The following is a 113,511-nucleotide window of genomic DNA, read 5'->3' on the forward strand; positions in this document are numbered from 1 at the left end:
AGGCCAGCAGTTTGGCCATGCTGGCCTCCTTGCCGTACGGCTGCCCCTGGTCCTTGAGCCACGCGGCTTTCAGGGCCACCAGCCGCGCACTCTCGATGCGGGCGGCCATGCGGGCGATCTTGAACGACACGCCCTCGAATTCGCGCAGTTTCTTGCCGAACTGCTCGCGTTCATTGGCGTAGCGGCTGGCGTGCTCCAGCGCGGCGCGGGCGATACCAATGGCCTGCATGGCAATCCCGATGCGCCCGGCGTCCAGGCTGGCCAGGGCCACGATCAACCCCTGGCCCTCCTCGCCCACCATGTTCCCGTGCGGCACGCGCACGCCGTCAAAGGTGACGGTGGTGGTGTGCGCGGCGTGCAGGCCCATCTTTTCTTCCGGCTTGCCGAAGCCCAGGCCATCTGTGCCCCTCTCAACGATAAAACAGCTCACGCCGCGTGCGCCGCTTCCCCCGGTGCGGGCCATCACCAGATACGTCTCGGCCTGACCGCCGCTGGTGATCCACGCCTTCGCGCCGTCCAGTACCCAGTCGTCGCCGTCGCGGGTGGCTTTCAGGCGCAGACTGGCGGCGTCGCTGCCCGCACTGGCCTCGGTCAGGCAGAACGCGCCGATCTTCTCGCCGCTGGCCAGGGGCTTCAGGTACGCCTCGCGCTGGGCGTCGGTGCCGTAGCGCAGGATCATCTGTTCGGGCAGGCCGTTCTGCACGCTGACGATCACGCCCACGCTGGCGTCCGCCGCCGAGATCTCTTCCAGGCACAGGGCGTAGGTCACGCTGTCCAGCGCCGCGCCGCCCCACGCTTCGGGCACGGTGGCTCCCAGCAGGCCCATCTCGGCCAGCCCGCGCAACTGCGGGTGCGGGAACTCGCCGCTGCGGTCATAGTCGGCAGAGTGCGGCGCGATCTCGGCGCGGCAGAAATCGCGGACGTGTTGCAAGATCACGCGGCTGTCGTCGTTCAGGGCGAACCCCATGCCACTGGTCATCCCGCTCTCGGCAGGAACGGGCGCGTCGGTTACGGTCATGCCCGCAGCTTACCAAGCGTCGCCCGCACCAAACGGGCGTTCGGCTGACACTCAGCCCTCCGGCACCCAGCCTCCCCGTCTCTGAACTTCATTGGGGCACGTCCCCCTCTCCCGGACTGTGCCTCTCCCTGCTCCACCCCCTAACGAGCGTTTGTTAGACTGCCAGGTACAGATGACCGACACCAACACCAGCGCCCCGGCACAGCCTGCCGCCAGCTCAGCGTGGGCTGACGCTCTGGCACGCCTCGAGAGTGATCAGCGCAGGGTCCACGCCGGCGGCGGCGCCAAGGCCCAGGCCCGGCAGCACGACAAGAACCGCCTGACCGCCCGTGAACGCATTGCCCACCTGACCGACGACGGTACCCCCTTCGACGAACTGATGACCTTTGCCGGGTGGGAGATGTACAGCGACGTGGGCGGCTGCCCCAGCGGCGGCGTCGTCACTGGCATCGGCACCGTGGCGGGCCGCCCGTGGATGATCATCGCCAACGACGCCACCGTCAAGGCGGGTGCGTTTTTCCCCATCACCGCCAAGAAGGTGATCCGGGCGCAGACCATCGCGCTGGAAAACCACCTGCCGCTGATTTATCTGGTGGACTCGGCGGGCGTGTACCTGCCCATGCAGGACGAGATCTTCCCCGATCAGGACGACTTTGGGCGCGTCTTTTACCTGAACGCCCGCATGAGCGCGCGCGGCATTCCGCAGATCGCCGCCATCATGGGCAACTGCGTGGCCGGGGGTGCGTACCTGCCGGTCATGTGCGACACCCTCGTCATGACCGAGGGTTCGGGCCTGTACCTGGCCGGGCCGGCGCTGGTCAAGGCCGCGATTGGTCAGGTCGTGGATTCGGAAGAACTGGGCGGGGCCGACATGCACGCCGCGATTGCCGGAACCGTGGATTACAAGGAACCGGACGACGACGCGGCCCTGCGGCGGGTGCGGGCGCTGGCGGACCTGTACGCGCAGGGCGACGTGGCCCCGTGGGCCAGACGCCGCGCGGAGGTCCGGGAGGCCTCGGGCCGTGACCTGAGCGAGATCGTGGGCTTTGAGAGCGGCAAGACCTACGACGTGCGTGACCTGATCACGTCCATCACCGACGGCGGCGAGTTCCACGAGTTCAAGCCGGAATACGGCGAGACCATCGCGTGCGGCTTCTCGCGGGTGGGCGGCTACCCGGTGGCCTTTGTCGCCAACCAGCGCACCGTGATCAAGAAGAAGCTCAAGGCAGGCGGCGAACCGGGCCTGCGAACACGCATCGAGGTGGGCGGCGTGATCTACGGCGACAGCGCCGACAAGGCCGCCCGGTTCATCCTGGACGCCAATCAGGCGGGCGTGCCGCTGGTGTTCCTGAGCGATGTGACCGGCTTCATGGTGGGCCGCGATTCAGAGCAGGAAGGCATCATCCGCCGGGGCGCCAAGCTGGTGAACGCCGTGAGCAACAGCGTGGTGCCCAAAATCACCATCATCACCGGCGGGTCTTTCGGGGCCGGCAACTACGCCATGAACGGCAAGGCCTTCGGCCCGCGCTTCATCTTCGCGTGGCCCAGCGCCAAGTACGCCGTCATGAGCGGCAACGCGGCGGCCAAGACGCTGCTGGACATTCAACTCGCGGCCCTGAAACGCGCCGGCCACGAGCCGGACGACGAGGAGTTGAAGCGCCTGTACGACGAGGTGAAGTCCAAGTACGACACCGAACTCGATCCCCGCTACGCCGCCGCCCGGTTATGGGTGGATGAGATCATCCCGCCCAACGACACCCGTGACCGTCTGATCCGTGCGCTGGACGCCTGTGCCGGCAATCCGCATCAGGACGAACTGCGGGTGGGCGTGTTTCAGGTCTAGAGAAAAGAAATTAGCAGCCACCATCCGCCACCAGACGTTCTACCCCCAAACCACCGGAGGCAACACCATGACCAGCACCCTTAACCGCTCAGCCGCCCTCAGCCCCAACGTCCAGCCCATGAACGACGATCAGCGCACCATCATCAGCGCGCTGAAGGCCTTCCTCAAGAACAAGGTCGAGCCGGGCGCTGCCGAGCGGGACCAGACCAGCGAGTTCCCCATGCAGATCGTCAAGGAACTGGGCGAGATGGGCATCATGGGCGCGCAGACGCCTGAGCAGTACGGCGGCTCGGCGCTGGACACCGCCACCTTCGCGATGATCATTGAGGAAATCGCGGCAGTGGACGGCTCGCTGTGCCTGACCGTCGCCAGCCACAACTCGCTGTGTCAGGGCCACATCCTGATCGGCGGCACCGAGGAGCAGAAGGCCAAGTTCCTGCCGGACCTCGCTGCGGCCACCAAGCTGGGCGCATGGGGCCTGACCGAGCCGGGCAGCGGCAGCGACAGCGGCGGCCTTCAGACCCGTGCCGTGGAGCAGGCGGACGGTTCGTGGATTCTCAACGGTTCCAAGAACTTCATCACGCAGGGCAGCGTGGGCGGCACCTACGTCGTCCTGGCCCGCACTGACGCCGCCCGCGAGGGTAAGGGCAAGAACGACGGCATCAGCGCCTTCGTGTTCAACCGCGATGAGGTGCAGGGCTTTTCGATTGGCCGCAAGGAAGACAAGCTGGGCCTGCGCAGCAGCGACACCGCCCAGCTGATCTTCGAGGACATCCACCTGCCTGCCGAGGCGCTGCTGGGCGAGCGCGGCAACGCCTTCAAGGACGTGATGAAGGTGCTGGACGGCGGGCGCGTGGGCATCGCCGCGATGGGCCTGGGCCTGGGCCGCGCCGCCTTCGAGTTTGCCGCGAAGTACACCCTGGGCCGCGAGCAGTTCGGCAAGCCGATTGCCTACAACCAGGACATCTCCTTCCGTCTGGCCAACATGGACACCAAGCTGGAAGCCGCCCGCCTGCTGATCCGCAAGGCCGCCGACCTCAAGGACGCGGGCGAGAACTTCACCACGCCGGTGGCCCGCGCCAAGTTGTTTGCCACCACCGTGGGCGTTGAGGCCTGCGACGAGGCCATTCAGATGCTGGGCGGCTACGGCTACGTCAAGGAATATCCCGTCGAGCGCTTCTGGCGCGACAACCGCCTGACGCGCATCGGCGAGGGCACCGACGAGGTGCAGCGTCTGGTGATCAGCCGGGACGTGCTCAGGCGTTTCGCAGACTGAACCAGAGCTGATCACGCAGGGGTGGGAATCACTGAGATTCCCACCCCTGCTCGTCTCTTGCCGTGGGTTTCGCTCCTGAGGGGCCAGACGAGCAACCGCGTGTCCCGCGCCTGATTACGTCAGGAGGGCGCGGCCCAGACTGTTTTCGACGGATACTTTACATCAATGAGGATGATCTTTATGGTAGATTAAGACATCGAGGGAAATAAATTGAAAAACGCTCCTAAAGGATTGGTTTTGACGGCGACCTGGGCGGTGGGCCTGGGTCTCACGGCGCTGGCCCTGACCTCAGTGACGTCCTCATCTCCCCTTCCCCTGCCGGGAGGTGGCGCCTACAGCGGCCCGGTTGTCATCACCAGGGGCGGCACTTACCGGGGCAACTGGCAGAGCCTGAATCCTAAAGTGCCAGCTGTGACCCTCAAGACGCGTGAGCCCGTGATTATCGAAAACTCCAACATCCGGGGACGGGGCGATCTGATCCGTGGCTTTAACGTGCACCTGACGGTGCGCAATACCCGTGGGTATGGCCTGAACCCACAAACGGACCAGGCGTTTCCAGGCCGCTTTCTGGCCGTCGAATTCATCTCTAACCTACGGGCCGAGAACAATTTCATGCAGGGCACATCTGGCATGTACATCAACAGGTTTCAGGGAAATGCGGCCAGAGGGGAGACCATCAAAATCCTGCGCAATAAGGTTCAGGACGTCGACGGGCGCTACGTGGATCGCACGGGCCGCCCGACAGGCCGCCGCTACAATGTACAGGCCGTCCAGCTCAATCACGTCGTCCGGGTGCCCGATATCGAGATTGCCTGGAACGAGATGGTCAATGAGCCCGGCAAGAGCGCGCCGGAGGAAAACATCAATCTGTATGAGAGCAGCGGCACCCCGGACAGTCCCATCCAAATTCACAACAATTACATTCACGGGGCTTATGCGGCCGATCCACTGAATGACAAGTCGTACTCTGGCGGCGGCATAATGCTCGGGGACGGCAAACACAAGGATCTGTCGGTTTCCGGGGGCTACATTGAGGTCTACCGCAACCAGATCATCAACACCTCCAATCAGGGTGTCGCCATCGCGGGCGGCCATGATCAGCATGTCTGGCAAAATCGTATCCTGTCCACGGGCCGACTGCCGGGCGGCGAGATCATTCCTACGGCGAATGTCGGAGCCTACATGTGGGACATTCAAGGCGGTGCCAGCCAGTCGCCCCCTACGTTCTTCAATAACTCCATTCGGGACAACTTGATTGGCTGGACCCGTTTCCGCAGCAACGGCAAAGCCTGGTACAACAACCTGTGGACGCCCAGTTGCACCAGTGCCAACCGCAGCGTCTGCAGCGAAAATCGTGCCTGGCCCACTATCGTCGATGGGGCAACCGAGCGCGGGGAACTGGCGCTGTGGCAAAACAAACTGAGGGCGGCGAATGTGGTTGTTGGACCACTGCAAACAGCCGTTGGACTGGGCAATTGAGGGACAGAGGCGGCAAGGAGTAGCGGGCCACAACTCAGTCATTGCCCTCTAAGACCGATTGCCAGAGGACGTGTTCGTCCTTCCCCTTCTGCGAGAGGCGGCGTAGATTGTCGGCAAACATTAGTCTGACCCCAAGTGATTTAAGGGCGTGAAGGGAACGGTCAGCGATTGAGATTCATCGTGGAGCCAACAGCCCACTTTACTTTTCACAGTATGGGCGTACAGTAACGGCGTGACTTGGCTCAAACCGGTAGACATCGCGGGGGACGCTCAGGCCGTCTACTCCACCTTTCTCAATGATCTGGACGCCCGCCTGAGTGATCCGGAGTGTGACCGCTACTCGCTGGCCCGCGAGGTGCTGGCGCAGGCCACGTACGGGCGCAGCCACGCGGACCTGCTGAGCGACGCGCCCATCGCCGCCCTGAACCTGGACGCCCGCAACGTGACCTTCGAGGCCGAGTACTACCTGAGTACCGACACCGAGAAGTTCGGACAGGTCAAGCCGCTGCTGTGGCTGTGGAAGGGGCTGGACCTGACACCGGTGGGCCAGAACCCGGTGCTGGGGATTCCGCTGCGGCGCATTCTCGCCGAGCGCATCTTCCGGCGGGTGGGCCGGGACTTCAAGTGCTGGCAGAACGTGGAGTTCAGCGTGGGCTACAACATGGAGGTCGGCAACGACGTGGTGGTCCACCGCCACGTGTTGCTCGACGACACCGGCGGCATCGAGCTGCATGACAACGCCAGCATCAGCGACTATGTCAACATCTACAGCCACACCCACAGCGTGCTGGACGGTCCCGACGTGACCCTGCGCCGTACCGTGATCGGGCGCGGGGCACGCATCACCTACCACAGCACGGTGCTGGCCGGCAGCGTGGTCAGCGACGATGCCCTGCTGGCCACCCACGCCCTGCTGCGCGGCGACATCGAGCCGCACGGCATTGCCATGGGTCTGCCGGCCCGGACCACCCGCCTGAAACTGCGCGAGCCCGGCACGTCCGGCAGCGCCGGGGTGGATGCCCGCAGCTACCCCCGGACCCCGGACCGCAAGGCCAACCCCCAGTTTCCCGACCCCACCCCCAACCAGACCCGCAAGCCCGATGAGGGGCAGCCTGCCCCGAAGCTGATTGTCGGCGAACGCTGATCCGGCTGGACCCTCAGGTCTGGGCGTCGACCAGGGCTTCTGCCGCTGCGCGTTTCACGGCGTCCATCCCATCCTTCGCGGCGGCCCCGCTGGCGTAGTTCTGACTGCCACCGATCACCTGACCGTTGCCTGCCTTCAGGTTAAAGCGTTGGCCGCTCCCGGTCATCTCGTACATCCGGTCGTCGGCGGCATTCTTCTTGACTGAGGCGATGCCGCTGGTGGCTGCCGCTTTGGTGGTGTAGCGCTCGCTGGTCAGCACCGTCTGCCCGTTGGCCGACTGCAGGTTGAACATGAACTGTTCGCCGGACATCTTCAGGATGAACTTTGCGGCCATGGTGCCTCCCGGTGGGTATCAATTGTCTGTCCGGTCACTGTACTCCAGGGCAGCCCCGCAATGGCGTTAGGGTACTGGGGTGAAGACACGTGGCCTGGGCCTGAACGCGCTGCTGGTGTGGGGACTGATGGGCGAGTCCGGACTGGGCCTGACCATTCCCCACGTCCGGCCGCCGCCCGCCGGGCTGTACAGCTGGGACTGGCAGATCGGGGCGCGGACGGCGGCGCTGCTCAGCATCCCGGCGGGGATCAGGCTGATTGATCTCGACGGCTTTGAGACCTCTGCGGCCACCGTGACCGCGCTGCGCCGGCAGGGGCTGTACCCGGTGTGCTACATCAATGCCGGAAGTTACGAGCCGTACCGTTCCGATTCGCCGCGCTACCCGGCCCGGCTGAAACTGGGCGTGGACCCCGACTGGACCGATGAGGCGTTTGTGGACGTGCGCGACGTGTTCCGGCCTGACTCCGTGTTGGCCGACATTCTGCGCAAGCGGCTGGCCATGTGCCACGGCAAGGGTTTTGCCGCCGTGGAGCCGGACAACCTCCAGAACGACGAGAACGTGCCGGGCGGGGTGATCAGCACCCAGCAGCAGGTGGACTTCAACGGCTGGCTGGCCGACGAGGCGCACGCGCTGGGGCTGGCGATCTTCCAGAAGAACGGCCCCGACAAGGTGCTGCTGCGGGACCGAACCGGGCAGCGGCTGGTGGACAAGTTCGACGGCATCCTGAACGAGAGCTGCCACGAGTTCGATGAGTGCGCGCCGCTGGCCGAGTACGTCAAACGCGGCAAGCCCGCACTGAACGTGGAGTATCGGCAGAAGTTCCTGAACTGCGCCGAGGCCCGCCGTCTGGGCATCAACTCCATGTTCAGGGACCTGTACCTGCGCGGCGGGCGGGAAGCGGAGTACCGGCGCGTGACGTGCTGAGCCGGCGGTGGGTCCGGGCGGCGTGCGGTCGCCGCAGTCCTCACCCCCACCCTGGCGCTAGACTCAAGCTGTGACCGCTTTTTCGCCGCCCGCCGAAGCCTTCCGCGTGACCGGCGGGGTCAACCGGGTGCGTTACCGCGCCGAGTCAGGCTTTACCGTGATGACGGCCCGCATCGTCAACGACGACGGCGAGGACCCTGACGCCACCGTGATTGGCGTGATGCCCCCGCTGGACGCCGGGGACACCTTCAGTGCTGACGTCCTGATGGAAGAACACCGCGAATACGGCTACCAGTACCGCGTGCTGAACATGGTCCTGGAAGCCGCGCCCGCCGACCTGACCGAGGCCGGGGTGGCCGCGTACCTTGAGGCCCGCGTGGGCGGCGTGGGGAAGGTGCTGGCTAAGAGAATTGCCGGAATGTTCGGCCCCACCACCTTCGACGTGCTGGAAAACGACCCGAACCGGTTGCTGCAGGTGCCGGGCGTGACCCAGAGCACGCTGCACAAGATGGTCAGCAGCTGGTCGCAGCAGGGTCTGGAACGCCGGCTGCTGGCCGGCCTGCAGGGGCTGGGCCTGAGCATCAGTCAGGCCCAGCGGGCGGTCAAACACTTCGGGGAGGCGGCGCTGGAACGCCTCACGGCTGACCTGTACGCGCTGACCGAGGTGGAGGGCATCGGTTTTCTGACCGCCGACAAGCTGGCGACCGCCCAGGGCATGGCCAGCGACGATCCGCGCCGCCTGACCGCCGCCGCCGTCTACGCGTTGCAGCAGGCCGCGCAGCAGGGCGGCCACTCCTTCCTGCCGCGCCACCGGGCCGAGCGTGGCGTGGCGCACTACACCCGCGTCAGTGCCGCCCAGGCCAAACTGGCGGTGGAAACGGCGGTGGAACTGGGCCGCCTGTCGGACGACGAGACGCCCCTGTTCGCTGAGGAAATGGGCGCGGAGGAACGCAGCGAGAGCCGCATCTACCTGCCGCATGTCCTGCGGGCCGAGAAGAAGCTGGCCTCCCTGATCCGCACGCTGATCGCCACGCCGCCGGGCGGCGAGGAATGGACCGTTCCGGCAGGATCGGCCCAGGACCTGTCAGACGAGCAGGCACAGGTGCTGGACCTGCTGGCCGATCACCGGCTGGTGGTGCTGACCGGCGGCCCCGGCACCGGCAAAAGCACGGCGACCCGGGCGGTGGCCGATCTGGCCGAGCGGCTGGGGCTGGAGGTCGGGCTGTGCGCCCCCACCGGCAAGGCGGCGCGGCGGCTGGGCGAGGTCACGGGCCGGGGGGCCAGCACGATTCACCGCCTGCTGGGCTTCGGTCCCGCCGGCTTCCGGCACAACCACCTGGAACCCGCGCCGTACGATCTGCTGATCGTGGATGAGGTCAGCATGTGCGGCGACGCCCTGATGCTCTCGCTGCTGTCGGCGGTGGGGGCGGGCGCGCGGGTGCTGCTGGTGGGCGACACCGATCAGCTGCCCCCGGTGGACGCGGGCCTGCCGCTGCACGCGCTAACACAGACCGCGCCCACCGTGCGGCTGCAAACGGTGTACCGTCAGGCGGCCCAGAACCCGATCATCCGCGCGGCCCATGACCTGCTGCACGGCTCGGCGCCGCAGTGGGGCGATCCCCGCCTCAACCTGACCGAGGCGGATCCGGACGGCGGCGCGCGGCGGGTGGCCCTGCTGGTCCGCGACCTGGGCGGGCCGACGCAGGTACAGGTGCTGACGCCCATGCGCCGGGGGCCGCTGGGCATGGAACACCTGAACTACCACCTCCAGGGCCTGTTCAATCCTGGCGAGGGCGGCATCAAGATTGCGGACGGTGAAGCCCGTGCCGGGGACATCGTGGTGCAGACCAAGAACGACTACACCAACGAGGTCTTCAACGGCACGCTGGGCACGGTGCTGAAGGCCGAGGGCGGACGCCTGACCGTGGATTTCGACAACAACGTCGTGGAACTGGCTGGCGCGGAGCTGTTCAACGTGCAGCTGGGCTACGCCCTGACCGTCCACCGCGCCCAGGGCAGCGAGTGGCACAGCGTGTTGACCGTGCTGCACGAGGCGCACATGCCCATGCTGTCGCGCAATCTGGCGTATACCGCCCTGACCCGCGCCCGCGAACGCTTCTTCGCGGTGGGTTCGGCCTCGGCGTGGCACAAGGCGGCGGGGCGGCAGCGCGAGACGCGCAACACCGCGCTGCTGGAGCGGGTGCGGGCGCGCTGATGGAGCGCATGTCCGGCGTAGCCGCCGCGACCTGTCCACCGGGGTTGCCCCCACCCCCAACCCTGCGTGATACCATCAAATCCCGGAGGCCGAGCGCCCCGGTTTTTCTTTTTTGGCCCCGTTACAGCCGCGTTGGGGGTCAGGCGCTTTCGGACGGTGAGAATCCATGAAGTACATCTTTGTCACGGGCGGCGTGGTCAGCTCTTTAGGAAAAGGCGTGGCGAGTGCCAGCCTCGGCGCCCTGTTGCGGGCACGCGGCTACCGGGTCACGGCGGTCAAGATCGACCCCTACATCAACATTGACGCGGGCACCATGCGGCCCTACGAGCACGGCGAGGTCTTCGTGACCGCCTCCGGCGCAGAAACCGATCTGGACATCGGCAACTACGAGCGCTTCCTGGATCTGGACATTCCGCCGGGCAGCAACATCACGACCGGGCAGGTGTACCAGGAGGTCATCCGCAAGGAGCGGGCCGGGGACTACCTGTCGCAGACGGTGCAGGTCATCCCGCACGTCACCGACGAGATCAAGCGCCGCATCAAGGTGGCGGGCGAGAACGCGGGGGCGGAGATCGTGCTGATCGAGGTCGGCGGCACGGTGGGCGACATCGAGTCGCTGCCCTTCCTGGAGGCCATCCGGCAGTTCCGCTTCGACGAGGGCGACGAGAACGTGCTGTACCTGCACCTGACGCTCGTTCCCTACCTGGGCACGTCCAACGAGTTCAAGACCAAGCCCACGCAGCACTCGGTGGCAACCCTGCGCTCGGTGGGCATCAGCCCCGACATCGTGATGGTCCGCAGCAAGGAAAAGCTCCCGTCCGAGATCACGCGCAAGATCGCCCTGTTCACCTCGGTGCGCGAGAACCGGGTGTTTTCCAGCTACGACGTGTCGCACGTCTACGAGGTGCCGCTGACGCTGGAGGAGCAGGGGCTGGGCAAGGCCGTCGAGGACCTGCTGAAGCTGGAGCGGGTCCACCCGAATCTGGGCGTGTGGACCAATGCGGTGCGGACCATCAAACAGCCCACCCACGCAGTGACCATCGCGTTGGCCGGCAAGTACACCGCCATGCCCGACGCCTACCTGAGTCTGCTGGAGTCTCTAACGCACGCCGGGATCGCCAACGACGCCCGCGTGAACATCAAGTGGATCAACGCCGAGGAACTGGACCACTCCAGCGGTGAGGAAGGCGGCCTGGAAGCGCAACTGGGCGATGTGGACGGCATTCTGGTGCCCGGCGGCTTTGGCATCCGGGGCATCGAGGGCAAGATCCACGCCGCCGAGTACGCCCGCACGCATGGGGTGCCGTACCTGGGCATCTGCCTGGGCATGCAGATCGCCGTGATCGAATACGCCCGCAACGTGGCCGGCCTCGCGGGGGCCAACAGCACCGAGTTTGACGCTTACGCCCCGCACCGCGTCATCGACCTGATGCCCGAACAGGTGGAGATCGCCGGGCTGGGCGGCACCATGCGATTGGGCGACTGGCCGATGGACCTTCAGGGCGGCACGAAGATTGCCGGGCTGTACGGCGTTCCCGAGGGCGGCACCGTGCGCGAACGCCACCGCCACCGCTTTGAGGTCAACCCCGCGTACACCGGGCGGCTTCAGGAGGCGGGCCTGACCATCAGCGGCGTGACGCCGGGCGTGGCCGGACGCGGCGCGGGTCTGGTGGAAAGCGTCGAGATTCCCGGCCATCCCTTCTTCGTGGCGTTGCAGGCCCACCCCGAATTCAAGAGCCGTCCGATGCGCCCCAGTCCGCCCTTCGCAGGATTCGTGGCGGCGGCGCTCGCGCAAAAGGGCGTGCGGGTCGAGCCGTCGGCCGGGCTGCCGGTCTCGCCTCCCCAGGCAACCTAAATGCAGGGCTGGGGCTAGCCGAGTCCCAGCGCCTCCAGCGCCGCGTCGACCTGTGCCTCCAGCCCGGCCAGGGTGCCGCCGTTGTCGATCACGAAGTCCGCTTTCGCGCGCTTATCGGCGGCGGGGGTCTGGCGGGCGTCGCGGGCCAGCACCTCCTCGCGGGAGAACCCACTGCGTTCCATGACGCGCGCCACGCGCAGTTCCAGCGGGGCGTCCACCACCAGCACCGCGTCCATGCCCGCCTCCAGCCCGCCCTCGAACAGCAGTGGAATGTCCTGCACCACCCACCGCGCGCCCGCCTCTGCCGCCCGACGTTCCAGCGCGGTCATGCGGGCGCGCACACGGGGGTGGACGATGGCGTTCAGCCGGGCCAGCCGCGCCGGATCCGCAAAGGCGACAGCAGACAGCGCGGGCCGGTCCAGCACGCCATCCCGCACCGTGCCGGGAAAGGCAGCTTCAATGAGGGCCAGGGTTTCCGGCTGCTCCGTGACCAGCCGGGCCTGGGCGTCGGCGTCCAGCACGGTCAGCCCGCGCCCACGCAGCAGCGCCGCCACGGTGCTCTTGCCTGCCCCGATGCTGCCGGTCAGGCCCAGACGCTTCGGCCCCGGAGACTGGGAACGGATGGGGAAAGGGGCCGGGTCAGTCATGGCCGTGACTATAGCCGGGGCCAGGGCGGTCACCCGGCGGGCGGTCAGCTGCGCGTCAATCCGCTGACGGACACTGCAGCAGACATGAGACTTCTGCACTCTCCGGCACATTTTTCCCGTCCGCTCTCACTGGCACTTCACCCCTGTGCGCCCAGCGCTCCGGTATCATGCAGAACGTGTCCCGTGACGGGCAGGACGTGGTTTCTAACGGAGCGGAGGGACAGCGCAGTATGATCGGCGCAGGTTACCCCACCATTGCAAACCCACGGAGGTCTTCCAAGTGAATCGACGCATGAGTATTTCTGGCCTGCTGTATCTGGCCGCCACACTGGGCCGCGCCTTGGCCCAGGACCAGTCGGCCCCGGCGCAGCCGGCCGCGCCGGTTCAGACGCCGCCCGCCCAGACTGCACCCGCCCAGCCCACCCCGGTGCCGCCCGCCCCCGCCCCGGCCCGCACCATTCCCGCCGCCAACTACGTGGCCCAGGGCGTGTTCAACTACGAGCAGGGCAAATACGACGAGGCCTACGTGGCGTTCCGCGCCGCCTCTGAGCTGGACCCCAAGAACGTGGACGCGCTGCTGGGGCTGGGCCGCTCGCAGGTCAAGCTGCGGCTGTTCGGCCCGGCACTGGACACCCTGAAAAAAGCGCTGGAGCTGGACCCCCGCAACCTGAACGCCTACATCTACCTGTCGCAGGCGTACGTGCAGCAGTACATCGGTTCGGGCGATCCCCAGGCGTTCGTAGGCAACCTGCCCGAGGCCCTGAAGGTGCTGGACGCTGCCGAGACGGTGGCCCGGCTGCAGACCGGCAAGCCGGGCGAGGTCAGCCTCAGCCGGATCTTCAATGACCGGGGTTACGTCTACAAGCTGCAGGGAAATGCGGTCAAGGCCATTGCGGCGTTCAAGCAGGCCAACGTCCTGAACCCCGACAATAGCGTGCTGCTGTTCAACCTGGGCGACATGTACTACGCCACCGGGGACCTGACGGCGGCGCTGGACTACCTGCAACAGGCGGTTATCGCTGACCCGCGCGATCCCTACAACCGCGCGTACTACGCCAAGCTGCTGGCCCTGAACGGCAACGCGGGCGCCGCCAAGTCCGAGGCGGCCCAGGCGGCCCGACTGGCCCCCACCAACGCCTACGCCGTGGGTCAGTACGGCGTGGTCAGCTACCTGGCCGGGGACCGCGCCACCGCCAAGACCCAGCTGACCCAGGCCGTGACCCTGGACCCGCTGCGTAACCCCGAGTTCTACTACTACCTGGGCCGCCTGAGCCTGGATGTCGGCGACCTGAAAGGCGCGCGCGACTCATTGACCCGCGCCGCCTCATTAGGCAGCCGCACCCCCGAGTACCTGTACTACCTGGGCCTCAGCTACGAGCGCGGCGCAGGTGCCGTGGCCCCGGACCGCCTGAAGGCCCGCGAGAACTACGAGCGTGCCATTCAGCTCAGCCCGTCGTACAAGGCCGCCCAGGACGGCCTGGCCCGCGTGCGCTAGGGCGTTGGGAAGACAGGAACAGGAAGGGGCCAGATGCGTGCAGCACTGGCCCCTTTCACCTGGATTCTTTCTGGATGGTGGTTTTTGCCGGTCGGGCGTGGGGCACGGAATTTCACATTCATCCCTCTTACCGTCACGTCCTGGCAAGACCGCCCATCGTAGGCTGCGGTTCGCTCTACACGTCCCCACGCCTCCAAGGAGTTTCTGATGTCCAAGACCTACCCCTTTCCCCGGCTGCTGGGCAGCCTGCTCCTGACCTGCGGCCTGCTGCTGACGGCCTGTGGCGGTGGGGGAACCCCCCCCGAACCGGACAAGAAGCCGGTGGAGGGTCCGGCGCCCAGCGCTGCCGAGGCCCAGATGCTCCAGGCGGTGAACGCTGCCCGCGCCACACCGCGCAAGTGTCAGGGCAAGGACCAGCCGGCAGCGCCCGCGCTGGTCTGGAACGGCCTGCTGGGCAACGCCGCCCGCGCCCACGCCCAGGACATGGCGGACCGCAACTATTTTGCCCACGTCTCGCCGGAGGGTTCCCGCCCGCAGGACCGCGTCGAGAAGGCCGGCTACACCGGCTGGCAGGCCGTGGGCGAGAACATCGCGGCCGGCTACAGTGACACCCAGATCTCGGAGGCGATGAATGCCTGGCTGACCAGCACACAGGGACACTGCGAGGCCCTGATGAGTGCGGCCTTCAAGGAGGTGGGCTTCGGCTACGCCCCCAGCACCGGCGGCAAATACAACGCCTACTGGGTGCAGAACTTCGGCAGCCGCTAGGGCGCCCGGGTCACTCCCCTGCGCGTCAGCCGCGCGCCGCCCGCTGCCGCGCCACGAACGCCAGGAACTCGGCCTGACCCAGCGTGTTGATGATCCGACCCGGCTTCAGGCCTGCCTTGCGCGCCACCGCCACACCGAAGCGGGTGTCAGTCAGGCCGCCGGGCACGTGAGCATCGGTGTTGATGGCGAAGGTCAGCCGCTCGCGCCAGCGCAGCACGTCGCGCCAGTCGAGGTCGAGGCGTGAGGCGTTGGCGTTGATCTCCACCACCGTGCCGTTGGCCTCGCAGGCGGCCAGCACGGCGTCCAGATCAAGGGTGTACCCGGGGCGGCGCAGCAGCACGCGGCCCGTCGGGTGGCCCAGCACCGTGATCAATGGATGCGAGGCGGCCCGCACCAGACGCTCGGTCTGCCGCACCGGGTCCAGCGTGAACAGGCTGTGGACGCTGGCAACAACGTAATCCAGCCTGAGCAGTTCCTCATCCGGGTAGTCCAGCGAGCCGTCGTCCAGAATGTCCACCTCGGCCCCGGCCAGCACCGGCAGTCCCTCGGCCTGCAGGGCGCGGATCTCGGCAATGTAGTCGTGCAGGCGCTCAATGCTCAGGCCGTTGGCGTAGGACGCGGCGCGCGAGTGGTCCCCGGTGCCCAGAAAGCTGTGCCCCAGCGCCACCGCCGCCTCTACCATGGCGCGCACGGTCGCCGCGCCGTCGGACCACACCGAGTGGGTGTGCAGCATGCCGCGCAGATCGCTGACCTTCACCAGGTCCTCCGGCGGCGGCAGCGTCTGCCACAGGCCGTCGTGTTCGGATTCGCGGTACCCGGCGGGGCGGGGCGGCAGGCCCAGGGCGTCGGTCACGTCCTGTTCCGCCGGCGTGGGCAGCAGCACCCCGTTCTGCTTCAGCCCGCGCCCACTCAGGTCAAAGCCTTTCGCCTTGGCGTCGGCCCGCAGCGCCTCACGGTACCCCGCCGGGCCGCCCATCATCAGGTCAAGGGCGCCGCGCGCCTCGGCGTGGGCGTGGGCGATTTCCACCGGGACACCGCCCACCCGGCCCGCCAGCACCGGCTTGTTTTGCACGTCCAGCAGGTCATCCACCGCGCCCTCCAGCCGCGCCCGGACCTCCCGCGCCGTCCCGGTGACGGTCACGCGCGCCACCCGCACCGTTTCCAGGCCGCGCCGCGCGTCGCCGGAAACCCGCGCGTCCAGACCCCCCAGCCGCGCCACCAGGGCCTCCGACACGTCCAGACCGGTGCTGAGGTGCTGGCGCTCCAGCGAGGCCAGGGCAAAGTCCACCGCCTCCAGAATGGTGGCCGCGCTCTTTGCCCCGAAGCCCTTGGTGGCCGCCACGCCGCCATTCTCTGCGCCCTCCCGCAGGCGTTCGAGCGAGTCGAAGCCGGCGTCCCACAGGGCGCGGATCTTCTTTGGCCCCAGCCCGCGCACCCGGAACAGGCCCAGCACGCCGGGCGGAACCTGGCTGGCGGCGTCCTCCAGCGGGCCGAAGCTCCCACTGCCCACAAACGCGCCCAGTTCGGCGGCGATGTTCTTGCCCACCTTGGGAATGCCCGCAAATTTCCGGGCGGCCAGTTCGGAGACCTCGGCCTCCAGCCCTTCCAGGCTGCGCGCGGCGCTGCGGTACGCCTGGGCGCGGAAGGCCTCCGCCCCCAGCAGGTCCAGCAGATCGGCCGTAGAGTTCAGGGCGCTAACGAGGGATTTGCGGGTCAGGTCAGACACCGGGACAGCTTACGGGGCCGGGGCGGGCCGGACCGTGGGGTTCCGGCATTCCATTCCCGCGTGCGGGGCGGCTCCGGCCCTCAATCCTGCCGCACCCGCCCCGCGTACGTCACGGTCCGGCCGCCCGCCGCCCCGATCAGCGCCGCCGCGTCGGCGAAGCGGAAGCCCACCTCCTGCGGCTGGTGCGCGTCGCTGCCCAGCACCAGGGGGATGCCGCGCCTGACGGCCTCGCCCACCAGCGCTGGCGCCGGATACGCCTCGGCCACCGGCTTGCGCCACCCCGCCGTGTTGAAATCCAGGCTCAGGCCAGCCCCGGCCACCGCGTCCAGCGCCCGCAACGCCGCCGCGCCGCCGGGGTCCCGGTGGCCGAACTTCTTGGGCAGGTCCAGGTGACCGATGCTGTCGAACAGGCCGCAGCGGGCCGCGCTCTCGATCAGGGCGTAGTAGTCGCCGTACAGGTCCCCCAGATCGCGCTCGCGGTACTCAGCCACGAATTCGGGATTGTCGAAGCCCCACGCACCCAGGTAGTGCACGCTGCCAATCACGTAGTCCCAGTCGTGGGCCGCCAGCAGGCGCTCCACGAACCGCTCGGTGCCGGGGTGGAAGTCGGCCTCCAGGCCCAGACGCACGTCCAGGCGCCCGGCAAACTCGGCCTGCACGGTGCGGACCTCCTCTATGTACTGCGGCAGCTGGTCCAGGTGCATCCGCCAAGGCGCGTCGTACCACGCGGGCATGGGCGAGTGATCAGTGAAGCACAGCCCCGACAGCCCGGCGTCCAGCGCGGCCTGCGCGTACTCGCGGGGCGTGCCGGTGGCGTGGCCGCACAGCGGGGTGTGCAGGTGTGAGTCGAAGGCGGGGCGGGGGGACATGGAACCAGGGTAGCGGAGCGGTTCATGCTGAGGGCTGTGCAGGCGGCAGGCGCTGATGACCCGCTTGGCGTTAGCTCTTGAGGACGCGGCCCGGCGCGGGCCAGACCCGCCGCCCGAACACGTGCAGCAGCAGCCCCACGGCGATCATGGCCGCGCCGGCCACCTTGCCCGGCGCAAAGACCTCGTGGTACAGCAGGGCGCTGGAAATCAGGCCGAAGACCGGCACCAGCAGCGACAGCGGCGCCACCCGCGCTGCCCCATGGCGCTGGATCAGCAGTGACCACACCCCGAAACCCAGCACGGTGTTGCCCAGGCCCATGTACAGCACGGCGGCCCACAACGGCCAGCCGCCGTGCAACAGGGTCCGGGCCACCACGTCCCAGCCGTCCACCACGCCCGAGAGCAGCCCCAGCGGCAGCGGCGCAATCAGGCTGCTCCAGACCACCAGCGAGAAGACATTGGCGCCGCCTGCGGCGCGCACCAGCAGGTTGCTGACCGCCCAGCCCAGCGCGGCCACCAGCGTCAGGCCCAGCCCCAGCCCACTGACCTGACCGCCCGACAGCAGCCCGATCACCGCCATGCCCGCAAAGGCCAGCGTGATGCCGGTCGCCTGCCACGGCTGGATACGCTCACGCAGGAAGGCGGCGGCCAGCAGCGCCGTGAAGAACGCCTGAACCTGCATCAGCAGCGAGGCCAGGCCCGGATTGAGGCCCAGCGCAATCGCCAGGTACAGCAGGCCGAACTGCACCACGCCCACGGCCAGCCCGTAGCCCCACAGGATGCGGGCCGGAACGGCCGGCGGCCGGACGAAGAACACCGCCGGAACCGCCGCCACCGCGAAACGCAGGGCTGCCACCAGCAGCGGCGGGGCGCCGTCCACTGCCCATTTGATCACCACGAAGTTCAGGCCCCAGATCAGCGTGATCATCAGCGCCAGCAGCAGCCCGCGCGGCCCGAGGGGCAGTGTCCCCGTGGTGGCGGAGGGTGGCGCGGAAACCGTCATCTGGGCCGGAGTGTAGTGCCGGGCCTACGCGGGCGTCCGAGCATGCGGGATGCAGGAAACCGGCCCCGGCCACCCACCGCAATCACGCCCAGTCAGGTGGACAGAGAACCCCGCCAGATGGCGTATTTCCCCCTGACGATCAGGGCCGTAAGCTGGACGGCAGATGACGCCTCCGCCCCAGACTGCCCTGCCCGCGCCGGACGGCTGGCGCACCTTCGTGTGGCTGTGGGGGTCGCAGGCCCTGAGCGTGCTGGGTTCAGCGGTGGCCGGCTTTGCCTTCAGCATCTACCTGACCGTCACGCGCTACCCTCTGGCCGAGCAGAAGCCGCAACTGGCGCTGGCCCTGGCGGCCACGGCGCTGGCCTGGGGGCTGGCCGCCACCCTCAGCGCGCCCGTGGCCGGCACTTGGACGGACCGTCACGACCGGCGGCAGATCATGCTGGGGGCCGATCTCCTGGGCGCGGCCCTGACGTTCGCGATGCTGGGCCTGCTGCTGCTGCCCGCCGCGCCGCTGTGGACCCTGGTGCTGGCCTCGGGCCTGATGGGTCTGGTGTCCACGTTTCACGGCTCGGCCTTTGACGCGAGTTACACGACGCTGGTGCCAAAAGACCGTCTGCCACGCGCCAACGGCATGATGCAGACCATCTGGAGTCTGGCGGGGCTGGTGGGACCGGCGCTGGCCGCCCTGTTGATCGGCGTGCCCGCGCTGCTGCGACGGTCCGAGGCCCTGCCCGCGTGGCTGTCCGGCCTGCGCGACGGTGTGCCCTTCGCCTTCGCGGTAGACGGACTGAGCTTCGTGCTGGCCGCCGTGATTCTCTCGCGCCTGTCGGTGCCGTCTCCGAAGGAGGTCACCGACCGCAGCGGCCTGCAGCGCTCGTTCCGGGAGGACATGACCTTCGGCTGGACATTCATCGGCAGCCGCAGGCCGCTGCTGGCGCTGCTGCTGACCTTCGCCGTCGCCAACCTGTGCGGCAGCGGGCTGGGCGTGCTGGAACCGCTGATCGTCAAGTTCGGGCTGGCCGCCGACTGGCAGGCGCGCGGCAGCACCCTGACGGCCGCGCTGGCCACCCTGACCGTGACCCAGAGCGTGGGCGGGGTCCTGGGCGGCGTGCTGATCAGCGTGTGGGGCGGCCTGAAGGTGCGGCGGGTGCTGGGCGTGCTGGTGCCGATGATCGCCTCCGGGCTGGCGCTGGCGGCCTTTGGCCTGAGCAGCACGGTGCTGGGGGCGGCGCTGGCGCTGTTTGCCCTGGGCCTGACCTACCCCGCCATGAACGCGCACTCGCAGAGCATCTGGCAGGCCCAGGTGCCGCCGGCCATGCAGGGCCGGGTGTTCAGCGTGCGGCGGCTGATCGCGCAGTTCACCTCGCCGCTGAGCACCGCGCTGGCCGGGCTGCTGGCCGCGCGCTATGCCGGGGGCAGCGTCGCCGTTCTCGCGGGCCTGCTGCTGGCCGGGGTGGCGGCGGCGCAGCTGTTCAACCCGGTGCTGCGCCGGGTGGAGGACGGCCCGGCAGCGCTGGCCAGCGCCGCGCCGGAAAGCCGAATCGGCGGCTGAGCACCGCCGGGCCGGTCCTTGGCCCTGGTCAGGTCTCCAGATCCCCACTTCCAGCCCGTTTCATCCTCGCGCAGCCGCTACACTGGAGGGCGTGCTGGCTGTTCGTCTGTTCGTCATGTTGCTGGGATTGGTGCTGGGCTGGCTGGGGGGCCATGCCCTGGGCTCGGCGCAGCCCGGTGACCTGAACCGGGTCAATACCCTGAGCCTGATGCTGGCGGGCAGCCTGATTGCGCTGCTGCTTGCGCCGCGCGCCGAGAAACTGCTGACCGGCAGCGTGGGGCGCTTCTCGCGCTGGCACGCGGGGCTGTCGCCGCGCACAGTGGCCGCAGCCACCTTCGGCCTGATCGTCGCCCTGCTGCTGAGCGTGCTGCTCAGCGGCCTGCTGCAGAGCCTGCCGTTTTACAACTGGTTCTGGAACCTGCTGGTGACGGTGATCCTGGCAGTGTTTTTCGTCAATTTTGCGGTGGGCCACGCGGAGGCTTTCGGCCTGCTGGCCTTTCCGCAGGTGCGCCGCCGCAGCGGCAGCAAGCTGCTGGACAGCAACGTGATCATCGACGGCCGCATCCTGGAACTGGTGCGCTCCGGCTTTCTGGAAGGCGAGCTGGTGGTGCCAGGGTTCATCCTGCGCGAGTTGCAGCTGCTTTCCGACAGCGGCGACGCCCAGAAACGCGTCCGGGGCAAACGCGGGCTGGGCCTGCTGGAAGACCTGCGCGAGCTGCGCCCCATCCGGGTAGAGGACTGGGACGACGCGGCGCTGAAGTCGGTGGACGACAAACTGATCCGGCTGGCCCGCGAGACCGGGGGCCAGATCGTGACCAACGACGGCAACCTGGGCAAGATCGCCAAGCTGCACGGCGTCACGGTCCTGAGCATCAACGAGGCGGCGGTGGCCCTCAAGCCGCAGGTGCAGGCCGGCGACCTGCTGGCGGTGACCATCACCAAGGGCGGCCAGCAGTCCGGCCAGGGTGTCGGCTACCTGGAAGACGGCACGATGGTGGTGGTGGAAGACGGCCTGAAGTTCCGGGGCAAGCAGGCCCGCGTGCAGGTTGTGAACAACGTGCAGACCAACGTGGGCCGCATGATCTTTGCCAAGCTGGAGCGGGAGGAAGTGGCGTAGGCGCTGGGTGCCAGTCCTGCCAGAACATCGGACGGACTACACCCAGAGGGCCATGCGACCTTGAGCGGTATGCCCCTTTGAGAGCACACCGCCCCTCACAGATCCAGCCGCTGCACGCTGCTGCCCGCCACGCTCTTGGTCACCAGCAGGCGGCTGGGCAGGCGTTCGGACAGGCTTTCTACGTGGGTGACGATGCCCACCATGCGCCCCTGGGTGCGCAGGCTTTCCAGGGCACCAGCCACAGCTTCCAGCGCCTGCGGGTCCAGGGTGCCGAAACCCTCGTCCAGAAACAGCGCCCCCAGGATCTTGTTGCCTGCCAGGTAGTCGCTCAGGGCAATCGCCAGCGACAGGGAGGCCAGGAAGGTCTCGCCGCCCGACAGGGTCCTGACGCCGCGCACCTCGCCCGCGTTCCACAGGTCCTGCACCACGTAGTCGCCGCCCGCCAGCGCCAGCCGGTAGCGTCCGTCGCTGATTTCGTGCAGCAACAGACCCGCGCGGGTCAGCAGCTGCGCCTCTACCTCGGCCAACAGAAACTGCTGGAACTCGTTGGCCTTCAGGGAATTGGTCAGGGTCTGCCAGGTGTCGAAGGTGCGGGCGGCATCTAGCGCCTGGGCCTCGATTTCGGCCTTGCGGGTCAGACGTTCGCGTCCGGCCCGTTCCTGCTCGGCCAGACTTCCGGCACGCTCGCGGGCAGCGGTCAGGGCGGCGTCGGTGGCGGTCAGGTCACGGGCCACCTGCGTCAGCTGCGCCGGATCGAAGGGGGCCGCGCCCAGCTGACGTTCCAGCTCGGCCAGGGCCTCGGCCAGTTGCGCCCGTTGGGCGGCCTGGGTGCGCGCCGCTTCCTCCAGCGCGGCAATGTCGTGTTCGGGCAACGCGGCGGCGCGGGCCTGCGCGGCGTCCATGCCCAACCCCCCCAGGGCCGCGTCCAGGGCAGCCTGGGCCTCCAGCGCGTCGGCCTCCCGGCCCGCCGAGGCGTTCTGTGCCGCCGCCAGGGTGGCATTGGCCGCCGCCAGATCACCAGACGCGCGGGACACGGCCCCGCCCGCCTCCTGCACGCGCCTGCGGATGGCCGTGATCTCGTCGAGAAGGGCGCGGCGTTTTCCAGCAGGGTCCGTCCCGGCGGCGCGCACCCGCCCGGCCAGCCCGGCCAGCAGGCGCAGCGCCTCGGTCTGGGGATCGCCGGTGACCAGGGCCTCGGCGGCGCGCAGATCTCTTTCGCGCCCCTCCAGGCCTTCTTGCCAGTTGCGGTTGTCGGCCTCCTTGTCGGCCAACCACGTCTCGCGGGCTTTCAGGGCGGCGCGCAGGTCGCTGAAGCGGGTGCGGCGCTCATCAAGCGTGGCACTCAGCACCTTCACGCGGTCCTGCGCGGCGCTCAGATCAGCCTGCGGGGCGTCGGGCAGCTCGCGCACCTCCTGCAAGCACAGCGGGCAGTCCTCGCCCACATGCAGGTGCGCGCGGTAAGAGGCCAGGCCGGAGGTCAGGCGGGTCTCCTCCAGCGTCTTCTGGGCCGCTTCGAGTTCAGCTTTGGCCGTCTGACCGTCACGCTTGACCCGCTCTAGTTCCGCGGTCTCCTGCGCCTGCGCACTGTCCTCGGCCTGAAAACGGGCCAGCGCTGAATTCAGCCCCAACCGCTCGGCCTCGATCTGTACGCGTTCCTGCCGGTTCCGCTCGGCCTTCTCGGCCCCGGCGCGGGCCACCAGAAAGGCGTCCTCATCCCACTCCAGCGGCTGCGGGTGGGTGGTCTGCGGGGTGCCGCCGGAACGCTTGAGGCGGGCGGCGTCGGCCTCGGCCTCGCGCAATTTGTCGGCGCGGACTTCCAGATCAGGAATGCCCGCCTCGGCTTCCTGCGCGGACTCCAGATTGGTCTGGGCAGCCTCGGCGGCGCGGGCGGCCTGGGTGGCAGTTCCCTGCGCTCCGGCCAGCGCGCGAGCCTCGCGTTCGGCGGCAATCCGGGCGCGCTCGGCGGCGTCCAGCAGCGGCAGCACCCCGGCCACCCGGCGGGCCTGCACCGCCCGCGCCGCCCCGGCCTGCACCCCGGCGGCGCGGGCGTCCAGCACGCCCAGTCGGCGCACGGTGTCCTCGCGGGTCTTCCAGACCTTCTCAGTCTCGCGCAGGCGGGCGAGGCTGTTCTGCAGGGCTTCCAGGCGGTCACGCAGCCCCTCGGCGTCGGCGTCGGTGCGCTCGCGTTCGGCGCGCAGGGCGGCAATCCCCTCCGCCGTCACCCCGGCGTATTCGTTCTCCAGCACGCTGTTGAGGCTGCCCGCACGGTGTTTCAGCTCCTTGGCCCGGTCAGAGGCGACGCGCTGCATGGCGGCGACGTGTTCCAGCCCGGTCAGCTCGCCCAGAATCGCTTGCCGTTCCTTGCCACTCCCGTGCAGCAGACGGGCAAACTCGCCCTGCGGCAGCATCACGCTGCGGGTGAAGTTCTTGAAGGTCAGCCCCACCACCGTCTGGATGCGCTCGTTGACCCCCTTGACGCCGCCGTCGCTGAGGTTGGCCCAGCGCCCGTCGTCGTCCCTGCGCTCGAAGCGCACCTCGTTCTCGGCCTGCCGGCGGCCCTTGGTGCGCGAGGCGCGGTACGTCACGCCGCCGGTCTCGAAAGTCAGGCCCACGCTCATGCCCCGCTCGCCCTGCGAGATCAGCGCGTCCAGCCCGGAACCGCCCAGCCGCTCGGTGTGTCCGTACAGCGCAAACGTCATGGCGTCCAGCAGGCTGGATTTGCCGCTGCCGGTCGGCCCCACCAGCGCGAACAGTTCCAGATCGGCAAAATCCAGCTCGGTGAACTGGCGAAAGGCGGTGAACCCCTGGACTTCCAGACGAATGGGCTTCATGCCACGTCCTCCGCCCGCGCCGCCTCGTCCGCCTCCTTGAAGGCGGCGCGCAGGTCGTCGGGCAGCTCGCCGCGCCGCTCGCGGTAGTACTGCTCGTACAGCTGGGTCAGGCTCAGGCCCTCGCGCTTCAGCTCGGGCAGGGTCAGGTCTTCCTGGGCGGCCTCCAGGTCAACGGCCAGGGTGTTGGGGGCCAGCTTCAGCACGCGGTCCTTCAGGCCCGGCAGCGCGGTGCCGCTGGGGGCACGCACCACCACCTTCAGCAGCCCATCAAAGTCGCCCAGCGCCCGGATGCGGGCCTCCACACTGTCCAGATCGGTGCGCAGGGTCTTCAACTCGCGGCCACTCGCCAGCGGCAGGGCGTGAATGCGGGCGGGGCGTCCGGCCTCCACCTCCACCAGATTGACCTGCTTTTTCTCGCCGCCCTCGCCGAAATCCAGCTGGATGATGCTGCCGGGGTAGCACGCCAGCGGCGCGTCTGACACCTGCTGCGGCTTGTGGATGTGGCCTAGCGCCACGTATTGCGCGCCGGGCGGCAGTTGCAAACCCGACAGGGTGTAGGCGTTGGTCAGGTCAAACTGCAGGGTGCGTTCACTGCCGCTGGGCACCGCGCCGTCCATGGTGGCATGGGCCATCAGCATGTTCACGTGGCCCGCCCGGAAGCCCTCGCCCAGCCGGCGCAGGAAAAAGCCCATGCCCTCGCGGTACTTCTGCCGCCACGCGCCGGTGTCGCCGCCCAGCAGGTCCGCCGCCTTGACCAGCCGCCGCTCCGAGAGGTAAGGCAGGGCGCCCACGGTCAGGGTCTCGCCGCCCCTGGTCTCGATGGTCCGCACCATGTCCTGCGGATTGCTGCTGGGCTGCGCCACGGCCTGAATACCCACCCAGCCCAGCAGCCCGGTCACCGAATCCAGCCGCGCAGAGCTGTCGTGGTTTCCGGCAATGATGATGCCGGGAATCCCGGCGTCGCGCAGGCGCAGGAAGAAATCGAACACGGCGGCCTCGGCGTCGGCCGACGGGTTGCCGGTGTCGAACAGGTCGCCGGACACCAGCACGGCGTCGGCCTTCTCACTGCGGGCCAGGCCAGCAATCTCTATGAGTGCCTGATGAATTTCGGGAGTCCGGTCAAAGCCGCGCAGGTTGCGGCCCGCATGGAAATCAGCGGTGTGAAGTACGCGCATCACAGAAAAATCTAGCACGGGGCCGGTTTTTCTGGCCGGAAATTCCTACAGGCCCAGCATCAGTTCCATGTTCTGCACCGCTGCGCCGCTGGCCCCCTTGCCCAGATTGTCCAGCCGCGCCGCCAGCACCGCCCGCCGCCCGTCTCCGGACGCGTAGACGAACAGCTCCAGATCGTTGCTGCCGTTGAGAGTCTGGGGATCGAGGACGGCCGGGTTGTCGGCCAGCGCGGAAACGCGCACGTACCGCTGCCCGGCGTAGTGGGCGGCCAGCGCGTCCCGCAGCGCGTCCGCCGTGACGCCCAGTTCGCCCAGATGCAGCGGAATGTTGACGGTCATGCCCTGCGCCCAGCCGCCCACATGCGGCGCGAAGATGGGGGTCACCGAAAGGCCGCCGTAGCGCACGATCTCCGGCAGGTGCTTGTGGTCCAGCGTCAGGCCGTAGCTGATGAAGTCGCCGCGCATGGCGTGGTCCGCGCCCTGTTCGTGGGCATCCACCAGCGCGCGTCCGCCGCCGCTGTAGCCGCTGTAGCCCTGGATGGTCAGGGGAAAGTCGGCAGGGATCAGCCCCGCCGCCGTCAGGGGGGCAATCAGCGCAATCGCCCCGGTGCTGTAACACCCCGGGTTGGAGACCAGCCGCGCGGCGCGGATGCGCTCCGGCTGCCCGGCGTTCAATTCGGGAAAGCCGAAGACCCACGCTGGGTCGATGCGGTGGGCGGTGCTGGCGTCCAGCAGGCGCGAGGCCGGGTTGGTGGTCAGGGTCAGCGCCTCACGCGCCGCGTCGTCGTGCAGGCACAGGATGCTCAGGTCCGCCGCATTTAGCAGCTCGGCCCGCGCCCCGGCGTCCTTGCGCCGCGCCGGGTCAATGCTCAGCAGGTCCAGATCGCTCCGGTCCTGCAGGCGGGTGCGGATTTGCAGGCCGGTGGTTCCGGCCTCGCCGTCGATAAATATTTTGGGGGTCATATCAAGCCTTCTCCAGATGTCGAGTGTGCCACTCCCGCGCCAGCAGTCCGTACCGCGCGTCGTCGGTCCATTCTCCCCGGTGCCAGTAGCTTTCCCGCGCCGTGCCCTCATGGCGAAAGCCGGCGCGGGTCAGCAGCGCAGCGGCGGGGGCGTTGCGCGGATCGATATGGGCGTAAACGCGGTGCAGGGCATGCGGGCCAAACAGCTGCGCCAGCAGCAGTGCCAGTCCTTCTGAGGCCAGTCCACGGCCCTGGGCGTGTCGGGCCAGCGTGAAGCCGACTTCGGCCTGTGCACCTTCACCGGGAGAAGCGCCGTTCACCGCGAAGTCGCCCAGCAGCTCCCCGGTGTTCGCGTCCACCAAAGCCAGTTGCGTCCACCCCGGCTGTCCTGGCGTGCGCTCCCGCATGGCGTCAATCAATGACTCTGCGTGCCGCTGGAGATAGGGCAGCGTCCACGCCTGGAAACGGGCGACCTCAGGGTCGTTGCGGTAGGCCACAAACGTGGCGGCGTCTTCAGGGCGCAGGGGGCGCAGGACGACGCGGTGGGCGGTCATGGAAAGCACCGGCGGACCAGTTCGGCCAGATCGCCCTTCGCCGGTTCGCCCGCCTTGGTTCGGGTTAGCAGTTCGGCGGGCGTCAGCCACCACGCCGCACTGAAGTCGGCGGGGTTGAAGTCGGGCGCGGCGTCGGTCCTGATCTCGTAGACGCGCATGAAGCTGCCCAGTCCCGTCTCGAACGGAAACAGGGCGGCGATTTCCTGCCCTTCCAGAGCCTGGACCATACGGCCTATGGTTTCACCACCTTGGTTTTGCGCCGCCCAGCAGGTGGTACAGCAGCGCCTTTTGCGCGTGCAGGCGGTTCTCGGCCTGATCGAATACGCGGCTCTTGGGGTGTTCGGTGGCTTCCGGCACGGTTTCCTCGCCGTAATGGGCGGGCAGACAGTGCAGGAAGATACCGTCCGGTGCCAGGGTGTCCAGCATCCCCGGCGTGACCTGATACCCCTGGAAGGCGCGGCGGCGGATGTCGGCCTCGGCCTCCATGCCCATGCTGATCCACACGTCTGTATACAGCACATCTGCCCCCTCGATGGCGGCCAGATCGTGGGTCAGGGTAATCCGCGTGCCGCTGTCCACGGCGTCCATCAGCACGCCCGCGTTGGGCTCGTAGCCCACCGGGGTCACGACTGTGACGTCGCTCCCGGTCAGGATGCCCATGTGGATGTGGCTGTTGGCAAGGTTGTTGCCGTCGCCGATGTACACCACCCGCCGGCCGCGCAGATCGGTGCCGAACTCCTCCTCAATGGTCTGGTAGTCGGCCAGCAGTTGCGCGGGGTGCAGCATGTCCGAGAGGCCGTTGATGACGGGAATGGCAGCGTGATCGGCCAGCTCGTGCAGCGTCTGTTGCAGGTAGACCCGGCCCATCACTCCGTCCACCCAGCGTTCCAGGTTGCGCGCCACATCACTGACGCGTTCGCGGGTCCCCAGGCCGATCTCGGTGTTCGAGAGCGTGATGGCATGTCCGCCCAGCTGGTACATGCCCACGTCGAAGGTGGTGCGGGTCCGCAGGCTGGACTTCTCGAACACCAGCGCCAGCGACAGGCCCGCCAGAGGCTTGACCCCGCGCCACTCGCCGCGTTTCATGGAGTGGGCGGTGTCCATCACCGCGCGCAGCTCGGCTGCCGTCATGTCCAGGTTGCTCAGAAAGTCGCGGCCCGCCATCACCGGGGCCGGCAGGGTATCCGGCGTCAGCAGAACGGAAGATGCCTCTGCAGTTTTATTCACGCCTGATGCAGCTTTGGCGGCACTTCCAGCAGGCTGTTTGCGCGCTTTCTCCTGTGTCTTACCGGACTTCTTGCTGGGCTTCTCGGCCTTGGTCATAAGCAAAAATTATACAACGAAACCGAGTAAAGATACATCTTTCGCTCTTCTAGGGCCTCAGTATGCCGGACCGCTGCCCGGATTCGAGATCACCTCGGCGATGCCGCCGTCATCCAGCCGGGCGATGAATCCGGCCTCATCGCGGTAGGCCATGCCGCTGTCCATCGCCACGCACAGCCGGCCCGCGTAGGGAATCGGGGCACCCGCCCCCAGCGTCGGCCCGTGCAGGTACTCGTCGAGCAACACGTACACCGGGGTGTGGCCGTGCGCCAGCCGCTCCCCGCCGAAGGTGGCGAGCATGCGCCGGGCCACCTTCTCGCCGTTGTTCAGCGCAAATGCGAAACGGTCCGCGAAGGCGTTGAGAAACGTGCCCCAGGCGTTGGCGTCGCGCCCCTGCATCAGCGTGTGGACGTGCGCGTTGACGGCCTCCAGCGTCTCGCCCAGCCGCAGGTACATCGGACTGTCGGCGTGCACCATCAGCCAGGAGCCGATCAGGGCCAGCGCGGGCCGCGCCTCCAGCCACGCCAGATCGCCGGGGTCCAGCAGCGCCAGATCGCGGTCCTGCCCCCCGTTGCTCAGCCAGTAGTCGCGGAAGCCCAGCGTGTCGGCAGGGTCAGTATGGCGGAACATCAGGGTGGCCAGGAACATGACCTCATGGTTGCCCAGCAGCGCCGTGACCTGCCCCCCCACCTCGGTGGCCTGGACTTCCAGACTGCGGATCAGGCGGATAACTTCCACGCCCCGGGGGCCGCGGTCCACGTAGTCTCCCAGGAAGACCAGCTGGGCGTCGCCTGCCGTCCAGCCACCGTCAAAGTCGATCAGGCCGGCACGCAGCAGCATGGAGCGCAGCTTGCCGTACGAGCCGTGAATGTCCCCGATTACCCACAGCTCCCTCAAGCGCCGCTCCCCGCACACCGGGCGGCCCCAGTCCATATCCCTGTCCGCAACAGCGGCGTGCCCCGCCCAGCCCCGGGGCTGTCGGGGCAGGAACGCCGGTGGGCAGGACCGCTGAACACATCCAAGAGTGTACTGTCTGCGGCGCCCCGGCCCGTTCCACTTACGGTCGGCGGGCGGGCGGGGAGTTCAGTACCCCGAACCCCACACTGCTGGCTTCCGGTTCAACGCCCTTTGTCGCTGCATGCTTTGCCGCGCAGGCAAGTCCGCTCGGTTTATTCAAACAACAAATGCGTTGTACCTAGTCCCGCTCCACCGCCTCCCCTCCCCCCTCTGGCCCGTTCACGGGCGAGGGCAGCGTCCGCAGTTTGGTCATGCGCTCGCTCAGGTCGTCCTGGATGCGGCGCACGTTGCCCTCCAGGTTGGACCGCGCCCCGTCCAGCTCATGGCGCAGGCGCATGATTTCCTCAACGCCGGCCAGATTGACGCCCAGTTCCTGGGTCAGCCGCCGGATCTCACGCAGGTGTTCGATGTCGCGCTCGCTGTACAGCCGGGTCTTGCCGCTGCTGCGCCCCGGGCTGATCAGCTGCTTGCGCTCGTACAGGCGCAGGGTCTGCGGGTGCATGTCCACCAGTTCGGCGGCGATGGAAATCACGTAGACCGGGCGGTCCTTGGGATCGGTGCGGCCCTCGCTGCTGGGCAGGACGCGGGAGCTGGCCCGGTCGCGCAGCTCGTCCTCAATGCGGGTGATCTCGGCCTCGAACTCGCCCTGAAGGTCATCGAGTTCGTGCTGGAGGCGCATCACCTCCTCGACGCCGGCCAGATTGACGCCCAGTTCCTGGGTCAGCCGCCGGATCTCGCGCAGGTGCTCGATGTCGCGCTCGGAGTACAGCCGGGTCTTGCCGCTGCTGCGCCCGGGACGGATCAAGCCCTTGCGCTCGTACAGGCGCAGGGTTTGCGGGTGCATATCCACCAGTTCCGCCGCCACCGAGATCACGTAGACCGGGCGATGTTTAGAGTCCGAGGCCATAAGCTAGGCTGAGTATAGAGCAGGCAACCTTGATGAGAATGGGGGGAGTGCCGGGGGGGTAGGGCGCAGCTGGGACCGGACAGCGGTGACCGAAGACGCCCCCATACCCCGGCGACGTGGCCGCCCCGCAGCCTCTATCATCGGCCCCATGACCACATCTGACCTGAGTGCCGCCCTGAAGCGCGACGACGCCAACGCCGAACTGTTTGAGCTGCTGCGGATTCCCAGCGTCAGCGCCGATCCCGCGCACCGGGCCGACATGACAAAGGCCGCCGAATTCCTGCGCGCCAAGCTGGCCTCGCTGGGCTTCACGGCGCGGGTGGACGAGACAGGCGGGCACCCTGCCGTGTACGCCGAACACCTCAAGGCCCCCGGCAAGCCCACCGTGCTGCTGTACGGCCACTACGACGTGCAGCCCGAGGCCCCGCTGGAGGAGTGGCTCACGCCGCCCTTTGAACCCACCGTGCGGGGCGGGCGCATCTACGCGCGCGGCGCCACCGACGACAAGGGGCAGGCCTACGCCCACATTCGCGGCGTGGAATTGCTGCTGTCGCAGGGCGAGCTGCCGATCAACGTCAAGTTCTTCATCGAGGGCGAGGAAGAGATCGGCAGCCCCAGCATCGTCCCGTACCTGAAAGCCCACGCGGACGAGCTGAGCAGCGACGTGATCGTCATCAGCGACGGCAGCCGCTTCGCCGCTGACGTGCCCACCATCACCTACGGCGTGCGCGGCCTGAGCTACGTGGAGATTCACGTTCAGGGGGCCAACCGTGACCTGCACAGCGGGTCTTACGGCGGGGCCGCGCCCAACCCGATCAATGCCCTGTGCGAGATCATCGCCAGCCTCAAGGACGAGCAGGGCCGCGTCACCATTCCCGGCTTCTATGACGGCATTGACCCGCTGACCGACGAGGAGCGGGAGATGTGGGCCAGCCTGCCTCAGAATGACGACGAGTTCGCGGGAAGCATCGGCGTGTCCGCGCTGCCCGGCGAGCAGGGCTACAGCGTGCTGGAACGCCTGTGGGGGCGCCCGACGCTGGACGTGAACGGCATCTGGGGCGGCTACCAGGGCGAGGGCAGCAAGACTGTGATCGCCGCCAAGGCCGGGGCCAAGGTGTCGATGCGCCTCGTACCCGGCCAGGACCCGGAGAACATCACGCGGCTGATCCAGGACTATGTGCCGCAGATCGCCCCTGCGGGCGTGAAGGTGGAGGTCAAGGCCCTGCACGGCGGCCAGCCCATCAAGTTCGACACCTCCAGCGAGTACGTGAAGGCGGCAGACCGCGCCCTGCAGCGCGTGTACGGCAAGCCTGCCGTCTTTGCCCGCACCGGCGGCAGCATTCCCATCGTGGCCTACTTCGCCGAGATTCTGAAAAGCCCGGTGCTGTTCGTGGACATGGGCCTGAACGAGGACGCCCCCCACAGCCCCAACGAGAGCTTCGCCGTGCAGGACTACCACAACGGCATTCTGACCAGTGCCTACCTGCTGGAGGAACTGGGCAAGTGAGGGAAAGCGGGCAGCGCGGCGTGGGGCGCCCGTGAACCTCGCCTTCCTCGCCTCGCACGGCGGCAGCGCGGCGCGGCACCTGACCGGGGCGTGCCGTGCCGGAGAGCTGGACGCCGTGCCGGTGGCCCTGATCAGCAACAACAGCCGCTCCCCTGCCCTGGCCTGGGCGCGGGATGCCGGCCTGCGCACCGCCCACCTGAGCGGCGCGAAGTACCCGGACCCGGAGGCGCTGGACGCCGCCATCCTCAACTTCTTGCAGGACGTGGGGGCGGACCTGCTGATCCTCAGCGGCTACATGCGTGAACTGGGGCCGCAGGTCCTGGACGCCTTCGCGGGGCGCGTGCTGAACATCCACCCCAGCCTGCTGCCCCGGCACGGCGGGCGCGGCATGTACGGGGACCGGGTGCATCTGGCGGTGCTGGAGGCCGGCGACAGCGCGTCCGGCGCGACGGTGCATCTGGTCACCTCCGGCATCGACGAGGGGCCGCGGCTGGCGCAGCAGGAGGTGCCTGTGCGTCCGGGCGACACGCTGGAGACCCTGAAAGCCCGCGTGCAGGCCATCGAGGGCGAGCTGATGCTGCGGGCGGTGCGGGAACTGGTGGCCGAGTTGCGGCCCATCGATGCACCCCCCTGACGCCGCACCCACAAACACAGAAGGGAGGACGGGCCAGAATTTGCGCCCGTCCTCCTCTTCTTTTCTTTTGTCAGGTCAGGGGGTCAGCCTAGCTGCGCCCGCGTCCGCCGCGGCCCCGCGCACGCTGCGGCCCCACGCGGCCCGCACCCGTTCCAGCAGGGGCGCCCCCGCCGGTTTCCGAGCGGCGCTGACCGGACGACTGGGCGCCGCGCCCGCCCCGGTCGGCATGTCCACCCTGCGGCGCGTGGCCACGGGCCTGGGACTGACCGCGCGGCTGACCGCCGCCCTGGCCCTGAGTGCTCCTGCCCTGTCCGCCCTGGCTTCTGCCGCGCCCGCCGCTCTCGCCGGGCATCAGGCCGTTGCCGGAGCCGCGCCCCTGCTTTTCCTGAATGGCCCGGTCGACCTGGGCTTCCTGGGTGGTCAGCGGCGGGTGCAGCGCGGGCGGCAGCCCCCGGCGCACGGTCTGCCACAGCCCACGCTGCTCGGGAATCAGCAGCACCAGGTTCACGCCGGGCCGGCCCGCACGCGCCGTGCGGCCCGAACGGTGCACGTGGTCCTCGGCAGTCTGGGCCACGTCCATGTGGATCACGAGGCGCACTTCCGGCAGATCGATGCCGCGTCCGGCGATGTCGGTGGCCACCAGCACGCGGGACTTGCCCTCGCGCAGCAGGGCCATGGTGCGCTCGCGCTTCTTCTGGTCCATGTTGCCCTGCAGTGGGCTGACAATCTCGCCGGGCAGCAGGGTTTCCAGGCGCTCGGCGCGGCGCTTGACCAGCGACTTGGTGCGCGAGAAGATCACCACGCAGCCGCCCGGGGCCCGCAGCGCCTCAAGGGTCTGCTCGGCGGCCACGTCCAGCACGTCGTCGCGGGTGGTGTGGACCAGCAGGTGCGTGGCCCCGGTCGCGCCGCCCAGGATGTCATCGGGGTTGGTGTTCTCGGCGCGGGCCGCCGGGGCGATGTCGATGCGTTCGGGGTTGACCATGAACTGCTGGGCCACGCCACGAATCTCGGCGGGGAAGGTGGCCGAGGCCATGGCGATCTGGATCTTCTGCCCGGCCTGGGTCTGCGCCGAGCGCAGGATGTCGCCCACGTCCTTGAGGAAGCCCAGCGACAGCAGCTCGTCGGCCTCGTCCAGCACCACGTAGCGCAGCCCCGAGAGGTTCAGTTCGCGGCGGCTGATCAGGTCCTTGAGCCGGCCCGGCGTGCCGGAGATCAGGCCCTTGCCGGTGGCCTCGCTGCGGGTCTGTCCCGGCGTGATGCCCCCGGTGATGCGCCCGGCGGTCATGCCCAGCTCGCGCGCCACGTCACGGATCTGCACGGCCAGCTCGCGGGTGGGCGTGACCACCAGCACCTCGGGCCGAATGCCGCGCACAGGGTTCATGCCGATGCCGCGCGCGGCGGCAGGAATCAGGAAGGCCAGCGTCTTGCCGCTGCCGGTCCTGGCGGTGGTGATCACGTCGCGCCCGGACAGCAGCGCGGGAATGGCACCGGCCTGCACGGGGGTGGGCGTGCGGTCACCCAGCAGGGTATGCCAGTCGACCACCGCAGCGGCGGGGCGGGTGGGGGCAGCGCTTTCGGCGCGCGGCGCGTCCTGACGGTCGTGCTGGGGGCGGGGACGTTCGGTGTTGCGAGCGTCTGTGTTGCGGGATTCAGGGGTACGGGTTCGGGTCATGGGTGTCCTAATTGGCGTCCACAGCGGGACGCGCCGGAAGCCGGCGGGGAGAAACGTCAACGGTTGAAGCTGAAGGGCCGCGTCAGACTGCGCGTCGCCGAGAGTCGGCAGACAGTCCGGGCACCTGGGGCAGAGGCACCTGCGGGGGCCACCTGGGCCGCCCGCGTTCACCCCCACTATGCCGCATTTGCGTGAGGAGAACCGGGACGCGGCTCACTGGGGGCCAGTCCCGCCGGACTGCACACGAACTGTCAGGCCGAGGCCGTCCGGCCTACGCCACATCTTCATCCCTCAATCTCTACAAATTTCCGGCACTGTACCTCTTCATACGGGCTCCGATTGAATCGTTTGCAAAACGATGAAAATCCGAGCGAAGCGAGAACGAGTAGAACAGGTTCCGGGAGTGGAGTTGGCAAACCGGCGCCCTCCCGGTTTGTTAACGAAACAGACGGAATCCGTATCAGTCATCTGATGGGCATAACCGGAAAACACGCCTTGACGCGCGATGGCCCGTGTGTGGCGGCGCTGAAAATCGGCAGCCATACCCTGATGTATGCGCTGGGCGTGCGCCGCAACCCGGGCCGCACGCTGGGCAAATGGAGCCGGACTGCGCCCACCACCCATCTGCCCCAATCCAGTCACTCACGGCTTTTATGAGAGCAATTTCAAGAAGTCTGAATCCCAGTCCTGATAGGTTCAGGCGTAAGGTCAGCACATTTCTGGCCTCAGATTCTCGCTTTTCTCGGCTCCACATTCAGGAGGAACACGGTATGGGCTTTCTAGATCGGCTCAAGGCAATGGGCGCGCAGGCAGGCAAGGAAGCGCAGGACACCTGGGGGCGCTTCAACAACGCGGCCTTTGCGGACGCCACGATGGCCGCGTGTGCGCTGATCGGCGCGGCGGACGGCAAGATCGACCAGAACGAACGCACCCGCACCGCGCAGTTCATCACCACCAGCGACAGGCTCAAGACGTTCAATGTCTCTGATCTGCGCGACAAGTACGACCGATACTGCGACAAGATCACCGCCGATTTCGACTTCGGCAAAATCGAGCTGATGCAGGTTATCGGCAAGGTGGCGGGCAAGCCCGATCAGGCCCGCGCGGTGGTACAACTCGCCGTGGTGATCGCCAATTCGGACGGCGACTTCGACGAGAAGGAAATGGGCGTCGTGCGCGAAGTGGCCCAGACCCTCCGGCTCGATCCGGCGGAATTCGGGGTCTGAAACCTGCGGGGCGCGGGGGCAGGACATCCCGGCTTGACAGCCCCGCCCTGCCCATCACATGCTGGACCTTCCGGCAGTGCCCGAACACCACACTCTCTATTTACAGGAGGCACCAACATGGCAGTATCACTGAAAAAAGGCGGCAACGTTTCCCTGAGTAAGGAGGCCCCTGGCCTCAACGCCATCACCGTGGGGCTGGGCTGGGACCCCCGCGCGACCGACGGCAAGGAATTTGACCTGGACGCCAGCGCCTTTACCCTCAAGGCCGACGGCAAGGTGCGCGCCGACGGCGACTTCATCTTCTACAACAACAAGGTATCCTCCGACGGCAGCGTGGTGCATAACGGCGACAACCGCACCGGCGAGGGCGAGGGCGACGACGAGACCATCGACATCGACCTGAGCAAGGTGCCCGCCGACATTGACAAGGTGGCCATTGCCGTGACCATCGACGAGGCCGACACCCGTGGGCAGAGCTTCGGTCAGGTGGGCGGCGCATTTATCCGCGTGCTGAACAAGGACGGCGGCGCGGAAATTGCCCGCTACGACCTGAGCGAGGATTACAGCACCGAGACCGCCGTGATCTTCGGCGAGATCTACCGCAACGGCAGCGACTGGAAGTTCCGCGCCGTGGGTCAGGGCTACGCGGGCGGTCTGGCGCCGCTGGCCCGTAACTTCGGCGTGAACGTCTGATTTCAGCGTCGCTCTTGTAGAGGGCACTGCACTGAACCCCTTGGGGAGCCTGGGAACGCCGTTTCCAGCCTCCCCTTTTTCCACACCCGTCTCTCTCCCAGAAACGCCCTCAAGGAGACCATGCAGACCTTTCAGACCGGACAGAAAACCCAACTGAGTACCCTGACCTCCCAGACCAATCTGACCTTAACCGTGCAGGTGACCGGTCCCGCTTCCGAGTACGACCTGATTCTGTTCGGCCTGGACGCGGCGGGCCAGCTGAGCGACGACCGCTACATGATCTTCTTCAACCAGCCGCGCAGCCCGGAAGGGGCGATAGAGATGACAAGCGGCGCGCGCAATGAGAAGGTCTTTCAGGTGGACCTGTCGCGCCTGCCTGCGTCTGTTCGCCGCCTGAGTCTGGCGGCAACGGTAGACAGCGGGGCCTTCAATGCCATCGACCACGCTGAGGTCACGCTGAGCAGCGTCGGGAGTCCCCTGATGAACTACCGCGTGACCGGGCGCGACTTTCAGCAGCAGAAGGCGATTATGCTGCTGGACCTGTACTTCAAGGACGTGTGGCGGGTCGGCGCGGTGGGTCAGGGCTTCAACGGCGGTCTGGACGCGCTGGTCAGGCACTTTGGCGGCACGGTGGCCGACACGCCCGCCGCCCGGCCTCCGGCCCCGCCGCCACCCGCACCGGCGCCCGCCGCGCCGCGTCCCGCAGCCACGCCGCCCGCGCCGACCATCAACCTGGGCAAGATCACGCTGGACAAGCAGGGGCAGAGCGCCAAGATCTCGCTGCGCAAGGACGGTCAGAAGGACCCCATCCGCGTCAATCTGAACTGGGACAAGGGCGGCGGCTTCCTGCGTGCCGGGGCCGATCTGGACCTGGGCTGCATGTTCGTCATGCAAGACGGCCAGAAGGGCGTGATCCAGGCGCTGGGCAACAGCTTTGGCAGCGACCGCTTCGAACCGTTCATCCTGCTGGACAAGGACGATCGCAGCGGCGCGTCCAGCGACGGCGAGAATCTGGTGATCTCGCGCCCGGACCTGATTCACACCGTCGTGATCTTTGCCTTCATCTACCAGGGCACCTCCGATTTCACCAAGGTCAACGGCCGCCTGACCCTGAAAGACCCACGCGGCAACGAGATCACCGTGCAGCTCAGCAACCCCGACATGCGCCGGACGTTTTGCGCCATTGCCAGCATCGAGAATGTGGGCGGCGAGGTCAAGATCACCAAGGAAGAACGGTATTTCAAGGACCACCAGGAGGCCGATCAGCATTTCGGCTTCGGCTTCCGCTGGTCGGCAGGCAGCAAGTAGATGACCGGGCCGGGCGTTCTCCAGGCGGGTCAGCGCGTGCCGCTCAGCACGCTGGGCGTGGGCCAGCGCCTGAGCGTGGACATCCACTGCACGCTGGACGGTGCGGACATTGCCGCCTTCGGCCTGCAGGGCGGCCGGCTGGCCGATGACCGCTACATGGTGTTCTTCAACCAGCCGCGCAGCCCGGAAGGGGCGCTGGAACTGGTCCGGCAGGGCGTGGACACCAGTTTTGGCGTGGACCTCGCCGCCCTGCCCCCTGCCCTCACCGAGATCTACTTCACTGCCACGCATGACACCCTGCCGATTGCCGGGGCGGGGGCGCTGTCGGTCAAGGTTGGGGACGCAAGTTTTGATGTCAAACCCCACCTGAAGGCCGAGAAGGCCGTTATGCTGGTCCGGCTGTACCGCCACGCGGACGGCTGGCGGCTGGCGACGGTGGCGCAGGGCTTTAACGGCGGACTGGACGCGCTGGTGCGGCACTTCGGCGGTGAGGTGGAGGAGGCTGTGACGCCCACACCCTCTCCTCCAGCCGCCGTCAACCTCCGCAAGGAGCGGCAGCGCGTGCTGCTCGAAAAGGCCGAGCGCGAGCAGCCACAGCTGGTCAGCCTGATTAAAACTGCCACGGTCAGTCTGGAAAAGCGCGGACTGGCCGACGCCCGCTACAGGGTCAAGCTGGTGCTGGACATCAGCGGCAGCATGGCGCGCGAGTACCGCAGCGGCGCGGTACAGGCGCTGGCCGAGCGTGCCCTGGCGCTGGCCGCCCGCCTGGACGACGACGGCGAGGTGGAAGTCTACCTGTTTGGCGTGAAGGCCCACCGCAGCGGCACGCTGTCGCTGGACAACGTGTCGGGCTTTGTGGACCGCCTGAAAGTCAAGCTGGAAGGCGGCACCCACTACAGCCCGGTCATGAAACTGGTGCGCGAGGACGCCGCGAAAGAAGGCCATGACCTGCCGTGTCTGGTGCTGTTTATTACCGACGGTGGCACCAGCAACCCGGCTGTGGTGGTCCGCCAGATGACCGACGCCGCCCACGAACCGATCTTCTGGAAGTTCATGGGCATCGAGGAGGGCCGGGTCAACTTCGACTTCCTCGAAAAACTCGATGACCTGCCGGGCCGTGTGGTGGACAACGCCGACTTCTTCCGGGTGCCCGCCCCCATCAGGATTGCCGACGCCGAGCTGTTCGAGCTGCTGCTGAATGAACTGGACAGCTGGCAGCGGGACGCGCGGGCGGCGGGCATCCTGCGGGGCTGAGTGTCCGGGGGTACGCCACGCCCCACCACAACACCAGCCGACGACGGCCCACCGCATTCCGCTCTAGACTTTCAGACCATCCTTATCCCATCCTCTCAACCCAAAGGAGAAACACCAGATGCCCATTTCGCTCAAGAAAGGACAGCAGATCAGCCTCGCCAAGGAAGCTGGCCCCAGCCTCAGCACCGTTCGTATGGGTCTGGGCTGGGACGCCGTGAAGAAGAAGGGCTTTTTCGGCTTCGGCGGCGGGCAGGCCTCGGTCGACCTGGACGCCAACGCGCTGATGTTCGACGCGGGCGGCACGCTGCTGGACGTGGTGTGGTTCCGGCAGCTTCAGAGCAAGGACGGTTCGGTCAAGCACAGCGGCGATAACCGCACCGGCGCAGGCGACGGCGACGACGAGACCATCACGGTGGACCTGACGCGCCTGCCGGCCAACGTCAACACGGTGGTCTTTACCGTCAACAATTTTACCGGGCAGGACTTCGGTCAGATTGAGAACGCCTACTGCCGTCTGGTCAACACCCAGGGCGAGGCCGAGATCGCCCGCTACGACCTGTCGGCGGGCGGTCAGCACAGCGCAATGATCCTGGCCAGCCTCAAGCGCCAGGGCGGCGACTGGACCATGACCGCCATCGGCTCGCCTTCACGCGGGCGCACCTACCAGGACAACCTGCCGGACATCAAGGCCTACCTGTAGACGGGTCGCCGAGACGGCTCCCACGATAAACCCACCGGGAACCTCTCCTGCTTTCCTCCCGTATTCACCCCGGACCACCAGCCGCAAGACCGGCGGCTGAGTTACCCAGAAGGACGGAACAACATGGCACTTTCACTGAAAAAAGGCGGCAACATATCCCTGAGCAAGCAGGACGCCAACCTGCAGCGCATCATCGTGGGCCTGGGCTGGGACCCGCGCCCCACCGACGGACAGGCCTTCGATCTGGACGCCTGCGCGTTCCTGCTCAATGCAGGCGGCAAGGTGCGCGGCGATCATGATTTCATCTTCTATAACCAGCTTCGCAGCACGGACGGCAGCGTGGAGCATACCGGCGACAACCGCACCGGTGACGGTGACGGTGACGACGAGGCCATCAAGATCAACCTGACGCAGGTGCCGGCCGAGATCGACAAGATCGCCGTGAGCGTGACCATCGACGAGGCCGAGGCCCGGCGCCAGAACTTCGGGCAGGTGGGCGGCGCGTTTATTCGCGTGGTCAACGAGGACAATGGCCAGGAACTGACCCGCTTTGATCTGGGCGAGGATTTCAGCACCGAGACCGCCGTGATCTTCGGCGAGATCTACCGCCACAGCGGCGAGTGGAAGTTCCGTGCGGTGGGTCAGGGCTACACCGGCGGTCTGGGGCCGCTGGCCCGCAATTACGGCGTGAACGTTTAGACTGAGCGTCCTGCAACAGGCACCCGTTGACAAGACCGGGTGCCTGTTTGGTGGCAGCACGCCACATAATGGAACCGTTGGCCTGTCCACCGCAGAGCGGACAGCCAGCAAGGAGAACAGTAGTGATTCAAAGAGAGTTTGGCTTCGCCTTCGGGGTTACCATTATTGCCCTGATTCTGACGTTCTGGTACGGCTTCAACACCGGCGGGCTGGCCGTGGCGCTGAATTTCCTGGTGATCGCTGTGGTGCTGGGCATCATGGAAGTGTCGCTGAGCTTCGACAACGCCGTGGTGAACGCCTCGGTGCTGAAGAACATGACCGAGAAGTGGCAGCGCCGCTTCCTGATCTGGGGCATCCTGATTGCCGTGGTGGGTATGCGGCTGGTCTTCCCCATCGCCATTGTCGCCATCACGGCGGGCCTGGGCTTCGGCGAGGTGGCCAACCTGGCCCTGAACGACTCGGTCCGTTACGGCGAATATCTGGAAGAGGCCGAGGTCGTGATCAGCGCCTTCGGCGGGACCTTCCTGCTGATGGTGGCCCTGAACTACCTGATGAATCCTGAGAAGGACGAGCACTGGCTGGCGGGCTTCGAGCGCCGTCTGGCCGGACTGGGCAAGCTGGACACCATCCAGGCCATCATTGCCGGCGTGGTGCTGCTGGCCGTCACCCACTTCTTCGTGGTGCCTGAAGAGCAGTTCGCGGCGCTGGTGGCGGGCATGGTGGGCCTGCTGATCTACCTGGCAATGAACGCCATCGGCGGTCTGTTCGATCCCAACGACATGGCGGCCAAGGCAGGCGCTGCAGGCTTCACGGCCTTCATGTACCTGGAAGTGCTGGACGCCTCGTTCTCGCTGGACGGCGTGATCGGGGCCTTCGCCGTGACCAAGGAGATCGTGATCATCTCGGCGGGTCTGGCGATCGGCGCGGTGTTCGTGCGCTCGCTGACGCTGTTCCTAGTTCACCAGGGCACGCTGGCGCAGTACCGTTTTCTGGAGCACGGCGCGCACTACGGCATTCTGGCGCTGGCGGTCATCATGCTGGCCAGCACCAACCGCAACGTCCACATTCCCGAACTGGTCACTGGCCTGATCGGGGTGGCGTTCATCGCAGCCTCCATCTGGTCGAGCGTGCGGGCCAACCGGCGCGAACTGTCCGAGGGCAAGTCTCAACCGAACTGAGTGCAAGGTTGGGCTGGCTGTGGGGGAGGCGAATACGCCTTCCCCACAGCTTTTTTGTTCAGCCTTCCTCAAGCCCAAAACGTATTGCGGCCCATGTCGGCGGCGCGGTCAAGGCGCTTAAATACAGCCATGCTTGGCAAATTCTTCAAGAAACCGGCGGACGACATGGGCGGGCGCGTGCCCCCCGGCCAGAGCCTGACCGCCCGCTTTCCGGTGCTGACCTACGGCCCCGCGCAGAACTACAACGCCTCCGAGGTGGTGGTGCGCATCAGCGGGCTGGCCGGCGAGAAGACCTTTACCTGGGCCGATCTGCTGGCGCTGCCGCAGACCACCCTGACCTACGACATTCACTGCGTGACCCACTGGAGCAAGCTGGACACCGAGTGGACCGGCGTGCGCGTCGCAGACCTGATGGCACACATCGACCTGGACCCGGCGGCCACCCATGTCATGCAGCACAGCGTCGGGGGCTACACCACCAACCTCTCGCTGGAGGATTTCACCCGTCCGGACAACCTGCTGGCACACACCTTTGGCGGCGAACCGCTGACGGCCGAGCACGGTGGTCCGCTGCGTCTGGTGGTGCCACATCTGTATTTCTGGAAAAGCGCCAAGTGGCTGACCGGGCTGGAATTCATGGCTGCCGATCAGCCGGGGTTCTGGGAGAAGAACGGCTACCACATGCGCGGCGACCCGTTCAAGGAACAGCGCTACGACGATGACTGACCGAAGGAAGGCCCATGCCCAGCACCCACACGCCCGCAGCTGAGGGCCATCTGGTGCCTGATGTGCTGCAACCGGGTCTGGCGCTGGTTCTCGTGGGCACCGCGCCCAGCCGTATCAGCGCGGCGAAGCGGGCGTATTACGCTAATCCGGTCAACAAGTTCTGGCGCACGCTGCACGAGGCCGGGCTGACCCCCCGGCAACTGTCGCCGCAGGAGTACCCACAGGTGCTAGCGTACGGCATCGGCCTGACGGACGTGGCGAAACGGCACAGCGGCGTGGACGCGGCCCTGCCGGGCGAGGCGTGGCGGCCCGACGAACTGCGCGACAAGATCAGAACGTACCGCCCGCAGATCATCGCCTTTACCAGCAAGCGCGGCGCGTCCGAGACGCTGGGGAAGCCCACCGGCCGGCTGCCTTACGGGCCACAGCCCGACACGCTGGAGGGCGCGGAGGTCTGGGTGCTGCCCAGCACCAGTCCGCTGGGGCACACCCACTTTCAGCTGGGGCCGTGGCAGGCGCTCGCGGCGCGGGTGGCCGAGGTGCGGGAGAAGCTGAGCGAACCCTGAACGCAGACCGGCGCGGCGCGGGAACTTTCCTCAGCCTCGGGCCGTATTCTTGACCTGTATGGCCCCCTCTGTCACCACCATTCTGACTGTGGCCCGCACCGGCTCGCGCGTGGTGCGTTCCCTGATTCAGCCTCCCCAGCGGGGGCCGGGGCACAGTGGCCTGCGCAGCGTGCGCGAACTGGGCCATGACCCGTGGCTGATGCCAGACGGTTCCGATGGTCTGCGCCGTCAGGCCACCCGGCTGGCGCGGCGCGGCATGGGGCTGGGCAAACTGACGCTGCAGGGTGTGCTGGGGGCGCTGGTGGTCTTCCCCCTACTGCTGATCTTCGGCGTGCTGTTCGCGCTGGGCTTCGATCCGGCAGGCTGGCTGCTGGGCATCACGCTGCTGCTGGGGTTGCTGGGGCTGGTCCGCACGGCGGTCCGCGCCACGCGCCTGATGAACGCGCCGGATGAGGAGGTGCTGCCGCAGCAGGCGGCGGCCCAGCAGCCCAGCCTCCAGGCCGACGAGGCTGGGCTGCTGGGCACCCTGCGCACCCACGAGCGGGCGCTGCCCCCGGCCAGCCGGGTGGCGTTTCACGCCGCCGTGATCGCCACCCGTGACGCCCTGCGCGCCTCGGCGGACGACGCCATGCTGGACCGCGACACCTTCGACGTGCGGCAGGCGGCCCGCGAGGATCTGCCCGAACTGCTGGCCACCTACCGCACGGTGCCGCCCACCCCCGCCAACCAGACCGAACTGCAACGCCAGCTGGGGCTGATCGAGGGCCGCATGGCCGCCGTCGTGCGGGACCGGGAGGCCCAGAAGGGGCGAACCCTGAAGGCGCATGGTCGCTACCTGGAACACAAGTATCTGGAGAAACCGGAAGCGGAGTAATCCGCTACTTTCCGGCCTTCACGCCGCCCATCCAATCCAAGATCCAGCGGGCCACCTGGGCGCTGCGGGCGGCAGTGATGTCGAGGTGTGCCGCCCCCCCCAGGGTCCGCACCGACATGCGCGCCCCCGTGAGCGCGGCGTACCTGCGGTACGCGTCGGCATCCGTCACGCCGTCCTCGGCCGCGATGCCCAGCGCGGGCAGGGACGCCCTGTGCCACACGCGCAGGTCATTCTCAAAGGGGGTGCCGCGGGTGCCCTGACGCACGGCGGCGAGGTCCAGCGACAGCCGGTTGGGAAAGTACCACTCGCTGAAATCGCCCAGCGGGTTCCAGAAGCGGTTCACAAAGTCCTGCGGGTCGGTGGGGGCAGCGGGATCGGTCTGCCAGCCGACAGGCCGACCGCGGTCCTGCTGTCCCGCCACCCAATAACTTTCCTTGCCGCCCAGCACGGCGGCAATCAGGTTGTTTCCCTCTATCGCGTTGGTCGCCTGCCCGGTTTTCAGGGTCAGGAAGGGTAGCAGGGCGTACCGCTGCTCAAGCTGCACCATCGCCGCCGCGAGGTTGGTGGCCGGGTATCCCACCAGCCCGCCCGACGGGGCCAGAGCGCCCGGCTGCGTGGCGGCCAGCCGGGCCTGGGCGGCCGCGCGGCTGGCGAGTGTGGGGCCAAAATACACCGCGTCCACATAGGGGTCTTCGGCCAGCCCCTTCAGGCCGGTCAACGGCCCCAGCACGCCTCCGGTGCCGTCCGCGTAGTTCTGGGGGGTGAGCGGCTGGTTGCTCAGCAGGCCTGGCACGCCGTCCAGCATCACCAGGCCGCGCACGTCATCTGCGCCGCGTCCCCCGCTGGCCACTGCGCTGTCGCCGGACAGGTCGCCAAAATCGTAGGCGGCATACAGCCCGGTCAGGCTGCCGCCCATTGAGTGGCCGCCGATGAACACGTCGGGCGTCAGGCGGCGGGCCTCCTGAACAGCCACGCGCCAGTCGCGCAGGGTCACGTCCAGGCCCCAGTCGCGCATGTACGACACGCTTGCCTTGGCGTGGGGCGGCAGGCCGCCGCGGACAATCTGCGCCAGCCGGGCCGGCCCCGCCGCCGCGATCTCGGCCTGGGGTTCCAGCAGGTTGCTGCGGCGGTCCACCGTCCAGACCGCCGTGCCCGGCCCCAGCGCCACGATCTGCCGCGCCAGCCGGTCAAAACTGCCGGCACCGCCCAGGAAACCCGGCATCAGCAGCAGGATGGTCCTGGGTCTGGCGGGACCGTAGCGCACGGTGATGCTGGCGTTCAGGGCAGGCGGCGTGCCGGGCACCACCACGCTGGGCCGCACCACGCGTACAGCCGGAACCCTCGACAGCACAGCGTTGCTGGGCGTGGTCACGGGGGCGGGAGCCGGTCCGGCGCTCTGCGGGGCCGGGGCACAGGCGGCCAGCACCGCGGACAGGAGGAGGGAAGGCAGGCGCATCCGCCCATGCTGCTCTGCGCTCGGGGGCGGGAAGGTGCGGAGGCTTACGGGGAGCTTGACCAGGGCTTGAGGTGCCGGGGCGGGCGAGGCGGCCCGTCTGCCTATCACGCGCCCTCACCCGCACGCCACGCCGTTCTAAACTCAGGCCATGAGCGCACCCTCCTCCCCTCCCCTCCGCCTCCCCAGGGGCTTTCAGACCGCCGCGCTGGCCGCCGGTATCAAGCCCAGCGGCCGGACTGACCTCAGCACCGTGACCTCCGACACCGGGTGCGTGTGGGCCTTTGCAGGCACGCGCAGCACCACCGCCGCCGCCTGCGTGACGCGCAACCGCGAGCTGTATGCGGCAGGCGGCCCGGTGCGGGCGCTGCTGGTCAACGCCGGGAATGCCAACGCCGCCACCGGAACGCGCGGCGCCCGCGACAACGCGGACCTGGCCGACGCGCTGGGCAGCGTGCTGAATGTCGGCATGGACGGCGTGCTGACCGCCAGCACCGGCATCATCGGCCACCCGCTGCCGATGGACCGCGTGCTGAGCGGCATCGAGCACCTGCCCGAGGCTCTGGGCGACGACGCGGCCAGTTTCGCGGGCGCGATCATGACCACTGACCTGCGGCCCAAGACCGCCTGGGCAGACCTGCCCGGCGGGGCGCGCATCGTGGGCGTCGCCAAGGGCAGCGGCATGATCCACCCGGACATGGCGACCATGTTCGCCTTCGTCTTTACCGACGCGGCGCTGGATTCAGCGGGCCTGCGCGCGGCCTTCTCCGCTGTGGTGGCCCGCACCTTCAATGCCGTGACGGTGGACGGCGACACCAGCACCAACGACATGGCCGTGGTGCTGGCCAACGGGCAGGCCGGTGAAGTGGCCCTGCAGGACTTTCTGCCCGCGCTCGAAACCGTGATGCGTGACCTGGCCCGCCAGATCGCCCGCGACGGCGAGGGGGCCACCCGCCTGCTGACCGTGAAGGTGACCGGCGCGCTGACCGAGGCCGAGGCGCTGACCGCCGCCCGCACCTGCTGCGTCAGCCCGCTGCTGAAGAGCGCCGTGCACGGCAATGATCCCAACTGGGGCCGCGTGATCATGGCGGTGGGCCGCAGCGGCGCGGCCGTGAACATCGAGGGCATGACTGTGGCGGTGCAGGGCAACCCGGTGTTTGCGGGCCGGCCCCTGCCCTACGACGACGCGGCGGTCAGCGCAAGCATGAAGGCTGAGGAGGTCGTTTTCGAGCTCGATCTGGGCGTGGGCGGCGCGTCCGGCGAGGCCTGGGGCTGTGATCTGAGCGCCGAGTACGTGAGCATCAACGCGGATTACACGACCTGACCGTGCGGGTAGCCGGAAACAGGTCCACCCCCACTTGACCCAACCTTCAGAACTGGACCCCGACCCTTCAGACTGGCCTACCCTGCCAGCATGAACACCGCTCCCAGACCACAGCCTGCGCTGGCCCGGCCCCTGGATTTCTCTGTTCCGTCCAACAGATTTGCGGCGGCGGGCAGCCTGGCGGCGGTGCTGGTGGGCCGCGTGGTGCGCGGCAACTGGTGGGACGCGCTGGGCGTGGGCGGCGCGGCCTTCAGCGCGTGGGCCATCGCGCGGGAACTGGACCCGGACTGGCCGCAGACGGCGAACACGGCCCTGCCCGTAGCTGCCGCCGCCGCACTCCTGGGCGGACCGGGCAACCCGCTGACGGCGGCCGCCGCCCTGAGCGGCCTGCGAATGATCGCCGGAACCACCGGGCAGACCGCCACGCCGGCCGATCACCTGGGGCTGCTGGTGCAATCGGCGCTGGCCTCGGCCACCGGGAACCGCTCGGCTGCCCTGCTGAGTTCGGCGGCCCCGCTGCTGACGCCCGAGGCCCACTCCTGGCGGCCCGCGCTGGGCGTGCTGATGCCCCGGCTGTGGCGGGACCGCGCGTCGGGCCTGGCCACGGCTCCCGCCGCCCTGCTGGGACTGGGGGCCGTGGCCCTGACGCCCATGTTCACGGCCCCCGAACCCGTGGGCAGTCCGTGTGACCGCGCCCCCCGCACCGTCCGGGCGGACCAGGTCCAGCGTGCGCGGCAGGCTGCCGTAATCTCGCTGGCGCTGGGGCTGGGCGGCGGAGGCGTGCGCGGGCTGGGGCCGCTGACTGCCGCCGTGCTGACGGTGGGGTTGCGGCGGGTGCAGGCGGGAGCGACCAGAACGGGTTCCTGAATTCCTGTCCCTGGCGGCACGTCAAAAAGGGAAGCCTGTCTCCTGGCTTCCCCCTGTGATCACCCTCTGAGCTTCAGTCGTGTGCGCCTGCCAGTTCGCGCTGTCCGAACTGCTGGGCCTCGGTGCTGCCGGCCAGGGCATTGGTGCTGCTCACTCCCCCGGCGGCGGCGTTGGACACGGCGTCGAAGTAGCCGGTGCCCACCTCGCGCTGGTGCTTGACCGCCGTGAAGCCGCGTTCCTGGGCCGCAAACTCCTTTTCCTGCAATTCCACGAAGCTGACCATCTGGTTGCGGGCGTAGCCGTGCGCCAGCTCGAACATCGCGTGGTTCAGGCTGTGGAACCCGGCCAGCGTGATGAACTGGAACTTGTAGCCCATGCGTCCCAGTTCCACCTGGAACTTGGCAATCGTCTCGTCATCCAGATTCTTCTTCCAGTTGAAGCTGGGCGAGCAGTTGTACGCCAGCAGCTTGCCGGGGAACTCGGCATGAATGGCCTCTGCGAACCGGCGGGCATCATCCAGATTAGGCACGCTGGTCTCGCACCAGATCACGTCGGCGTAGGGGGCGTAGGCCAGGGCGCGGGAGATGGCCTGCTCGATACCAGGTTTGACGAAGTAGAAGCCCTCGGGGGTGCGCTCGCCGGTGCAGAAGGGTTTATCGTTGTCGTCGATATCGCTGGTCAGCAGGTTGGCGGCGTCAGCGTCGGTGCGGGCGATCAGGACGGTGGGCACTCCGCTGACGTCGGCGGCCAGACGTGCGGCGTTCAGCGTACGGATGAACTGGCTGGTGGGCACCAGCACCTTGCCGCCCAGGTGACCGCACTTCTTCTCAGAGGCCAGCTGGTCCTCGAAATGAACGCCGGCCGCCCCCGCCTCAATCATGGCCTTCATCAGCTCAAAGGCGTTCAGCGGACCGCCGAACCCCGCCTCAGCGTCGGCGACGATGGGCGCAAAGTAGTCGATGTCATCCCGGCCCTCGCTGGTCTGGATCTGATCGGCGCGGCGCAGGGTGTTGTTGATGCGCTTCACGACGTCTGGCACGGAGGAGGCGGGGTACAGGCTCTGGTCCGGGTACATCTGCCCGGCGTTGTTGGCGTCCCCGGCCACCTGCCAGCCGCTCAGGTAGATGGCCTTGAGGCCCGCCTTGACCTGCTGCATGGCCTGATTGCCGGTCAGCGCGCCCAGCGCGTTCACGAACGGCTCGTCCTTCATCAGTTTCCACAGCTTGTTCGCGCCGTGACGGGCCAGGGTGAACTCAATGGGCAGGCTGCCGCGCAGCTTGACCACGTCCTCTGCGCCGTAATTGCGCCTGATGCCCTTCCAGCGTTCCTCGGTCTGCCAGGTCTTCTCCAGAATCTCGGCGGGCGTGCGCGGGCTGTGGGTCTGCTGGGACTGGGTCATGGTGGGTCTCCTGGGGGTATGGAAGGCGGTCCTCATCCCTTCCGGGGGAGGTAACTGGATAGTTGGCTGGGTGGGAGGGGGTCCCGTGGTGCTGTGGGAACAGTGTGCCGGAGTCCAGCCCGCCAGCGGGGTGGTTTACCTGTGTCGGCGTGGGGTAAACCACCCCGGCAGGTAAACCATTCAGTGCCGCCCCTACCCGAGAGCTGGCCCACAGCCATGAAAAACCCCTCCCGCAACGGAAAGGGTTGGGGGCGGGGGTTCCGCAGGAGCGACCCGGCGATCAGCCGTTCAGAGCATCCAGGCCCAGCCACGCGGCCAGTTCCCGCTCGAACCGCGCATGGGCCTCGTGGTGGTACAGGATGCCGTGGAAGCCAGCCGCGTTGGCGGCATCGATGTTCTCCTGCACGTCGTCCACAAAGGCGGTCTGGGCGGCCGGAAGCTCCATCGCCGCCTCCAGCGCCGCGAAAGATTCGGGCGCGGGCTTCTTGTGGCCCAGTTCGTTGCTGAACACCAGGGCGTCGAAGCGGGCAAAACGCGGGTCCCGGCGCAGGTGGGCGCTGACCACCGGGTAGTTGTTGCTCAGCAGACCCACGCGCACCCCGGCGGGCAGGGCGGCCAGCGTGGCGTACATCGGCGCGTGATCGGCGATGCTGCCCAGGTACAGCGCCTCGAAGTCGGCGTAGGACAGCGCGGCCCCGGTTTCCTCTGCCATCACGGCCCAGAAATGCTCCAGGGTCCAGGCCCCCACCTCCAGTTGCCGTACGTGGCGGAAATAACTGTCGCGCACGCGCTCCACCGGCACGCCGCTACGCTCAGCCACATTCTGGGTGCTACGCCCATCGAAAGTGCCGACGGTAAAGACGCCGCCCCAGTCAAAGGCAACATGCCGGGCCGCCGCAACAGAAGAATCCATACCCGATTGTGGCGCACCGGACATCAGCCGGCGCGGCGCTGTTCAGATCTGGAGCCGCCAACCAAAATGAGAACCGTAAGACCAGACTATTCGTTTGAAACGATGTTAAATTTTATACAGTTCGGCATCTTCCTATGCACGCTGGAAGTCGGCCCGAAAAAGTTTGTGTGACGCACTTCGCCACGGTGTGAGCGGCTATTTCTGCCAATTTATGCACAATGGGGGGGCATGTGCTGTTCTAACCCGCAGCCGTTATAGTCAGAGAGTGAACGTTTCTAGCAGGAATCACCATCGATATCAGCAGGAGGTCAGGCAAGTTGCTGCCCTGCTGCGCGCCCACGAGGGGCCAGTGGTCATCCTGTCTCACGAGAACCCGGACGGCGACGCCCTGGGCAGCCTGCTGGGGCTGACCCGGGCGCTCCGGGACCTGGGCAAGACGGTGGTTGCCCCGATGGATGTGCCGCGCTACCTGCGCTTCCTGCCCGCTCCCGGCGAGACCAGCGCCCCGCTGACGGTGTGGCCCGAAGGGGCACTGGCCGTGGTGGTGGATGTCGACAACAACGACCCCGACAGGGTGGCAGGCGCAGACCTGCGGCAGTTTCGCGGTGAGGTCATCAATCTCGATCACCATGGCACCAACCAGCGGCGGGCCACGGCGGGCGTGGTCGATCCGGCGCAGCCGGCGGCGGTGATGATCGTGGCCGACGTCCTGAGTGAACTGGGCGTGACCTGGACCGAGCAGATCGCCACACCCCTGATGCTGGGCCTGATCACCGACACCGGCAGCTTCAGATTTGACAGCGTCACTCCAGAGACGTTTAGCAGCGCTGGCCGGCTGCTGGCCCACGGCGCGCGGCTGGGCTGGATCAACGACCAGATGGGGCAGCAACCCCGCGCGTACTACCTGCTGCTGCGCGAGGTGCTGGACACCATGGAGTTCCTGCGTGGCGGCCGGGTGGTGATGGCGCGGGTGGACGCCGCCATGCTGGCGCGGGCCGGGGCGAGTTGGGAAGACGTGGAGAATTACGTGGGCATGCTGCGCAACTCCGAGGGCGCGGAACTGGCCGTGATGATCAAGGACTTCGGCGAGCGAATCAAGCTGTCGCTGCGCTCACGCGGCGGGATCAGCGCGCAGAACGTGGCAGTGGCGCTGGGCGGTGGCGGCCACGTCTCGGCCTCCGGCGCCAGTCTGAGCGAGGCGTACCCGGCGATGCGCCGCCGCCTGGAACATGCCATCGAGGCCGAGCTGGAACGGGTGGACGGGCAGGGTGCGTCCGTGGCCGCCGTGAACTGATCCCTTTGCGGGGGATGGGCTGGGATGGGCTGCCCACCGGTTGTAGTTGAAGCGTGCTCCCCCTCAGCCGCCCGGCAGGTCCGGTATCGGCGTGGTGTGCGCTGCCGCAGCGCGGATCAGCTGAATCTTGATGGCGCTCAGGCGGGCCGGGCTCAGGACGCCGCGTGCCAGCACCCGGTCGCCCAGGGTCAGCACCGGCACGTCGTCGCCGTGACGCTGCCGCCACTCGGGACGGGCGTCCACATCCAGCGTTTCCACCCGGAACGCCAGTCGGGCCAGGTGGTCCTGCGCCTGCTCGCACAGGTGGCAGCCCGTTCGGGTGTACAGGGTCAGCACGGGTAAGTCAGCCATTGTTCCCAGATGCTAGGGCATGGGGCGGCAGGCCGTGAACGCGCGTCACTCCTGGCTGGACGCACTCAGGCGCTGACGGCGGCCTGGGGACTGGCCTGCGCCGGAGCAGTTCTGTCGGCTTCCCGCCGATCGGCCAGTGGCTTGCCGCGCTGGGACGTGGCCACACCGGTCTGGGGCCGGTCCAGCAGCGTCATGGCCTGAACCGGGGCGTACATGTCACGGCTGGAAATGGGGTCGCCGGCACTGGAAATGGTCCGCAGCACCTGTCCGCCCTGCCGCACCGCGTAGATCTGCCCTTCCGGTCCCACGCTGATCAGCCACGGGGCCTCGGTCGGTTCGCCCACCAGGGTGTCGAGCGAGAAGGTGACGCCGGGGGTACCGTCGGCCTCGATCTTGCGCAGCTTGCGGGCCACGCCGTCCACGATGTACACCGCGCCGTGCCGGTCAACGCCCACGCCTTCCAGCGTGCGCAGGCCCTCGCTGTGGCGGTCCAGCCGGAAGGCGTAGCGGCTGAGGTACTCGCCCTGCGCGGTAAACCGCTGAACCTCGTTGTTGCCGGTGTCCAGCACGTACAGGGAACCCTCGGGCGACGCCACGAGGCGGCGCGGCCGGTCGAAGCGGCCCAGACCCTGTCCGCGCCCGCCGAAGCGCCGGACAAACTGCCCCGCGCTGTTGTAGACCACGATGTGGTGCGCCTCGCCGTCCAGGACGTAGACGTGGCCCTGGGTCACGGCGATGTCCAGCGGCTGCAGCAGTTCGCCCTCGCCCAGACCATAGGTGCCGAAGCTCAGCAGTTCCTGGCCCTGGGGGTCGAGCTTGCGAATCAGGGCCCCCGACTTGCCCTGACGGTATTCCTGCAGGGTGACGTACAGGTTGCCCTCCGCATCGCCGGCCAGCGCGTTGGGCACGCCGGGCAGGCCCTGCGCCGCCCCCCCCTGATCGCACAGGCTGGCACGCAGCTTGCCCTGCAGGTCCAGCAGGCGTACGGTGCCGCGCTTTTCCTGAACGCTCAGGGCCAGCGCCAGCGGATCGCTGAACACGTCATCGCTGAGCACGCCTGCGTCGAGCCGGGTAATCACCTCGTCCAGCGTGGGCCGCTGCGCCGGGTCCTTCTCGATCATGTTCAGGATCAGGTCATTGAGGCGTCCCGGCACTTCCAGCCGCACCTGCTTGGGCGGCTTGGGGGCCTCGAAAACCTGCTGGTGCACCACAGCCTCGTAGCTGCCCCGGAAGGCGGTCTGGCCGCTGACCATCTCGTAGGCCAGCAGGCCCAGGGAATACACGTCGCTGCGGGCGTCCACGCGGTTGCCCTTGGCCTGCTCTGGGGCCATGTAGATCGGGGTGCCCACCCGCGCGCCGGTCATGGTCAGGCGGGTCAGCACCTTGCCCACCGCAATGCCGAAGTCCATCAGCTTGACGCCGCCCTCGCGCAGCTGGCCCTCGTGAAAGGCGTTCTTGAGAATCATGACGTTGCCAGGCTTGATGTCACGGTGCACCACGTTCTGCATGTGGATGTAGCGCAGGGCGTCGGCCAGCGCGCGCAGCACTTGCACTGCCTCCGCAAAGGCCAGGCTGCGCTCCTCAAGCAGACCTTCGAGGCTCTCGCCGTCCAGAAACTCCATGGCGATGTAATGTTCGGGGTCCTGCATGCGGTAGTCGTAGACCCGCACGATGTTGGGGTGGTTGAAGCGCTTGAGCACCTCGGCCTCGCGGTAGAAACGTTTGACGAACTTGGCGTCGGCCAGGTACTTTTCCTGCGGCACCTTCAGGGCCACGATGCGGCCGTCCTGGGCGCGGCGGGCGCGGTAGACGCTGCCCATTCCGCCGATGCCGATGCGGTCCATGACCTCGTAATCCTGGAACTTCAGTTCGGATTTGGTCGACGCCAGCGTGCTGCGCCGGGTCAGGGTAGGCTCGGGCGTCCGCTGCACCCGCGTGGGCTTGCTACTCCTGGCAGGCTTGACCTCCCGCGGCCGTGCGGGCAGGGCGGCCGACTGCACCAGCGAGATCAGGCTGCCGCCCAGCAGCACCGCCAGCACGCTGAGCGCACCCTGCGCCCGGTCCAGCACGGCAGACCAGGACGCCCCCTGACCGACCCCTCCAAGCTGCGCCAGTACCACCAGCACGGCCACCAGCGCCAGCGCCAGGACCGACGTGAGGACGCTCAGGACGCGTTCGGGGAAGCGGACCAGCAGCAGCAGGCCCACCACAAACAGCGCGCCCAGCAGCACCGCGGTCATCGGCGCTGGTCTCGGCTGGACAGGGGCGGCGGGAGCAGCATCATCTCCCACAGTTATACAGGCCCATTCCTTGCGCCACACTTACAAAGTCAGGATTCAGACCCTGAAGCCACCCACCATTCAGAACGGACGAACCGCGTGCAGCACTGCCTGAATTGCAGATAGCGTTGTCTCGGGCGATCTCGGCGGGCACCCCCAGAAACGCAGCCACAGCCGCATAACACACGCAGCGGAGGCATCAGTACATGCCGCCTGATGCCTCCGCCTTGAACTGGAGCCCTGCACTGGATAGGTCCATAACCGGACCCGAACCTTCCCGGACGCCTTAAAAGGGCGTTTCCTCTTCCACCACCGGCGCGGGCCGGGGTGCCGGCGCAGGCTGGGGACGAGCGGCCACCGGGCGGGTCTGGGCCTGCCCCGGCGCCATACCTGCACGGCCACCCGGCACGGCGTAGCGGTCCTGCCGCTTGCCGCCCCGGAAGATCGCCAGCGTGACGTATTCGAACTCGCCGTCCGCCTTCTCCCGGACGTGTTCAGGATCGGTGCCGCGCGCCCCACGGCTGTACTTGACGGCGGCAGGCAGCTTCATCTTGCGGCTGTCCACGGCTTCCAGTTCACGGCGGCGGTATGCCAGACCCCGGTGGATCACCATGTCCTCGCCCTCGGGGTTGGTCCATTTTCTGGCTCCGATCAGCGTCCAGTCGAAATCAGACTCGTTGTCCAGCGGAAACTGGTAGCCGCCGCCCGGCACGGTGCCGCTGGTCCAGCCCAGGCGGCCGTACTGGCGCTGCACGTCCAGCAGTTTGTCGGCGCTGTCCACATCCACCGTGACGTGCGCGCCCAGATCGGTGACAAATTCTATATGCAACATTCAAACCCCCTTACGTAAATAACATAACACATGCGCGGCCAGCAGCCGTCAAGACGGGTCTGGGGCAGCGCCCCCCTCAGTGCTTACCCTCGCGTCAGCACGTAGAACACCCGCTCGCCCTCTGCGGCCAGATCCGTGACGACGTAGCCGCGTTCCATGTATTCGCCCATCACCTCGCGCAGCGCCAGCCGCCAGCCCAGGCGCAGCGGCTCATTCATCAGCTCGGCCTTGCGCGGCACCTCGGCCAGCACCTGCGGACTGTTCAGATGCAGGACCGGCGCGTCCGGTTCCTCTCCTCCCGGCACGGCGGCCAGCACCACCTCACCGTCGGGGGCGGGCGGCGGGTGGGAGGCGCTGGGCCGCGACAGGTCCCACTCGATCATCAGGCGGTCTGCCGGAAAGGCCGTCGCGGGGTCATCGCCCAGCGCGTACCAGTCGGCGTGGTAGGACACGGCCCGCGCCCCCAGCTTGCCCAGGTTAAGGCGGGCGTTGCGGGCAATCAGGGGATCAAAGGTCCAGGTCATGCGCGTGATGCCCTGCGCCAGCACCCGCTCGCGCTGCGCGTGCTTGAGGGCCACGGCCAGCCCGCTGCCGCGCCAGTCAGGATGAACCGCCAGCAGGTGCGAATGGTGCCACAGCTGCCCGTCCCGGAGCGCCGGAAAGCCGAAGGCCAGTCCGAATGGCAGCGCCAGCGTGTCGTGCGGCGCGTCCGGCAGAGGCGCCGGGTAGGCCCCCAGCACCACGCCGCCGCACACCGAACTGATCCGGAACATGCTGCTGGGCAGCACCTCGCGGTCCGGATACCCCCAGGCGTCCACCTGCACGCCTTCCAGTCCGCGCATGGCCCAGGGATCGGTCACGTCGCGGATCACGTAGGGCCGCCGGGGCAGCGGAGCCTCGGGCACCGGGCCGGAGGCCGCGTTCAAGGGCGCCGTTCCTCCGTCAGCTCGGCCACACTCTCGATGAAGTCGCGGTTGAGGGTCACGCCGATGCCCGGGCCCTGCGGCACAGGCATCAGGCCGTCCACGGCCTCCAGCGGCTCGTTGATGATGTCGGTCTCCCAGTAGCGGCTGGCGCTGGAGGTGTCGCCCGGCAGCGTGAAGTTGGGTAGGGTGGACAGGTGGATGTTGTGCGCCCGGCCCACGCCGCCCTCCAGCATGCCGCCGCACCACACCGGGGCACCGAACGCCTGCGCCACGTCATGCACGCGCCGGGCCTCGGCGTGGCCGCCCACGCGGGCCACCTTCAGGTTAATCACGCCGCCCGCGCCGATGGACAGCGCCTTGCGGGCGTCCGCCGCGCTGGCAATGCTCTCGTCCAGGCACAGCGGGGTCTGCAGGCGGCCCTGAAGCGTGGCGTGGTCCACCAGATCGTCCCAGGCCAGCGGCTGCTCGATGTAGGTCATCTTGTACTGGTCCAGCGCCCGCAGGCGCACCGAATCGGCCAGTGTATAGGCGCTGTTGGCATCCACGGTCAGGCGGATGTCGGGAAACGCCTCGCGGGTGGCGCGGACCGGGGCCTCGTCCCAGCCGGGCTTGATCTTGAGCTTGATGCGGCGGTAGCCCTGCTCGACGTGGCGGCGCACGGCGTCCACTGTGGCAGCTTCATCCGCCTGAATGCCCAGGCTGACCCCCACCTCCACCTGCGTCTTGCGCCCGCCCAGCAGCGTGCCCAGCGGCGCGTTCAGCATGCGTGCCCACAGGTCCCAGGCGGCCATCTCCACCATCGCGCGGGCCATCCGGTTGCCCCGGAACGCGCCCAGGGCGTCATTCAGCTCCTCGGGGTTGGCAAAGGTCTTGCCCAGAATGCGCGGCAGAAACACCTCGCGCAGCAGGTCCAGCGCCCCGGCCAGCGTTTCCTCGCGGTACATCGGGGCGACTTCCATGGTGCCTTCCGAGACGCCCTGCACACCGTCACCGTGCAGCACCAGCAGCGGCACCGTGCGCGCCGTCTGCACCCCGAAACTGGTCTCGAAACGGAACTTCAGCGGCAGGCGAACAATCATGATCTCGGCGGCTTCTATTCGCAACATGGCTTCCAGTATGGCGGGTGAGGACGGCCAGGGGCCGGGAAACAGATAGACGCAACACATAGACGCTGGGCGCGGTAGACAGGACAATGCAGCAGGGGGCGGTGCGGACCAGTCGAGGCCTGCCAGTGCAGGTCCCTGAGCCCGTCAGATCCCCCAGGGGGAAACCATGAACGCACCGGACACAGGCGCAGGCCCGTTGGTCGCGGATCTCATCTCGGAGCGGGTGGCCCAGCTTGGCGACTGGCGTGGGGAGACCCTGGGCCGCATGCGGCGGCTGATTCACGAGGCGGACCCGGACGTGACCGAGGAATGGAAGTGGGGCGTGCCGGTCTGGTCGCACAGCGGCATCATCTGCACCGGCGAAACCTACCAGAAGGCCGTCAAACTGACCTTCGCCAGGGGTGCATCCCTGGACGACCCGGCCCGACTGTTCAATGCCAGCCTGGAAGGCAACACACGCCGGGCCATCGACCTCCGCGAAGGGGACGAAGTAGACGGAGAGGCGTTCAAGACGCTGATTCAGCAGGCAGTGGCCCTCAACAGCGCTGGAAAAGCGAAACCCCCCAGGAAGTAACCCCCTCAGGAAGACCGGGGCCTGAGCCTCCACCGTCCCCACATCAGTCACAGCGGCCGGGCGGCTACCCGCGCAGACGCGGTATAACTACAGACACTATGGCGGACATCAAGGTTCCTGTTTTTTCCGAATCGGTCAGCGAGGGCACGCTGCTGACCTGGCACAAGCAACCCGGCGAGGCGGTCAAGCGCGGCGACGTGCTGGCCGAGATTGAGACCGACAAGGTGGTGCTGGAGGTCACGGCACAGGCCGACGGCGTGCTGCAGAGCATTGCCAAGAATGAGGGGGACACCGTCCTGAGCGAGGAGGTGCTGGGCGTGATGGGCGACGCGGGCAGCGCCCCGGCCGCCCAGGCTCCGGCCGCGAAGGCCACACAAGAGGAGACCAGCGGCCCCATCGCCGACGAGCAGAGCGCGGGAGGCACCGCCGTTCAGCCCGACAGTACGGGCAGCCAGCCTGCCGCAGAGCGCCGTGAGGACCTCTCCCCCGCCGTCCGCAAGGTGGTCACCGAGAACAAGCTGGACGTCTCGCAGATTCCGGCCACTGGCCCGCGCGGCAACATCACCAAGCAGGACGCGGTGGTGGCCGCACAGGGCGGAGGCACCGATCAGGGCCCCCAGAAGGCGGCGGCCCCGGCCTCGGCACAGCCCACCCAGCCCATGCCCTCGGCCACCATTCCCAGCGGCCCGCGCACCGAGCAGCGCGTGCCGATGACCCGCATTCGCGCCCGCATCGCCGAGCGCCTCAAGGAAGTGCAGAACAGCGCCGCACTGCTGACCACCTTCAACGAGGTCAACATGCAGCCCAGCATGGACCTGCGCAAGAAGTATCAGGACCAGTTTGTCGCCAAGCACGGGGTCAAGCTGGGCTTCATGAGCCTGTTCGTGCGCGCCGCCACCGAGGCCCTGAAAGCCTTCCCGCTGGTCAACGCCAGCATCGACGGCAAGGACATCGTGTATCACGGCTTCTACGACATCGGGATTGCCGTGGCCAGCGAGCGCGGTCTGGTCGTGCCGATCCTGCGCGACACCGACAGCATGGGGCTGGCGACAATTGAAAAGGAAATCGCAGCCTACGCGGGCAAGGCCCGCAGCGGCAAGCTGACCATGGACGACATGAGCGGCGGCACCTTTTCCATCACCAACGGCGGCACCTTCGGCAGCATGATGAGCACCCCGATCATCAACGCCCCGCAGAGCGCGATTCTGGGCATGCACAACATCATCGAGCGGCCCATCGCGCAGAACGGTCAGGTGGTCATCGCGCCCATGATGTATCTGGCGCTGTCGTATGACCACCGGATCATTGACGGCAAGGAAGCCGTGCAGTTCCTGGTCATGATCAAGAACCTGCTGGAAGACCCGGCGCGTATGCTGCTGGAACTGTAAGCAACGTTGTTCTGAGGCGGCCTCCTTCCATTGGAGGCCGCCTCTTTATCGTCGGCCCCGGCGCAGCCCTCTTCCGGCATGATGCCCGTGGCCACCACCTGCGCCGCCGTCCGCCGGACCTGTGGCAACTAGTCCGGGAATTCCTCCAGCGCCGGCCGCTTGAGCGCCAGCAACCGCCCGAACGTCATTTCCGGGTGTGCTGCCGAACCGCCCCCGCCTGGACCCCAGGTCAACAGCATCGGTTGCAGGGCGTCCAGCGCCCGTGCAAGGTGGGCATCGGGACTGTGCCCGGCCTCGAACTCCTGCCACGCGGCCTCAAATGTTTCACGCTGGTCCGGCGGCAACTGACCAAACAGCTGCGCCGCCTCAAGCTCGCGCCGCACCTGCTGCGCCCGGCCTTCCTGGGACTGGTCAAAATGCGTGTCCCCGGCGTAAACCACCAGGTCGTGGAGAATCAGCAGTTCCGCCACGCGGCTGAGCTGCGTGCCGGGCGGCGCGTCCTCACCCAGCGTCAGGGCCATCGGTGCCAGATGCCAGGAGTGTTCGGCGCGTTTTCAGGGCGCTCCCCGCCGTGTAGCCGCGTCGTGCGCGTCACCTCTTTGAGGCGGTCACATTGCAGCGAGAAGGCCACCTGTGCACCGAGTCTGAGCATGTCGGGCAGCATAACTGTCCTCCGCCGTCAGGCTTTTGAGAGACGTCCTGGCCTAAGATCCCCACCATGACGGTCATGCCGGAGACAGCACTGCGCGGACGCCTGGGCACCCTGGGCGAGGGCCTCGATCTGCACGCCGGATGGGACGGCCAGCGCCTGAGCGGGCGCGTCGGCAGCTTCACGGCGGGACACGACATCGTGGTGGCCCTGACGGCAGATGGACTGGCCGGCCGGGTGGGCCGCTTCACGGGCGGCTTTGACCTGCGGGCCGAGGTGCTGGCTGGGGAACTTCACCTTCATCTGGGCGGCGTGGACGGCAAAGACGCCCGCCTGGACTTCACGCCGGACGGGGCGACAGGCCGGTACGGACGCTTCACCGATGGCCTGGACATTTCTCTGCGCCATTACGCGGGCGAGGTGCGCGGACGCTTCGGCGGCTACACGGGCGGCACCGACTTCCGGATGGACCTGGGCAACGTGCCGCTGCCGCTGGCGGCCATCCTCGCCGTCAGTGCGCTGTGCCTGTGGCGTGGGGACGTGGCCCTGACAGCGAAGCTGGACTGACGCCACAGGCACAGCATGGGTCACCCAGGACCTGTCACCCAGCGCCAGCGCCCGCAGGTGACCCGGTTCAGCCTTCAGCCGCTCCGGGTTGCCCCGCCAGCCTCCTGCTCCCCCACCGCGCTCTTCAGCCGCCGCAGGATTGCTCCCATACCGCGCAGGCGCATCGGCGTGATCAGTTCGGACAGGCCCATATTCATGTAGAAGTCGTCGGGGACGTTCAGGATAGTCTCGGGCGTGGCCCCGTTCAGGGCCTCGTGCAGGATGCCCGCGTAACCACGCACGGTGGGGGCTTCCTCCGGCACCTTGAAGTGCAGGTTGACACCGCCCTGGCCGTCCTGCTCGGTCACCAGGAAAAAGGGGCTGGTGCATTCCGGCACCGGCTGCATGAATTCCGGGTGTTCCACGTACTTCTCGGGCAGCGGCGGCAGCTTGCGGCTGTATTCCAGCAGGGCCTGCAGGCGCAGCGACTTGGGAGCGCCCTTGAACATGCCCATGATGCCCTGGAGCTTGTCGGGCAGCGCGGCGTTGGCAGAAGAGTCAGAGGTCATGCGTTACTGTACCGCCGCGTTACACGGCGGTACGGTGAGGTTTGTCCAGTTGATATGATTGGTCAACTGGTCACCGGAGGCTAGACTCTCTCTACGAACTCTGGAGGTTCCCTATGGACACTGCAAACAACGGATACGCAAAAGACGTGCTGGTCAACACCGACTGGGTGGCCCAGAACCTGAACACCCCCGGCGTGCGCCTGATTGAGGTTGACGAGGACATCCTGCTGTACGAGACGGGCCACATTCCCGGCGCGGTCAAAGTGGACTGGCAGACCGACTTCTGGCACCCGGTGGAGCGCGACTTTATCGGCCCCGACGAGGTGGCGGCGCTGCTGGGTCGCCTGGGCATCGGGCCTGATGACCAGATCATCCTGTACGGCGACAAGAGCAACTGGTGGGCGGCCTACGCGTACTGGTTCCTGTCGTACAGCGGCGTGCCGAACCTGAAGCTGATGAACGGCGGCCGCCAGAAGTGGATGGCCGAGAACCGCGAGGTCAGCACCGAGACGCCCAGCCACGCCCCCACACAGTACCCTCCGCTGACCCGCGACGAGAGCCTGCGGGCCTACCGCGACGAGGTCCGGGCGCATCTGGAAAGCGTGCAGGCCGGACAGGGGGCACTGGTGGATGTCCGCAGCCCCGACGAGTTCTCGGGCAAGGTCACGCACATGGCGAACTACCCGCAGGAGGGGGTGTTGCGCGGCGGTCACATTCCCGGCGCACGCAGCATTCCCTGGGCGCGGGCCACCAACGAGGACGGCACCTTCAAGAGCGCCGACGAGCTGACCGAACTGTACGCGGGCGAGGGCGTGACCCCCGACAAGGACGTGATCGCGTACTGCCGCATCGCCGAACGCAGCAGCCACAGCTGGTTTGTGCTGCGCGAGCTGCTGGGCTACCCCAGGGTCCGCAACTACGACGGCAGCTGGACCGAGTGGGGCAACGCGGTCGGCATGCCCATCGAGAAAACCTACAGCGAGGCCTGATCGCCGGGGGGCATCCGCCCCACCTGGGGGAAACGGTGTGCGGTTTCCGGCATTCATGGCCCGGCCCGGCAGAGTGCCGTGAGAACCGCAGGTCTAGGCTGCGGCCATGATATTCGTGGTGGTGGTGGCGCTCTTGCTGCTGGCGGCAGTGTGGTGGCGGGGCAAGGGGCGACATAGGCTGCGTCCGCCCGGCACCGCCCATCTGGACGAGGAAACCGCCGAGCGGCCTGAGCTGGACCCGGCTGCGGTGGCCGCCGCCCGCGCCCGCATCTCCCAGGCGGTGCCCGACGAGGTGCTGTCCGACGTGCTGCTGGACGCCAGCCCCACGCAGGCTGCCCGGATGTTCTCCGCCGTGCCTGCCTCCGTGATGGCCGACGCCCTGGGCCACGGCCACGACGAAGCGCAACCCCGTGCCAGCGCCGCCGAACTCGCGCAGCTTCAGGGCGCGGGCAGTGCCGTGGACAATCTGGAAATCTTTAGTTTCCTCCCCGACGAGTCCCTGGCAAGCGGGGGAACCACCCGCTGATTGCCAAGATCGCCCAAGCCTGAAGACTCAAGCTTGAAGAACTGAACCCACCTGAACCTGCAGACTGGAGGCCGCCGGGCGCGGCCCTCCGGTCTCTTTTTATGGCAGGTCCACTCCATCAGGTGCGGCTGGGCAATCCTGACCTCGCCTCTGTGGTGTGCGCCGGAGCGTTGGAATATCTGCTTCTGAATGCCGCCGCCTCATGGCTGAAAGCCACACGGTCTGCCACGCTGCGGTGGGAACTGGATCTGTGAGGCAAGGAGGGCAGGTGGCCCGGCTGACCCCGGCATGTCAGGCTCGCTCAGGCGCTACCCTGGAACGCGCATCGACAATCCAACCCTGCCGCTTTCCCGCGGCGAGTGCCGTTGCCTGCTCCTGGAGGTTTCCGCCATGAAGAGAACTGCCCTGTACCTCACCCTGGCCCTGCTCGTTCCTGCCGCTCAGGCCCAACTGGCCCCATCGGCCCCCTCCCAGTCGGTGCCCGGCGACGCCCGCCCCGACGCGCCGGAGCTCAGCGCACGCGGCTCCTATGCGGTGGGCGTGCGCACTCTGACGCTGACCAACCCTGGCCAGCTGGACATTGTGAAAGCCCCCAAGGAGGGTGACATTCCCCGCTATGACCGCCCGCTGACGGTGGAGGTCTGGTACCCGGCGCAGGGCGACAGCGGCTCAGGCAACACGACGTACACCGACGTGCTGGGCAGCGGTCCTGGCAATGCCAACCGGCCCAACACACCGTTCACCACGCCGGGCCGCGCCACGCGTGACGCCCCGCCCGTGGCTAGCTCGGCTCCGTACCCGCTGGTGATCGTGTCCCACGGCTATCCGGGCAGCCGTTACCTGATGACCTACCTGACCGAGAATCTGGCCAGCAAGGGCTACGTGGTGGCCGCGATTGACCACACCGACAGTACCCACGGCGACAAGGCCGCCTTTGCCAGCACGCTGCTGAACCGGGCGCTGGACGACGAATTCGTGCTGGCTGAGCTGGCCCGCCTGGGCGCTGCTGGCAGTGGTTCTCCGCTGAGTGGCCTGATCAACGCGGACAAGACCGCGCTGGTGGGCTACAGCATGGGCGGCTACGGGGCGCTGAACGCGGCGGGCGCGGGCTACGGCCCGGAAATGCTGCCGCTGGTGCCGGGCGGCGCGCTCGCGGCCCGACAGACCGGGAAGTACAAGGTGGATCCGCGCATCAAGGCGCTGGTGGCCTTCGCTCCCTGGGGAGGCGACGCCGCCGTGAAGGGCATTGGCGTCAATACCGGCGGCAAGTACGGTTTCTGGGACGAGGCGGGTCTCGCCGGGCTGAAGGTGCCGACGATGTTCGTGGTGGGAGACCGCGACGACGTGTCGCATTACGAGGGCGGCGTCAAACCGCTGTTCGAGAACGCCGTGAATGCCGAGCGCTACATGCTGGTGTATCAGAACGCCCAGCACAACTCTGCGCCCAACCCGCCGCCTGCCGCGTCGCTGGGCAGCTTCGACGACTACATGCACTACGCCGAACCCGCCTGGGACATGGCGCGCCTGAATAACCTCAATCAGCACTTCGTGACCGCCTTCCTGGACTGGAAACTCAAGGGCAAGGCCGAAAGCGCCGCGTATCTGAACGTGCCGACACCGCGGTCCAACGACATCAAGGTGAGCCGCAACGCCGACGGCACTCCAAAGGCCGACGATACGTCGTGGAAGGGGTTCAAGAACCGCACCGCGAAGGGCATTGAGCTGTACAGATTGATGCCAAAGTAAGCCGCGCTAAAAAGACGGTAAGGGCCGTTATAAAGATGGAGGGAGGGCAGGCGCGGCGGGTGGGGGCCGCGCCCCTTCCCTTTTACCACTGTGACCGCTCTCCTTCAGAGCGCTCTCAACTTTCCCAGACCGCCGCAGCCCATGCTGGGCCATGACCAGCAAAGATTCTGCCAATGGGCGCGAGGGACGCGACACCCGGCCCGCTCCCGCACTGCCGGAAGCGCTGCCCCAGCGCACGCTGCCGGGAGTCCCGGCCCCCACGGGCGACGGCATGGGTGCGGGCGAGGCCACGGGTCTGGTGGGCGGCGACGCCTCCATGACCGAGGCCAATCTTGCGCTGGACACGGATGAGGCGTCACCACCCACTGCCGAGCACTGACCCCCTGTCTGGGCGCATCAACACCGTGGCCGAACTCCAGCATCAGGCATGCCTGTGCTGTGCGCGGCTGCCCCACAAGGTGGGCCACAGGATCTACGCCCTGACCACCATCACGGCCGATCTGCTGATCCTAGCGCGGAACTGGAGCTGTGACATGGTGGGCCACGCAGAGGCAATCAATGAACTGGCCGAGTTCCTGTCCAACCCCAAACACCGGCGGGCCAGACAGCTGAACCTGATCCCGAAACGCGATCAGGTCGCCCCAGGCCACGTGAGCCAACTGCCTGAAGCTGACCTGGGTTCAGATTCTACCCTCGCTCACGCGGCAGCTGGCGGCCCGCCGCGAAGCCCCGTAGCCCGGCTGAAGGGGCAGCTCAGGGCCGGTCCAGCCGCACCACCATCATCTGCTCATGGTGGGCCAGCAATTCTCCATGCTGGCCGTATTCCAGACCGGCGGCGTGCCGCTCGGTGTCGTCCAGACCCTCCGCGTGGGCGCGCAGACGCTCCACTGTTGCGGGTGTGCAACCGGACTGCGCCGTCCACCACGCGAAGTCCAGCCGGTACGGCACCAGGGTGGGCGGCGTCCAGACGAAACCGGCCGCCTCCGCCAGCGCCCGCCACGCCTCCACGGTGCGCTGGGCGTGGTGGCTGGGATCGCGCAGGGTCTGGTAGGTGTCCATCCAGACCTGCACGGCGGGCGTGGGGCTGATCTGATCGGCGATCACCAGCCGTCCACCCACGGTCAGCACCCGGAAGGCCTCGGCGAGAAAGCGGTCCAGATGCAGAAAGTGGTGCGGGGCGTGCCGCGACGTGAGCAGCGTGAACGAGCCATCAGGAAAAGGCAGGGCCTCGGCGCTGCCCACCATGAAGTGGACATTGGCCTGCCCGTCGGCCCCGGAGCGCTGTCGGGCGTGGGCCAGCATCTCCTCGGCCAGATCAAGCCCCACCACCTCGGCCACGAACGGGGCCAGCGCGTGTGCGGTGTTGCCGGTGCCCGTCGCCACGTCCAACGCGCGGTCCTCGGGCGTCGGCGCGGCGTACTCCAGCAGCACCGGCAGGCTGGGGCCGTGCCGGTGAACCTCACTGGCAGCGTACCGGGCGGAGTGGGCATTGAACTGCTCACGGCTGGAGACTGGAGGGGAGGCCATACCCAAGTATGCGCGCCCCCGGACTTCAAGGCTTGGCCGGGAGGAGAGGCGCCGACACAGGCTGTTGGCCGCCGCACAGGCCTTTCGGGTCTCCATAGCCACCTGCCGGGCGAGCGGCGTCTGCGGCGTGCCCCCAACTGCACGGGACCGGGTGGCGGACAGGAATGGGGAGACCTCCGGGAAACGCAGACGCCCAGCAAAACTCGCCGCCCTGACGAACCGGGCGGCGGGCGGGTTGAGAGCGGCGGGGGTCAGTTCAGGGTCTTGATGTGCGCCAGCAGATCGGCCACCTGCGCGTCGCTCAGCTGCGCGTCGGTGAAACGGGGCATCACGGCGCTCAGCTCGCGGCCCTCGGGCAGCACGCCCTTGCGCAGGACGGTGGTGAACTGCGCCAGCGTCCAGCCCCTGGGACCTTCATCGGTGAGCAGGCTGGGGCCGATGCCGCCGCCCGCCTGGGCGCCATGGCAGCCCGCGCAACTGCTGGCGTAGAGGGCGGTGCCGGCCTCGGCGTTGCCCTCGGCGGCGTTGGGGGTGGGGGCCGCATTGCCCGTGCCACCAGCGGCCACCGCTTCCGGCGCGTCCGTGTCCTGCTGGGCCGGCTCGCCGGTGGTGGACCCGGCCACCGCCGGGGACTGCGCAGCAGGCAGATCGCCGCCGCTGCTCTGGACGTCGGTGGGCGTTTCGGTGCCCGGCTCAGTGGTCCCAGTGGTCTCGGTAGCTTCAGTTTCTGCCGCGCCGGAGGCCGCAGGGGCGGCAGCCACGCCGGTGCCGGCTGCTTCGGTGGTCTGCTCGGCGGCGGTGGGCGCTTTGGCCGTCTCGTCAGGCCCGGCCATCAGCCGGGGGGTGACGATCAGCAGGGTCACGCCCAGGACCACGCCCAGGGTCACGCCTGCCATCCAGGAGGCCAGGCTGCCCTCTACCCAGGGGTTCCGGCGCAGTTCGGGGTGCGTTCTGTTCATGGTTCCCAGCATACGCTGGGAGCAGCGGGACGTGCCGCCCCTCCCCCTTTTAGGCGCTCTTTAAGCTGGTCTTCTAGAGGCGGCCTCGACGTTTCCCACGGCATAGCCCGGAAGGCTAGAACAGCGCTTGCGGCGGCGCGGCGCGTTCGTCCTCGGGCCACCACTGCCGCGCGGCCAGGTCGCAGCGCCCAGAGGCATCGAAAGGCACGCCCTCGGCCATCAGCAGGCGCTCCTGCAGGTCACCGAAGCCCAGTTTGTGGGTGCTCACCCGGCCCTGCGCATTGATGACGCGTTGCCACGGCAGTTCCTCGCTGCCTATCAGTCCGTTCAGCACGTATCCGGCCTGCCGCGCCGCGCCGGGACTGCCGGCCAGCAGCGCCAGCTGACCGTAGGTCATCACCCGGCCCGGCGGAATGCGGGCCACCAGCGCCAGTGCCCGCGCCCGGAAATCACCCGGGATGGGGGCGGCACTGCCGGACTCCGCCGCCACCTATTTGCCTGCCCCGCCCACCGCGCCGCCGTCCACGATGCCCGTGACCAGCGCCTCGCGGATACCCTGCGCGATGCCCAGCGCCACGCGGTCCCGGTAGTTGGAGTCCTGCAGGTTCAGGCCGTCGACGGGGTGACTGGTATACCCGATCTCGATCAGCGCGGCGGGAATGCGGCTGTTGCGCAGCACCGCCAGCGACTGGCTGTTCTTCAGGCCCTGCGAGTGCGCGCCCGTCACGCCGATGATGTTGCGCTGAAGCAGCGCCGCCAGGGTGCCTGACAGCGGGTGGTTGGGATTCCACCACGTCTCGATGCCGTAGCCTCGCAGGGCGTTGTGCGCGTCCATCGCGTTGGCATGGATGCTGACGAACAACTGGGTGCCGGGCGTGCCCAGTCCGGCACGCATGGTCAGGTCCGTGTTCTTGTCGGCGCTCAGCTGGCCGTCACGGTCACGGGTCAGGACCACGTCCACCCCGGCGGCCCGCAGCAACGCCGCCGCACGCAGGGCCACGTCCAGCACCACTTCCTTCTCGATGACTGAGCCCACCGCGCCGGGGTCCCGGCCGCCGTGGCCGGGATCAATCACCACGCGCGGGCGCACGTAGCTGGCGCTCAGGGCCAGAATCGCCGTGCCGCGCGCCGCTGGAATGCCCGGCACCGCCGCCAGCAGCTTATCCTGCGGGGCCAGCGGCGTCAGATCGGCCAGGGCGGGCGACAGGTCAATCGCCAGGCGCGACAGCTCTCCGCTGGCCGGCGGCAGCAACTGGGCACGCCAGCCGCTGCGGGGCGTAGTGGGCGCGGCGGTCAGCAGCGTGAAGGTGGCCCCGTCCCGCGACACCTCGGCCCGCCAGGAGCGCAGTTCGGGGCTGACGTTCTGCACCACCTGCGGCGTCACGCTGACCCCGGTCAGTTCGACGCGCAGGCCGATGCCGCCCGGCACGATGCGGTACGCGGTGCCCGGCGGCAGGTCCAGTACGACCCGCGTCTGTCCCGGGTTCTTGCCGATACGCGGGGGGGTCAGCAGCAGACCGCTGGCCACCCCCGGCACCCGCCCCTCCAGCACGCTGGGCGTTTGCGGGTCCACGCCGGGCAGGGCAGGCGCGGGCGGCAGCGCTCCACCCGGCGTGGGGGCCACCAGATCGCCGGGCGGCAGCGAGGTCTGCACCGGGGAAGGGGGCACCGGAGCAGACGGCATCGGGGCGGGAGCGGCCGGCACAGTCCGCGGCACCGAGAGCACGGGGGGAGTCCGCGGCACCGGCGAGACCGCCGGAGGGGCAGCCGTCGTCTGAACCACCGCCGAGGGCGCGGTGCCCTGGGCCACGGTGCGAACCAGCCGGCCCAGCTCCGGGCTGGCCCCACCTTTCAGGCTCACGCCAAAATCCAGAATCAACACCCGGCCGCCGTTGCCGATGGTGGCCTCCATGGCCTGCCAGCCCTGGGTCAGGGACAGCGGGTAGGGCGTGACCAGCGTGGCCTGTCCCCCCCCGGCGCGGTACTCGCTGACGCTGTCTCCCAGCCGACCCGACACGGTGGGCAGCACCCGCGCACCCTGCACGTCCAGCCGCAGACCGCTGAAGGTGGGGGTCAGGGTGTAGGTCACGCCGGCAGGCAGATCAAAAACGACGCGGGTCGTGCCTGCGTTCTGACTGGACCGGGGCTGCCCGAAGGTGGCGTTCTGCACGCCGGTCAGATTGATGGGTGCCGCAGCGGCGCCGGACGCGCCCTGCAGCACAGGCGCGGCCTGGGCCGGGGCCTCGCGCACAAAGGGATCGTTCCCCTGCGCCAGTCCCGCCCCAGCCCCACCCAGAAGCATGGCAGATGAGAAAAAAATGATCTTCTGCTTCATGACGTCTCCCACTATTCAATGTTCAAGGTGAGAAAGACCGCGCCAGCACTCATAAAAAGTCCGTGTACCCCCAACGTGCGGAATCTCACGCAGGACCTATGTGGCAAAGATCATGTCGCGGCGGTTCACGGCAGGACCGGCGCGTCAAACCCCTGCGCGGCCTCCGAGAACAGGCGGTTCCACGTATCGCGGTCCACCACACCGGTCGCGGGCAGGCCGTTGGCCGCCTGAAAAACACGCACGGTCTGCGCGGTGATGGGGCCGTACCAGCCGTCGCCCTGCCCCGGCCGCTGCGGGCGCATCAGCGCGATCAGGCGGTTCTGCACTGCCAGCACGTCCGGGCCGTTGAGCCGGGCGTTCTGCACCTTCAGCGTGCGGCCAAACGGCATGGGCGGGGGGGCCGGGGCGGCGGGCGTGGCACCTTCGGCGGGCACCGAAGACGACGTGTCGGCAGGCAGCGTCGTCGCTGGGCCGCTGGGAGGGGCGGACGTTTCAGGTGCTCCGCCCGCCGGGGCCACGGGCGTCAGGGTCACGTTGCCGATCTGGGTGGTCTCGGCCTTCGGCTCAGGGGCCGGGCTGGCCACCGGTGCTGCGTGGGGCTGTTCGGGCGGCAGGTCCAGATACACCAGCGTCTGGGCACGGCCATCCGGGTCCGGCTGAAGACGCAGGTAGACGTGGCCGCCCGCAGTCTTCAGCCAGTTGTACACGCTGCGCTGCCCGTCGCGGCTACGCCACACGCCGTACAGCCCGTCGGCCATCGCCGCATTCAGCCGCACGCGCGCAGCTTCCACGCCCTCGCCCACACCGACACACTGCTTTTCCGGCGAACCGATCTGCACGAAACTGGCCGGGCAGGTGCGCAGCACGCCCCCCAGCACCTGGGCGGTCTTCAGGGCCGCCGCTTCCAGGTCCGCCCCACCCGGCGCGGCCCCGGCGGCGGCGGCACACACGGCAAGGGCCAGGGCAGCAGCACGCTTCATGGCCCAGTCCTAGCACGCGGAAGCTGACGATGGCTGAGTGACCCCCGCCCGCCGTGCCCGCCACCTTTACTGTTCAGCCGTGACCCTCGCGCGCTGAAGGCCGTGAGACCAGACTGGAACGCATGACCCCCACCCAGGCCAGCACCCAGCGCATCAGCGACGCACCCACCGCCCGTGCACTGCGGCAGAATTTTGCTTTCCTGGGACTTTTCCTCGGTCCACGCTCGCCCAGCGAGATCGCCGCCCCGGCGGGCATGGCAGCCAATCTGGCACACCACCACGCCCGCAAACTCGCCAGTCTGGGCCTGCTGCTGGAAGTGGGGCGAGAGGGCGGCCGGGTGTTCTACCAGCTGGCAGCTCGGGAATTCCGGGTGCCGTGGACCGTCATGCCGCCCACCGATCCGGAAGTCGGCGAGGCGCTGACCCTGCGGCGCCTCACCGACAACTTCTCCCGCGCCTATGAGCGGTCCTTTCTAGCCCTTGGTGGCGAGGCCGAGGAGGCCGTTTTTGGCTTCAGCGATAGTTCAGGCGACTCGGCGCGCCCACCAGCACCCGACGCCAGACCGCTGGAATCGCATCCCAGCCACCTGGAAGCGCTGACCCTGCGGCTGACGCCTGAGCGTTATCGCAAGTTGGTCCATGACCTCAGCCGTCTCCTGGAGGCAGCGGCGGCAGATGGGCTTAAAGATCAGGGACAGGTCTGCACACTCGCCGTCCTGGCCTCGCGCGGCACCCTGGACGGCGGGGAGAAATCCGCTGGAGGCGTCTCGCACACCATCAGTTCTTTTCTGGGTGCAGATTGATCTACGCTTCGGCCTACCGGAACTCCGGCCACGGCCACGTCTTGAAAGTCACTTCCTGCCATCTGGGGTGTATTGCCTCGTCCTCCTGCAAGTTGACCAGTTGGCCCACGGCGCACTTCTGGTAGGCCAGCGGGCTTTACAGCCGCGCCAGTTCCGTCTGCGCCAAGGCAAACCCCGGCCGCAGGCGCAGGGCCTCGCGGTACGCCGCCTTTGCCTCGGCCACGCGGCCCAGCGCGGCCAGCGCCCGGCCCCGCCAGTAGTGCATTTCCTCGTGGGCGGGCACGTCGCGCAGCACCCCACCGGTCAGGCGCAGCACGTCGCCGTAGCGGGCGTTGCGGGCATAAGCCTCCAGCGGGCCGAAGGAATACCACAGTGCACGCCACGGCAATCCGCCCACAGTGCGCGCCGGACGGCTGGGATCGAGTTTCGGGTCCGGGCTGGCCGCAAACGCCGCGTCAAAGGCCCGCGCCGCGCCGCGCGAATCGCCCAGGTTCAGCTTGGCCTGCCCCACGTTCAGCCACGCCACGGCGTCGTTCCTCTTCCCGGCCTCGGTCAGCGCCACCCGCAGCACCGCGCGCCGGGCCATGCGGGCGTCGGCGTGGTAGCCCAGCGTTTTCGTCAGCCGGGCCTCCTGCGCCGCCGGGGCCACCACCAGATACGTGCGCCCGAACGAGCGCCACAGTTCGTCCAGCTCGGCGTAGGTGAACTCCAGGCGGCCCAGGTACGAGTCCAGCGCCGAGAACTTCCCCCTGGCGTCGTCGTAGCCGGTCAGCAGGCGGTAGTGGCCCATGCCGCCGCTGTCGGGTGTCACGAACCACGTTTCCACGATCACCGGGAATCCGGCGGCCAGCAGACGTCGCAGCATCAGCGGGGTGCCGCCACGGGCCAGATGCACCGTCATGCCCTGGCCCCGCGCAAAGGCAGCGAGTTCCCCCGGTGACACGTTCACGTCGTCGCGGGTTGCCTTCAGCCTGGGCGCAATGTCGTACTGGTTCAGGGTGCCGCCCCAGCGGCTCAGGGCCATGCCCACCGTCACGGGGCCGCAGTTGTTCAGCCGCTGGTACTCATGCGTGACATTGCCAATGCTGACCTGCGCGGGCAGCGCCGATGCCGCGCCGAGCACGCCACAGATGAGCAGGGGAAGAAGGGCACGCATCACCCCCCATCCTCAGCAGTCTTCATGATTCAGGACTGAGGCGCGAAGGTAAGAAAAACGCCTTTCTTCAACGGTGGGACCGGAACCACAACAAAAGGGGACGGCGGGCCACTGGTGCACCCGCCTCCTCGAAGTGTGTGGTTCAGGATCGCTAGTTGCTGGTGGGTGGAGCCACCGGGCAGAGGGCCACGCCATCACGCTGGGTGCGGGTGTATTTGCAGCCGTAGTTGGGATCGGCCACCACGCTGGGGGTGGTCACGTCGTCCCCGGCCGGTTTCTGGCCGGTCTTTTCCCAGGCCACCAGATCGTTGAAGCCTTCCACCAGTTCCGGCCCGGCAAAGTCGCAGTGGCCCGGCGCCCGGATGGCGCGCTGCACCAGCAGACCGGACTTGCCGTTGGCGGCCACGGCCTTGTTGTAAAGCTGCTCATGCCGGAAGGGCACGTAGAAGTCGCCCAGGGTGTGCAGGGTCAGCACCGGCACGTTGATCTCGCCGCTGACGCGCGGCAGCCAGCGCAGCGCGCCCTGGCGGGCCGGGTTGGCCGCCGGGTCCGCCGTCACGCGCAGGATTGCGTCGTTAAAGGCTTTCTCGGCAACGGTGGGGGTGGCGTCGGTGGTCCAGCGGTAGGTGACGCCCGTGTTGCCGTAAAAGTTCCTGGCCAGGATACCAGTCAGCGTGCCGTCCGAGCCACCAGTGCCCAGCACCGCATTTTGCAGGCCCCCCACGCTGAAGCCCAGGTTGAACACGGGCCGCTCGCCGCCGGTCAGCTGTTTGGCCAGCTCACGCAATTTGGCACCCTGTGCGCTGTTGACCTGCCACAGCGGCCCGGAGGTGTCGGTAAACAGCGCCGCCTTGATGTCAGGCAGCAACTTCTGGAAATCGGACTGCGGGTAGCTGCTGGCCCCGTAACCAGCCATCTGCGCGGCAGCCAGCGTGTAGTCACCCAGCCACTGGAATTCGTATTCCTCGTCCAGCACGCCGCATACCGGCATGGCGGCAGCGTAGTTGACTTTATTCCTGGCGGTGTCCAGCGTTTCTTTTTCCACCGATGCACTCGTCACGTGCCCGCCCATGCTCACGCCCATGATCAGGTACTTGTCGGGTTTTGTCAGCCCGGTCAGTTCGGGGAACTTCAGGGCCAGCGCGTTGGTGTCCTCCACACCGGACTGCACGTCGTAGTAGTTGCTGGAATAGCTGCTCGCGGCCCAGGCGTAGCCCAGTCCCAGCCAGTAGTCGCGCAGCGAAGGGGCCTGCACATTCAGTTTCTCACCGGTTCCTGCGTAACCGTGGGCGTACATCACCAGCTGCTTGTTCCAGTTCGCCGGGATTTCAATGACGTAGGCCGCCTTCCCCTGAAGCCCATCGTAGATGCCCTGATAGATCTTCGCGCCCGTCTTGGCCTCAAAGGTGGGTGTCACCGCCGTAAAGGTGCGCTTGTCCTGCTCGCGGGTCTGGGGCTGGGGCGTGGGCGGGGTCACGGCGGGGCTGCCGCAGCTCGCCAGGGTCAGGGTCAGACCGGTCAGCAGGAGCGACGCCTTGCGGACGGTCTGCAAGCGGGAACGGGAAGAGGTGGAACGGGTCTGTGCAGTCATTGGGCCTCCAGGGCGCGGGCACGAACGATCCCCCATGCCGGCGAGCGGCACAGAGATGGGCATCTGGTGAGTTGAACGCCCGTAATCTAGCGCCCGTGGCCGCTGCCGTGTCAACCTGCCCTGTTGCACGGCAGCGCCGGAGGCGGGAACTTTCCCGCCCCCGCCCCCGTACCCTGGGGGCATGAGACCAAGACGAGGACCGGGATGCGGATGCCTGGGCTGCGGCGGCGGCGGACTGCTGGTGCTGGCGCTGCTAGGCGCACTGGCGTGGTTCGTGGTGATCCGGCCCGCGCAGCAGTTCGTGGCCGGCTTACGGCCCTCCCAGACCCAGGGCCAGCAGACCCAGAACCAGACGCAACCGGTGACCCCGCCGTTGGACCAGACGCCCGGCACGTCTGCGGCCCCCACGGCCCAGGCCCGGCCCCTGACCCAGAGCGACGTGCAGAAGTTCGTCCGTATTCGCCGGGACGTGCGGGCCGCGCTGGGCGAGAGCTTTACTGGATTGCAAACCGTCTGGGCCGAGGTTCAGGCCGGACAGACGCCCAATCTGTTGCAGGTCGTGAACGTGCTGCGGCAGGCGGGCAGCAGCATCGGCAGGGCCAGAACCGCGCAGGACGCCGCGCTGGCCCGCGAGACCATGACGCCCGCGCGCTACGCCGAGGTGCGGGCCGCCGTCAACCGCGCGCTGGGCGTGCCGAACGTCGATTTTGCCCAGGCGGCCCAGGCCCTCCAGAGCGGCCAGTTACCCAATCTGGACAGCACGGTCACGCCGGCCAGCGCCCGCGAGCGGGAACTGGTTGCGCCTTTCAAGAAGGAACTGGAAGTGACGGCGGCGGTGGGGCTGTTGGGGTTGTAGATCAGTCTTCCAGCAGGGCGGCGCTGTGCCACACCTCCACCAGCGCCGCAGTCCTGCGAAACCAGCGCAGGCTGCCTTGCAACGTCGCCTGAAGAAGGTTGGTCATCAGGCTCAGGCGGTAGTCAAGGAGACACTGCGCCAGGGAGTAGGTGGAGATACCCGCTCTCTGCAACCCCGCGTGGTAGCGCCCAACCAGCGCCGTGTCGCGCTGCAGCCGATCAGGCGCGTCCGCCGGAATCAGCATGAACATCAGGTCATGTGGCCCCAGACCGCGTTTGATCGTCGCCCAGTCGATGAGGCGGACCTCCAGACCGTCGGCCGCATGAAAAACATTGCCCATCAGGTGCAGGTCACCGTGAATCAGCGTGTGCTGGCCCAGTTCCACCCGCGTTCTGAACGCGGCGGGCCAGCGGGCGGCCACGCGCTCCAGCAGCCTCCTTTCGCGGCCCGTCAGCCCGGGCCGCTTCAGAAAGGAGGCGGTGGCCTGCCTCGCGGCCTGTGCATGGACTGCCAGAGCCGCCGCGTCCAGCACCTGCGGCATCCGCGTCACGTCCAGATCGGGGTGCCCCCACGCCGGGGCCTGCAGGGCCGGCGCGTTCCACCAGGCGGCGTGAAAGTCGGCCAGGGCGTCGACCACCTGTTCCAGCACGGCCGCAGCCGGGGGAAAGGACACCGGCTGATACGCCCCGCTCAGGTCTTCGAGCAGCAGCACGCACCGCCGGGCCGCGGCGTCGTCGCAGGCGCCCAGCAGCGCCGGCACCGGGAGTCCAGGGGTTGCGGGCAGCAGTTCGCGGTAAAAGCGTAGTTCCGGCAGACCGGCGGCGTACCACTCGGGGCCGTACACCTTGGCGATCAGGGTTTCCGGACGGCCGGGGGGCAGGGCGCCACCCAGACGAAGACGCACGATCCGGTCAGCATGCCCCTCAAAGGTTTGCACCTCGCTCACCTGCCGAACCGGAAAACCCAGCATCGCCCCCAGGGCTTCCGGCGTCAGCAGGATGCAGGGCGAGGCCATGAATGCAGGATAAATCCCCGGAGTGTTGCCCACCTCTCCCCCGCTGCGCCCGGCCTCCGCTAAGGTGCGGGACATGACCCAGACGACCTCTCTAACCGCGCAGTCCGAGGCCCTGTTTGCCCGCGCCCGCCGCGTGACGCCGGGCGGCGTGAACAGCCCGGTGCGGGCCTTTAAAAGCGTGGGCGGCACCCCGCGCTTTATCCGCGAGGCCCACGGCGCGTACCTGACCGACGCCGACGGCACGCGCTACATCGACTACATCGGCTCGTGGGGGCCCATGATCCTGGGCCATGACCACCCGGCGGTGCGCGAGGCGGTCTCGGACGCGCTGCAGTTGGGCACCAGCTTTGGCGCCCCCGGCGAGCGCGAGGTCGAGCTGGCCGAACTGGTCACGCGCCTGACCGGCGCAGGCAAGGTGCGCTTTACCAGCAGCGGCACCGAGGCCACCATGAGCGCGTTGCGGCTGGCCCGCGGCTTTACCGGCAGAAAGCTGATTGTTAAATTCCGGGGCAATTACCACGGCCACGCCGACGGCCTGCTGGTCGAGGCGGGCAGCGGCCTGATGACCAATCTGGACGGTGCGCTGGGCACGTCGGCCCCCAGCAGCGCGGGCGTGCCGGAGGAGTACGCCGCCCTGACGCTGGTCAGTGAGTACAACGACCCGGCGGCGCTGGACACCCTGATGGCCGAGCGCGGCGCTGAGGTGGCCGCCGTGATCTTCGAGCCGGTGGTGGGCAACGCCGGGGTGCTGGTGCCCACGCCCGAGTTCCTGGCCGCCCTGCACCGCGTTCAGGACGCTGGCGCCCTGCTGGTCGCCGACGAGGTGATGACCGGTTTCCGCCTGTCCATCAACGGCGCGACGGGCCTGCTGGGATTAAGGCCGGACCTGACCTGCTGGGGCAAGATCATCGGCGGGGGGCTGCCGGTGGGCGCCTACGGCGGGCGGGCTGACGTGATGGACTTCGTCTCGCCGCAGGGGCCGGTGTACCAGGCGGGAACCCTCAGCGGCAACCCGCTGGCGATGGCCGCAGGACTGGCGACGCTGCGGACGCTGGAGGCCGATCCAGGCATCTACGCACGGCTGGACGCCTACACCTCGCGGCTGGCCGACGGCCTGAAGGCGCTGGCGCAGGAAGCCGGCGTGCCCGTCAGCGTCAACCAGATCGGCTCGATGCTCACGCCGTTTTTTCAGGACGCCCCGCACGGCTCGCTTCGCAGCTACGCGGACGCCGCCCGCAGCGACACGCGGGCCTTCGGCACGTGGTTCCAGGGGCTGCTGGCGCGGGGCGTGTACTGGGCGCCCTCGCAGTTCGAGAGTATTTTTGTCAGTGCCTCACATACAGATACCGAGCTGGCTGCCACACTGGAAGCAGTCCGCGCCGCCTTCACCGATCTGAACGCCAGCACTCTCGCTGCCCCCGAAGGAGTTTCGACTTGACCCTCGTGCAATCCAAGCCGGACGTGATTCGCGTCCTGACCGAAAACAAGGTGATCGCCGTGGTGGGCTTCCACCACGACAGCGCCAAGCCCGCCTTTTACGTGCCCGAGTACATGTACCGGCAGGGCTACACCATCATCCCGGTCAATCCGGCGCTGGCCGCACGCGGCGAGAGCTATTTCGGCCACAAGGCAGTGGCGACCCTGGCCGAGATCACCGTTCCGGTGGACATTGTGGACATCTTCCGCCGCAGTGACCGGGTGCCGGACCACCTGAGCGACATTCTGGCCATGAACCCGCTGCCGAAGGTGGTGTGGTTGCAACTGGGCATCCGCAATGACGACGTGGCCCGGCAGCTCAGCGCACGCGGCATCGACGTGGTGCAGGACCGCTGCCTGCTGGCCGATCACCGGGCGCTGCTGTAGGTCCACCGCCGGTCACCGGCAATCCCTACCGTCACCCTCAGCCGCGCATCAGGAAGTGCTCGATGATCGCGTGGTGGTCCTCAAAGAACAGCTCAGGGCGGGCCATCGCCTCGCCCAGCGGCATCCACAGCGCCTCGGCGGCGTCGCTGCCGCCCTGCAAAAGCGGCAGCTGGCCGATGCCCAGGTCAAAACGGAAGGCGTGGGTCACGGTGCGCCCGCGCAGGCTGCGTTCGGGGTAGTCGAACACGGCGCTGCCGCGCAGGGCGGCGCGCAGATCGACGCCCACGCCCAGGCCGGTTTCTGCGTGGGTCTCGCGCACGGCGCACTCCAGAACCGTCTCTGTCTGCTGCACGAAGCCGCCGGGCATGGCGAGGCGGCCCCGGCCCGGCATTCCCCCGCGCCGCACCAGCAGCACGTGCCCGCTGCGCGTCACCACCGCGTCGGCGGTCACGAACACCGGGGCAAAGGGCGCGTCGGCCCAGGCCGCACGGTACTCGCGCAGGTGGTCGTACTCGGCGCGCAGTTCCGCGTATTCCGGCGTGGCGTGAAAGCGCTCTAAAAAGGCGTGGACGGCGGGCGGCACCATGCCGCTCACCTCGTCCAGGCGGCCCTCAAAGTATGCCCGGCGCACGTCGGTGGCGCTCAGCGGGCTGACCACGTGCGAGGGAATGAACTCCCAGGCCGGAAACGAGCGCAGGTAATAGCTGCTCTCGTCCTTGACATGACCGATCAGCGCCACGTCGGTGCTGCCGTGCGTAAACTGCTGCACTCCGCGCTGCACCTCCGAGAGCCACAACGCCTCGTTGTAGTAGTAGTCGCGGACATGCACGAACAGCAGCCGGGGGCGGGCAATCCCGACCTCCAGCAGCATGGCCGTGATGACCTCCTGGCGCTCATCGGCGGTAAAGGGGTTCTTGGGATTGCGCGCCGCCCGGGCCGAGCCGATCACCACGATCAGCTTCTGCACGCTCTCCAGGGCTTCCAGCATCACCAGCAGGTGCGCGGCATGCGGCGGCTCGAAGCGCCCGATGTACACCCCGAAGGTGCGCCTGCGCCGTGTGGGGGAGGGCGGCGCCGGAGCGGTGGGTGGAAATTCGCTGGAGGATGACATCCGGCTCATCTTCGGGAACCGGAAGGTGAAGAAGATGTGGCCGCTGGCCGTCCCGCAAATCTCGCATCTGCCTGTGCGGAACGACGTATTGTAACGCTATGAACAAAAAAATGATGCTGTCCGGTGTCCTGCTGCTGTCACTTTCTGGCCTCTCGGGCGTGGCCCTCGCGGGCGGGGCGGGCGCACCCGTCACCGCCACCAGCGCCCAGGTGCAGCCGGCCACGCCCGCCGCCATTGCTGCCGCGCTGCGCGAGGCCGGCTACAAGGTCACCATCAACCCTATAGACCCCGACAGTGACCCCAGCCTGAGCGTGGACACCGGCGGCCATAAGGTCGACGTGTGGCTCAGCGGCTGCCAGAAAAATGTCTGCTCGCGGGTCACGGCCAGCTCATACTGGGATTACAGCGAGGACGAGGCCAGCCTGGACACCGAGCTGACCAACGACTGGAACGGCAACTACTACACCCAGGCCTACATCTACGAGGGCGCGTACTATCTCGACAGCACCATGCCGATTCGCGGCGGCTACACCAAGGCTGCGCTGAAGGCCTGGATGGTCGACTACCTGGAAGACGTGGCGGCGTTCGAGGAAGAGCTGCCCTGAACTAAGGCCTGATACGGATTCCATCTGTTTCGTTAACAAACCGGGAGGGCGCCGGTTTGCCAACTCCACTCCCGGAACCCGTTCTACTCGTTCTCGCTTCGCTCGGATTTTCATCGTTTTGCAAACGATTCAATCGGAGCCCGTATGAAACGAGGGCCGACCCAGGGCGCCGGAAGCATGTCCCCGGCGGCCTGTTCAGCTGTGTTGGAAGCGCCCGATGTGTCAACTGTCCAGTGTCTTAAGCGCTGAGGCCCTTGCCACCGTGCAGGGTGCGTTCCATCGCGTCGGTGACCTCGGCCTCGAAGCGGCGCAGATGCTCGCGCAGGCGGTCCAGTTCGGTAACGCCCAGGTCGGGTAGCCACAGCACGCTGCGCCCCAGCACGGCGAAGGCCAGCGGCGCGTCCTCGCCCGGTTCCTCATCCTCGTCAGCTTCCACCGGGTCCAGATTCAGGATGCCGTAGTCCAGGCCCTGATTCAGCAGGTTGATGCCCATCAGGATCTCGGGCAGGCTGTCTTCTTCCACGTACAGGTCCAGGTCCAGGTGCAGACGCACAATCACGCCGCCCTGGTGGTCCGCATCGGCAAACAGGGCCACCCTGGAGTCGCCGTGCTGGATCAGTGCGCCGTCATCCACCGACTCGACGGTCAAACCGCTGGCCTGCAGCGCAGACACGATCCGCTGCAATTCGGACTGAGGGGCCGTCATGCCGGGAAGTATAGAGCGTGTCTGCGGGCGCAACCGGAAGAATGTGCTCTTTGGAGGCTCAGCGCCCGGCAGTCAGACGTCCTGACGGTTTAGCCTTGCCCCCCCAGGTCACGCATGGTAGATCCACACCCCGTCCTGCTCCTCCCAGGTGCGGTACAGCTGGCCCAGCAGGCGCAGGTGTTCGGCGTGGGCCAGCGTCTCGGCCAGGGCAAAGCGGCGTCCGCTGACGTTCAGCTCGCGGTTGAACATCGCCAGCGACAGGTCATAGGCGCTGCGCGGCTGCCGGCCCGCCTCGGCCTTGATGAAATCCAGGCGCTCGTGGTGGTGGCCCCTCAGTTCGCGGGCGCGGGCCTGCACCCCGGTCATCACCGGGCCGTGGTGGCCCACGACGGCCTGCGCGGGATTCAGGGCCTCCAGCTTGCCCAGCGTCTGCAGGTAATCGCCCAGCGGATCGGGACGGGTGTAGGCGTACAGGCCAACGTTGGGGCTGATGCGCGGCAGGATGGCATCCCCGGCGATCAGCAGGCTGTCCCCGGCATTCCACAGGCCCAGGTGGCCGTCGGCGTGGCCGGGCAGCCACAGCACCTCCCAGTCGCGCCCGGCCAGCGTCACGGTCTGGCCCTCGCGCAGCGGCATGACGTGCTGGGCCGGCTGCACCCGGTCGCGGCCCCGGCGGTTGTCCGCGCCCATGCCCTCCAGCGACTCCTGCGGCAGCCCGTGATCGCGCATGTGTTTGAGGTGGCCGGGCAGCCATTCCTCCCACAGGTGCCAGTAGCGTTCGCCGCGCCCGATCTCCACGTCCAGCATCTGAATCTGCGCGCCGCTGCGTTCCTCCACCACCCCGGCCAGCCCGTAGTGGTCCGGGTGGTGGTGGGTGATGATGGCCCGCTCAATATCCTTCCAGTCCAGCCCCAGTTCATGCAGGCCCGCCGAGATGGCCGCCTGCGCCTCGGGGGTGTCCAGCGCGGTGTCGATCATGGTCACCGGACCGTCGTCGGGCCTGTCGATCAGCACGGTCACGGTCTTCATGGGGTAGGGAATCGGCACCTGCAGGGCGTGCAGTGATCCCACGATAGGCGTCAGCACGGCGCTGGAGTCGGGGGAAGGGGGGGCGGTCATGCCCGGCAGGCTAGCACCCCTGTCCCGCGCCGCGAATGGCGGGCGCGGCCGGACGCTACGCTGGGAAGAATGAGACTAGGCCAGTTCGTGACCGAGGGCGGGCGAAACCCGCAGGTGCGCGTGTGGGGCGAGACCGATGTCGTGGTGGTGAGCGCGCCGCTGCCGGGGGTCTTGCGGGTCAGGCTGGCCCCGCAGGCGCGGGCAAGCGGCCTGGGCTTTCCGCGCCTGCCCGAGAAACGCAGCTTTGCCGTGTGCCCGGACCTGCCCGAGGCCGGCCCCCTGAACGTGCAGGAGGACGGCGAGACCCTGCGCGTGCGTGGCGGCGGCCTGACCCTGCACCTGAACCGGCAGACCGGGGCGTGGCGGGTCACCGAGGGGGGCGACGGACACGGCACGCCGGAGCGCGAACTGACGTCCGTACCGGGCTGGAGCGGCGAGGCCCCCACTGCCCGCCCCGCGCTGGACGCCGAACGCTTCAACCTGCGCCGCAGCCGCCTGAGCGTGGACGCCCCCGACGGCGCGGCCTACCTGGGCTTCGGCGAGCGGGTGGGACCGCTGGACAAACGCGGCATGGTGCTGACCTTCTGGAACACCGACTGCTACCCGCACCATACCGACACCGACCCGCTGTACATCAGCGTGCCCTTCACGACCGTGGTGCAGGGCGAACAGGCCCACGGCCTGTTCGTGGACGAGACGTGGCGCATGACGGCCGACGTGGCCCGCACCCACCCGCGTGAACTGACCTTTGCCTCGGCGGGGCCGGAACTGGACGTGTACGTCCTGGCGGGGCCGCGCCCGGCGGACGTGCTGCGCCGCTACGCGGCCCTGACCGGTCACGCCCCACTGCCACCGCTGTGGGCGCTGGGAGCCGCCCAGAGCCGCTGGGGCTACCGCACAGCGGACGATCTGCGGGCGGTGATCGCCGGCTACCGCGAACGCGATCTGCCGCTGGACAGCGTGTACATCGACATCGAGTACATGGACGCCTTCAAGGTCTGGACCGTGAACCGCACCGGCTTTCCGGACCTGGGGGCCTTTGTCCGGGAGGCCGCCGGCCAGGGCGTCAGGCTGGTGCCGATCATCGATCCCGGCATCAAGCTGGAAGCCGACTACGACGTCTACGAGCAGGCCATGAAAAATGACTACCTGGTCCGCACCGCGCGCGGCGACGTGCTGGTGGGCGAGGTCTGGCCTGACCCGGCAGTGTTTCCCGACTTCACCCGCCCGGAGGTCGTGGCGTGGTGGGCCGCCCGCCACAAACTGTTCACCGACGCCGGCATCCAGGGCCAGTGGAACGACATGAACGAACCGGCCTGCTTCTCGCTGGCCCCGCCCAGGGAAACGGAGGGAAAAACCCTGCCCTACGACGCCCTGCACGGTTCCCGCCCCCACCTGGAAATGCACAACGCCTACGCCAACCCCATGAGCCAGGCCAGCCGCGCCGGCTACGCCAAGTACAGCCCGGAGATTCGTCCGTGGATCCTCTCGCGGGCGGGGTACGCGGGCATTCAGCGTCACGCCACCGTCTGGACCGGGGACAATACCTCGTCATGGTCCCACCTGGCCCTGAGCCTGCCGATGATCGCCGGGCTGGGCCTCAGCGGCATTCCGTTTGCGGCGGCGGACGTGGGCGGCTTCGGCGGCGACGCCACCGGGGAACTGCTGGCCCGCTGGTACCAGGCGGCGGTGGGCTACGCCTTCCTGCGCAACCACTCGGCGCTGGGCACGGCGGACCAGGAACCGTGGCGCTTCGGCGAGCCGTACACCAGCGTCATCCGCGCCGCGCTGGAACTGCGCTACCGCCTGCTGCCGCACCTGTACACCCTGGCGGAGCAGGCCACCCGCACGGGCCTGCCGGTGCTGCGGCCCCTGGCGCTGCACTACGCGGGCGATGAGGACGCCCTGCGCGAGGACAGCCAGTACCTGCTGGGCCAGGGCCTGATGGTGGCCCCGGTCATGGCGGCGGGCCACCGCCGGCGGCAGGTCTACCTTCCGGCAGGACGCTGGGCCGCCGTGTTCAATCTGTCCGAGTTCGGGGAGATTCACGAGGGGCCCGCGCACGTCACCGCCGACGCGCCGCTGCACACGCTGCCGCTGTACCTGAAAGCGGGCGAGGCCCTGCCCCTGACCGAGCCGGCCGCGCACACCGCCCAGGCCCGCTGGCCGCGCGTGACCTGGCTGGCGCATCTGGGCGCGTCGGGTTTCGTGGGCCAGCTGTACGAGGACGCCGGGAACGGTCCTGCCGAGGGCCGCCTCACGCGCCTGATCGGGGACCGCGTGGGCAGCGCCCTGCACGTTCGCCGCGAGACCACCGGCGAGGCGGCCACGCCCGAGCAGCGCGAGGTTCTGCAGATCATCGGCCTGGACCCGGTCCGCGAGGTGCAGGGGGCCGCCGCCTTCTCCTATGAGGACGGCGTGCTGCGCCTGACCCTGCCTGCCCGCTGGGAAGAGGTGACCGTGACGTGGGTGGAGTAACGGCAGTAACGGCGCCCACGAGCCGGCCTGCCTGATTATGGCCCGGTCATGGGACCTGTCCGACACTGGGTTCAAGCGTGATTCCAGGCCACTTCCGGGGGGAGTCAGGCGACGGAACCACGCCCCACAACGCCGGCCACGCCATGGCCCGCAGACCACAAGACCACAGTCCACCGAACACAACCTCATGGGCCTGTCACGCGAGGGCGAGGCGCTGCGGGCCATACAGCACGCCCTGTCCACCTCGGGTTCGCTGAAAAAGCGGCTGAGGGTCATGGCGCGTCCCGGCTGACCCACGCCCGCCGAACTCGAGCTGTGCGCGGCCAGATCGCCCAGGTGGCGCTGCTGATTCCGGGGCTGGAGCGGGCCCAGAACGCGCTGTTGCGGGGCGCCGATCTGATGGGCTCATGCCGACCGTCCAGCACGGGCAGGCCGGAGGGCACCCAGACCGGGGCGCTGCTGCTCAGGCGGGAAACTGGTACAGCGTCACGTCGAAACCCTTGACGGTGCGCTGTCCCACATCCTGAAAACCAAAGGTCTCGTAGAGCGCGCGCAGCTTGGGGAGGGCGGTGGCGGTGTCCAGCCTGAGCCAGGGCCGGTCCCGCTCCCCCGTCTCCCACACGGCCTCACGCAGCAGCAGGGCGGACAGGCCCTGGCCCTGCGCCGCCGGGTGAACCGCCAGTTTGTGCAGATACAGCGCCTCGCCGGGGGCGTCGTCCGGCCAGAACAGTGGGTCCGTGTCCAGCAGACACAGGCAGGCCAGCGGCGTCCCACCGCGCCACGCCACCCGCCAGCCGTTCGTCGGGTAGTGGCGGGCCAGGCGCTGGGGCGTCAGGCTGCTTTCCGGCCACAGTGGCTCCCCGCGCGCCTTCAGTTGCAGGGCAGCGGCGATCAGCACGCCCGAAGCGGCGGCATCATCGCCGGAGGTCAGGGTCACGCCGCTCATGGACGCAGTTTAGCCGTCCTGGGTCGGGGCGGCTTCGATGCCCGTCGCCCAGACCTGTGCATCCCTGATCTCCAGCCGCACGCGCGGCAGCGGGCCGTTGGCCTTGCCGAACACCGCCATCCCCTCCTGCAGGGGATCGAAGACGCTGTAATGGCAGCGGCAGCCCAGTTGCGGGTGCTGGGCATCCTGCGGGGGGCGGTAGTTGAAGGCGAAGGCCAGTACCTCCGGGTCACGCACCAGATTGACGGTGCAGCCCAGGTGGGTGCAGACGCGCGAGTACGCCACCAGATGCCCGCCGCCGGGCAGCGTCAGCCCGCCTTCCACCGCCTGTGGCACCCGCAGCAGCGTGCAGGGGCGGCCCGCGTAGGTAAAGTTCACGTCGGCCCACACGGTGGGCAACCCGGACAGGGGCGCCACCGCTTGCGCCGCCGCCGCCTGAAACTCCGGCGCTCCGGCGCGGCGCTTGCCCAGCGTGACGCGGGTGGCGTACCAGCCCATGTAGCCGAAGGCCCCGGCCGTGGCCGCGACCGGCAGCAGCCACCATTTTTCGAGGAGGGCGCGGCGGGTGGTCATGCGGGGGCAGAACCACGTGGACGGACGGGCAAGACCCTGCCCGTAAGTGCGCCCGCTGGCACCGGGCGTCCGCGTTCTGCCTGCCGCATCCTCAGCCCTCCTTCTGCCACTGTTCCATCAGGTCCAGCAGCAGCGTGAGTTCGGCGTCGGTCAGCGTGGGGTAGGCGGGCATGGCCCCCTTGCCGTTCACCGTCACGCTGCGCAGCGCCGCGCGGCTCAGGGTGGACGCGCGCAGGCTGGGGCCGATGCCGCCGGCACCGGCGGCCCCGTGGCATGAGGCGCAGCTCGCGGCGTACAGCTTCAGCGCCGGGTCACCCTGGTTCAGGCGGGCCCGCAGCGCGGTGATCGCGTCGTCGGCGTCGCGTCCGGCGGGGTCCAGCGTGCGGTAGCGCTCCAGGGCGGCCAATGCCTCCTGGTCCTGTCCGAAGCGGGACAGCGCGAAGCCCAGCAGCAGTTGCGATTCGGCCTCGTCGGGTGCGAGCTGCGCGGCGGTGCGGATCAGCAGGGCGGCGCGGGTGGCGTCCTCGGCAGGCAGCGCCGCGCCGCCCTGGTCGCCGCGCGTGAGCAACAAGATCCCCAGGCGGCGCAGGGCCTCCGGCTGGCGCGGATCGGTTTTCAGGGCGTTGCCGTAGGCGCTGACCGCCTGATCGTAGTTGGCCGAATCGAAGGCGGCGCGGCCCCACGCCAGGTAATCAGCGTTCTTCTGGCTGCGCTGCGCCCTTTCCTTGAGGCCCGGCAGCTTCAGCACCGCCTGCACCTTGCCCGCCTCGCCCGCGTCCAGCGAGGCCAGCTGCCAGCGCGGAATAAAGGTCAGCGCGCCCGCCACGGTCAGCAGGGTCACCGCGCCCACCGCCCCCAGCGCCAGCGTGCGCGAACGCCCCGGACCGATGCGGGGGGCAGGCGGCAGGGCGTCCAGCGCCCGCAGGGTCAGCGCGGCGCGGCGTTCCAGATCGGGGCGGCGGGCCTCATCCTCCACCGCATTCAGTTCGCTGTACAGCTGGTCGCGCTCGGCCAGCAGGCGGGCACGTTCGGGGGCGTCGGGGTCGGTGGGCGCGGCGCGGCGCAGGGGCTCCAGCACCAGCCACAGGGCCGCCGCCCCGATCAGGACCAGTAGCACCACGCTGAAGATCATTCCGGCCCCCGGCCCATGCCCGTGTCGCGGCGCACCTGGTCCAGATACGGGTCATGGGGTTCGGCGTCCTGCAACGGTCCCGCCGCTGCGGAGGCCGGCCCCCGGCGGCGCAGAAAGGCCCACAGCGCCACGCCGCCGCCGCCCAGCGCCAGCAGCGGACTGCCCCACAACAGCAGGTTGCGCCCGGTCTTGGGAGGATCAAGCAGCACGAAATTACCGTAGCGAACCGAGAAGAAGGTGTAGATCTCCGAGTCGCTGCGCCCGTCGGCAATCTGCTCGCGCACCGATTCGCGCATCTTGACGCTGATGTCGCTGCGCGATTCCGCGATGGATTCCCCGGTGTCACACAGCGGACAGCGCAGGTTCTTCTGCACGGCAACAGCGCGCTGCTCCTGTGCGGGCGTCAGGGGCGCGGAGGCGTGGGCGAGGGACAGGCCGAGGCACAGTCCCAGGCACAGCGCCAGCGGCCCAAGACGGGAACGCCCGAAGCGGGAATGCAGGACGCCTGGACGTGCTGGCCGCATGTCCGCCCTCATATCCCCTTCACACCGATCTTTTTCAGACCCACGTTCAGGCGTTCGCGGGTCAGGCCCCCCCGGTCCATATGCTGCACGATGCCTGCCTTGTCGATAAAGACCGTCTCGGGAATGCCCGACACGCCGTAATTAACGCCGGTGTTGATGCCGGGGTCCCTGAGGTTGGGGTAGGCCAGCGCGTACTCGCGGATGAAATCGCGGGCGTTCTGCTCCTTGGTCTCCTGAAACAGGATGCCCAGAATCGCCGCGCCGTCCGCGGTCTGCTGCGCGCCCAGCTCGCGGAACAGGGGCGCCTCCTCGCGGCAGGGGCCGCACCACGACGCCCAGAAATTCAGGACCACCGGGCGCCCCCTGAGCGCCTCCAGACTGACGGGCACGCCGTCCAGACTTTCCAGCGTGAAGGCGGGGGCGGGCTTGCCGATCAGCGGCCCGCCGGTGGTGACATTCTTCGCCGGGCTGAGCAGCGTGTAGCCCAGCACGCCCACCAGCGCCGCCGCGATCAGCGGGGGCACGGCGCGCCGCCAGACAGGGGCAGGATTGGGTTTGGGGGGGGGTGAATTCGTCATAGTCAACTCTCAGGGAACAGGCGCCGCCTTTCCTGTTCAGGAACAGGGCCAGGAGGCTAGTCGGTGGCCGGGGCCAGCCCGGCGGGGGCCGCGCGTGCCACTGGCCGCGCCGGGCTGACCAGCGTGAGGCCCGCGCCGATGCAGATGATCAGCGTGCCCCACCAGATCCACGAGACCAGCGGGCTCTCGATCAGGCGAATGCTGGCCCAGCGGCCTTCCGGGTCGATGCTGGTGACCACCAGATAGGTGTCGCCCAACGCGCCGTAGCGCACGGCCGGGGCCGGGAACAGGGTGCCGGGGGCCTGAACGTAGGTGTTGAGCCGCGCCTCGAAGGGCCGGCCATCAATCGAGACCGAGGCGATGGCCGAGGTGCCGAAGCCCCGGTCCACCTGACGCAAGGCCGTCAGCTCCAACTGCTCGTGCAGCAGCGTGCGCGGCGCGGCCTGCAGGTTCAGGGTGGCCTGGGCGTCCTGACGGTACGCGCCGCTGAAGGCCAGCCCCAGCGCCATCACCACCAGACCGATGTGGGCAGTGTAGGCCCCGTAACGGCGCGGCTGCGCCTGAAGCGTCCGCCCCAGCCCGCCCGCCTGCCGCGCCGCACGGGCGGTCAGCAGGCCCAGCCCGACGAGGTTGTAGGCAGCCAGCGCAATGGTGAGCAGCACGCCCGTGGCACGGACGCCGAAGACAAAGGCGATCAATGCCGCGCCCAGGCCGGAGGCCAGCAGCGGCACCAGCGCCCGCAGCAGGCCCTGACCGTCGGCACGTCGCCAGGGCAGCAGCGGCCCCACGCCCATCAGCATCAGCAGCCCCAGGCCCAGTGGAATGGCGAAGGCATTGTAGAAGGCCGGACCCACGCTGGCGTCCCGGCGGCCCTGAGCGGCCTCCACAAAGGTAGGAAACAGCGTGCCCAGCAGGACCATAAACGCAAACACCAGAAACAGCCAGTTGCCCGCCAGAAACGCGCCCTCACGGCTGACCGGAGCCGGAACCTCCGCCTCGTCGCGCAGGGCGGGCGCGCGCCACGCGGCCAGCCCGATGCCCACGATCAGCAGGAAGGCCAGGAAGCCCAGGAACACCGGCCCCACCGGTCCGCCCGCGAAGGCGTGGACGCTCTGTACGATGCCGCTGCGGTTCAGGAACGTGCCCAGCACGGTGCTGGAATACGCCAGCACGATCAGCCACACGTTCCACGAACGCATCAGCCCGCGCTTTTCCTGAATCTGAATGCTGTGCAAGAAGGCAGTGGTCAGCAGCCACGGAATAAACGACGCGTTTTCCACCGGGTCCCAGGCCCAGTACCCGCCCCAGCCCAGCGTCTCGTAGCTCCACCAGCCGCCCGCGACGATGGCGGCGGTCAGGAAGGTCCAGGCCACCAGCGTCCAGCGCCGCGTCACGACCACCCAGTGATCGGAGAGCCGGCCCGTGATCAGGGCGGCCACGGCGTAGGCGAACGGCACGCTCAGGCCCACGAAGCCCAGGTACAGCAACACCGGGTGAACGGCCATCATCCAATGGTTCTGCAAGGCCGGGTTGGGGCCACGCCCATCGGCCAGCAGGCCGGAGACGGGCGTGAACGGCGAGGCGATGGTGGCGCACACGCCCACGAAGAACAGCAGGCTGACAAACATGGTGCCCAGCGCCCAGGGCCGCAGGGCGTCGCGCCGCAGCGTCAGCGACAGGATGAAGGCGAAGCCCGCCAGAAGCCAGGCCCACAGCAGAATGCTGCCCTCCAGCGCGCCCCACAGGCTGGTGATCTTGATCCAGGTGGGCGAGGACCGCATGGAATGTTCGGCCACGTAACGTACGGTGAAGTCGTCCTTGAGAAGCGCCACCAGCAGCACGGAGATGCCCACGCTGACCAGCGCGAACACCGCCCAGGTGGCCCGCCGCGCCGCCTCGGTCACCCGCGCGTCGGCACGCAGGCCGCCGATCACGGCCAGCAGCAGTCCCGCCAGCGAGAAGCCCAACGCGCCCAGCAGCGCGAGCTGACCCAGTGAGCCCAGGGCGCTGGACTGGAAGGAAATCAGGTTAAGCATGCTGGCCGCCTCGGGATGGGGTGCAGCCTGTGGGGGGCATCCTCAGCCCCAGGCCTTTACAGGTCAGGAACAGAGAGATCAGGGGCTGGACGCTCAGGCCCTCGGCCTTTTCCACACGCCACCGGTCACAACCCACGGGCGGCCCTCACTGCGTCTGCTGAAGCATGTCCTTCAGCTCGGTCTGCGTCTGCGGCACGTTGTATTCCTCGCTGTGCTTGACAATCAGTTCCTGGGCGTGAAAGGTGTCGCCCTGAAACTCGCCGCGCACCACCACCCCCTGGTTTTCCCTGAACAGGTCGCTGACGGCTCCGCTGTACTGCACCGGAAAGCTGGCCCCGCCGTCCGAAACGACGAACTTCAGGTCCAGCGTCTGGGGGTTGTAGTTCACAGACCTGACCAGCCCGCCGATGCGGATGGCGCGGCCTTCCAGCTTGGCGCGCTGCTGCTGGTACTCGGTGGGGGTGACGAAGTATTCCAGGCTCTTGTTCAGGTTGCCAAAGGCGATAAAGGCGCTCAGGCCCACCAGGGCCAGGACGCCCAGAACCACCGGCAGCGGATTGCGGCGGCGCTGGCGGGCGCGCGCCAGCGGGGCGGGCGCGGGGCTCACCTTGGGGCCTCCCCGGTCTCGTCTTTCACCGCGCGCAGCCGCGCCCACATCCACACCAGATAGCTCAGCAGCAGCACGAAGGTCACGGCATAGACGATGATCACGTAGGCGCTGTACTTATCCATGAGACGCTCCACGGGCGGTTCCCACGCCCTCGCCCACGCCCTGGACTTGCAGGTCTTCCATCAGTTCGCGCTCCTCTCGGGCCTCTTCGCGGGCGGCCAGCGTGCCGCGCACGCGCAGCAGGTACAGATACAGGAAGGAAAAGGCGACCACCGCCATCAGCAGCACCCAGCCGTAGACCGGCGCGGCGTCGAAGCGCACCTTGCCCAGCAGCTTGAGGGTCTGGGTCTGGTGCACACCGCGCCACCACTCCACCGCCATGTAATTGACCGGCACGTACAGCGTGCCCACGATGCCCACCACCGCCGAAATGCGGGCGCGGCGTTCGGGGTCGTCGATCAGGCTGCGGATCAGCAGGTAGCCGCCGTAGACCACCAGGCTCAGGGCTGTGGTGGTCAGGCGGGCGTCCCAGACCCAGTACGTGCCCCAGGTGGGCTTGGCCCACAGCATGCCGCCCACGATGGTCACCACCGTGAACAACACGCCGATCTCGGCACTGGCCAGGGCCAGCCGGTCCCAGCGCCGCTGACGCTGGATCAGGTACAGCAGGCCGAACAATCCGGTGCCGCCGTACGCCAGATAACTCAGCCACGCGCTCGGCACGTGCACGAACATCAGCCGGACCAGCGAGCCCTGGTTCACGTCCAGCGGCGCGGCCAGACCCAGCGCAATCGCCACGGCCAGCGTGACCACGGTGGCCCCGCCCAGCAGCGTGGTCATCAGGTTGCCTCTTCTTGTGCTGCTTTTGCTGGTCATCTTGCTCCTAGTTTAAGAGGTTGACTCTGCCGGGACTGATCCGGGGACAGGACTGGCCCGTCCACCCCGCGGTGTTGACCACAGCATCGCGTCCGGGGTGAACTCGGACAAGTGCGAGTGTCCCCCTTGCAGGGCGCCTGAGAAGGTAAAAATTGCCCTATTCTCCACAGATCCAACTTTAAGGACCCCTTTTCCCGTCCACTCCTGGAGGTTTAACCCATGTTCAAGTGCCGCGTCCTGCTGCTGCCCCTGTGCGCCCTTCCCCTGACCCTGGCCGCCTGTGCCCCGGCGCATTCCGGTTCATTGCCCGACCCCGCCACCTTTGTCCCCACGCCGGGCGACGTAGCGCAGAACGTCCAGGGCGTGGGCAACCTGGGCCGCTGGATGATCACCAAACATCTGGAGAACGCCACCTGGCTGGGGGAGAAGGTTGGGGGCCGCACGCTGCGCGAACCGATCAACGTGGTGCTGATCGACCCGGTGGCCCGGACACCCGAGGGCGCCACTCGCCGGATGCTGGAGGCGATGGACAGGGCGGGGTATGGTCCCAAGAACATGCACAGTGACGGCTATTACGGCTACCTGAACGGGCAACTGAAGGGCCAGTACCCACAGGGCCAGGGGCTGGCCTTCAGTGACGGTCCGTGGTACGGCCTCAACAACCACGGGCGGGTGTTCGGACCGTTCACGGTTGGCAGCAGCACGGTGTTCACGGCCTCATTCAGTCGCGAGGACTTCCGCTGGCTGCCGCGCCCCGGCCACCCCTACAACTCGTTTCAGGTGGCGCGCGAGGACCTGGGCCAGCAGCTGGGCAAGAACACCATCTACAAACCGCAGGATCACCTGAGCCTGGGCTCGGCCCTCGATACGCCCACAGAGACCACGGGCGATCACGACGGGCGGGCGCTGCTGCTGGTGGCGCAGCCGTAGCAGATCCTCTCCAGCCCGCCCCCGAAAATGGCAGCCGCGCCCACCCTGGAGGCGTGCTGCCCGTGGTCTACTCCGCCCATGAAACCACTGCTGTGGCCCGCGCTGCTGGCGTTGACCCTTCCCGGTGCCAGCCTCGCCCTCGGCGTGGAGGACCACGCCCGGACCCTGCTGGGCTTCGGCCCCCGGGTGGCGGGCAGCGCGGCCAACGAGCAGGCCCGCGGCTATCTGGAAACGCAGTTCCAGGCCCTGGGCTATCAGACGCGCCGCGAGAGCTTCGGCTACCCGCGTTTCGATGATCTGGGCTCGGACGTGCGGGTGGGCACGCAGGTGCTGGGGGGCAACGCCCTGCAGGACGCCGCCGGGGGCGAGGTCACGGCCCCGGCAGCCCTCGTGCCGGGCGTGGGCACACCGGCCGACTTTGCCCGCGTGGACGTGCGCGGCCGGGTGGCGGTGGTGCAGCGCGGGCAGATCCCCTTCATCAACAAGGTCCGCGCCGCGCTGGCGGCCGGCGCGGTGGGCGCCGTGATCGTCAACGACAGCGCCGGGGACTTCCGGGGGACACTGGGTCAGGTGGTGGCCCTGCCGGTGCTGGGCGTGTCGCCCACGGTGGGCGCGGCCCTCACGGACGGTCAGTCGGTCACCCTGCGCGTCCGCGTGCGCCAGGACGAGGTCCAGGGCGTCAACCTGATCGCCTTCAAGGCGGGGGTCCGCACCCCGGAGGTGCTGATCGGCGCGCATCTGGATTCGGTCAGGGGGGCGCCGGGGGCCAACGACAACCTCTCGGGCACCCTGGCGGTGCTGGACATTGCGCGGCAGGCCGCCAACACGCCGCTGTCGGCACGCAGTTTCTTCCTGCTTTTTGACGGCGAGGAGGACGGCCTGCAGGGGTCACGCGCCTTCGTGAAGAACAATCCCGACACCATAAAGGGGCTGAAGGCCATGCTCAATCTGGACATGGTGGGCTTGAACGCCACGCCCCTGAGCGTCAGCGGCGAGGCCGCGCTGGTGGCGGCGGCGAGGCGCGCGGGCCTGGAGGCCAGCGAGGGAACACCTGGCAGCAGCGATCAGGTGCCGTTCCGGCAGGCCGGGGTGCCGACGCTGTTGTTCCACCGGGGCCTGGATGCCAACTACCACCAGCCCGGCGACACCCTGCTGGACCCGGGCCTGGTCCGGCAGACGGCAGAGGCAGCCTTTAGAATCGCCAGCGAGGTGCCGAACGCCGCTGCGGGGAGACAGGTCATCTTTTTCCTGTCCCACTGCCGCTCCGGTTCACTGTTCACGGCATCGGTGCGGAACAACCAGGAGGCCAGACCCGAGGCCATGCTTGCTGACGACACGGTAACTGGCCTGCAATGCCGCAGGCTGAAAGCGTCACGGAACTACAGGCGTGGTTCAGACGTGGGTCATCGGTCCTGGTCCTCTGCCTCTGGCGGGCCACCACGTCCCGCCGCCAGCAGCCGCAGCCACTGCCCCAGAATCGGCTCCAGGCGGTAACGCCCAGCTCCGGCGTGGGCGCGTTCGCTCCACGCCTGCCGCACAGTCGGCTGCGCCATCAGAGACCGCAAGGCCGAGGCGAAGGCGGTGACGTCCTGTACCGGGACCAACGCGCCTCCTCCTGCCGCCAGTAACTCTGCCGGCCCAGTGTGGCAGTCAAAAGCCACCGCTGGCACACCGTGGGCCTGGGCTTCCATCAGAACCAGAGGCAGCCCCTCGTGGCGGGAGCTGAGGGCGTAGATGCCTGCGCTGCGGTAGACCGCTGCAACTTCAGGTGTAGGGGCGCACAGGTCCCAGCGGCGCAGTCCCAGGTCCCCCGCCAACTCGCGCAGGGCCTGTTCCTCCGGTCCCTGGCCGTAGATCTGAAGCCGCCAATCGGGGCAGTCGGTCTCGACCTCAGCCCAGGCACGCAGGAGCAGGTCGAACCCCTTCTGATGGTCCAGACGACCCATGCCCAGGACCACGCGGCTTTGAAGTGAGTACGGGTTGACAGGGGGACGGTCCACCGTTAGCGGATTGGGAATCGCGGTGATCGAGGCGGGCGCCTGCGGGAAGGCCGCACGCCACCACCCACGGTCCTGCCTGGTCAGGGTAACCACCCGGTGACCCAGATGGGCGGCGACCACGCGGGCGAGCCGGCGGGAACGCATGTTCAGGTCGCTGCGGAAATTAAAGTGTTCCCAGGCCACCCGGAGCATGGGCAGGTCCAGAATGGCTGGGAACACGAACCCGGCCAGGAAAGTGTCCACCGTGATCAGCACGTCCGGGCGCCGCCGCCGCAATTCACGGCGCACTACGCTCACCAGCGGGACGGTCTGCGCCCGCATCCGCAGGGTGCCCTCCGGCAACCCCAGCGACGTCAGGGTGACGGCCTCCGGAAGCTCGAAGGCCGAGGTCTCGCCCCGTAGGGTCAGAATCTGCACGTCCAGTCCCAGCGCGGACAGCCCACCCGCCACAGTTGCCGTGACCCGTTCCATGCCGGCCCGCGCCCTCATGGATTCGATCAGAAAGGTGACCTTGACGGCGGGCCGCCGGTCACCGGGCGACTGTGGCCCTGCAAAAAAGACTGTGGGAGACGGGCGCCGGTTCTGGGCCGACCTGCCCTCTTCAGCCCCACTATCCTTAGTCACGTTGCCCAGCCGGACGGGAGGACGGCGGGTATTCAGCCACTGCCGCAATCGGCGGCGCAATGAAGCTGGGACGATCCAGTGTTTGGCGAAGGTGGCCAGTTCGGCAGGCTGGGGGCGGGTGGACAGTAGCGCCGCCCCCAGCACAGGCAGGCCAAGGGCGTCGTTGGCCCGGACGGCGCGCGGAGCGAGTTGCGCCAGCAAAAACCCGGCGAAGGCCCGGTCTGAGAGCCGTCCGTCCCGGCGGTGGTTCTGTGCCCACGCCAGCATGGGCCGCCACGTTGAGACCCCGCTGCCGGTGGCTCGGTCCTCTCCCACGTAATAGACCGCCAGCGTCGAGGCGTCTTCCGGGGATAGCTGCTCGAAGCCGACGCCGCGCGTGTCTTCCAGGCGCAGCAGCCAGTCCCAGTCCTCGTTGTTGCGTAGGTGTTCGGGCCAGGGCAGTTGCAGCGCCAGGGTGCGCGGCAACAACACCAGATGGCCGAACACCGCGCTTCCCGGTGGGCGCCGTGGGCTGCGGGCAAACATGTAGTCGCCCAGACGCTCATCGGCAGCCTTGGGGCGCGGGGGGTACAGGCGGTCCCCGTGCGGCGTGCGCTCGATGTACCCGCTCAGCACCACCGGCAGTGCATGGGCGGAGCGCTGCGCCCGCTGCATCTGCCGGATGAGCTTGTCCGGCCGCCACACATCATCGTCATCCAGAAAGGCAATCCACTCACCCCGCGCGTGCTGCACGCCGTGGTTGCGGGCCGCCGATGGTCCCTGGTTGTGCGGCAGGGTCAGTAGGCGCAGCCGGGGATCTTGCACTGTGGCCAACGCTGCCGCCGTCTCAGGATCGGGGCCGTCCATCACTACCAGCACTTCCAGATTCGGATAACTCTGTGCCAGCGCGCTGCCGAGTCCCCGGCGCAGCAGCAGGTCCGGGCGGCGATAGGTGGGAATCACCACGCTGATCAGCGGCGTGGTTTCTTCGTTAGGGGCAGTGTCGTGTGGAACAGCGTTTTGCAAGATGACCTCAGCTTGGGCAGCAGAAAGGAGTCAGAAATCCTAGCCTGCACCTATCGTATGCGGTCCAATCTAGGGCAGTCCGGGACGACTCTGACCACAGCATTCGACAAAGCCATGCCCAGAGGCTTCAGACCAGCATCAACCCAGCAGGAGGATACAGAGCAAACATAGGGGAGGGAATCCATCTGACGTGGTGCGCAGGTACCGCCCAGGCTCAAACCACTTGCCCTCCTGTCGTGTCAGCATGAGAGACGCTCTCGCTTGTCCCTGTAGCCTACCCCGCCGACAAAGGCGCACACGCTGCACGGGATGTGGAAATGTAGACGGTCAGGTGTGGCGATAGGCTTATGTTTTTTCAGCGAAAGCTGTCTGAAATAAGCCTGAGCAGAAGGAGAAAGGCCCTCCTGCACAGCAATTAGGAGCGGGTACACCATCACAGCCGCTCCCAGCACGCCTCATGCCGTCGCCTGCTTCTGTTCAGGGCAGCAACGAACATGGAGGCGCATACCACTTAAACAAACCCCGTCACGGGGACGGGGTTTGGCTTCAGGACGCGGTCTGGCGGTTGGAAAGGCTACTGCTTGACGATCCGGTCCACTTCGGCAGTGCCGCTGTAGGGGGTGGGGGCGTTCAGGTAACCCTTGAGCACCACCCGCCAGTTGCCGGCCACCGGATTGGGAATGCTGACAGCCTCGTTGGTGCTGGTGCCCTGGGCGCTGGAGCCGATCAGCTGACCGGCGGGGTTGTAGACCTCCAGGTCCAGGTCAAAGGCGGGGTTGCCCCAGTCGGTGGTGACGCGCAGCACGCTCGAGCCAGCCGGCACGTTCAGGACGTGGGTGCTCTCCGCATTCTTCACGCAGCCGGCGGTGGGGGCGCAGGCGGCGGTGTCCACGGTGCCGCTCCAGCCGGGCAGGGCGGTGGTCTGCACCGAGAAGCGGTTGGGGTTCTGACGCACGGCCTCCCGTACCGAGGCGTTGGCGTCCACGTAGCCGTACCCCACCTCCCACTCCTCGCGCTTCTTCACGACCACCTGGGCCGGATCAAAACCGTTGGTGGCGGTGGCGACGTAGTACATCGCGCGGCTGGTCTTCTTGAATGCTTCCAGAACGCTGTCCAGGTTCATCTTGGGGTTGGCCTCGAGCATCAGGGCCACCACACCGCTGATATGCGGGGTCGCCATGCTCGTGCCGCTGATGGTGGAGTAGCGGGGGTTGTCGGTATCGGGCACGGTGGTAGCAGCCAGACCGGTCAGGCCGCGCGCCGCGCTGATCTTCACGCCGGGAGCGGTGACGTCGGGGTGAACCAGTGCGTCACCGGGGCGACCACGGCTGCTGAAGCTGGCGAGGTAGCCCTGCTTGTCTCCGGCGGCGACGCTGATCACGCAGGGGCTGGCCGAGTAGGGGTTCAGGGTATTGGCGTTCGGTCCCTCGTTGCCGGCGGCGAACACCACGACCATTCCAGCGTCGTAGGCGCGCTTGGCGGCAATGCTGATGGGGTTGTACGGCGCGAACTCGCCGCTGCTGCCCCAGGAGTTGCTGATCACGCGCACGTTGTAGGTCTCGCGGATGTCGGGCTTCATCAGGTAGTCAAAGCCCTGCAGCGCGTACAGGATGCTCAGGCCGTCGCCCGCGCCGACGCCCACCAGGGTGGCGCCGGGTGCCACGCCACGCCGCATGCGGGCGCTACCGGCGGAGGCCTCGCCGCTGCCGCCGATGGTGCTGGCAACGTGCGAACCGTGGCCGCTGCTGGTGTCGGTGTTGGGCAGGTCCACGTACAGGTAGCCGCCCGCCGGGGTGTCGGTCAGGGGGCCGACGAGCTTCACGTTCTTGGCGATGTGGTCCAGATCGGGGTGGGTACCGTCCACACCCGAGTCAATGATGCCCACGCCGATGCCCTTGCCGCTCACGCCGTAGGTGCTCTGCGCGGTGTCGGCCCCGATGAACTTGACGCTCTCGGCGAGTTTGTACTGCAGTGGGGCGTCCTGGTAGATGGACTCCAGGCCGGGCAGGCTGGCCTTGAGCTGACCAATCAGGTCCTGGGTAATCAGGGTCTTGACCGCCACCATCGGCAGCACGTCAAAGGCGCCCAGGCCGTGTCCAAGGTCGACGTCCATGTTGGAATCCATCCAGGTGATGGCCCGGCCCTTGCTGACGTTGTCGGCGAAGGACAGAATCAATGTCCCGACCTGGCCGTAGCGCATCGAGCTGTCCACCTGCACGCCGCTGGGGCCGGAGGCATACAGGGCCGAGCAGGCCGACAGGGTGGTGGCCTGCGTCCCCAGACGGCCCGGCTGGGCGGCGGTGGGGCTCATGGAACCCTGGGGAGTGCTCTGCCCGCAGGAAGCGAGAATGACGGTCAGACCCAGGCCAAGCTTGGAAAAATTCTTCATGGGGGACTCCTTTGAATACTGTAGGTGCTTGAGACCATTGAAGCAGGTGACTCTCAAAAAAAACACAAAGCCGCCACAAAGAACTGGGAGAAGCGTGAGGCAGAGGCCCCACGCCTCCATTCGCCCAGGCCACGGCCGCTCAAAAGCCGTGACAGAGCCAGCGCAGGAGGCCGCTCTATACTCGGTCCATGTCGCCTCTCCCCCTGCCCGTACAGCTGCTGCTGCGCTTGCAGGGTGACTGGGCCGGCGTGGTGGCGCCTGTGGAGGTGGGGGCCAATCTGCCTGGGTTGACAGGCTGGGCTGCGGCGCAGGGCTGGACGATCTGGCGTACCCCACCGCCGCCGGAACAGACCGCGTGGCTGTGGCTTCCGGCCACCCGGCAGGACCTGCAGACCCTGCCAGACCCAGCTGACAATGTGTTGGTGCTGTGCGGAGAGGACCTCTGTTACACCGCTGAGGACTGGGCCCTGGCCCTGCCGGACCAGACGGCGGCCGAACAGGCCGCGACCTTTGCGGGGAGTGGCGGCTGGCCCCTGGCCCTGGCCCTGGCCCGGTCGCGGCCCGGTGACCCGCAGGCCTACCGACACGCGCGGGCCAGCATGCTGCTGGGGCCTGTGTCGCCGCCCGAGAACCTGGGGCAGGCGGCCCGGCGGCTGGCCGTGTCACCGCTGGTCACGCCCGGCGTGGCGGCGGCCCTGGACGTGGCCCCGGCTGCCTGGCAGGCGCTGGCCGAGGGCGGCTGGTTGTGGCCAGCGGTGGGCGGCTGGGCCTTTCCACCGCTGCTGCGCCGCTGGCTGGCGCCGGACCCCGATCCCGGGCTGGCCCGGCTGGCGGCCCAGGCCCTTCATGACGCCGATCAGACCGCCGCGGCCCTGGAGGCTCTGGCCGACGCGGCCCTGTGGACCGACCACCTGTCGCTGCTGCTGCAGAGCGCCCGGGCTGTTCAGGGAGAGGCGGCCCTCCGGGCCCAGTTGCAGCGCCTGCCGGAACGCTGGCGCACAGCGCCCGAGGCACGGTATCTCGCGGGGCTGCTTGCACGCGTCACGGGCGATCTGGAGCGGGCCGGGACACTGTATTCCCGCGCCCTGGACGACCTGACCGGGGCGGGGACGGCACTGGTCCTGAATGCCCGCGGGGTGGTGCGGGCGATGCAGGGCCATGTGGATGGGGCTCTGGACGACTTTACTCTGGCCGCCCGGAGCGACGGGCCGACGGCCGGAGAGGCCAGTCAGAACCGCGCCACGCTGCTCGTGCAGCTCGGGCGACATGCCGAAGCCGAAGACAGTCTGAATGACGCCGTGGCCGCCTTCCGGGCGGCTGGAGACCTTCCGCGCGAGGCCCACAGCCTGAAAACACTGGGCTCGCTGTACTTCGGACGGGGACAGCTGCGCGAAGCCCTCGTGCCCTACCGCAAGGCACTCCATCTGTTTCTGCCCGAACTCGTTCAGGAGGCGGCGCTCAGTCACCTGAATCTGGCAGAATCCCACATCTACCTGGGCGAGTTCGATCAGGCCCAGCATCATCTCCAGGCTGCCGCCGCGCTCAACGAACGCCAGCTTTCCAGTCTCACGGCAGGGTGGATGCACCGGGTGCAGGCCATTCTGGCCCTGCAGGTCGGCGAAGCAGCGCAGGCCCTCACGGCGCTGGACCGCGTCCAGACCGAGGACCGCAGCCTGCAGGCAGAGACGGCCCTGCTGCGGGTGCGTGCCCACCGGGAACTCGGACAGCCGGAACAGGCGCTGGACATCCTGCACCACGCCAGTCCCCTGGGGCTGCGGGCCGAACTGGAGGGGGCCTTGCTGGGAGAAATCTCAATTGACGCCATTATCGAGGCGGCCCGGCAGGAGGAGGCGCGGCTGGAACTGGTCACGGCCCTGCTTCACCGGGCCAGCCCGGACGATCTGCACGAGGCCCTGGAGCTGATCCGCCAGCACGGGTATCTGGCCCTGCTGGGCAGCCGCGCCGCCGCCCCACTGGCCAGCCTGGCCCAGGACCCGCCCACCCGCGCCCTGTTTCCACTGCGTATTCAGACCCTGGGGCCGCTGCGCTTCACGCATGCCGGACGCCAGGTGCAACTGGGCGACTTCCCGACCCGCAAGAGTGCGGCGCTGCTGGTGGCGCTGGCGCTGGCAGAACACCCGCAGTCCCGTGAAGTGCTGGCCGACCGTTTCTGGCCCGGAGCCAAGAATCCGCTGGCCAGTCTTCAGACGGCGGTGTACCACCTGCGCAGCACCTTTGGCGTACCGCTGGTGGGTAGCGAGCGCGGCGCGATGTCCCTGCTGTTTCCGGTCCAGAGCGACCTGGCTGACCTGCGCCGCGCCCTGCAGAGTCAGGATCTGGCCGGACTGGCTGCGCTGCTGCGTCCGATGACCGCTCCCCTGACCGTCCTCTCCGACCTGCCCGCCGAACTGACCGAGGAACGGGCCTGGGCCGAGCACCTGCTGCACGACGCCCTGCGGCTGCACGCACAGGCCCAGCCGGCGGCCGACATCCACCGCCGCGACGCGCTGCGGGCGCTGATCGCCACGGACCCGCTGGACACCGACAGCCGTGAGGACCTGATCCGCTGGCATGAGCTGCACGGCGAAGCAGATCAGGCCGAACAGGAACGCCGTCATCTGGCGGACGTGCTCCGGGCGCTGGGTGTGGACTGATCGGGGGACCACTCCTCCAATGGATCACCACGGCGGGGAACGGGAGTACGGAGAGGACAAGACACGCAGCACGAGGGTGCCCACGACCCATATGCCGATCGGCAAGAAGGTGGCCTGCGGCAGCCGGGCGCTGTGCCACCGAACGCCGCGCCGTGAAGCGCTAGCCTGACCCGCATGACCCTCACGCCGCTGCCGCCGGACGCCGCGCCGCCCATCCGGCCAGGACCGGTTCAGGCACGTGCCCCGCTGCCGGACGTGCTGCGCGGACTGGCCCTGCTGGGCATCCTGCTGGTCAATGCCCAGGATTTCGCGGGCTTTCTCGAGTGGACCCAGACCGGGCTGGACCGCGCCGTGCAGGTGGCCACCGACGTGCTGGCCAACGGACGGTTCATCAGCATCTTTGCCATGCTGTTCGGCTGGGGCGCGGCGGGTCTGCTGGCCCGGCAGGGCGCCGGCATCTTTTTGCGGCGACACCTGACGCTGCTGCTGGCAGGTTCCCTGCACTACGTGCTGGTGTGGCACGGCGATATCATCTCGCTTTACGCGGTGCTGGCCATCGCGCTGTTGGCCACCGCCCGCATGACGGCGCGGGGGCTGGTCACGCTGGCGGCGGTGTTGGGCGCGTGGTGGCTGGGGCTGGGACTGCTCGATGGCCTCGCCGCGCTGCGCGGGGGGCTGGACGCGCCCCGGTTCACCGGCCTGCCTGCTCTGTCGCCCGGCGACACCTACGCGGCGGTGGTGTCCGGACGGGCCGCCGATTTTACGGGCGAGCTGATCGGGGGCAGCCTCTACAACGGCGCGTGGTTGCTGGCCCTGTTCTGCCTGGGAGCGGCGGCGGGGCGCACCGGGCTGCTGCTGCGCCCGCATGAGCATCTGCGTCTGCTGCGCGGCCTGACAGTGGGCGGCCTGCTCGTCGGGCTGCCGCTGGGCGCCCTGCTGGCCTGGCTGAACACGCGCGGCGATTACGCCAGCGGCCTGCTGGCCATTCCGGTTCGCATGGGCGGCGGGCTGGCGTCGGCACTGGGTTACGTGGGCGTGCTTGGTCTGCTGACGGTGCGGGGGCGGCTGGGGCCGCTGCGTGCCCTGGCCGCCGGTGGCCGCGTCGCCATGAGCAATTACATTGCCCAGAGCCTGATTATGACCGCCGTGTTCTACCCCTACGCCGGGGCGCAGTTCGGCCAGTGGGGAGCGGCGGCGGCGGTGGGGCTGGCCCTGGGCGTGGGCCTGCTGCAGCTGCCGGTCAGCGCGTGGTGGCTGCGCCGCTTCGGCAGCGGGCCGCTGGAATGGCTGGTGCGGCGGGCGGTGTACTGGAAGTGACCCGTACCTGCCAGTGACTGACATGGGCGTCCACGCCGTGAAGCTTCCCGGTCTCCCCCACCCTGTGGCACAATCGCCCGCATGACGCCCAACACCCCGCCGCTGCGCGTGCTGACGCTGTGCCTGGGCAACATCTGCCGCAGTCCGCTGGCCGAGGCCCTGCTGCGGCGGGAACTGGAAGCCGCCGGGGTGCGGGCCGAGGTGGACAGCGCCGGGACCGGCGACTGGCACGTGGGCCGCCCCGCCGACCCGCGCAGCATCCTGGTGGCCCGCGGCCACGGACTGGAGCTGAACAGCCGCGCCCGCCAGCTGACGGCGCAGGACTTCAGGGACTTCGACGTGATCCTGGCCATGGACGGCCAGAACCTTCAGGACGCCCGCAGACTGGCCCCGCCGGACGCGCGGGCCAGCCTGCACCTGATGCGCGAGTGGGACCCCCAGGCCCCCGGCGCGGACGTGCCGGACCCGTACTACGGCGGCTCCGGCGCAGGAGAAATGGACGGCTTTGAACACGTGTACGCCATGCTGGAGCGCAGCGCTCAGACCCTGGCCCGCGAGCTGCGCGGCCCCTCCACCTGACCCCCACCCGGCCCCGACATCCTGTGGGAAACGGGTGAGAGGCACAGGGTAGACTGCGGAACATGGACAACCGCACGAATCTCGACGATTACCTCGCGGAGCTGGGCATCAGCGAGGCGGACGAGAGCGTCACGCCGCCGCCCGCACCGGACACGCCCGTTTCTGCACCCGCGCTGGACACTGCCGGTGACCCCAGAACGGCGCTGGAGCGTTTTCTGCGTGGCCTGATGGCACGCATCGACCCCGAGCTGAACGTCACCGTCCGCGAAACCGAGGACGCCCTGGAAGCAGAGATCAGCGGGGAGAATGCAGGCCGCCTGGCCGGACGCGACGGGCGCACGCTGGGGGCCATCGAGGTCATCGCCTACACGGTGCTGTCCAAGCACGAGGGCCGCGGGGACATCCGCGTGCGCGTGGACATCGGCGGCTTTCGCAAGCGTCAGGCCGACACCCTGACCAAGCTGGCCGAGCGCCTGGCCATCGGCGTCGCCAAGAGCGGGGAGCCCCACGAGTTGCAGCCCATGCCCGCTGCCGAGCGCCGCGTGATCCACATCGCCCTCAAGGAGCACCCCGACGTGATGAGCGAATCCGTGGGCGAGGGCGCAGCGCGGCGGCTGGTCATCAAGCCCCGGCACGGCTGAGGCATCTGGAACCCGCATACGCCCGGGCCGAAAGATCGGGACCACAGCGCATGACTTGAAAGAGCAGCAGTGTCGACACGGACCCGCCCGAGCATTTGAATGGCTCGGGCGGGTCCGGTTAGTCAGGGTGGGCCCAGGCGGGCGTCCCCTACTCGGCCCCGGTCAGCAGCTGGCCCAGCTTCTCGGTGTCGGCGGCGAAGCCCCGGATGCCCTCGTAGAGCTTCTCGCCCGCCATCGCGTTGCTGGCCAGGCTGTAACGGAACTGCGCCTCGGTGATGCGGTCTTCCTTCTGATGGCCCATCTCAGCGTCCAGCTGAACTTCCAGCTTGCCGTGATCGGCAGCCAGTTCGCCCAGCAGTTGCGGGCTGATGGTCAGGCGGTCACACCCGGCCAGCGCCTCGACCTGCGCGGCGCTGCGGAACGACGCGCCCATGATGATGGTCGGGTAGCCGTGCGCCTTGAAGTGGTGGTAGATCTCGCGTACCGACTGCACGCCGGGGTCCTCGTCGACCGGGTAGTCCTTGGTCCCGGTGGACTTCTTGTACCAGTCGGTGATGCGGCCCACGAAGGGCGAGATCAGGTAAGCCCCGGCCTGGGCGCTGGCCACGGCCTGTTCCTTGTTGAACAGCAGGGTGATGTTGCAGCGGATGCCCTCCTTCTCCAGGATCCGCGCCGCCTCGATGCCTTCCCAGGTGGCGGCCAGCTTGATCAGGATGCGGTCCCTGCCCACGCCGCCCTCCTCGTACAGCGCGATCAGGTGGCGGGCGCGGGACAGCAGGGCCTCCTTATCGAAAGACAGCCGGGCGTCGACCTCGGTGGAGACGTTGCCGGGAACGATCCTGGTCAGCTCGGTGCCGACGCGGACGGTCAGCCTGTCGATCACGTCGTCGACGCTCTCGCCCGCTGCCAGCCAGCCGCGCGCCTCGTCCATCAGCCCGCTGTAGCCTTCCAGCTGCGCGGCCTTGAGAATCAGCGACGGGTTGGTGGTGCAGTCCTGCGGCTGGTACTTCTTGATGGCCTCGATGTCGCCGGTGTCTGCGACGACAACGGTGACGGCCTTGAGCTGTTCGAGCTTGTCAGTGGCAACGGCGGCGTCGGGTGCGGTCTGGGTGGGGTTCATGGTGAGGCCTCCTGCGGCAGTGGACGGATTCAGATGGACAGATTCGGACCTGAGGCGCGGCGTGGGCGGTGGGCACCGGCGCCGCGCAAGTCAGCACCCTTCAATATGGAACCTGCGGCGCCCGGCAGGATGAAGCCGGACGTGGAGCGTCCTTCATTCAGGACCTCCTTCACAGCCCCCACACCAGCGCGATCACCGGTGCCCCCACCGCCACCACGATAATTTCCAGCGGCAGCCCCACCTTCCAGTAGTCGCTGAAGCGGTAGCCGCCCGGCCCCATCACCAGCGTGTTGCTCTGGTGACCGATAGGGGTCAGGAAGGCGCTGCTGGCGGCCAGCGTCACGGCCATTAAAAAGGCGTCGGGGTTGGCCCCTAGCCCCTGCGCGATGGTCACGGCAATGGGGGCGGTGATCAGTGCGGCGGCGGCGTTGTTGATCACGTCCGACAGGGTCATGGTCAGCACCATCACCACGATCAGCACGGCCATAGGCGGCCATTCGGCGGCCACGCCCAGCACGCCCTCGGCGATCAGCTTCGCGCCACCGGTGCTGGACAGCGCCGTACCCACCGGAATCAGCGTGGCCAGCAGCACCAGAATCGGCCACTCGATGCTCTCGTACACGTCGCGCAGGTTGATCAGCCTCAGCAGCAGCATCAGGGTGGCGGCGGCGGTAAAGGCTACGGCGACGGGCAGCAGGTTGAGGGTGGCGGCGATGATGGCCACCAGGAAGATGCCGCCGGTCAGCAGCATCTTGCGGGTCTGACCAGCCGGCACCATGTCCAGCGGGCGCTCGCGCAGCGGCAGGCACCCCAGGGTGTTCAGGGCCTCTTCAATGGAATTGCGCGGCCCGTGCATCAGCAGCACGTCCCCGGCCTTGAAGCGGGCGTTGACCAGCCGCTCGCGCAGGCGCTGGCCCTGGCGCGACACCGCAATCAGGTTGATGTTGAAGCGCTGGCGCAGCCGCAGGCTCACGGCGCTCTGGCCCACGATGGGCGACAGCGCCGTGACCACCACCTCGGCCAGCGTCACGTCGTCGGAGGCCAGCTGCTCGGGGGTGATTTTCTCGTTGCCAACCAGGGTCAGCTGCCCATCCTCCACCAGTTCGGTCAGGCGGGCGGCATTGGCCTCGACGATCAGCACATCTTCCGCCTGCAACACGGTGAACGGCGTGGGAAAGGGCCGCTGCGACTCGCCGCGCACCAGCGACACCACCTGCACGCCCTCCACCTTGCCCAGGTCCATCACGCGCTGCCCGGCCAGGGGGCTGCCCGCCGGCAGCCGAACTTCAGTCATGTAGTCGGCCATGCGGTACAGGTCCGCGCGGTTCTCGCCGGACACCCGCTGCGGCAGCAACCGCCAGCCGACCAGCACCAGATACGTGATGCCCGCCACCGCCACCGCCCCGCCCACCGCCATGAAGCTGAACATGCCGTAGGGCTCGCCCAGCAGCTCGCGGCGCAGGTTGGAGATGATCAGGTTGGGCGGCGTACCGATCAATGTGGTCATGCCGCCCAGCAGCGAGGCGAAGGCCAGCGGCATCAGCAGCGAGCTGGCCGAGCGGCCCGCACGGTTGGCCAGCGTGATCGCCACTGGCAGCATGATCGCCAGGGCGCCGACGTTGTTCATGAACGAGCTGAGCACCGCCACCACGACGCACATCGCCAGAATCTGCGCCGTCATGCCGTTGCCCACCCGGCCCAGGTTGCGCACCAGGATGTTGACCAGCCCGGTTTTCTGCAGCGCCTGACTGATCACCAGCACGGCGGCCACCGTGATCACGGCAGGTTCGGAAAACCCCCGGAACGCCTCGTTGCCCTTGACCACACCGGTCAGGGTCAGGGCCAGCAGCGCCAGCATGCCCACCACGTCGTAGCGCCACTTGCCCCACACGAACAGCACCAGGGCGCCCAGCAGCGTGGCAAAGACCAGCAGCTGCGGGGTGGTCATGGGCGTCGCCAGTCATGGAGAAGAGGGCGCGGACAGAGACGGATTCGGAGCATGAAACCTCGGGTGGGAAGGGAAGACGGAAAGGGAACTAAACGTCCGGACATTCTAGAGGCACAGGAACTGGCCAGGGATCACGTTCGCGCGTGCTAGCGCAGCGTCTTGGCGGGGGGACCTGGGTTTACCTGAAGGGCATGGTCTGAAAATTCGGCAGCATACGTTGAGGGCGCTCATTGACCTACCTTCGCCTTTTTCTATCGAATCAATCGAACAAAAAGCCCCGACATCAATCAATGTGTGTTCACAGATGACTACATGGAGCGCAGAGCGCTCTCTAGGTACGAAGCCCGGAGGCAAAGTACCTGAAAACCTCAGATAAAACGATTTGATTTGCATTATAAAAAAATTCATGTCATACTGCCTCCAGACCTTACAAGTAATTGCCTGCATTTCGTTGCGCTGTTCATATAACTTGAGCTGCGCATTCGGCATGCCCACGCCTTTCCTGACAAGGCGTACGACATGACCCATTGCCGAATGCTTGTAAAGTTGACTAAAAATGGAGGTTGGGACTATGTTTAGATTTACCGCAAGGAAGTTGTTGGAGTTGCCATTGATTCTCGGCGTCTTATCCGTAGGTCTCGCGCAGGCTCAAACGACCATGACTTATGGTAATTTCGCCTATTTCCAAAATCAATATCCTAGTGCAAAGTTTTATTTGACGGCCTTCGGCCAAGTAAAAAATTATAAAGAATTTGCACTCGTCAACGAAGCCAATAATTTCGTGGCTGCGATTCAGAATATTCAGAGTGCTTCTGGAAATACCAGCTGGGCTTTGCTGTCGAAAAGTGGAAAGAACAAGGGCGAAGCCGTTCTCTACGGGGACGAGATTTATCTTGTTAACAAGACTCCGTACTTTGGATACCTAGACACCGCCTTTGCCGTAAAGGATCTCCCCGCCTACCAAGCGGGAGGTTACGGCGCTCCTGGCAAGGCACTGCTTGGGGTATTTACGGTGACGAAGCCTGATCGTGGCGGTAATCCTACCAGCACCTGGAAAATCATACCGGCACCGGGGGTCGCGAAGAAAGACGGCGATATGGTGATGGCCAACGACAATATCCTCCTAGTGAATGTGTACACAGACGCGCTTCGTCCAGACAATGGTGGTTATCTGGACGCGATGGGGTATTTTACAGATGTCCCCGCATTCAGAAGCGGTACGAACAAACGGGACATCACCAACGTTTTTACGACAATGAAGCCCAATCGAGACACAATGTCATCAGTATGGAAGATTACTCCCGGACGATAAGAAATCAATCCATCCCATTTGAAATAGTTCAATAGAATAAAAGCGGAGGCGGCCAAAATATGCCGCCTCCGCTTCGATTAAAGGTTCATTTGAATTTACAAACAGCTGAAAAGACGAAGGTATTCGTCGAACTACAAATTTCGAATGAATAATGTGGAGCCTAAGGGCTTGGACGTGTGGTGCCGAGCATCCCTCCGCTGGGTGGACGTTGCTGGGATTTGGCCAGAACATTGCAACCGCAGTGCCCCGCCTATATGAATTGGGTCGTCACCCTTACTTCTTGCTTGGGTCGCCGTTGCCGGGGTCTCCATCCCGTCCAGAATGTTGATCGGCCTAATTTCACACTGCCTGCGTTCCCCGGCCACCGGGGTCCTTGGCCGGTATGGCAGGCCCACCCGTTGCCATCGGTGATGCCTCGCAGTCACCACTGAACCTGTGCCTTCAGACGCTAGAATGCCACCCTAATGGCAGGTCATAGCAAATGGTCCCAGATCAAGCGCAAGAAAGGCGCCAACGACAAGAAGCGCAGCGCGATGTACAGCAAGCACATCCGCGCGATTGGGGCGGCGGTCCGTTCGGGCGGCAGCGGTGACCCGTCCGGCAACCTGTCCCTCAAGAACGCCATCGCGGCGGCCAAGACCGACACGGTGCCGGTGGACAACATCGAAAATGCCATCAAGCGGGCGCTGGGCGCGGAGGCCGGGGCCGCCGAGTTCAAGGAGGTGACCTACGAGGGCTACGGCCCCGGCGGCACGGCCATCTTCATCGAGGCCCTGACCGACAACGTCAACCGCACCGTCGCCGACATCCGCGCCGTGTTCAACAAGCGCGGCGGCTCGCTGGGCACCAGCGGCAGCGTGGCGTGGCAGTTCGAGAAAAAGGGCGTGCTGCTGCTGCGCGACACTGCCGAGCAGGTGCAGGAACTCGCCATCGAGAACGGCGCAGAGGACATCCAGGAGTCCGAGGAAGGGCTGGAAATCAGCACCGGTCCCGCCGACATGTACGCCGTGCAGGAAGCCCTGAGCAACGCCGGCTACGAGATCGAGAGCGCGGCCCTGACCATGGTGCCCAACGTGCTGGTGGCCGTGGAGGGCGACGACGCGAGAAAGCTGCTGGTCGTCATTGACGCCCTCGAGGAGCTGGACGACGTGCAGAACGTGTATTCCAACGCCGATCTGCCGGAGGAGGAAGAGGAGGAGTAACCGGCCCTCGCCCCTGCACCCCCTTGAACAAGGCATTCAGGAGAAAGCCATGCCCAGCAGAGCCGTGTCGGTCCTGGAGTTCGTGACGGCGGTGCAGGCCAGCGTCGCCCAGGATTTTGAGCGCGAGGGCGGAAATCCCAACGCGCTGGTGGTGCAGCACATCGAGCTGGAACTCAAGACGGTGCTGTCCCGGAAGGCCGGCGGCGGCTTCGAGTGGAAACTGATGACGGCCAAGGGGGAGGCGACAGACACCCAGACCCAGACCCTCTCGCTGTGCTGGGAGCGCAGGCCCACGCCAAAAGACCCGGCACTGGAATCGCTGCCCACCGACCTGCCTTACCAACTGATCACCGGAATGGACGCCCTGCGAATCGGGGCAGCGCAGTGGGCGCATCTGTCAGGCACCCTGCCATTTCACTCGGTGGGCGGGCAACTGGTCTTCGCGGTGGCCGTGGCCGAGGACGGCAGCCTGTACATCGGCCACTTCGGGGGCGGCGCGGGCGAGGGGCGGATGCACACCGTCAAGCTCAAGCTCGCGCCGCTGGCCTGAATATTGGCTTCCGGTTAGAGCTCGCCTCTACAGGACCAGCGCCCGCGCGTTGCCGCCCAGCCGGTCCCACAGCGTGAAGGCTGCGCGGGCGCCGGGGCGAATGACGCCCTCGTCGGCCCAGCCTGCCGCGATGGCAGGCCCGCGCGTGTGCGCCCACAGCACGTCCTCGGCGGTCATGGCCTCATCCGGGGCCAGCCGCCCGCCGCTGTCGTCCACGCGGGTGATCGCGGCAGCGAAGTTGGCGCGGGGATCGGGGGCCGCCACCGGGGCGTCGCTGCCGAAAGCGAGGATGGCCCCCGCTTCCATCAAGGACTTGAAGGCGTAGCTGCCGTCCGCCAGATGCGGCATCAGCTCGCGGATCATGGGTGCGTCGGCCTGGAGGTGAATGGGCTGCACGCTGCACACCATGCCCCGGTGCCGGGGAATATCGGCGGGGCGCAGGTGCTGGGAGTGTTCAATCCGCAGGCGAATGCCCCGGGCGTCGGCGGCGGCCCGCAGGTCGTCATAGACGTTCAGCACCTCCGTATTGGCACGGTCCCCAATGGCGTGCGTGACTGGGGTCAGGCCCAGCGCAATGGCTTGCAGGCCGCGCTCGCGGATCAGGGCGGGCGGGTCCAGGGGAATGCCGGTGCCGGAGCCGTCGGCAAAGCCAGGAGCGTGCAGCCACGCGGTGCGGCTACCCAGGGCGCCGTCCGCAAAGAACTTGACGCCGCCCCACTGGAACAGCCCGCCCCCGCCGGAGCCGAGGCCCAGCTCGCGGGCCTGTTCCAGCCGGTCATGCGGCAGGCAGGCCCAGACCCGCAGCGGCAACTCGCCGCGCCCGGCCAGCGTTTGCAGGGCGCGGGGCGACTCGGGCGACTCGTAGGCCATCGTGTGCGTGCTGACGTACCCGCGCGAGAACAGGTCGTCGGCCCCGCGCCGGGCCGCCGCCAGGTACTCGGCCTCGCTCGGCGCGGGCATCACGGCGGAGACCAGCCCGCTGGCCTGTTCCAGCAGGCAGCCCAGCGGGCGCACGATCTGACCGCCCTCGGGGTCCGGGGTGGCGTCGGTCACGCCAGCGGCGCGCAGGGCGGCGCTGTTCACCCATGTCATGTGGTGGTCGCGCGAGTGCAGCTGCACCGGGTGGTGTGGGCTGACCTCGTCCAGCAGGGCCGCCATGGGGTAGTCGCCCAGGCCCAGTTCGCCCAGCAGAAAGCCGCCGCCGCGAATCCAGGTGCCGGCGGGGGTGTTCATCGCCACCTGCGCGACCCTGGCCTGCACCTCCGAGACGCTGCGCGCGCCGTGCAGATTGATCTCGGACAGGGAGAAGCCGTACATCACCAGATGGGTGTGGGCGTCGCACAGCCCCGGCGTCAGGATCAGGTCACGGTGGTCGAGCTGTTCGGCACGCGGCGCCATCGCCTGCAGGTCGTCCGGCCCACCCACCGCCAGCACGCGCCCGCCCCCCACCAGCACGGCAGTGGCCTGGGGGCGGTGGTCGTCCTGGGTGATCACGGTGGCCTGGATGAGGGTCAGCGGTTCAGTCATGGGTCGCAGACTAATGCACGCGGGGGCAGCGCTCCTGCGGCGCCCAGAGCGCGCGCACCCTGTTGGGGCCGTCATCAACCTTCCTCCGCCCAGTCCTCATCCGTCTGTTAGACTGCGCGATATGCCCCGCATTCTCGTGGTGGATGACGACGCCGCCATCCTCAAACTCGTCAGCGTGATTCTCAGCCGCGCCGGGCATGAGGTGCGGACCAGCAACCATCCGGTTGAGGCCCTGGAACTTCTCAAGGTGTTCACGCCGGATCTGGTGATCAGCGACGTGGTGATGCCGTACATGACCGGCCTGGAATTTCTGGAAAAGCTGCGTGACCACGAGCAGCTCTCGGCCACCCCGTTCATGCTGCTGAGCAGCCATGCCGAACGCGGCGACGTGCGCCGGGGCATGAACCTGGGCGCCGACGACTATCTGCCCAAGCCGTTTACCCCGCAGGACCTGACCACCGCCATCGACGCCCGGCTGCGCCGCGCTGGCCTGACCCTGCAGTCCGAGGGCAGCATGCAGGCCAAGGCGCTAGGCACCGCGCAGGTGGTGTGGCAGGGCGCGTCGGTGTCGTGGGTCAGCCGCAAGGCCCTGGAACTGTTTTTCTTCCTGCTGGAGCACAAGGAGGTCACCAGCTGGGAGGCCGCCGAGGCGCTGTGGCCGGAAAAGGACGAGGCCCGCGCCAGTTCGCTGTTCCACACCACCCTGCACCGCCTGCGCCGCAGCCTGAGCAGCGAGACGGTGGTCAGCGCCAATCGCCGCTACGCCCTGGCCACCGACCTGAACCCTGAATACGACGTGTACCGCTACGAACTTCTGGCGGCACAGGCCGAACACGGCAGCCTGGGCCTGGAAGAGATGCGCGAGCTGACCGGGCAGTACGGCACCTTCCTGCCCGGTGCCGACAGCCCCTGGGTGGACGACGTGCGCGCCCGGCTGGAGCAAAAGCAGCTGAGCGTGCTGAGCCTGGCCGCCCGCGCCGCCACGGATGCGGGCAAGGCCAAGGACGCCGCGCAGTTCCACCAGCGCGCCCTGGCCATTGACCCCATGAGCGAACTGGACTGGCAGGGGCTGGCGCGCGCCCTGGACACCATCGGTGACCCACGCGCCCGGCTGGCTGCCCAGCGTGAGGCGTGGTGGGCCGTGGACCTGGACTGAGGTCCAGCCCACCAGCTTGCCCGTGGTGGGCGGGTCAGCATTTCCAGCCCTCTTCTTTCTGGCACCGGGCTGCGTCACCGCCACAGTCTGATGCCCCCTTCCCCCCCAGCAGGCAGGCACAGCGGTTCCACAATTCGCCGCAAAATCATTAAGCTTTCCAGAACGTCGGTGCTACACTCCGGGCGTGTCCTTTCCCGGCGTGTGGTCTCTCTTGCTGTTGTTGCTGGGCACCGGAACCGTGGGCTACGCGGCCTACGCCGACTCCCCCGGACTGATGGCCGGGGCGGGCCTGCTGCTCACCATCGGGGCGTGGTCCCTGGGTATGGCGTGGCGCTGGGCGGCGCTGCTGGCCTACGTTGCGGCCTTTGTCGCCTCGATGGTGCTGCCCGGCACGCCCCCGACGCTGCAGGAACTGCTGGGCGCGCTGCTGGTGATTGGCGGCCTGGGCTACATCATCCTGCGCGAACAGGCCACCGAGCGGGAACTGGCCTGGCAGCGCAACACTGTGGTGGCGCTGCGCAACGGCAGCGAGCGGCTGGCCGAGGCCCGTGACGATCAGTCGATCATCCGCGCCGGAATCGGAATTCTGAGCACCCTGAAGGTCGCGCCCAACCTGGCCTTCGTGGCCTACCGGCAGGGCACGCCGTACATCCTGGCGGCCAAGGGCGCCTACGAGGCGTTTCTGGAACGGCCCATCCATCCCAGCCACAACGACAGCCGCAGCGTGCAGGCCGACCACTGGGTCGCCGAGGAAGCCCTGGACCTGCTCAAGAAGCCGCAGCGCCGCCACTACCACGTCGCGCCGGTTTACGGGCGGGCCTCCAATCACCTGGGCGTGCTGATCCTGACCCGCGACACCGACGTGGCTTTTGACGAGGAGGAGACCTCGGTGGTGGCCTCCTTTGCGCGGCTGCTGGGCGCACAGCTGGGGCAGATCAGCGCCATCCGTGAACTGCGCGACGCCAACGACCTGACCCTGCGCTCGCTGGGGGCGGCCCTGGAACGCCGCGACGACGCCACTGGCGGCCACACCACGCGGGTGGTCAGCATGAGCCTGCGTCTGGCCCGCCGCCTGGGCTGGGACGAGGAACAGGTAAAGGCGCTGCGCTGGGGCGCGTACCTGCACGATCTGGGCAAACTGGCCATCCCCGACGTGATCCTGCACAAGGCCAGCCCGCTGGATGTCCCCGAACGGCAGGTGATCCAGACCCACACCACCGTCGGTTACGAGATGTTGCAGGACCTGCACTTTCTGCCGGCCGAGACGCTGGATCTGGTGCGTTACCACCACGAGCGCTGGGACGGCACCGGTTATCCCGCCCGATTGCGCGGCCAGAACATCCCCGAGACGGCCCGGCTGTTCTCGATTGTCGACGTGTATGACGCGCTGTCCAATGCCCGCCCGTACAAGCCGGCCTGGCCCCGTGAGAACGCGCTGGCCGAGATCCGCTCGCAGGCCGGGCGTCAGTTCGACCCGCAGTACGTCGACGCCTTTCTGCGCATGATGGCCGAGCAGGAAGACACTGTGCTCCTGAGCTGACCCCCAGGGCTGAATCCCGCCGCCGAGTCCTCAGCGCCGGGTGTCCAGGCCCAGACCTACCCTTCCCCCGCCCCCAGCAGCGACAGCAGCAGCGCCGGCGTGACCCCGCGCCTGCCCAGCGGGGAGTCGGTGCCGCGGGCCAGCAGGGCGACCACCGCGCCGGAGCCCAGGTTGAAGCCCAGCCCCGTACGGGTGCCGCGCGCCAGACCGTCGTGCCAGCGCACCTCACTGCCGGCCCCGGAGACCAGCCAGCCGGGAGCCACGCCGCTCAGGTGGCGGGGCAGGCCAGCGGGCCGCAGCAGCGGCAGGGGCGGCGCACCCAGCCGGGACTGGCCGAAGGCCAGCAGGTCTGCCGCCGTGCCGAACAGCCCGCCCGCCCCGGCCAGCGGCCCGAAGCCGGTCACGCCCCCGCCGCCCAGCACGCCGGCGGGCCGCACCACCGCGCTCGCCGGAGCGAGCGACACGTCCAGGCCCAGCGGGCCAGTGACCCAGGAGGCCAGCGCCCGCCCGTAGCCTGCAGCGCTGGCCTCCTCGCCCGCCGCATACGCCAGCGCCAGCGCCAGCAGCCCCGTTCCCAGATTGGAATACGCAAACCGGGGGGCGCGCGAAGGAGGTGCCCCACCCCACCCGGACCAGCGCCCGGCGCTGGCGATCACGTCCGGGGCATTCATGCCGCCGTAGGGATCGTGGAAGCGCGTGAAGACCGTGACCGCCGCCCGCGCCGGGTGCATCGGCAGGCCCGCCGTGTGGGTGGACAGGGCCAGCGGGGTCAGGTGGGCGGGCAGGCGACGGAACGGGCCGCCCAGGCCCGGCAGCGGGGCGTGCCACTCCAGCCGCCCCGCCGCGACCAGCGCCCCGGCCAGCGCCGCCGTGAAAGGCTTGGTCACGCTGGCAAGTTCGAAGACGCCGCCAGCGTCCACGCCGCCCAGGGACAGCGCGGCGTGCTGGCCTGCCCGCCACACCGCCAGCACGCCGCCTCGCCGGAAGACCACACGGGTCAGGCCCAGCAGCGGGCCGGCGTCTGCCCCCAGCACCGCCGAGACGCGGGCCAGCGCCAGTTTCACGGGGTCACGGCGGAACATGGGCGCAGGCTAGCGCCCACCCGCGCCCTCCACTGTTACCCTCTAGCCATGCACTCCCAAGAACAGGCCCGGCCGCCACAGGCCCCGCGCGAACAGGTCCGCCACGACCTCCACGGCGAGCAGCGCCACGACGACTATCACTGGCTCAAGACGCGCGGCAAGGCCGACGCCAGGGTGCTGGGCCACCTGGAGGCCGAGAACGCCTATCTGGACGCGGTGATGTCGCCGCTGCGAGACACGCAGGCGACGATCTACCAGGAACTGCTGTCGCACGTGCAGGAGGACGACGAGCAGCCGCCCGTGCAGGACGGCGACTGGCTGTACTTCACGCGCACGCTGGAGGGCCGGGCGCACCCGGTCTTTCTGCGCCGCCCACTGGCCGGAGGCGACGAGCAGACCCTGCTGGACCTGAACGCCCTCAAGGAGCGCGAGGGCCTGGACAACGTGTGGGTCCACCTGGCCCGCCCCAGTCCGGACGGGCGCTACTGGGCCTACCTGATGGACCGGACCGGGCAGGAGGTCTGGGACCTGCGCGTGCTGGACACGCAAACCGGCGAACTGGCCGAAACCGCCCTGACCGGCCTCAGCGGCTGGACGCTGGCGTGGCACGCGGACAGCGCCGCCCTGCTCTATGCCACCGAGGACGACACCCAGCGCCCCGATAAAATCTGGCGGCACACGCTGGGCCAGCCACAAGACGCCGACGAACTGCTGTTTCACGAGGCGGATCCCATCTTCCGCGTGGGCGCATCCCGC

At 68.0% G+C, this 113,511-nt stretch carries 102 protein-coding genes (2 of these 102 only partly in view); 51 read left to right on the top strand and 51 right to left on the bottom strand.

Annotated elements, in window-relative coordinates; translation table 11 throughout:
* Positions 1-1,018: the 5' portion of an acyl-CoA dehydrogenase gene (locus IEY31_RS02125; RefSeq protein ID WP_373289089.1), read on the bottom strand. It extends 182 nt beyond the left edge of the window; only the first 1,018 of its 1,200 coding nucleotides appear in the window; its start codon is at positions 1,016-1,018; the stop codon falls past the left edge of the window.
* A 172-nt stretch (positions 1,019-1,190) separates the two neighbouring features.
* Between IEY31_RS02125 and IEY31_RS02130 the strand changes: the two genes are divergently transcribed.
* The 4 genes from IEY31_RS02130 to IEY31_RS02145 all read left to right on the top strand — a co-directional run bounded on the left by IEY31_RS02130 (position 1,191) and on the right by IEY31_RS02145 (position 6,760).
* Positions 1,191-2,861, top strand: a complete 1,671-nt coding sequence (locus IEY31_RS02130; RefSeq protein WP_188968499.1) for an acyl-CoA carboxylase subunit beta — start codon at positions 1,191-1,193, stop codon at positions 2,859-2,861.
* A gap of 67 nt (positions 2,862-2,928) precedes the next feature.
* A complete protein-coding gene (locus IEY31_RS02135) occupies positions 2,929-4,137 on the top strand; it encodes an acyl-CoA dehydrogenase family protein (protein WP_188968501.1) in 1,209 nt (402 codons plus the stop codon).
* 411 nt (positions 4,138-4,548) lie between these two features.
* Positions 4,549-5,616: a hypothetical protein gene (locus IEY31_RS02140; protein ID WP_188968502.1), complete on the top strand. Its 1,068-nt coding sequence runs from the start codon at positions 4,549-4,551 to the stop codon at positions 5,614-5,616.
* 232 nt (positions 5,617-5,848) lie between these two features.
* Positions 5,849-6,760 (top strand): acyltransferase, encoded by a 912-nt coding sequence (locus tag IEY31_RS02145; RefSeq protein WP_188968504.1) that lies wholly within the window; start codon positions 5,849-5,851, stop codon positions 6,758-6,760.
* A 13-nt stretch (positions 6,761-6,773) separates the two neighbouring features.
* On the opposite strand, the gene IEY31_RS02150 is transcribed toward IEY31_RS02145, so the two are convergent.
* Positions 6,774-7,094, bottom strand: coding sequence for a YegP family protein (locus IEY31_RS02150; RefSeq protein WP_188968506.1), 321 nt, complete (start codon positions 7,092-7,094; stop codon positions 6,774-6,776).
* A gap of 79 nt (positions 7,095-7,173) precedes the next feature.
* Between IEY31_RS02150 and IEY31_RS02155 the strand changes: the two genes are divergently transcribed.
* The 3 genes from IEY31_RS02155 (at position 7,174) to IEY31_RS02165 (ending at position 12,089) form a co-directional block, all read left to right on the top strand.
* Positions 7,174-8,019, top strand: coding sequence for an endo alpha-1,4 polygalactosaminidase (locus IEY31_RS02155; protein ID WP_229723256.1), 846 nt, complete (start codon positions 7,174-7,176; stop codon positions 8,017-8,019).
* A 70-nt stretch (positions 8,020-8,089) separates the two neighbouring features.
* Entirely contained in the window at positions 8,090-10,234 is a 2,145-nt protein-coding gene (gene recD2, locus IEY31_RS02160; protein ID WP_188968508.1) for an SF1B family DNA helicase RecD2, read from the top strand.
* Between the two features lie 166 nt (positions 10,235-10,400).
* The gene (locus IEY31_RS02165; RefSeq protein WP_188968510.1) at positions 10,401-12,089 is read left to right on the top strand and encodes a CTP synthase; all 1,689 of its coding nucleotides are present in this window, start codon (positions 10,401-10,403) and stop codon (positions 12,087-12,089) included.
* A gap of 14 nt (positions 12,090-12,103) precedes the next feature.
* On the opposite strand, the gene coaE is transcribed toward IEY31_RS02165, so the two are convergent.
* Positions 12,104-12,736, bottom strand: a complete 633-nt coding sequence (gene coaE / locus IEY31_RS02170) for a dephospho-CoA kinase (RefSeq protein ID WP_188968512.1) — start codon at positions 12,734-12,736, stop codon at positions 12,104-12,106.
* A 292-nt stretch (positions 12,737-13,028) separates the two neighbouring features.
* Here coaE and IEY31_RS02175 point away from each other — a divergent pair, with 292 nt between their 5' ends.
* Together IEY31_RS02175 and IEY31_RS02180 are read left to right on the top strand one after the other, a co-directional pair.
* Positions 13,029-14,231, top strand: coding sequence for a tetratricopeptide repeat protein (locus IEY31_RS02175; protein ID WP_188968514.1), 1,203 nt, complete (start codon positions 13,029-13,031; stop codon positions 14,229-14,231).
* A 207-nt stretch (positions 14,232-14,438) separates the two neighbouring features.
* Positions 14,439-14,999, top strand: a complete 561-nt coding sequence (locus IEY31_RS02180) for a CAP domain-containing protein (RefSeq protein ID WP_188968516.1) — start codon at positions 14,439-14,441, stop codon at positions 14,997-14,999.
* Positions 15,000-15,024: 25 nt separating this feature from the next.
* On the opposite strand, the gene IEY31_RS02185 is transcribed toward IEY31_RS02180, so the two are convergent.
* The 3 genes from IEY31_RS02185 to IEY31_RS02195 form a co-directional block, all read right to left on the bottom strand.
* The gene (locus IEY31_RS02185) at positions 15,025-16,725 is read right to left on the bottom strand and encodes a DNA polymerase/3'-5' exonuclease PolX (protein ID WP_188968518.1); all 1,701 of its coding nucleotides are present in this window, start codon (positions 16,723-16,725) and stop codon (positions 15,025-15,027) included.
* Between the two features lie 80 nt (positions 16,726-16,805).
* The gene (locus IEY31_RS02190; protein ID WP_188968520.1) at positions 16,806-17,594 is read right to left on the bottom strand and encodes a histidinol-phosphatase HisJ family protein; all 789 of its coding nucleotides are present in this window, start codon (positions 17,592-17,594) and stop codon (positions 16,806-16,808) included.
* Between the two features lie 70 nt (positions 17,595-17,664).
* The gene (locus IEY31_RS02195; RefSeq protein WP_188968522.1) at positions 17,665-18,597 is read right to left on the bottom strand and encodes an EamA family transporter; all 933 of its coding nucleotides are present in this window, start codon (positions 18,595-18,597) and stop codon (positions 17,665-17,667) included.
* A 163-nt stretch (positions 18,598-18,760) separates the two neighbouring features.
* On the opposite strand from IEY31_RS02195, the gene IEY31_RS02200 reads away from it, so the two are divergent.
* Positions 18,761-20,149 carry an MFS transporter gene (locus IEY31_RS02200; RefSeq protein WP_188968524.1) on the top strand — a complete coding sequence of 463 codons (1,389 nt, stop codon included), beginning with the start codon at positions 18,761-18,763 and terminating at the stop codon, positions 20,147-20,149.
* A gap of 91 nt (positions 20,150-20,240) precedes the next feature.
* On the top strand, positions 20,241-21,266 hold the full coding sequence (locus tag IEY31_RS02205; RefSeq protein ID WP_188968526.1) for a PIN/TRAM domain-containing protein: 1,026 nt from the start codon (positions 20,241-20,243) through the stop codon (positions 21,264-21,266).
* Positions 21,267-21,361: 95 nt separating this feature from the next.
* On the opposite strand, the gene IEY31_RS02210 is transcribed toward IEY31_RS02205, so the two are convergent.
* The 8 genes from IEY31_RS02210 to hspR all read right to left on the bottom strand — a co-directional run bounded on the left by IEY31_RS02210 (position 21,362) and on the right by hspR (position 30,032).
* Positions 21,362-24,097, bottom strand: a complete 2,736-nt coding sequence (locus tag IEY31_RS02210) for an AAA family ATPase (RefSeq protein WP_188968528.1) — start codon at positions 24,095-24,097, stop codon at positions 21,362-21,364.
* A complete protein-coding gene (locus IEY31_RS02215; protein ID WP_188968530.1) occupies positions 24,094-25,272 on the bottom strand; it encodes a metallophosphoesterase family protein in 1,179 nt (392 codons plus the stop codon). The genes IEY31_RS02210 and IEY31_RS02215 overlap by 4 nt, the downstream gene beginning before the upstream one ends.
* A gap of 45 nt (positions 25,273-25,317) precedes the next feature.
* A complete protein-coding gene (argC, locus tag IEY31_RS02220) occupies positions 25,318-26,232 on the bottom strand; it encodes an N-acetyl-gamma-glutamyl-phosphate reductase (protein ID WP_188968532.1) in 915 nt (304 codons plus the stop codon).
* 1 nt (position 26,233) lies between these two features.
* Positions 26,234-26,785 carry a GNAT family N-acetyltransferase gene (locus IEY31_RS02225; protein ID WP_188968534.1) on the bottom strand — a complete coding sequence of 184 codons (552 nt, stop codon included), beginning with the start codon at positions 26,783-26,785 and terminating at the stop codon, positions 26,234-26,236.
* On the bottom strand, positions 26,782-27,012 hold the full coding sequence (locus tag IEY31_RS02230; protein ID WP_188968536.1) for an NUDIX hydrolase: 231 nt from the start codon (positions 27,010-27,012) through the stop codon (positions 26,782-26,784). The genes IEY31_RS02225 and IEY31_RS02230 overlap by 4 nt, the downstream gene beginning before the upstream one ends.
* A gap of 13 nt (positions 27,013-27,025) precedes the next feature.
* On the bottom strand, positions 27,026-27,949 hold the full coding sequence (gene argF / locus IEY31_RS02235) for an ornithine carbamoyltransferase (RefSeq protein WP_188968838.1): 924 nt from the start codon (positions 27,947-27,949) through the stop codon (positions 27,026-27,028).
* 216 nt (positions 27,950-28,165) lie between these two features.
* Positions 28,166-29,005 (bottom strand): metallophosphoesterase, encoded by an 840-nt coding sequence (locus IEY31_RS02240; protein ID WP_188968538.1) that lies wholly within the window; start codon positions 29,003-29,005, stop codon positions 28,166-28,168.
* 298 nt (positions 29,006-29,303) lie between these two features.
* Positions 29,304-30,032, bottom strand: a complete 729-nt coding sequence (gene hspR, locus IEY31_RS02245) for a heat shock protein transcriptional repressor HspR, fused homodimer type (RefSeq protein ID WP_188968540.1) — start codon at positions 30,030-30,032, stop codon at positions 29,304-29,306.
* A gap of 148 nt (positions 30,033-30,180) precedes the next feature.
* Here hspR and IEY31_RS02250 point away from each other — a divergent pair, with 148 nt between their 5' ends.
* Both IEY31_RS02250 and purN read left to right on the top strand, forming a co-directional pair.
* Complete coding sequence (locus IEY31_RS02250) at positions 30,181-31,539, top strand: dipeptidase (RefSeq protein WP_188968542.1); 1,359 nt, start codon at positions 30,181-30,183, stop codon at positions 31,537-31,539.
* Positions 31,540-31,570: 31 nt separating this feature from the next.
* A complete protein-coding gene (gene purN / locus IEY31_RS02255; protein WP_188968544.1) occupies positions 31,571-32,173 on the top strand; it encodes a phosphoribosylglycinamide formyltransferase in 603 nt (200 codons plus the stop codon).
* 88 nt (positions 32,174-32,261) lie between these two features.
* Here the strand turns inward: purN and IEY31_RS02260 are convergent, their stop codons facing one another.
* Entirely contained in the window at positions 32,262-33,845 is a 1,584-nt protein-coding gene (locus IEY31_RS02260; RefSeq protein WP_188968546.1) for a DEAD/DEAH box helicase, read from the bottom strand.
* Positions 33,846-34,615: 770 nt separating this feature from the next.
* On the opposite strand from IEY31_RS02260, the gene IEY31_RS02265 reads away from it, so the two are divergent.
* From IEY31_RS02265 to IEY31_RS02310, 10 genes are all read left to right on the top strand, one after another.
* A complete protein-coding gene (locus tag IEY31_RS02265) occupies positions 34,616-35,071 on the top strand; it encodes a tellurite resistance TerB family protein (protein WP_188968548.1) in 456 nt (151 codons plus the stop codon).
* Between the two features lie 117 nt (positions 35,072-35,188).
* Positions 35,189-35,764, top strand: a complete 576-nt coding sequence (locus IEY31_RS02270; RefSeq protein ID WP_188968550.1) for a TerD family protein — start codon at positions 35,189-35,191, stop codon at positions 35,762-35,764.
* Between the two features lie 120 nt (positions 35,765-35,884).
* A complete protein-coding gene (locus IEY31_RS02275; RefSeq protein ID WP_188968553.1) occupies positions 35,885-37,072 on the top strand; it encodes a TerD family protein in 1,188 nt (395 codons plus the stop codon).
* Positions 37,073-38,326, top strand: a complete 1,254-nt coding sequence (locus tag IEY31_RS02280) for a VWA domain-containing protein (RefSeq protein WP_188968556.1) — start codon at positions 37,073-37,075, stop codon at positions 38,324-38,326.
* A gap of 118 nt (positions 38,327-38,444) precedes the next feature.
* Positions 38,445-39,026, top strand: a complete 582-nt coding sequence (locus IEY31_RS02285; protein WP_188968558.1) for a TerD family protein — start codon at positions 38,445-38,447, stop codon at positions 39,024-39,026.
* 123 nt (positions 39,027-39,149) lie between these two features.
* Positions 39,150-39,725 (top strand): TerD family protein, encoded by a 576-nt coding sequence (locus IEY31_RS02290; protein WP_188968560.1) that lies wholly within the window; start codon positions 39,150-39,152, stop codon positions 39,723-39,725.
* A gap of 122 nt (positions 39,726-39,847) precedes the next feature.
* Complete coding sequence (locus tag IEY31_RS02295; RefSeq protein ID WP_229723257.1) at positions 39,848-40,903, top strand: DUF475 domain-containing protein; 1,056 nt, start codon at positions 39,848-39,850, stop codon at positions 40,901-40,903.
* 129 nt (positions 40,904-41,032) lie between these two features.
* Entirely contained in the window at positions 41,033-41,629 is a 597-nt protein-coding gene (locus IEY31_RS02300; protein ID WP_188968564.1) for a sulfite oxidase-like oxidoreductase, read from the top strand.
* Between the two features lie 14 nt (positions 41,630-41,643).
* The gene (locus IEY31_RS02305) at positions 41,644-42,195 is read left to right on the top strand and encodes a mismatch-specific DNA-glycosylase (protein ID WP_188968566.1); all 552 of its coding nucleotides are present in this window, start codon (positions 41,644-41,646) and stop codon (positions 42,193-42,195) included.
* A 58-nt stretch (positions 42,196-42,253) separates the two neighbouring features.
* Positions 42,254-43,069 carry a hypothetical protein gene (locus tag IEY31_RS02310; protein WP_188968568.1) on the top strand — a complete coding sequence of 272 codons (816 nt, stop codon included), beginning with the start codon at positions 42,254-42,256 and terminating at the stop codon, positions 43,067-43,069.
* A gap of 4 nt (positions 43,070-43,073) precedes the next feature.
* Here IEY31_RS02310 and IEY31_RS02315 read toward each other — a convergent pair whose 3' ends face one another.
* On the bottom strand, positions 43,074-44,525 hold the full coding sequence (locus tag IEY31_RS02315) for an alpha/beta fold hydrolase (RefSeq protein WP_229723258.1): 1,452 nt from the start codon (positions 44,523-44,525) through the stop codon (positions 43,074-43,076).
* A gap of 148 nt (positions 44,526-44,673) precedes the next feature.
* Between IEY31_RS02315 and argJ the strand changes: the two genes are divergently transcribed.
* Both argJ and IEY31_RS02325 read left to right on the top strand, forming a co-directional pair.
* Positions 44,674-45,846, top strand: coding sequence for a bifunctional glutamate N-acetyltransferase/amino-acid acetyltransferase ArgJ (gene argJ / locus IEY31_RS02320; protein WP_188968570.1), 1,173 nt, complete (start codon positions 44,674-44,676; stop codon positions 45,844-45,846).
* Positions 45,847-45,936: 90 nt separating this feature from the next.
* The gene (locus tag IEY31_RS02325; RefSeq protein ID WP_188968572.1) at positions 45,937-46,713 is read left to right on the top strand and encodes a hypothetical protein; all 777 of its coding nucleotides are present in this window, start codon (positions 45,937-45,939) and stop codon (positions 46,711-46,713) included.
* A 73-nt stretch (positions 46,714-46,786) separates the two neighbouring features.
* Here the strand turns inward: IEY31_RS02325 and aceA are convergent, their stop codons facing one another.
* Both aceA and IEY31_RS02335 read right to left on the bottom strand, forming a co-directional pair.
* On the bottom strand, positions 46,787-48,112 hold the full coding sequence (gene aceA / locus IEY31_RS02330) for an isocitrate lyase (protein WP_188968574.1): 1,326 nt from the start codon (positions 48,110-48,112) through the stop codon (positions 46,787-46,789).
* Between the two features lie 280 nt (positions 48,113-48,392).
* Complete coding sequence (locus IEY31_RS02335; RefSeq protein ID WP_188968576.1) at positions 48,393-49,025, bottom strand: HAD family hydrolase; 633 nt, start codon at positions 49,023-49,025, stop codon at positions 48,393-48,395.
* Between the two features lie 265 nt (positions 49,026-49,290).
* On the opposite strand from IEY31_RS02335, the gene IEY31_RS02340 reads away from it, so the two are divergent.
* Positions 49,291-50,319: a DHH family phosphoesterase gene (locus IEY31_RS02340; protein ID WP_229723259.1), complete on the top strand. Its 1,029-nt coding sequence runs from the start codon at positions 49,291-49,293 to the stop codon at positions 50,317-50,319.
* 63 nt (positions 50,320-50,382) lie between these two features.
* Here the strand turns inward: IEY31_RS02340 and IEY31_RS02345 are convergent, their stop codons facing one another.
* The 5 genes from IEY31_RS02345 to menC all read right to left on the bottom strand — a co-directional run bounded on the left by IEY31_RS02345 (position 50,383) and on the right by menC (position 55,813).
* On the bottom strand, positions 50,383-50,670 hold the full coding sequence (locus IEY31_RS02345; RefSeq protein ID WP_188968581.1) for a glutaredoxin family protein: 288 nt from the start codon (positions 50,668-50,670) through the stop codon (positions 50,383-50,385).
* A 65-nt stretch (positions 50,671-50,735) separates the two neighbouring features.
* Positions 50,736-52,910 carry a protein kinase domain-containing protein gene (locus IEY31_RS02350; protein WP_188968583.1) on the bottom strand — a complete coding sequence of 725 codons (2,175 nt, stop codon included), beginning with the start codon at positions 52,908-52,910 and terminating at the stop codon, positions 50,736-50,738.
* A gap of 325 nt (positions 52,911-53,235) precedes the next feature.
* On the bottom strand, positions 53,236-53,781 hold the full coding sequence (locus IEY31_RS02355; protein WP_188968585.1) for a single-stranded DNA-binding protein: 546 nt from the start codon (positions 53,779-53,781) through the stop codon (positions 53,236-53,238).
* 83 nt (positions 53,782-53,864) lie between these two features.
* Complete coding sequence (locus IEY31_RS02360; RefSeq protein WP_188968842.1) at positions 53,865-54,623, bottom strand: acyl-CoA acyltransferase; 759 nt, start codon at positions 54,621-54,623, stop codon at positions 53,865-53,867.
* Positions 54,624-54,703: 80 nt separating this feature from the next.
* Entirely contained in the window at positions 54,704-55,813 is a 1,110-nt protein-coding gene (gene menC / locus IEY31_RS02365) for an o-succinylbenzoate synthase (RefSeq protein ID WP_188968587.1), read from the bottom strand.
* Positions 55,814-55,979: 166 nt separating this feature from the next.
* Here menC and IEY31_RS02370 point away from each other — a divergent pair, with 166 nt between their 5' ends.
* Both IEY31_RS02370 and odhB read left to right on the top strand, forming a co-directional pair.
* The gene (locus IEY31_RS02370; protein WP_188968588.1) at positions 55,980-56,387 is read left to right on the top strand and encodes a DUF1801 domain-containing protein; all 408 of its coding nucleotides are present in this window, start codon (positions 55,980-55,982) and stop codon (positions 56,385-56,387) included.
* Between the two features lie 98 nt (positions 56,388-56,485).
* Positions 56,486-57,775 carry a 2-oxoglutarate dehydrogenase complex dihydrolipoyllysine-residue succinyltransferase gene (odhB, locus tag IEY31_RS02375; RefSeq protein ID WP_188968590.1) on the top strand — a complete coding sequence of 430 codons (1,290 nt, stop codon included), beginning with the start codon at positions 56,486-56,488 and terminating at the stop codon, positions 57,773-57,775.
* Between the two features lie 128 nt (positions 57,776-57,903).
* Here odhB and IEY31_RS02380 read toward each other — a convergent pair whose 3' ends face one another.
* Positions 57,904-58,296, bottom strand: a complete 393-nt coding sequence (locus tag IEY31_RS02380; protein ID WP_229723260.1) for an HD domain-containing protein — start codon at positions 58,294-58,296, stop codon at positions 57,904-57,906.
* Between the two features lie 197 nt (positions 58,297-58,493).
* Here IEY31_RS02380 and IEY31_RS02385 point away from each other — a divergent pair, with 197 nt between their 5' ends.
* The gene (locus IEY31_RS02385; protein ID WP_188968591.1) at positions 58,494-58,991 is read left to right on the top strand and encodes a hypothetical protein; all 498 of its coding nucleotides are present in this window, start codon (positions 58,494-58,496) and stop codon (positions 58,989-58,991) included.
* A gap of 74 nt (positions 58,992-59,065) precedes the next feature.
* On the opposite strand, the gene IEY31_RS02390 is transcribed toward IEY31_RS02385, so the two are convergent.
* On the bottom strand, positions 59,066-59,539 hold the full coding sequence (locus tag IEY31_RS02390) for a SufE family protein (protein WP_188968593.1): 474 nt from the start codon (positions 59,537-59,539) through the stop codon (positions 59,066-59,068).
* Positions 59,540-59,652: 113 nt separating this feature from the next.
* Here IEY31_RS02390 and IEY31_RS02395 point away from each other — a divergent pair, with 113 nt between their 5' ends.
* The 4 genes from IEY31_RS02395 to IEY31_RS02410 all read left to right on the top strand — a co-directional run bounded on the left by IEY31_RS02395 (position 59,653) and on the right by IEY31_RS02410 (position 63,179).
* The gene (locus tag IEY31_RS02395; protein WP_188968595.1) at positions 59,653-60,528 is read left to right on the top strand and encodes a sulfurtransferase; all 876 of its coding nucleotides are present in this window, start codon (positions 59,653-59,655) and stop codon (positions 60,526-60,528) included.
* Between the two features lie 106 nt (positions 60,529-60,634).
* Positions 60,635-61,054, top strand: a complete 420-nt coding sequence (locus tag IEY31_RS02400; RefSeq protein WP_188968597.1) for a hypothetical protein — start codon at positions 60,635-60,637, stop codon at positions 61,052-61,054.
* 390 nt (positions 61,055-61,444) lie between these two features.
* On the top strand, positions 61,445-62,800 hold the full coding sequence (locus IEY31_RS02405; protein ID WP_188968599.1) for an alpha/beta hydrolase family protein: 1,356 nt from the start codon (positions 61,445-61,447) through the stop codon (positions 62,798-62,800).
* A gap of 151 nt (positions 62,801-62,951) precedes the next feature.
* Complete coding sequence (locus IEY31_RS02410) at positions 62,952-63,179, top strand: hypothetical protein (RefSeq protein ID WP_188968601.1); 228 nt, start codon at positions 62,952-62,954, stop codon at positions 63,177-63,179.
* Between the two features lie 374 nt (positions 63,180-63,553).
* On the opposite strand, the gene IEY31_RS02415 is transcribed toward IEY31_RS02410, so the two are convergent.
* From IEY31_RS02415 to IEY31_RS02435, 5 genes are all read right to left on the bottom strand, one after another.
* Complete coding sequence (locus IEY31_RS02415; protein ID WP_188968603.1) at positions 63,554-64,327, bottom strand: class I SAM-dependent methyltransferase; 774 nt, start codon at positions 64,325-64,327, stop codon at positions 63,554-63,556.
* Between the two features lie 251 nt (positions 64,328-64,578).
* Positions 64,579-65,286, bottom strand: coding sequence for a c-type cytochrome (locus tag IEY31_RS02420; protein ID WP_188968605.1), 708 nt, complete (start codon positions 65,284-65,286; stop codon positions 64,579-64,581).
* 115 nt (positions 65,287-65,401) lie between these two features.
* Entirely contained in the window at positions 65,402-65,776 is a 375-nt protein-coding gene (locus tag IEY31_RS02425) for an MGMT family protein (RefSeq protein WP_229723261.1), read from the bottom strand.
* A complete protein-coding gene (locus IEY31_RS02430) occupies positions 65,777-67,621 on the bottom strand; it encodes an N-acetylmuramoyl-L-alanine amidase (protein WP_188968607.1) in 1,845 nt (614 codons plus the stop codon).
* 125 nt (positions 67,622-67,746) lie between these two features.
* Positions 67,747-68,601 carry a peptidoglycan-binding domain-containing protein gene (locus tag IEY31_RS02435; RefSeq protein WP_188968609.1) on the bottom strand — a complete coding sequence of 285 codons (855 nt, stop codon included), beginning with the start codon at positions 68,599-68,601 and terminating at the stop codon, positions 67,747-67,749.
* A 122-nt stretch (positions 68,602-68,723) separates the two neighbouring features.
* Here IEY31_RS02435 and IEY31_RS02440 point away from each other — a divergent pair, with 122 nt between their 5' ends.
* On the top strand, positions 68,724-69,404 hold the full coding sequence (locus IEY31_RS02440) for a winged helix-turn-helix domain-containing protein (RefSeq protein ID WP_188968611.1): 681 nt from the start codon (positions 68,724-68,726) through the stop codon (positions 69,402-69,404).
* Positions 69,405-69,540: 136 nt separating this feature from the next.
* On the opposite strand, the gene IEY31_RS02445 is transcribed toward IEY31_RS02440, so the two are convergent.
* Together IEY31_RS02445 and IEY31_RS02450 are read right to left on the bottom strand one after the other, a co-directional pair.
* Positions 69,541-70,560, bottom strand: coding sequence for a tetratricopeptide repeat protein (locus IEY31_RS02445; protein WP_188968613.1), 1,020 nt, complete (start codon positions 70,558-70,560; stop codon positions 69,541-69,543).
* 151 nt (positions 70,561-70,711) lie between these two features.
* The gene (locus IEY31_RS02450) at positions 70,712-72,151 is read right to left on the bottom strand and encodes an alpha/beta hydrolase (protein WP_229723262.1); all 1,440 of its coding nucleotides are present in this window, start codon (positions 72,149-72,151) and stop codon (positions 70,712-70,714) included.
* 181 nt (positions 72,152-72,332) lie between these two features.
* Here IEY31_RS02450 and IEY31_RS02455 point away from each other — a divergent pair, with 181 nt between their 5' ends.
* Positions 72,333-73,007, top strand: coding sequence for a hypothetical protein (locus tag IEY31_RS02455; RefSeq protein WP_188968614.1), 675 nt, complete (start codon positions 72,333-72,335; stop codon positions 73,005-73,007).
* 1 nt (position 73,008) lies between these two features.
* On the opposite strand, the gene IEY31_RS02460 is transcribed toward IEY31_RS02455, so the two are convergent.
* Positions 73,009-74,022, bottom strand: a complete 1,014-nt coding sequence (locus tag IEY31_RS02460) for a phosphotransferase family protein (protein WP_188968616.1) — start codon at positions 74,020-74,022, stop codon at positions 73,009-73,011.
* A gap of 73 nt (positions 74,023-74,095) precedes the next feature.
* Between IEY31_RS02460 and hemL the strand changes: the two genes are divergently transcribed.
* Both hemL and IEY31_RS02470 read left to right on the top strand, forming a co-directional pair.
* The gene (hemL, locus tag IEY31_RS02465; protein ID WP_188968618.1) at positions 74,096-75,460 is read left to right on the top strand and encodes a glutamate-1-semialdehyde 2,1-aminomutase; all 1,365 of its coding nucleotides are present in this window, start codon (positions 74,096-74,098) and stop codon (positions 75,458-75,460) included.
* The gene (locus IEY31_RS02470; RefSeq protein ID WP_188968620.1) at positions 75,457-75,885 is read left to right on the top strand and encodes a CoA-binding protein; all 429 of its coding nucleotides are present in this window, start codon (positions 75,457-75,459) and stop codon (positions 75,883-75,885) included. Before hemL ends, IEY31_RS02470 begins: the two co-directional genes overlap by 4 nt.
* A gap of 37 nt (positions 75,886-75,922) precedes the next feature.
* Here IEY31_RS02470 and IEY31_RS02475 read toward each other — a convergent pair whose 3' ends face one another.
* On the bottom strand, positions 75,923-76,996 hold the full coding sequence (locus IEY31_RS02475) for a bifunctional nicotinamide-nucleotide adenylyltransferase/Nudix hydroxylase (RefSeq protein ID WP_188968622.1): 1,074 nt from the start codon (positions 76,994-76,996) through the stop codon (positions 75,923-75,925).
* A 98-nt stretch (positions 76,997-77,094) separates the two neighbouring features.
* On the opposite strand from IEY31_RS02475, the gene IEY31_RS02480 reads away from it, so the two are divergent.
* Positions 77,095-77,601: a YbjN domain-containing protein gene (locus IEY31_RS02480; protein ID WP_188968624.1), complete on the top strand. Its 507-nt coding sequence runs from the start codon at positions 77,095-77,097 to the stop codon at positions 77,599-77,601.
* Positions 77,602-77,839: 238 nt separating this feature from the next.
* On the opposite strand, the gene IEY31_RS02485 is transcribed toward IEY31_RS02480, so the two are convergent.
* Together IEY31_RS02485 and IEY31_RS02490 are read right to left on the bottom strand one after the other, a co-directional pair.
* Complete coding sequence (locus IEY31_RS02485; protein ID WP_188968626.1) at positions 77,840-78,307, bottom strand: hypothetical protein; 468 nt, start codon at positions 78,305-78,307, stop codon at positions 77,840-77,842.
* 108 nt (positions 78,308-78,415) lie between these two features.
* On the bottom strand, positions 78,416-79,426 hold the full coding sequence (locus IEY31_RS02490; protein WP_188968628.1) for an MBL fold metallo-hydrolase: 1,011 nt from the start codon (positions 79,424-79,426) through the stop codon (positions 78,416-78,418).
* Between the two features lie 69 nt (positions 79,427-79,495).
* On the opposite strand from IEY31_RS02490, the gene IEY31_RS02495 reads away from it, so the two are divergent.
* Positions 79,496-81,904 carry a glycoside hydrolase family 31 protein gene (locus tag IEY31_RS02495; protein WP_188968630.1) on the top strand — a complete coding sequence of 803 codons (2,409 nt, stop codon included), beginning with the start codon at positions 79,496-79,498 and terminating at the stop codon, positions 81,902-81,904.
* Between the two features lie 463 nt (positions 81,905-82,367).
* Here IEY31_RS02495 and IEY31_RS02500 read toward each other — a convergent pair whose 3' ends face one another.
* From IEY31_RS02500 to ccsA, 9 genes are all read right to left on the bottom strand, one after another.
* Positions 82,368-82,850, bottom strand: a complete 483-nt coding sequence (locus IEY31_RS02500; protein WP_188968632.1) for a GNAT family N-acetyltransferase — start codon at positions 82,848-82,850, stop codon at positions 82,368-82,370.
* Positions 82,851-82,859: 9 nt separating this feature from the next.
* Complete coding sequence (locus IEY31_RS02505) at positions 82,860-83,423, bottom strand: QcrA and Rieske domain-containing protein (RefSeq protein WP_188968640.1); 564 nt, start codon at positions 83,421-83,423, stop codon at positions 82,860-82,862.
* 91 nt (positions 83,424-83,514) lie between these two features.
* Positions 83,515-84,555: a c-type cytochrome gene (locus IEY31_RS02510; RefSeq protein ID WP_188968642.1), complete on the bottom strand. Its 1,041-nt coding sequence runs from the start codon at positions 84,553-84,555 to the stop codon at positions 83,515-83,517.
* The gene (locus tag IEY31_RS02515) at positions 84,552-85,079 is read right to left on the bottom strand and encodes a cytochrome c-type biogenesis protein (RefSeq protein ID WP_188968644.1); all 528 of its coding nucleotides are present in this window, start codon (positions 85,077-85,079) and stop codon (positions 84,552-84,554) included. Before IEY31_RS02515 ends, IEY31_RS02510 begins: the two co-directional genes overlap by 4 nt.
* Positions 85,080-85,087: 8 nt before the next feature.
* On the bottom strand, positions 85,088-85,657 hold the full coding sequence (locus IEY31_RS02520) for a TlpA family protein disulfide reductase (protein WP_188968646.1): 570 nt from the start codon (positions 85,655-85,657) through the stop codon (positions 85,088-85,090).
* A gap of 56 nt (positions 85,658-85,713) precedes the next feature.
* A complete protein-coding gene (locus IEY31_RS02525; RefSeq protein ID WP_188968648.1) occupies positions 85,714-87,693 on the bottom strand; it encodes a heme lyase CcmF/NrfE family subunit in 1,980 nt (659 codons plus the stop codon).
* Positions 87,694-87,838: 145 nt separating this feature from the next.
* Positions 87,839-88,300: a cytochrome c maturation protein CcmE gene (gene ccmE, locus IEY31_RS02530; protein WP_188968650.1), complete on the bottom strand. Its 462-nt coding sequence runs from the start codon at positions 88,298-88,300 to the stop codon at positions 87,839-87,841.
* Positions 88,297-88,425, bottom strand: a complete 129-nt coding sequence (locus IEY31_RS18880; RefSeq protein ID WP_188968651.1) for a heme exporter protein CcmD — start codon at positions 88,423-88,425, stop codon at positions 88,297-88,299. Before IEY31_RS18880 ends, ccmE begins: the two co-directional genes overlap by 4 nt.
* Entirely contained in the window at positions 88,418-89,179 is a 762-nt protein-coding gene (ccsA, locus tag IEY31_RS02540; protein WP_229723263.1) for a cytochrome c biogenesis protein CcsA, read from the bottom strand. Before ccsA ends, IEY31_RS18880 begins: the two co-directional genes overlap by 8 nt.
* 219 nt (positions 89,180-89,398) lie before the next feature.
* Here ccsA and IEY31_RS02545 point away from each other — a divergent pair, with 219 nt between their 5' ends.
* Both IEY31_RS02545 and IEY31_RS02550 read left to right on the top strand, forming a co-directional pair.
* Positions 89,399-90,109: a hypothetical protein gene (locus tag IEY31_RS02545; RefSeq protein WP_188968652.1), complete on the top strand. Its 711-nt coding sequence runs from the start codon at positions 89,399-89,401 to the stop codon at positions 90,107-90,109.
* A gap of 78 nt (positions 90,110-90,187) precedes the next feature.
* Positions 90,188-91,603 (top strand): M28 family metallopeptidase, encoded by a 1,416-nt coding sequence (locus IEY31_RS02550; protein WP_188968653.1) that lies wholly within the window; start codon positions 90,188-90,190, stop codon positions 91,601-91,603.
* Here the strand turns inward: IEY31_RS02550 and IEY31_RS02555 are convergent.
* Both IEY31_RS02555 and IEY31_RS02560 read right to left on the bottom strand, forming a co-directional pair.
* Positions 91,513-93,738, bottom strand: a complete 2,226-nt coding sequence (locus IEY31_RS02555; protein ID WP_188968654.1) for a glycosyltransferase — start codon at positions 93,736-93,738, stop codon at positions 91,513-91,515. The two genes, IEY31_RS02550 and IEY31_RS02555, sit on opposite strands and share 91 nt — an antisense overlap.
* A 574-nt stretch (positions 93,739-94,312) precedes the next feature.
* Positions 94,313-96,127, bottom strand: a complete 1,815-nt coding sequence (locus IEY31_RS02560) for a S8 family serine peptidase (RefSeq protein ID WP_188968655.1) — start codon at positions 96,125-96,127, stop codon at positions 94,313-94,315.
* Between the two features lie 188 nt (positions 96,128-96,315).
* Between IEY31_RS02560 and IEY31_RS02565 the strand changes: the two genes are divergently transcribed.
* From IEY31_RS02565 to IEY31_RS02580, 4 genes are all read left to right on the top strand, one after another.
* Complete coding sequence (locus tag IEY31_RS02565; protein ID WP_188968656.1) at positions 96,316-98,781, top strand: tetratricopeptide repeat protein; 2,466 nt, start codon at positions 96,316-96,318, stop codon at positions 98,779-98,781.
* 174 nt (positions 98,782-98,955) lie between these two features.
* On the top strand, positions 98,956-100,098 hold the full coding sequence (locus tag IEY31_RS02570) for a DUF418 domain-containing protein (RefSeq protein WP_188968657.1): 1,143 nt from the start codon (positions 98,956-98,958) through the stop codon (positions 100,096-100,098).
* A gap of 81 nt (positions 100,099-100,179) precedes the next feature.
* Positions 100,180-100,677 (top strand): low molecular weight protein-tyrosine-phosphatase, encoded by a 498-nt coding sequence (locus IEY31_RS02575; RefSeq protein ID WP_188968658.1) that lies wholly within the window; start codon positions 100,180-100,182, stop codon positions 100,675-100,677.
* Between the two features lie 62 nt (positions 100,678-100,739).
* A complete protein-coding gene (locus IEY31_RS02580; RefSeq protein ID WP_188968659.1) occupies positions 100,740-101,318 on the top strand; it encodes a Jag family protein in 579 nt (192 codons plus the stop codon).
* Between the two features lie 148 nt (positions 101,319-101,466).
* On the opposite strand, the gene tal is transcribed toward IEY31_RS02580, so the two are convergent.
* Entirely contained in the window at positions 101,467-102,438 is a 972-nt protein-coding gene (tal, locus tag IEY31_RS02585) for a transaldolase (RefSeq protein ID WP_188968660.1), read from the bottom strand.
* 169 nt (positions 102,439-102,607) lie between these two features.
* On the bottom strand, positions 102,608-104,386 hold the full coding sequence (locus IEY31_RS02590) for an SLC13 family permease (RefSeq protein ID WP_188968661.1): 1,779 nt from the start codon (positions 104,384-104,386) through the stop codon (positions 102,608-102,610).
* A gap of 571 nt (positions 104,387-104,957) precedes the next feature.
* Here IEY31_RS02590 and IEY31_RS02595 point away from each other — a divergent pair.
* The 3 genes from IEY31_RS02595 to IEY31_RS02605 all read left to right on the top strand — a co-directional run bounded on the left by IEY31_RS02595 (position 104,958) and on the right by IEY31_RS02605 (position 107,450).
* The gene (locus tag IEY31_RS02595) at positions 104,958-105,698 is read left to right on the top strand and encodes a hypothetical protein (protein WP_188968662.1); all 741 of its coding nucleotides are present in this window, start codon (positions 104,958-104,960) and stop codon (positions 105,696-105,698) included.
* A gap of 464 nt (positions 105,699-106,162) precedes the next feature.
* Positions 106,163-106,900, top strand: coding sequence for a YebC/PmpR family DNA-binding transcriptional regulator (locus IEY31_RS02600; RefSeq protein WP_188968663.1), 738 nt, complete (start codon positions 106,163-106,165; stop codon positions 106,898-106,900).
* A 49-nt stretch (positions 106,901-106,949) separates the two neighbouring features.
* Positions 106,950-107,450, top strand: a complete 501-nt coding sequence (locus IEY31_RS02605; RefSeq protein ID WP_188968664.1) for a trypco2 family protein — start codon at positions 106,950-106,952, stop codon at positions 107,448-107,450.
* Between the two features lie 27 nt (positions 107,451-107,477).
* On the opposite strand, the gene IEY31_RS02610 is transcribed toward IEY31_RS02605, so the two are convergent.
* Positions 107,478-108,977: an amidohydrolase gene (locus IEY31_RS02610; protein WP_188968665.1), complete on the bottom strand. Its 1,500-nt coding sequence runs from the start codon at positions 108,975-108,977 to the stop codon at positions 107,478-107,480.
* Between the two features lie 121 nt (positions 108,978-109,098).
* Here IEY31_RS02610 and IEY31_RS02615 point away from each other — a divergent pair, with 121 nt between their 5' ends.
* Both IEY31_RS02615 and IEY31_RS02620 read left to right on the top strand, forming a co-directional pair.
* Positions 109,099-110,133 carry a response regulator gene (locus IEY31_RS02615; RefSeq protein WP_188968666.1) on the top strand — a complete coding sequence of 345 codons (1,035 nt, stop codon included), beginning with the start codon at positions 109,099-109,101 and terminating at the stop codon, positions 110,131-110,133.
* Positions 110,134-110,317: 184 nt separating this feature from the next.
* Positions 110,318-111,673 (top strand): HD-GYP domain-containing protein, encoded by a 1,356-nt coding sequence (locus IEY31_RS02620; RefSeq protein ID WP_308424303.1) that lies wholly within the window; start codon positions 110,318-110,320, stop codon positions 111,671-111,673.
* Positions 111,674-111,729: 56 nt separating this feature from the next.
* Here IEY31_RS02620 and IEY31_RS02625 read toward each other — a convergent pair whose 3' ends face one another.
* A complete protein-coding gene (locus IEY31_RS02625; RefSeq protein WP_188968667.1) occupies positions 111,730-112,755 on the bottom strand; it encodes a serine hydrolase in 1,026 nt (341 codons plus the stop codon).
* Between the two features lie 48 nt (positions 112,756-112,803).
* Here IEY31_RS02625 and IEY31_RS02630 point away from each other — a divergent pair, with 48 nt between their 5' ends.
* Positions 112,804-113,511, top strand: the start of a protein-coding gene (locus IEY31_RS02630; RefSeq protein WP_188968668.1) for a S9 family peptidase. 1,374 nt of this gene lie beyond the right edge of the window; 708 of the gene's 2,082 nt are visible here — the first part of the coding sequence; it begins with the start codon at positions 112,804-112,806; the stop codon falls past the right edge of the window.

This window comes from Deinococcus aerolatus (assembly GCF_014647055.1).
In the GTDB taxonomy this organism is placed as follows: Bacteria; Deinococcota; Deinococci; order Deinococcales; family Deinococcaceae; genus Deinococcus; species Deinococcus aerolatus.

Excerpts from the sequence above, each read along its gene's own strand:
- IEY31_RS02130 (WP_188968499.1), top strand. The coding sequence starts at position 1,191 with ATGACCGACACCAACACCAGCGCCCCGGCACAGCCTGCCGCCAGCTCA.
- IEY31_RS02135 (WP_188968501.1), top strand. The coding sequence starts at position 2,929 with ATGACCAGCACCCTTAACCGCTCAGCCGCCCTCAGCCCCAACGTCCAG.
- IEY31_RS02150 (WP_188968506.1), bottom strand. The coding sequence starts at position 7,094 with ATGGCCGCAAAGTTCATCCTGAAGATGTCCGGCGAACAGTTCATGTTC.
- IEY31_RS02165 (WP_188968510.1), top strand. The coding sequence starts at position 10,401 with ATGAAGTACATCTTTGTCACGGGCGGCGTGGTCAGCTCTTTAGGAAAA.
- coaE (WP_188968512.1), bottom strand. The coding sequence starts at position 12,736 with ATGACTGACCCGGCCCCTTTCCCCATCCGTTCCCAGTCTCCGGGGCCG.
- IEY31_RS02175 (WP_188968514.1), top strand. The coding sequence starts at position 13,029 with ATGAGTATTTCTGGCCTGCTGTATCTGGCCGCCACACTGGGCCGCGCC.
- IEY31_RS02180 (WP_188968516.1), top strand. The coding sequence starts at position 14,439 with ATGTCCAAGACCTACCCCTTTCCCCGGCTGCTGGGCAGCCTGCTCCTG.
- IEY31_RS02190 (WP_188968520.1), bottom strand. The coding sequence starts at position 17,594 with ATGTCCCCCCGCCCCGCCTTCGACTCACACCTGCACACCCCGCTGTGC.
- IEY31_RS02195 (WP_188968522.1), bottom strand. The coding sequence starts at position 18,597 with ATGACGGTTTCCGCGCCACCCTCCGCCACCACGGGGACACTGCCCCTC.
- IEY31_RS02200 (WP_188968524.1), top strand. The coding sequence starts at position 18,761 with ATGACGCCTCCGCCCCAGACTGCCCTGCCCGCGCCGGACGGCTGGCGC.
- IEY31_RS02210 (WP_188968528.1), bottom strand. The coding sequence starts at position 24,097 with ATGAAGCCCATTCGTCTGGAAGTCCAGGGGTTCACCGCCTTTCGCCAG.
- IEY31_RS02215 (WP_188968530.1), bottom strand. The coding sequence starts at position 25,272 with ATGCGCGTACTTCACACCGCTGATTTCCATGCGGGCCGCAACCTGCGC.
- argC (WP_188968532.1), bottom strand. The coding sequence starts at position 26,232 with ATGACCCCCAAAATATTTATCGACGGCGAGGCCGGAACCACCGGCCTG.
- IEY31_RS02225 (WP_188968534.1), bottom strand. The coding sequence starts at position 26,785 with ATGACCGCCCACCGCGTCGTCCTGCGCCCCCTGCGCCCTGAAGACGCC.
- IEY31_RS02230 (WP_188968536.1), bottom strand. The coding sequence starts at position 27,012 with ATGGTCCAGGCTCTGGAAGGGCAGGAAATCGCCGCCCTGTTTCCGTTC.
- argF (WP_188968838.1), bottom strand. The coding sequence starts at position 27,949 with ATGGCGGGCCGCGACTTTCTGAGCAACCTGGACATGACGGCAGCCGAG.
- hspR (WP_188968540.1), bottom strand. The coding sequence starts at position 30,032 with ATGGCCTCGGACTCTAAACATCGCCCGGTCTACGTGATCTCGGTGGCG.
- IEY31_RS02250 (WP_188968542.1), top strand. The coding sequence starts at position 30,181 with ATGACCACATCTGACCTGAGTGCCGCCCTGAAGCGCGACGACGCCAAC.
- IEY31_RS02260 (WP_188968546.1), bottom strand. The coding sequence starts at position 33,845 with ATGACCCGAACCCGTACCCCTGAATCCCGCAACACAGACGCTCGCAAC.
- IEY31_RS02265 (WP_188968548.1), top strand. The coding sequence starts at position 34,616 with ATGGGCTTTCTAGATCGGCTCAAGGCAATGGGCGCGCAGGCAGGCAAG.
- IEY31_RS02270 (WP_188968550.1), top strand. The coding sequence starts at position 35,189 with ATGGCAGTATCACTGAAAAAAGGCGGCAACGTTTCCCTGAGTAAGGAG.
- IEY31_RS02275 (WP_188968553.1), top strand. The coding sequence starts at position 35,885 with ATGCAGACCTTTCAGACCGGACAGAAAACCCAACTGAGTACCCTGACC.
- IEY31_RS02280 (WP_188968556.1), top strand. The coding sequence starts at position 37,073 with ATGACCGGGCCGGGCGTTCTCCAGGCGGGTCAGCGCGTGCCGCTCAGC.
- IEY31_RS02285 (WP_188968558.1), top strand. The coding sequence starts at position 38,445 with ATGCCCATTTCGCTCAAGAAAGGACAGCAGATCAGCCTCGCCAAGGAA.
- IEY31_RS02290 (WP_188968560.1), top strand. The coding sequence starts at position 39,150 with ATGGCACTTTCACTGAAAAAAGGCGGCAACATATCCCTGAGCAAGCAG.
- IEY31_RS02300 (WP_188968564.1), top strand. The coding sequence starts at position 41,033 with ATGCTTGGCAAATTCTTCAAGAAACCGGCGGACGACATGGGCGGGCGC.
- IEY31_RS02305 (WP_188968566.1), top strand. The coding sequence starts at position 41,644 with ATGCCCAGCACCCACACGCCCGCAGCTGAGGGCCATCTGGTGCCTGAT.
- IEY31_RS02310 (WP_188968568.1), top strand. The coding sequence starts at position 42,254 with ATGGCCCCCTCTGTCACCACCATTCTGACTGTGGCCCGCACCGGCTCG.
- IEY31_RS02315 (WP_229723258.1), bottom strand. The coding sequence starts at position 44,525 with ATGCGCCTGCCTTCCCTCCTCCTGTCCGCGGTGCTGGCCGCCTGTGCC.
- argJ (WP_188968570.1), top strand. The coding sequence starts at position 44,674 with ATGAGCGCACCCTCCTCCCCTCCCCTCCGCCTCCCCAGGGGCTTTCAG.
- IEY31_RS02325 (WP_188968572.1), top strand. The coding sequence starts at position 45,937 with ATGAACACCGCTCCCAGACCACAGCCTGCGCTGGCCCGGCCCCTGGAT.
- aceA (WP_188968574.1), bottom strand. The coding sequence starts at position 48,112 with ATGACCCAGTCCCAGCAGACCCACAGCCCGCGCACGCCCGCCGAGATT.
- IEY31_RS02335 (WP_188968576.1), bottom strand. The coding sequence starts at position 49,025 with ATGGATTCTTCTGTTGCGGCGGCCCGGCATGTTGCCTTTGACTGGGGC.
- IEY31_RS02345 (WP_188968581.1), bottom strand. The coding sequence starts at position 50,670 with ATGGCTGACTTACCCGTGCTGACCCTGTACACCCGAACGGGCTGCCAC.
- IEY31_RS02350 (WP_188968583.1), bottom strand. The coding sequence starts at position 52,910 with ATGACCGCGGTGCTGCTGGGCGCGCTGTTTGTGGTGGGCCTGCTGCTG.
- IEY31_RS02355 (WP_188968585.1), bottom strand. The coding sequence starts at position 53,781 with ATGTTGCATATAGAATTTGTCACCGATCTGGGCGCGCACGTCACGGTG.
- IEY31_RS02360 (WP_188968842.1), bottom strand. The coding sequence starts at position 54,623 with ATGCGCGGACTGGAAGGCGTGCAGGTGGACGCCTGGGGGTATCCGGAC.
- menC (WP_188968587.1), bottom strand. The coding sequence starts at position 55,813 with ATGTTGCGAATAGAAGCCGCCGAGATCATGATTGTTCGCCTGCCGCTG.
- IEY31_RS02370 (WP_188968588.1), top strand. The coding sequence starts at position 55,980 with ATGAACGCACCGGACACAGGCGCAGGCCCGTTGGTCGCGGATCTCATC.
- odhB (WP_188968590.1), top strand. The coding sequence starts at position 56,486 with ATGGCGGACATCAAGGTTCCTGTTTTTTCCGAATCGGTCAGCGAGGGC.
- IEY31_RS02380 (WP_229723260.1), bottom strand. The coding sequence starts at position 58,296 with ATGGCCCTGACGCTGGGTGAGGACGCGCCGCCCGGCACGCAGCTCAGC.
- IEY31_RS02385 (WP_188968591.1), top strand. The coding sequence starts at position 58,494 with ATGACGGTCATGCCGGAGACAGCACTGCGCGGACGCCTGGGCACCCTG.
- IEY31_RS02390 (WP_188968593.1), bottom strand. The coding sequence starts at position 59,539 with ATGACCTCTGACTCTTCTGCCAACGCCGCGCTGCCCGACAAGCTCCAG.
- IEY31_RS02395 (WP_188968595.1), top strand. The coding sequence starts at position 59,653 with ATGGACACTGCAAACAACGGATACGCAAAAGACGTGCTGGTCAACACC.
- IEY31_RS02400 (WP_188968597.1), top strand. The coding sequence starts at position 60,635 with ATGATATTCGTGGTGGTGGTGGCGCTCTTGCTGCTGGCGGCAGTGTGG.
- IEY31_RS02405 (WP_188968599.1), top strand. The coding sequence starts at position 61,445 with ATGAAGAGAACTGCCCTGTACCTCACCCTGGCCCTGCTCGTTCCTGCC.
- IEY31_RS02410 (WP_188968601.1), top strand. The coding sequence starts at position 62,952 with ATGACCAGCAAAGATTCTGCCAATGGGCGCGAGGGACGCGACACCCGG.
- IEY31_RS02415 (WP_188968603.1), bottom strand. The coding sequence starts at position 64,327 with ATGGCCTCCCCTCCAGTCTCCAGCCGTGAGCAGTTCAATGCCCACTCC.
- IEY31_RS02420 (WP_188968605.1), bottom strand. The coding sequence starts at position 65,286 with ATGAACAGAACGCACCCCGAACTGCGCCGGAACCCCTGGGTAGAGGGC.
- IEY31_RS02430 (WP_188968607.1), bottom strand. The coding sequence starts at position 67,621 with ATGAAGCAGAAGATCATTTTTTTCTCATCTGCCATGCTTCTGGGTGGG.
- IEY31_RS02435 (WP_188968609.1), bottom strand. The coding sequence starts at position 68,601 with ATGAAGCGTGCTGCTGCCCTGGCCCTTGCCGTGTGTGCCGCCGCCGCC.
- IEY31_RS02440 (WP_188968611.1), top strand. The coding sequence starts at position 68,724 with ATGACCCCCACCCAGGCCAGCACCCAGCGCATCAGCGACGCACCCACC.
- IEY31_RS02445 (WP_188968613.1), bottom strand. The coding sequence starts at position 70,560 with ATGCGTGCCCTTCTTCCCCTGCTCATCTGTGGCGTGCTCGGCGCGGCA.
- IEY31_RS02450 (WP_229723262.1), bottom strand. The coding sequence starts at position 72,151 with ATGACTGCACAGACCCGTTCCACCTCTTCCCGTTCCCGCTTGCAGACC.
- IEY31_RS02455 (WP_188968614.1), top strand. The coding sequence starts at position 72,333 with ATGAGACCAAGACGAGGACCGGGATGCGGATGCCTGGGCTGCGGCGGC.
- IEY31_RS02460 (WP_188968616.1), bottom strand. The coding sequence starts at position 74,022 with ATGGCCTCGCCCTGCATCCTGCTGACGCCGGAAGCCCTGGGGGCGATG.
- hemL (WP_188968618.1), top strand. The coding sequence starts at position 74,096 with ATGACCCAGACGACCTCTCTAACCGCGCAGTCCGAGGCCCTGTTTGCC.
- IEY31_RS02475 (WP_188968622.1), bottom strand. The coding sequence starts at position 76,996 with ATGTCATCCTCCAGCGAATTTCCACCCACCGCTCCGGCGCCGCCCTCC.
- IEY31_RS02480 (WP_188968624.1), top strand. The coding sequence starts at position 77,095 with ATGAACAAAAAAATGATGCTGTCCGGTGTCCTGCTGCTGTCACTTTCT.
- IEY31_RS02485 (WP_188968626.1), bottom strand. The coding sequence starts at position 78,307 with ATGACGGCCCCTCAGTCCGAATTGCAGCGGATCGTGTCTGCGCTGCAG.
- IEY31_RS02490 (WP_188968628.1), bottom strand. The coding sequence starts at position 79,426 with ATGACCGCCCCCCCTTCCCCCGACTCCAGCGCCGTGCTGACGCCTATC.
- IEY31_RS02495 (WP_188968630.1), top strand. The coding sequence starts at position 79,496 with ATGAGACTAGGCCAGTTCGTGACCGAGGGCGGGCGAAACCCGCAGGTG.
- IEY31_RS02500 (WP_188968632.1), bottom strand. The coding sequence starts at position 82,850 with ATGAGCGGCGTGACCCTGACCTCCGGCGATGATGCCGCCGCTTCGGGC.
- IEY31_RS02505 (WP_188968640.1), bottom strand. The coding sequence starts at position 83,423 with ATGACCACCCGCCGCGCCCTCCTCGAAAAATGGTGGCTGCTGCCGGTC.
- IEY31_RS02510 (WP_188968642.1), bottom strand. The coding sequence starts at position 84,555 with ATGATCTTCAGCGTGGTGCTACTGGTCCTGATCGGGGCGGCGGCCCTG.
- IEY31_RS02515 (WP_188968644.1), bottom strand. The coding sequence starts at position 85,079 with ATGCGGCCAGCACGTCCAGGCGTCCTGCATTCCCGCTTCGGGCGTTCC.
- IEY31_RS02520 (WP_188968646.1), bottom strand. The coding sequence starts at position 85,657 with ATGACGAATTCACCCCCCCCCAAACCCAATCCTGCCCCTGTCTGGCGG.
- IEY31_RS02525 (WP_188968648.1), bottom strand. The coding sequence starts at position 87,693 with ATGCTTAACCTGATTTCCTTCCAGTCCAGCGCCCTGGGCTCACTGGGT.
- IEY31_RS18880 (WP_188968651.1), bottom strand. The coding sequence starts at position 88,425 with ATGGATAAGTACAGCGCCTACGTGATCATCGTCTATGCCGTGACCTTC.
- ccsA (WP_229723263.1), bottom strand. The coding sequence starts at position 89,179 with ATGACCAGCAAAAGCAGCACAAGAAGAGGCAACCTGATGACCACGCTG.
- IEY31_RS02545 (WP_188968652.1), top strand. The coding sequence starts at position 89,399 with ATGTTCAAGTGCCGCGTCCTGCTGCTGCCCCTGTGCGCCCTTCCCCTG.
- IEY31_RS02550 (WP_188968653.1), top strand. The coding sequence starts at position 90,188 with ATGAAACCACTGCTGTGGCCCGCGCTGCTGGCGTTGACCCTTCCCGGT.
- IEY31_RS02560 (WP_188968655.1), bottom strand. The coding sequence starts at position 96,127 with ATGAAGAATTTTTCCAAGCTTGGCCTGGGTCTGACCGTCATTCTCGCT.
- IEY31_RS02565 (WP_188968656.1), top strand. The coding sequence starts at position 96,316 with ATGTCGCCTCTCCCCCTGCCCGTACAGCTGCTGCTGCGCTTGCAGGGT.
- IEY31_RS02570 (WP_188968657.1), top strand. The coding sequence starts at position 98,956 with ATGACCCTCACGCCGCTGCCGCCGGACGCCGCGCCGCCCATCCGGCCA.
- IEY31_RS02575 (WP_188968658.1), top strand. The coding sequence starts at position 100,180 with ATGACGCCCAACACCCCGCCGCTGCGCGTGCTGACGCTGTGCCTGGGC.
- IEY31_RS02580 (WP_188968659.1), top strand. The coding sequence starts at position 100,740 with ATGGACAACCGCACGAATCTCGACGATTACCTCGCGGAGCTGGGCATC.
- tal (WP_188968660.1), bottom strand. The coding sequence starts at position 102,438 with ATGAACCCCACCCAGACCGCACCCGACGCCGCCGTTGCCACTGACAAG.
- IEY31_RS02590 (WP_188968661.1), bottom strand. The coding sequence starts at position 104,386 with ATGACCACCCCGCAGCTGCTGGTCTTTGCCACGCTGCTGGGCGCCCTG.
- IEY31_RS02595 (WP_188968662.1), top strand. The coding sequence starts at position 104,958 with ATGTTTAGATTTACCGCAAGGAAGTTGTTGGAGTTGCCATTGATTCTC.
- IEY31_RS02600 (WP_188968663.1), top strand. The coding sequence starts at position 106,163 with ATGGCAGGTCATAGCAAATGGTCCCAGATCAAGCGCAAGAAAGGCGCC.
- IEY31_RS02605 (WP_188968664.1), top strand. The coding sequence starts at position 106,950 with ATGCCCAGCAGAGCCGTGTCGGTCCTGGAGTTCGTGACGGCGGTGCAG.
- IEY31_RS02610 (WP_188968665.1), bottom strand. The coding sequence starts at position 108,977 with ATGACTGAACCGCTGACCCTCATCCAGGCCACCGTGATCACCCAGGAC.
- IEY31_RS02615 (WP_188968666.1), top strand. The coding sequence starts at position 109,099 with ATGCCCCGCATTCTCGTGGTGGATGACGACGCCGCCATCCTCAAACTC.
- IEY31_RS02625 (WP_188968667.1), bottom strand. The coding sequence starts at position 112,755 with ATGTTCCGCCGTGACCCCGTGAAACTGGCGCTGGCCCGCGTCTCGGCG.